This is a genomic window from Hahella sp. CCB-MM4, from assembly GCF_002260525.1.
GTDB lineage: Bacteria > Pseudomonadota > Gammaproteobacteria > Pseudomonadales > Oleiphilaceae > Hahella.
In genome coordinates this window covers 1-115,343 of record NZ_MRYI01000013.1, presented here as the reverse complement: position 1 = coordinate 115,343, position 115,343 = coordinate 1, and the positions used below count along the sequence as shown (strand labels likewise).

Genomic DNA, 115,343 nt, shown 5'->3' with positions numbered 1-115,343 from the left:
GATTGTTCGGCCAGAGAGTTAATTCGATCAAGGTTATCGATAAATTCCACCAGACGCGGATCATCCTGTGGTGCCAGCAGCTGACCTACGTTGATCTGCGCCAGGTAATAGTGAATCGAGTCAGTCATTTTGGTTGCACTCCTGAAGTGATCGGTGCTCCATTTAATGTCAGTCCGGCCCTCGGGTATTGAAAAAAATTGCGATTCAATCTTTTTGATATTGCGCAGGCGTCATGGCGGTATGTCGTTTGAAGCAGCGCTGGAAATGAGCCTGGTCGCTGAAGGCGGTTTCCTGGGCGATCTGAGCGAGTGGTTTCTGCTGCCGTAATAGCTGTTTGGCGCGATTGACTCTGATATTGATCTGATAGGCATGGGGTGTCAGTCCCACTTCCTGACGAAACAGGCGGATCAGATGATAGGGACTGAGTTGAGCGATATTGGCCAGCTCATCCAGGGTGGCAGCCATCTCCTCACTGTCATGCAGGAATTCACGTACTCTTTTGACCGCGGGATGGCTTCGGGGAATCGGATCATGACTGTCCAGATGACCGGCCTGATGTAACAGCCTGCTCATCATGGTGGTCAATCGGGACTCTATCTCCAGGGTGGAGCCTTTACCTTGCATATCCCGGTTGACCTCAACAATGTCGTTATACAGTTCAATATCATAAAGCACCGCCGGCAGGTGAGAGGTGTCGGGGGGGGAGATACCGTGGACCTCCTGCATCTGTCCGGCAAGGGAGTCAAGCCAGTCGGTGTCCAGGTGGAGCATATGATAGCTCCATCGCCGACTCATATCCGGGTTGCAGTTATGTACCACTTCGGCATTGGTGATTGCCACGGCACCGGGGCCGATTCGGTGTGTCTGTCCTGTCTGGTAATGGCGGCTGGTGCCCCGTTCCACCACCCCGATGGAGAAAGTCGGGTGGCTGTGTTTCTGGTAGCAGGCATCACTGTTGAGGGCATAGCGTGCTTCCAGGAAGGGTAATTCCTTCCGGCGGCAGAACTTGTTGATAGCCGTTTGTTCCATATTTCTGATCATATTTTCAGACTCTGATCTGAGAGACTATCGAACCCTTCAGGTCAGGGCAACCGGGATATTGGCAGTATGATCGTTTTTCGGAAGCCGGGTGTACTACAGGTTGATGTTCGGAGTTTTGAGCAACTTTGCCGTAGAAATGGCATAGCCGGTTATACAAGCCGGAATCTAGAATGATAGAGCTGGGGAAGGGTGGCTCCAATCGGAGTTTTCCTATCACTGTCGCTGGATCGGACACGCTACACGGGATCAAACACACTGGTAGCGGTATCGAACACTTCAACAGGTAGTGTCATGGCCCGAGTTAGTTGTCATGACCAGAGATAGTTGTCATGACCAGAGATAGTTGTCATGACCAGAGATAGCTGCCATGGCCTGAGTAGCTGTCATGATCTGAGATCGCCGTCATGACCCGGCAATATTAACAAACAGAATACTCTGCAGGGGAATACTATGGGAATCGAGCTGACGATTAACGGCGAGAAACACTCACTGGATGTGCCGGAAGACATGCCATTGTTGTGGGCTATTCGTGATCACCTTCATCTGACGGGAACCAAGTTTGGCTGCGGAATGGCCCAATGTGGTGCCTGCACTGTTCATCTGGACGGCAACGCTATTCGCTCTTGTGTTACGCCAGTGGGAACCGTCAAAGGACAGAACATCACAACCATTGAAGGATTACAGTCACAGGTCGCCAAAGCGGTTCAAACCAGTTGGGATGAAGGGGCTGTAGTGCAGTGCGGATACTGTCAGTCCGGGCAAATTATGTCAGCCGTCGCCTTGCTGGAAAACAACGCCAATCCCAGTGATAAGGATATTGATGATTTTATGGCCGGTAACATTTGCCGTTGCTCCACCTATGTCCGTATCCGTGCTGCCATCAAAGATGCTGCCGCCAAAATCGCGTAAGGAGAAGCGCCGTCATGACCATGCTCAATAATCACATCAGCCGTCGCGCATTTATTCGTAAGACGACCCACGGAGGCGCCGGACTGACTCTGGCCCTGACGCTTCCTTCTGTGGCGGGTGCCTCTGAATCCGGACCGGGAAAAACAGTAGGAAATGCGGCCGCAGATGAATTTTCTCCCAACGCTTTTGTCCGTGTCAGCCCGGATAATACCGTCACCATTATCAGCAAGCATATTGAAATGGGGCAGGGAACCTATACCGGGTTGGCCACATTGTTGACAGAAGAACTGGATGCAGATTGGTCACAGGTTAAGGTGGAAGGATCTGAGGCAGATCCCAAGCGCTATAACAATCTGCTCTGGGGGCCATTCCAAGGCACTGGTGGCAGTACTGCGATGGCCAATTCTTTCATGCAGATGCGCGAGGCGGGAGCCAAGGCCCGCGCCATGTTGGTCGCCGCTGCCGCTTCGCTATGGAAAGTACCTGCTGGTGAAATTACCGTGGAATCCGGTGTTCTCCATCACAAGTCATCATCCAGTAAAATCAGTTTCGGTGACATAGCTGAACTTGCCGCCGCGCAAGTAGTACCGGAAAAGGTAACGCTTAAAACACCGGAAGCGTTCAAATTGATTGGCCAGCCGGTGGTGCGTAAAGATACGGGTAAGACATCCGGTAAGGCTATCTTCACCCAGGATATTCAGTTCCCCGGCATGCTGACAGCATTGATCGCACACCCACCGAAAGCCGGTGGTCGGGTGCAGAGTGTGGATGCATCCGCGGCGAAGAGTGTGCCCGGTGTGGTGGAGGTACTGACCATCGATGCCGGAGTGGCCGTGCTGGCCAATGACTTCTGGTCGGCCAAGAAGGGTCGTGATGCCCTCAAAATCAGCTGGGATAACAGTCAAGCGTTCAGTAAGAGCTCCAGTGACATACTGAAGAGCTACAAATCACAGCTGGAACAACCGGGAACCTCTGTCGTCAATAACGGCGACTTTGATGCCGAGTATGCTCAATCGGACGTTCGCTTTGATGCGATTTATGAATTTCCGTTTCTGGCGCATGCCGCCATGGAACCCATGAACTGTGTGATTCAACGCCGCCCGGACGGGGTGGAAATGTGGTATGGAGCCCAGCTGCAAACGGGTGACCAGATGCAGGTGGCGGGCTTGTTCGGTATTCAGCCGGAGCAGGTGAAAATCAATATGCTGTTCGCCGGCGGCAGTTTCGGCCGTCGTGCCAACGCCCATTCTGATTATGTGCTGGAAGCCGCACAGATCGCCAAGGCTTATACCAAGGCAGTGCCGATCAAACTGGTATGGAGCCGCGAGGACGACACCCGGGGTTGGTACTACCGTCCCATGTATGTCCATCAGCTGTCAGCCTCTCTGGATGATGAAGGTTACCCGAAGGCCTGGCGGCACCGTATTGTCGGCCAGTCGATTATTTCCGGTACTGCTTTTGCGGGCATGATGCAGAATGGGATCGATCCTACCTCTGTGGAAGGGGCGTCTAACCTGCCTTATCACGTGGCCAACCTTAAGGTTGACCTGCATACAGTGAAAGATGGTGTCCCGGTGCTCTGGTGGCGGTCAGTGGGCTCTACGCACAATGCCTATTCCACAGAAACCTTTATTGATGAACTGGCCAAAGCGGCTGGCAAAGATCCGGTGGCCTATCGTGAGCATTTGCTGAAGGAACATCCCCGTCATTTGGGGGTAATGAAACTGGCGGCTGAAAAAGCCGGTTGGGGTACGCCTCTGCCGAAAGGGCGTTTCAGGGGCATTGCTGTGCACGAGTCTTTCAATTCTTATGTGGCCCAGGTCGCAGAAATTGAAGAAGCCGGCAATAACCAATACCGGATTCGCAAAATCACTTGTGCCGTGGATTGTGGCCTGGCGATCAACCCGGATATTATCAAAGCGCAAATGGAGGGCGGCATCGGATACGGCTTGTCTCCGGCATTGATGAGTGAAATCACTTTGCAGGATGGTGAAGTGCAGCAGTCGAACTTCCATAACTATCGGGTGTTGCGAATTAACCAGATGCCGGACATTGATGTGCACATCGTGAAATCGGCAGAACCACCAACAGGCGTAGGTGAGCCGGGCACGCCCGTCGTCGCTCCTGCTGTGGCTAATGCGCTATTTGCCGCGACAGGCAAAATGCCGCGTAAGCTGCCCTTCGATGGCCTGATCGTATAGAGCTCTAACGGCTTGATCGTATAGAGACATAACGGCTTGGTTGCATTGAGACATAACGGCTTGGTTGCATTGAGACATAACGGCCTGACCGTAAATTGAATAGATACCCGGACGGATGGTAATGCTATGAGCCTGTCTACCCCCAGCTTTGTGGAAAACGTGATTCCTGATGCCTGCCGTTGGTCGGCTGAGGGATATCGCGTGGCACTGGTGACACTGGTGGGGATAGACGGCTCATCTCCCAGGCCGTTAGGCAGCCAGATGGCTGTGCGTGAAGACGGCAGATATGTGGGGCTGATTTCCGGTGGGTGCGTTGAAGCCGCCCTGGTTCACGAAACCCTGGCGGCACTGTCAGATGGCCGTAACCGGAAGCTGCGATACGGTAAGGACTCCCCATATTTTGATATTCGCCTGCCTTGCGGCTCGGGGATCGATGTGTTGATTGATGTGGGCATCAGTTCGGCAATACTCAAGGCAGTTCTCCAGTATCAGCAACGCCGGGAGCCTGTCATGCTGTGTGTGGACGTGGAAGCTGCAACGTCGGTACAGGCAAACCCTGAGCAATATCTGCAACTGGAACCCTGTCATGATCAGCCGGACGTGGCTACCCACATCAGTCGTGATACGTTGAATCGGGTATACCGTCCCACCACCCGCGTACTGGCATTTGGTCGAGGTGAGATTTTTCGTCAGCTGGTCAACCTCGCTCCGGCGGTCGGATTTGAAGTATTGGCAGTGACGCCGGATGCAGTGGATGTGCAGGATGAGGAGAAAGGATATATCCCTCTGAGCCGGCCGGATTTATTTGATCCTGCCTGGTGCGATCCATGGACTGCGGCTGCGTTGCTGTTCCACGATCATGAATGGGAAGGTCCCATACTGCAGCATCTGATTAACAGCGATTGTTTTTACGTTGGTGCACTGGGCAGTCTTCGTAGTCAGGCGCTGCGTTGCGAGTGGCTGAAAGAAAGTGGAGCAAATGACCAGCAAATTGCCCGGATTAAAGGCCCCATCGGCCTGAATATCGGTGGGCGGACGCCGCCGGAAATCGCCATTTCCATTCTGGCGGAAATTATCTCCAGGCAGTCCGGGCATCTATAATCCGGGTTTGTGATTCCCCGAATATTTCCTCAAGTTTCTCTTAACCTTTTCTCAGCATTTTATTAACCAGGCGTTCTCTGCTTGACTTGCTGAGTTGAGAGTTTAGTATGGGCAGCAGGCTTTCGAGGACGCCTGTACCCACAAAAGAGCATCTCACCTCGCTATTCCTTAAAATTTATAGACTATCCAGTAAAATGGACCAGACAGTGTTGTGGGTGGCTGTGTAGAAGGTGCATTTTATGAAGCGACTAAGCCTTACCCGTTATCGCCATCAGGCGGCCATTCTGTTGAAGGAAATCCGACATGGAGATCCTCAAGCGCTCAAACGTGTAGAGCAACTCAATTCCTCTTCGTTCCATTTGTCGTCCCAGGATTCATCCAATCGTGCGTCTCGTCTTTCATCCAGTGATGCGTCCCACTTGTCATCAAACTGGCAAGCACAGATTCAGCTTAAGCACTGTCTGAATATCATTGCCATCGAGCAGGGATTCGAACAATGGGCGACGTTCAAGTCGGCCTACGAAGCCAGCGTGATGGAAGATATTGCGGCTCACTATGTGGGGGGATATCTCAACCACTGGTATGCCAATTATGACGATGCCAAAAACCATCTGAATCTCCATCATGGGTATCTGTTGCCCTATAAAAAAGGCTCCATGCGCCAGTACTATGTGTGTGAAGACGCCTATATCCAGCTCTTTGGCTTTGATCCGCAAGCCCCTGAATGGAAACAAATTGGTTACGACCTGGTTCGACCGCTGGATAAAAAATCCTGGCTGGCCCTGCTTGACCAGTGGGTGGAGGGGCAGATGTCGAGGCCGACACAAGTACCAGTGAGTGGGGCTGGGGAGGTGCAGTCATGACAGTTGCAGCAACCAATCCATTCCTCAACGGCGTATTCAAGGCACAGCACGAGGAAATCCTGCTGACCGGGCTCGATGTTTCCGGTGAAATCCCCAGGGAACTCAATGGCTGCTTTCTCCGCAACGGTCCGAACCCGCAGTTCGTCTGGTCGGACAATTATCATATGTATAGCGGTGACGGCATGTTGCATGCACTGAGTCTGGTGGATGGCAGAGCCAGTTATCTGAACCGTTTTATCCGCACGCCGAGATTTATGTGTGAGAAGGAGCAGGGTAGAGCTGTTTTTCCAGGAATGAGAGATGCATTGGCCGTTGATCCGGCCTTTGGGCATGTTCCTCCATTTACGGCGAATACCCATGTGCTGAAACATGCCGGTCGACTGTTGGCGTTGAATGAAGGCTCGATGCCGTTTGTGGTGACGAATCCTGCGACAGGAGAGGGGACCCTCGACAATTTTGGGGGGACGGTGAAAATGACCTTCACTGCCCACCCTAAACTGGATCCACGCACGGGGGAGCTGCACGGTTTTTCCTATATCACGCCGAATGGGATGATCGATTACCTGATGCTGAATCCGGCAGGCGTCGCCAAGTCGATTGCCAGTTTTCGGCCTCCCTATCGGGCATTGATGCACGATTTTGCCATCACCCAGCATTACGCGGTATTTCCTATATATCCGCTAACCTGGTCGATGGAGAGAGTGCAGCGTGGCGAACGCCTCTATAAATGGGAACCGGAACTGGGCAGCTATTACTACGTTCTCGATAGGAACAACGGGGAGGTGGTTCGTGTCTTTCGAGACTCTGCGACTCTGGGGATGCACACCGTCAATGCCTACGAAAAACAAGGACGAATTATTCTGGATATGGTGATGATGGATGACCTTCCGGAAGGTGCCCGGGCATTTGAGGATGACAGTATTACCTATCTGAATTCGCTGAATCGGGTCACTCTGGATCTGGAAAGCGGCACGCTGCAAAGAGAGCGTCTGAGTCATCTGAATGTAGAATTTCCGAGAATCGATGAGCGTTGGTCAGCGGCGCCGTACCGATACTGTTATCTTGCTTCAACCGTGAATGATCGCTTGCCCCAATACCTCTTTGATTCTTTGAGTCGTTTTGATCATCGGACGGGACAGATGGAGACCTACAGACCCGAGCATGACGTGTTGTTTGGTGAACCGGTCTTCGTGCCGGTCGGCGAGCATGAAGGTGAGGGTTATTTATTGTCCTACGGCTATGACCAGGACCATGACAAGAGTGATTTATGGATTCTTGATGCCATGAATATCGCGGATGGACCGGTGGCCAGGATACATATTCCACAGAGGGTACCCTATGGCTTTCACGGTAGTTGGATAAATGACTGGAGCCCGGATTTCGCCTAGGGGGCAGACTGAACGGAGCGGGTTTGCAGACCCGCCCCGTGTTTTAGCTTGTTAAAGGCTTTTCAAATCTTGCTATTCAAATCGAATGTTATCCAATTGGAAATGGACGTTGCGCATTTCTGAATCCCATATCGGCAGGACTTCCAAAGCTGAAGTGACTTTGCCGGCGTCCAGCTCAGGATAATCCGCAAAGACAATGTCCACGTGATGCCAGACATCCAGGTCAGACAGATTGTCCAGGACCACAATGTCGCCGGTACCGCACTCGCCGTCACAGACAACCTTGGCGATGATGCCGGTGCTGCTGGCAAAGTCTTTCACTTTAATATCGAAACTGACTTTAGTGGTGGCACTGGCATCCAGAGTCGCTTTCGGTTTAAAGAGGACAACGCCTTTGGCAACGTGTTCAGCGGCAGGGTTGCCGTATGTGGCATCCACTACGATATTGCCACCGTCGTCATAAGCCGAGTCCAGGGTGACAAAGCTCGGGTCCTCCGTATAAGGCTCCCAACTGGATACAGCCCATACGCCTGGATCATTGAAAATATCCGTATTTTCCATTCCGTCGATATACAGATCGGTGGGACCCGTCAATGTCAGGGTGTCCGGTGCAAGATCGCTGCAGTCCACTTCGTCAGGTGCTGTGTTGGGCGCCCAGGTGATTTCTTCCAGGGAGATGTCTGCGGTACTGCTTGAATAGATCAGGAAGGGGGTATTCACATAGGAGTAATCCAAACCATCATTCACCAGACAGACCAGAGGGACATTAATGGTCTGCCATTCTCCGACAGGAAGGGCTTTCAACGTATCGCCGATATTAACCTCTCCAAGACAGGGATAGATGCAATGGGCAGAAAGGGTCACATCACCGGTAGGCGCTTCATTGACTTTCACCCGGAAGCTGACGGAAGTTTTTGAGTTGTAGTAGGTGGTCAGATCCTGTCCCAGATTCACCTCAGATGCCTGCATGTACACCTGGCCCACATCGGCCCATTTGACTCGCTTGGCACTGAACTGGATGATTCCGTCTTCAGTACTGACTTCAACTTCTCCACCATCAATGGCGGTGGTGACGGCAGGATCCATGCTCACTTCCTTGCCGCCCCAGTTAGAAGGAGCACCGATGCGCATGACCCAGTTGTCCTGGTTGGAGCCGTTAACGAACAGGTTCAGTGGTTCGTCTGTGGTGTCTCCGGTGCCCGGTTCAGATTGCGTGCATCCGTAGTTCCTTTCTTCTTCCGGCAGGTCGTTACCCAGAGTGTCGGTATCCTCATAGCTCAGGCCGTAACCAAACGGGAACAGCGGCGCGTAATCATCATCGCCTTTGTTGACCGGTGTATGGCAGGGCGCAGCCGGCCAGGAATAAGACAGTCTGCCTTTGAAGTCGTGATTAACGCGTCCATGGTTGTTGCGGAAAAGGACATCGGCAATACCTTCACCTTCGCTGCCGGGCAACCAGGCGGCGACAAAGGCATCAGACTGATTAAGTTCTTTGTTTGTATACAGCGGACGACCGGAGACAAACAGGGTTACCACGGGGACACCGGCCGCTTTAATCGCTTCAATGGTGGCCAGGTCTTCGGGGTAGTTGCGGGCATGCTCCAGAGTTTTGGCGCCTTCCAGATCTCCCAGACCTTCAGCGTAAGGTGTTTCGCCAATGACGACGATGGCCACATCATGCTGGTTGGGATCTGCCGTTAATCCGCTTTCATCAAAGGTCACGTTGTCCGCAACCTGCTGGATACCCTGGAGAATAGAGGTGGCCCCCGGAAAATCTTTCTCTTCGTCCAGTGAGGTCCCCTGCCAGGAGATGGTCCAGCCCCCACTTTGATTGGACAGACTATTGGCACTTTTTCCTGCCACCAGGACGCGGGTATCTCTGCTCAATGGCAGCAGGTCGTCATGGTTTTTCAGCAGAACGAGGGATTTGCGTACCGCCTCGCGAGCCACCTTGCGATGTTCGCTGGAACCCAGCAATTCTTCTTTTCCGGCCAGTTGACGTTCGGAAGGTTTGGGCTTCTCGAACAATCCGGCACGCAGTTTTACCCGCAGAATTCTGGATACCGCATCGTTGATTCTGTCCATGCTGATATCGCCATTATTCACCGCATTCAGCGTGTTCTGGTAAAACGCTTTCCAGTCATTGGCATAAGGCACCATGAACAGGTCGATCCCGGCGTTGATGGCTTGGATGCAGTCGGTATCACTACACCCATCGACTTGTCCGATGCCGTTCCAGTCGGAGACGATCAGCCCGTCAAACCCCATCTTGCCTTTGAGAACATCATTCAGCAGATAGCCGTTCCCATGCATTTTCTCGCCATTCCAGCTATTGAAGCTGGCCATGACGGTTTGTACTCCGGCGCGAAGGGCAGAGTAGTAACCTTGGGCATGGAGGTTGATCAGCGTATTCTCATCCACCTGGGTATCGCCCTGGTCATTTCCGTTCAGGGTTCCGCCGTCACCGATGAAATGTTTGGCGGTGGCTACCACGTGATCCTCGCCGAAATCTCCCTGCAGGCCCCGAACCATTTCCCCGCCATAGTTGAAAACAATTCTGCCGTCTTCGGAATAGCCTTCGTAAGTCCGGCCCCAGCGGTCATCCTGGACGACGGCGAGAGTCGGAGCGAAGGTCCAGTCGATACCGGTCACAGCGACCTCTTGAGCGGTAACGCGTCCGATTTTGCGGATCAGTTTGGGATCGTTGGCTGCTCCCAGACCGATATTGTGAGGAAACAGGGTGGCGCCTACCACGTTACTGTGTCCGTGCACGGCATCTGTACCCCAGATGATAGGAATGGCCACGTGGCCATCGGAATCATCCATGGAGGCTTCCCAGAGCGCATCCGCAATGTCCAGCCAGTCCTGGGCGGTGGCGTATTTGTTGGTGTCAGGCCAGGAGCCTCCACCGTTGAGCACGGAGCCAAGATGGTAATTGCGGACATCTTCAGGGGTGACATGCTGCAGTTCGCCCTGGATCATCTGGCCGACTTTTTCCTCCAGAGTCATTTGTGCGATCAGCTCCTGGATACGGGCTTCCATGGCCGGATCTGTGGGGATGCGGCTTTGGATTCGTGGCCAGTCGGTATAGCGATCGAAATAATCCTTTCCTGCTTCATACTTACAGCCGAGCAAGGTAAGGCATAAGAAAAAGGCCAGCAAAAAGCATGGCTGCATGAGGCTTCTTATCGGTTTTAGGTCAGGCATAAAGTGTTCCCTTTTTTATTCTTAGCGTTGGATGAAACGTCAACGAACCCCGACTTCTTAACAGGGTGAAAGCGCTTTCATTTTGTGGCATGGCAATATCAAATAAGTGACATCTGATCGATGGACCAATGCGAGAAAGTCATTCAAATGATGATTTTGTGCGACTATGAAAGCGTTTTCATAAAATGAAGCCAAAGCAGTGGAAGGTCAACGCTGCAACTGGAAAGATGGGGCCAGAGGTGGGATGGTTTTCTGAAAAAGGCTCATAGAATCAGCAAGATGAAATTTTGTAACAAACTCTTAAGATTATCTTTCAAAGTCTTTCGGCCGACCCCTCAAGGCCTCGGCAAGAAATGATATTGAGCCGCGTAACATTGAACCGCATCGCGCCGGGTGGACTATGCGCGGTTATCGGTTATCGGTTATCGGCTGCCACAGACTCCCGAACGACCAGTGTTGGTGCAAACATCTCAAAGGTGGATGGCAGGGGACGACCTTCACTTAGTGAAATGGCCAATTCTGCGGCCCTGCGGCCCATTTCCTCTACCGGCTGACGAACGGTGGTTAGTGCAGGAGATAACAGACCAGCGTATTCCACGTCATCAAATCCAACCAGCGAGACGTCCTCCGGAACCCGAATCCGGTGTTCACGCAGAGCTTTCATCGCGCCGGCGGCCATTTGGTCATTACAGGCGAAAATGGCGGAAAAGGGTTGTTTTCCAGCGATCAGCCGACTGGCTGCCTCATACCCCCCATGGACGCTAAAACCGCCTTCCACGACGATATTGCTACGGTAGCGAATTCGATGCTGTTTCAGGCATTGGCGATATCCTGATACCCGGTCCTGAGCTTCTTTATTCTGCATAATGCCGCTGATACAGGCGATATCGCGGTGACCGTTTTGAATCAGGTGTTCCACGGCCAGGCGGCTGCCCAGTGCATTATCCACCACTATGCATTGGGCCTCCAATTGCGGCAGGAAACGGTTCAGCAGCACCATTGGAGGACCTTCTTCCTTCAGGGTCAGTATTTCTTCGTCCGTCAGACAATGGGGGAACAGGATGACGGCGTCACTACGTCGGCTTACCTGGGACTGAAAGGTGTCGCGCATTTCTTCGTAGCTCAGGTTTTCTATGGAGACCGTCAGATTGTAACGTGCCGTCCGCAGAGTGCGTTCAAGGGTCTTGATCAGAGGCCCGAAGTAGGCGCTGGTGAGGTCGGTTAACACCAGAGAGATATTTCGGGTACGGTTGGTCACCAGTCCCTGGGCGAAAAGATTGGGCTGATAGCCCAGCTCCCGCATGGCATCAAATACCCGCTTACGTGTGCTTTCCTTGACCGGAGCAGTATTGTTGATCACCCTGGATACAGTGGATATGGACACTTGTGCCAGTGCCGATACTTCATTAATCGTCGCCATTGAGTCTGCAGAATACTCTTGTTGTTGTGGTTACCGGGCTAAATGTATGAATTTTCGCGTCGTATAGCAAAAATCCTCTTATCTGGTTTGTCTCTGCTCCGGAGATTTTTTTGCAAGTGAGTAGATTTCAACCAAGATTAATAAGAACTATCCCGATGTGAGTGGAGTATGAGTCTGACATCGACCTTCTGTAAATATTTGCTGGCGGTGCTGGTCTACACGGTGTCGTTATCAGGTATTGCCTATGGTGATGAGGAGAAGTCTTCGCCGCTGCAATCATCTCAGCATCAGCCATTACCGCTTCAACCATCACCATTTCAAACATCAGACTACATTACCTATATCTCGCCTTCACCGATGGATAATTGGTTTTGGGGGAAGACGGCAGAATTCGCTGGCCAGGTAGCTGGAGACCTGGGTATCGGGCTTGAAGTTCTGGCGGGTGATGACCAGCGCTTCACCGTGCTGGAGCTGGGACAGCAGGCATTATTGCGCGAAAAGCCTCCAAAAGCCCTGATTATGGGCTACTTCATTACCATTACGGAAAAGTTGCTCGAACTATCTCGTGACAAGGGTATCCCCGTTTTCCTGATTAATACCCGGGTTCATGAGCGGGAGCTGGAATGGGTCGGGGGACCGAGATCTGAGCGCTTTCCCAATTGGCTTGGGCATATGTATCCAGATGATGTCAAAGCCGGATACGTGGTCGCCGATGAACTACTGAAAAAGGCCCGGCAAATCTGGCCGGCAGGAAACAACTACAGCTTGTTGGCCATTAACGGCGCGCTGGATTCCATGGCCGCGCTGGACAGGCAGCAGGGATTGTATAGTTTTTTGGATGAACATCCGGGACAGTTGGATCTGAAGCGTCTGTTGAATACCAATTGGCTGTGGGACGGGGTGACCTCTCGCATGCCGACCATGCTGGAACGCTACCCTTCATTGCAAGTGGTCTGGTCGGCCAGTGACCTCATGGCGTTAGCCGCCAGATCAATTGCCCCAAAAGCACCGATCATCTATGCAGGAATTGATTGGTCCGATGCCGGTTTACAGGCCGTTAAAGAGGGAGATCTTGCGTTAAGCCTGGGAGGACATTTTACCGAAGCCGGGTGGGCCACCATCTTGTTATTCGATTACTTTCACGGAGTCGATTTTGCGTCTTCAATGGGCGTGATCATCAAGTCCCCCATGTCGCTGGCAACGTCCGACAATGTGGAGAGTATTATCCACAAGGTCTCACCTGAATATTGGAAAACCGTGGATTTCACTCAATATTCAAGATTCATTCATCCGGATCAGACCCGATACCATTTCTTTGAATTCTTCCAAATGGATCATGGCCCCGAGGTAATGCAGTAACGCTGTTCACCTGGTCACTCATTGTATACCCTGAACCAAAGTCTGGTTTGCGTCGGTACCGCCGTAAAGCGATGTTAGCCGCGGGAGAGTATTCGGGAAAAAGAGCACTCGGGAAAAAGTGCACCTGCGAAAATGTGTACCCACGAAAAAGAGTACACGCGAAAATGTGTACCCACGAAAAAGAGTACACGCGAAAATGTTTACCCACGAAAAAGTGCACCCACGAAAAAGGGGAGGCCCATGTTCCTGTTAGAAAAGCCGCAAGGCAGGTTGCGTCACTGTCTCCCGGCAACGACGTTGATGATTTCCATGAGCTGCCTGCTCTGGTCTGCCAGCGGGTTGGCATCTTTTGAAGACGACCTCATCACTGCCGCACTGGAACGGACCCGCCATCAAGTGCGTTATGACGGAACCTATCTTTCAATCGCCTACCCAAATGGGGATGTTCCCGCTGATCAAGGGGTTTGCACGGATGTGGTGATCCGCAGTTATCGTGCACTGGGAATTGATCTGCAGCAGCTGGTGCATGAAGACATGAAGGCAAACTTTGAGCAGTATCCTTCTCGCAGGATCTGGGGACTTACCCGTCCTGATACCAATATTGATCATCGACGGGTGCCGAATCTGCAGACATTCTTCAGCCGTCATGGGCAGAAGTTGGGCACCAGTGATTCTGCTGAAGATTATCAGCCTGGGGATCTGGTCACCTGGATGCTACCGGGTAATCTTCCGCACATCGGTATTGTTACGAACGAGCGGCATCCGCTGAGTGGTCAACCGATGATTGTGCACAACATTGGTCGCGGGCCTGTGCTGGAGGACATGTTGTTCAACTACACCATTACCGGACATTACCGTTTTCACCCTGGCGAGAATGCAGATGGCCTTTAGTCGTCCTGAAGATAAAAGGCGTCAAAGAAGGCAAAGAAGCCCAGAACGCCAAAGAAATGGCTGTCTTCAAAAGGCTCAAATAATGAAAGAGTGCCTGAATAGTCCAGATAGTCGAAAAAGCTCAGGCGGACCCCCAGAGGTTTACCCGCAATGCCCTTAGGCCTGTTCCCATTCATAGTGCTGTTGCTTCTGTTTCTGCTGCCGTTCCTGTTTCTGGATATTATGACCATTGCTCTGGGTAAGCTCGGGATTGACCCACTGCTCGCGCCTTGGGTGGTGTTTTTCATGTTTGTCGGCTCACTGCTCAATATCCCAGTATTGCGGGAATCGGTGGAGCAGCCGTTAACGCGCCATCTTCTGGATGTTTGGCGTGCCGAGCGTTATTTACCCCAGTTGGAGCGGCAGGTCACTGAACGGATCATCGCGGTGAATGTGGGGGGCTTTGTCATTCCCATGTTGCTGGTGGTTTACGAGATCATGCGCATTATAGCTGCCGGACCGGAGGTCCTGTTGCCATTGGTAACTGCGGTGGTCGTCAATGTGGCTGTCTGCTTCTGGAGTGCTCGCCCAGTAGAAAATGTGGGAGTGGTGATGCCAACGTTTGTTCCAGGCCCTGTGGCAGCTCTGACAGCATTATTTCTAGCGCCTGATATGGCACCTCCGGTTGCATTCTGTGCAGGAGTGCTGGGGCCGGTGATCGGAGCTGATCTGATGAATCTGAATAAAATTCGTAAAGTGCAGGTGGGAGTGGCCAGCATCGGCGGGGCCGGTACTTTTGACGGAATTGTGATTTCGGGGTTGCTGGCAGTCCTGTTGACATGAACAGGCTGCCCCTGGAATCAACGGAGAGGCGTGTAGAAAAGTGCAATCAACGCCAGATATGGGGTGAGTGGAAGCGGTACTTGTATAAGGCCAGATATGTTAGGAGCAATAATGGCACCAGCAAAATTACGATAAAGCCTAGGAAGACATACAGCTCGGTTTGTGATTCGAAACCGGGATCATCCATGCCAAATATTGTGTAGACATCCCAGACAATACCTACCGGAATCAAGTATCCCCAAAACTGCTGTGACAGCAGTTTTTTGTTGTGCGAAAACCCAAACAACCCCAGTAAAATTAAGGTGTAGACTACGCCCTCTCCAAGGATGTTAAACAGAGTTTCTTCGGGATCGCCCAGCATTGAAAACATAGACCAGGATTCTAGAGCCAGCATTATCCAGAAGAACACCTTCCATCCGGTTCTGTTTGGAATTTCTTCTATTCCAAGACTGACATCAGACTCAGGAGCTTTATAGGGATTCGTCACAAGTACACCTTCTACCGGGGTTGTTTTATCAGTTAGGTTTGTGGGCTATAACACAAACCCGAACAACAAAATACCCAGAGCAACACCGATGGAAATCGTGATAAGAAAATGGTTGATCATGCCATAGTCCAGGCTGTCACCATGTTTACCGGGAAGTTGACTTGCCATTGTTGATAGTTCCTTATTATTTATGTGGAATTTGCGGAATGAACTAACGCCCCGGCTTTACTGATCAGAAGTTACCGAGGCGTTGCAGATAAACAGTCTGACGGGTTATTTGTTGAGAAACAACTCAATTTCGTCGTCGTATTCACCATAGTCAGCGGTAATGCGGATGTAGTTCTGACTATAGTCGTCAAAGCTGTCATCCATGGTGACTTTACCGTCACTGTTGATGCTGGCAACGTCGCCGCCGACCGTAATCACCCAGATGACTTTGTCCTCATCTGCCAGATCCTCCGTGGCACGCGAACCATCGGACAATTCTTCGTAAAGCTTAAGCTGCACTGTATCGCCGGGGTCCAGCTCGTCAGAGGTCGGGCTGACAATCACAATGCCGGTCACATTGAGTACTGAAACTTCAATCGTGTCATCCAGGCCGCCACAAGAAGCGGTAATCGTGGTCTCTCCAACCGTTTTAGCGGTGACTTTACCGCTGTCACTCACCGTTGCTATATCGGTCTTGGAGGATTCCCAGGAGGTTGCGTTAGTGATGCTGACTCCTGACGAACCGCCAGTGTAATCCCCTTTGCTGCTGAGGCTGAGCGTAGACCCTGTACGGATGGATGCGGTGCTGCCCTGGCTGATGGTGAGAGCTGCAAGGGTCTCAGAAATCGTAACAGGCTCAACTGCGGAAGTGATTCCAGATTTAGAGCCGGTAACATTGATACTCCCTGAGTCGTGAGTGATCAGACTCTCTCCACTAACAGTAGCCTTGGTGGTGTCATTTGAAGCGTAAACGACACCACTCATGTCACGCATGCTGCCATCTTCATAGGTGCCGGTGGCGCTCAGGATGGCAGAGCGGCATTCATCCAGAGGATTCGGGTTGACGCTAACGCTCAGAGCGGTGAGTGCTGCATCGGACAATGTGATATCCATGGAGTCTTCAAACTGGCCCCATTTGATCTTGGCCGTGACATTGTGCAACCCGGTAAAGTTTTTGGCGGTCAGGGTACCGTCTCCGTCAAAGGACGCATGGGAACTGTCAGACAGCGACCAGGTGACATCGTCACTGATATCCAGTTCCTTGTCTCGTGAAGTGGTTCCTGTTGCCGTGAACTGCCAGGTTTCACCGGGCTCGAAGATGTCCTTATCACTCTTCGAACTCAGCGAGATACTGACGATTTCCTTTTCGGCTACATCAATGGCCTCGCCCAGCTTCTCCGCCTCTTGTTGGTTGTCGCATGCTCCTAACAATAAGGCACTGCTAAACACAGCAGAGGATAGAACACCTTTCTTGATTCCATTCAGGGCACTAAAAATCATAAGTTACTCCAAGGGTAAATTGCGCAACGGAAAGCTGGTCGTCCAGATAATAATGCTCATAGCTGGCTGCCAGATTAACCTTGGGATAGGAAGGCAGGTACTCGGAGTATCGGATCATCAGTGCCGGGCCGTCCCAGGTCTGGTCGCCCGGATAGTCTGTGGAACCCGCTCTGGTGCTGGTTTCCATGACCGCATAGCCAGCGCCTAAAAGAAATTGACCTCGGCGGGGTCCGTCATATTCATCGTAAAGGGAATATGTGAGGTAGCCCTGGGCACTATAATTCAGGGACATTTCGGTCTTATTGGATTCATTGTCTATAATGCCGGTTGCCGCCGCGACTTCCATGCCAACGCCGCTGTCTGACTGAAAGCCGGTCTGGAGTCCGGCAAACCAAGGCCGGAAGGTGACGTCATTGACTTCGAAATTCAACAGGCCGACGTGGGCTCCACCGTAGGTTTTGGCTTCGGCGTTTGCATGTAATGCCGGCAAGCCGAGACAACATGCCAGTACCAGAATGACTGGGCGCGGGTTCATAACAAGGGTTCCTTCTTTGGTCCTGCAAATCAGGTGCGTGGGTATCCTGATTAGAGCGGAGGCTCGCATCCTGAAATCCGTTCTGAGCATCTGTCTGGAAAGGGTGACAGGCGCAGAAAAATGTGAAGGCCAAAAATAGCAAATTTACAGGATCGTGGGCAGACGTAATTGCCTGAGAAATGATTAAATATTTTTGAGGAGCGGTGATTAGCTCTCAGATTTCGACTTTTTCCTGCTGCCGGGGACATAACTTCTTACCTGAAAGGCGCTTTTCAGTAGGGCGGGTTACCCGCCGGGACCTGACCAGGTAATAAATGAGGCATAGCCAGAGGATCGTGAGAAGAGTGCCGTCAATCCAAACCCCATATTTCGACATCTGAAGCTGTCGCAATGTGTTCCAAAGGCTGGTCTCTGTTCCGTCGATACGAATGCTCTCATGACCATAATGGAGGATATTGAGACGATAGGGACTGTCGGGCAGAGCGTCATCTTGCCAGGGCGCGCGCACTTGAACATAGGCTTCATGGGCCATCTGTTGATGTAGTATGGCGCTGAAGTGCAGGTTGAAGCTATTTGGTTTTGTCTCACCAGACTCTGTGATATCAGGTTCTGTGCTGTCCGGCAAAGTGAAGGTCAGGTTAGCCTGGAGTTGCGGCAAATCTCCTGAATGATCAATGTCGATGCTGTCGACATCGAGAGTATAGGGATCATTGTTATCGGTGGTGATGGCGACATGCTGATGCAGATAGCTATAGAGTTGCATGATGCTTTCTCCATTCAGGCTAGCGCGGCTATTTAGTTTAAGGCCGGAGTCTTTATCCAGATTAAGTTCAGAGCTTTTGTCCAACATATGATCAGAGCTATTGTCCAGCTTGAGATCAGGTATGGCCAACTGCAATTGATCAAGAGGAAAGTGTATTTCCATGACAATGGACGAGCCATTTGTGTCCACTAGCACTGTGCTGTGTGACGTTGGATCGGCATAGACATAGGTGACGGATAGCAGGAACACCACCGCCGTCCATAGGTTGGGAAAACGCCTAAATATGTTAACCACGAACTTCACAGGCTGTTATCTTTTGGCTGTTTGAAAGACACCAGTCGATTGTGAGAAGAAAATATGCAAGAAATATGGAAATTTCTGACCTGAAAAAACTGTAATCATGGCCCAGTAAGCCGAGGAAACATCAGGATGAAAGTAGAAATTGTTGTCGCAGATTACCTTAATCCCACACATAGTAGGGATATTGGTTTCCTGATGGACTGTTATGCCAGAGATCCGATGGGAGGCGGTGAACCGTTGTCTGAAGATATTCGCCAACGGCTGGCGGTTGAACTCGCGAAGATTCCAAATGCCTTCAGTCTTCTCTGTTATGTGGATGATCAGCCGGCAGGCCTGGTCAATTGCTTCCAGGGCTTTTCCACCTTCAAATGCCGGCCACTGATCAATATCCATGACATTGTCGTGGCATCTGATTTTCGTGGCTTGGGGCTTAGTCGAAAGCTGCTGCAAAAAGTCCAGTCGATCGCACAGAAGCGGGGATGTTGCAAATTAACCCTTGAAGTCCTGGAAGGGAATGCCAAAGCCCAAAGGGTATATTCCAGCTTTGGGTTCTCAGGATATGAACTGGGCCCGAAACACGGTAGGGCAATGTTTTGGGAAAAGCCCCTGTAGTCTCCTGTTAAAGCTCCCAGATGACCTGAATCGGTCGCATGAAGTATTATCTTCATGCGACAGGTTGTAAGACCTTGCTTCTGGAATAGATCCATGAACACAGGGTTAAAAGGGCATACAGGCCACCAATGAAGTACAGTTGTTCCGGTTGATAGCTCGCCTCAAAGTAAATAATCAAAATCGTCCCCGCCAGCAGCCCGAAAACGGCTATCAGCGCCACTATAGGTGAGGAATCTGTTCTGTGGCGAACGCGGTAGTTGGCGTAGGCCATGAGCATAGACACCAGCAGAAAAGTGACACTACCGAATTCAAGGATGACCTGAAGGTTACCCGCCAGGATCAATAGAAACGCGAAGACGGACATCGCGGATATCGAATATACCGGGATATTCCGGCTTCGTTTGGCCAGCAGTTTGGGGAAATACCCATCCTTGGCAATAACCGCCATTTGCCGGGATGCACCGAACAGCGTGCCGCTGATGGCACTGCTGGTGGCCAGCAGGGCACCGAGGATGACCAGATCGGTTCCCCAGTGTCCGAGAACATGGTCGGCCCCTGAGGCCAGCGCATATTCCTGGTTACTGATAATGTCCTCAAACGGAATGGCGAGGATGGCTCCCAGTGCAATGACAAAGTAAATCAGGATGGCCAGAGCAATGGCGGAATAAATGGCTCTGGGGATGTTGCGCTCAGGTTTTTCCATTTCATTGACGGCATTGACCACCAACTGGAATCCCTCATAAGCGACGAAGGTGAGGGAAGCGACGATCAATATATTGAGAAAGGTTACATTGCCGTCATCATGAAGCAGTGCAGGGATGGTCGTATCACTGTTATTGATCAGAACAAATGAAATGACCACCAGTATGACCAGCTTGGTGTAAACCATCAGATCCTCGACTTTCCCCATGCCTTTCACGCTCCAGACATTGATCAGGGTAAAGACGGCAATGATGCCTCCGGCCACCAGCTTGCGGGTCCACTCACTGTCGGCAAAGGCAAACCCGCTGATGGCATAAGAGGCGAAGGTATAGGCATAGAGAGCTAATGTACTGATATACCCGAAAATTACCCACCAGCCGATGAGAGACGCAGCAAAGGGGGATTTGGGGAAGGTCTTCTTATAGAACGAGTAAGTGGCCCCTTCGTCTTTGTAGTACACCCCCAGCTTGATATAGGAGTAAGCGGCGAGAGCGGCAAACAGCCCTCCGATACTAATGGCAATAGGGGTGTAGACACCGATCATGGAAACGGAAATCCCCAATACCGTAAAAATGCCGCCGCCTACCATGCCGCCGAGGGCAATGGCGATCAATTCCGGTATACCGAGAGCTTTATTGCGAGGTCGGAGAATAGATATTGTCCGGTTCTTAAAAATCATCATCAGGCGCAGCTTCCGTGGCAAGTCAGTGCAGAATTTTGAATAACTGATATTTTCTTATTTAAATCAACATGATGCTTGAGCAGGATCAATTAATCGCTCACCAGAGACAACATATACTACTAACTAATGTGACTGAAACCTGTATTACATATGAATTACAGTGATTTCACTTTCCAAATATATTGGGCTATGTTTCAGTATTGCCTGGAAGTAGTTCCTTACATGTAAGCGGAAACTTTCGGCGGCACTATGTCAAACGGCATAGCCGATTTGAATCATAGACGACCGTCGCACAGGGATGTAACTTCAAATATCAGGACCGCTCGGATTCCAGAGAGCAGTTGGGTTCAGGCACAGGAAATAAGGATATACCGCTACCCAAACCAGGAGGTAATAAAAATGACACCGTCAAAAGAAGAGCAAAACACTCAAGCTCCTAAAAAACTAGCTCCTACAAATTTTAAACCCGCCAAAGAAAATCTCGAATACCTGAAAAAAGTCTTCGAGAAAGCCCGTAAGGCTCAAGCGATTAACTGTTAACGACTTGCTGTACAAATACCCTGCGCTTCCCGGTCACTTTACTGATCATTGAAGAAGCGCAGGGATTCTTCTTTTGCCTGTTCAATACGGCTCTTTATTTGTTCTATATATTCCGTGTTTGTTTATTACATTCCCTGTCTGTTCAATACATGCCACTGTCTGCTCTATAAGCAGGCTGTTCAGTTTTCAGGTTCTGTGGGTCAGCCTCAAAAACAGGCGGGCTGATTCAACATCCAGCGACACATCGATGTTTTCTCCGTTTCCTCTCCACACCTGCTCAAACAGACTGACATCAATGGACTTCAGGGAGTTGGTATTTTCAAAATCCAGTAATCTATCGTGCTTGACCGCCATACGGATTTCCTCCACTGCGGAAGGCCAGCGGGTGAGAATGATCATCCACAGAGCCAGCTTCTTCTGGTTTTCCTCCTGTCCCATTTCAGTCGGGCAGAGCACCAGGGCGATGGTCAGGATCATGGTGTAGGCGTTTACATAACGCTTCATTGCGCGCGGATTGCTGGCCAGAAAAATACCGTAAGGTTTGAGAAAGTGTTCCAACTGTTTCTGGGCTTTGCGGGAGTTGATTTCCACTGCTGCCTTATTGCTGATGGCTTGTCGCATGACCGGATGCAGATCCGGGTTGGTCAGTTTCTGCATCATGACATCAACACTGGCAGATGTTTCCCGGTTGATTTCTTCAGGTGTTGGTTTGTCCGTGTCCTGGATCAGCCCCTCTTTCTGGCGTGCCAGGAGTGTGTCGAAGTAGGCTTCTTTCTGTTCTTTGCTGATCTCGGGAATGGTCACGTCCATCTGGAAGATTTTCTCCAGAAACAGTGAGCCCATGTCCTTGCCCGGTTCCCGAATGCTCTCCATCATGTCCGGGTAAACGGTCTCATAGGCCGTGTGAACCCAGCGCCGGTCGGCGGCAATCAGATAATACACCCGTGAATCGTTGAAGACGGTTTGAATCACTTCCAGCAGCTTGATGACATAATCTGCATTGCAACGGTCCAGGTCATCGATGTACACCATGATCGGGCCGTCTACTTCCGTCACGAGTTCCTTGAAGCGGTTTCTCAAAACTTGTAGTGGATCGTCATTCTTTCGGGCAAACACTGTCGCCTCCTGCCGGGAGGCCTGGGAGGGGTCCTGTTCCCGTAATTTGTAGAGATTAAACACCACCATGGGAATGGAGAAGGCGGACAGAATCAGCCCCAGGATGTTCTTGGCACTATCGGCGTTATTACCCGCAAAAATCAAAATCAACGCAACGATGGTGATAGCTGCCCCTAACGTCGCCAGCCCTCTCCATGGCCCCCGAAAGCTTTCTCTCCACCTTCTCTCTGCCTGCCGGATACGGTGGCGGCGGGTGTTCATTTCTATTTCCCGGTGATTGAGGTTATACGAAGGGGGAGTAAACAGGTTTTCACAGGTGTCGGTATAAATGGTCTGGTATAGCGACCACCAGATTGGTTCAAGCCGCTGCTGCTGCCAGGCATTGAAGTTCACAACTACCCAATCGGTATGTCGGTCAGTCTCCGGCAGGAGTGATATATATTTCCTGCCATCCGGATCTTTCTGTGTTCGAACCGGCTGTAATGCGAGAGTCAGCAATCGCATAAAGGTGGATTTCCCCGATCCCCACATGCCGTGCAGGTGAATGCGAAAACTGTCTTTGGCTTCTTCTCGTGAATCCCGATAAAGATTGTTTAGGGTGACGGCTAGTCCCTGGGCTATGGGGGAGCGGCTGAGTTCGTCTTCGGTGAAAGGGGAGTCGTAGTTGATGCCGGTTTTGTGGTCTAGTTCAGGCTTCGTGGTAGAGCGGGGTGGAGGCTTGGGACTGTTGGTTTTCCTGGTACTTTTTTTTGGTTCTTTACTTTGCCCCTTTCTTGATGCTCTACCAGGCTCAGTGCCAGTGCCAGTGCCAGTGCCAGTGCCAGTGCCAGTGCCAGGATCTGTACCAGAAATTTCCCGATAGCTGCCAAGTTGGCTGATCAGGTTTTTAAAAGCTTCCGGGTCTGTGTGTTTCTCCAAGAAGCTCAATAGCGTCTGCCATTGACGCTCAGTCAGAGGAGTAATCTGGCTATCCGATATCCCCGAATTCAGATTCCCAAATACACCCGTTCCCATAAGCTCTTCGATGTAAATTGGCGGAGAGATTTGAAAGAGTATTTGAGCTCCCAGCAAAGAACCCAGCCTGTCCAGCGGGACATCAGATTCATTGCTGCTTGTTGGAACAACCCTTCCTAGGGCGATAATCTCAGCCCCTTGCCATACCAGTACAAAGTCACTGAAAGAAATTTGGTTGATATAGCCGGAAATGGCCGGGTAATCGAATAGAATCCGGGCGCCTGCACGGAGGTCAATACTGGCTTCAGTATTGGGTAAACGATAAACCCAGGAAGAATATTGGTCTGTTGCACTTGGGGCCATGTCCGTGGTTCCTTTGCTCCGGAGAATGATAAGTGCTTACGTGTAGTCTGTATAAATAATAGGCCAGGATGGGGTGGTTTAACATTGGTCTGAAGGCATACTCAATTCTTCCATTATTCAGGGATTCGTAATAACTTGCGCGGGTTGAATAACATCTGTGGCATTGTCGATAAAGCTAACCTAATCGATGAATAAGGTGGACTTGGAGAAAAATGACAGCAGTAAGGGATACGCTACGTAAGTTAAGACGGAATACTCTGCTACTAATGGCTGGGCTGCGAAAGGCCAGGATCATAAAGGAATCTGACGTTATTCATGCTAGCCGGGAAATGTTCTTTACGGAGAAAGTCTGGTTCCTGTTGGTGGAAAAGGATGGTGTTGAAAAAATGGCGGTTTGTCGATGGGTTTTATCGCCGCTGTTTGTCACACGACTTTATATTGATAGGGAAGGTTTTGATAAAACCCTGTCCTTTTTTCAGGAAGTGAACGATCGGATAACGCCTGACCCTGCTAGTGCTGACTGAAACACTTTTGTTCCCGGAGCTACGGGGAAATATGGTTAAGCGGCTGGCTCGGCTTCTTTCAATCGTTTGTGATATTGGAACGTTGCGGCCATCGCCCGGAACAGGAAGTACAGGAATATGGCCGACATAAAAATACGATCAAAGCTTCCCGTTTGAATCCATATCAATATTTTGATTAGCAGGAAAAGAAAGAACATCAGAGTAGAAGCAACTCTGCTCTTTCGGTAGATGCCATACGCAAGAGCGAAACAGACCGCTGCTGTAAATCCCAGCCACATCAAATAGTCGCTGCCCAAATCGGGCCTTGAACTGCTGTATAACAATATAAGGCCGAGAACCAGTACACCAAGTACCGTTGCAGCAATAGCACCATTGTTAATTTTGTTGATGAGCTTTTCAGGAATCTCTACTTGGGCCGTTATTAGCAAATCTGACTTTGGAGGATCGTATATTGGTTTGTTCATGGTTCATCAAAATATCGTGTTATCAAGATAGCACTCGCTATTCCCCAGGCGGATAAGTTACTAACGATTAGTTATAAAAGATAGCCTTTCAAAATGCCGATTTTCGTCTAGTCTGTTAGAAAGTTTGGCTGATTATTGATCGTTTTCGGAGCTTGACGGAAAGGTAGGTTCTTTGAGAAATGTTCTCATCAATAGGGCGTAGATGGATTGGAGCTTGGTAGTGGAATACGAAACTTCGAAGTTTAAGGATTTCCCTCAACGGTTATGTTTGCTCTCTTCTCAAACTTTTCATCTTCAACAGGCTTTCTGGAATAAAAACTTTCTTTGCAGAGTGGTATGGCTCCTTTCTGTCAGTTTTATAGCAAGGATAGCTCTTCTGAATAAGCAATCTTCATATGATCGATGACATATTATATAAAAGTTGAGAGAAATATTAGCTATATAATGTGAAAAGGGTAATAACAATAATAAAGGAGAATCGTGTTATGGAAAGAATATCTATAACCCTTAGTATAATTATCGTAATGATCATGTCCATAAATGTGTCTGCAGCCAAGCTCTCCATAGGAAATCAGTCTGGGGAGCCATTTCTGTACGACCAAGGAAAGGACTATGTGACGATAAGCTTAAAGGATCTTAATCTGCCATCAATTAATGAGAGAGGCAGTAAACTATTTGAGTTTCTTAAAGAACTGTTCCTAGATAGAAAGAAATATGGGGTTGCATATATACAGGTAACTCCCGAGTTTGGGGAAAAACAAAAGACAGTTATTTTTACATATGAAAGGGACGATGATGAGCGCTATAAATTTAGATATGTAGGCGCAAACAATGGGGTAACATATTTGATAAGCTCACCATTTATTTATGGAGGGCCAGTGTCTATAGATGTGGTACTTAAGGAATGGGAAGATGAAGTGGCTAGCTCTGCTGTAAAGACAATACTGAGTGCTACAGAATCTTCACCTCTTGCTGTTGAATATCAAAATATACTATCAAATGTAACGTTATTGCTTGATCTGGTGGAGGCTCTTTTTCCTCCCGACTCCACTGAAGAAGCACTGTCTTTAAAATTGAACCCAGCGGACATTAAGAAAAAAGATATTCAGATTTCGGGAGAAGGAGCTGATTTCTTTAAAATTACATTAACAACCATCGGCTCTTTTTTTATGGACTTTGATACTGAAAACGGCTTACGAAGAGCTCATATTGAAAATATAGATGCATGGAAACAAGTTTTAAATAATGCTGATAAGAACCTTTCGTCCGATGGTAAAGAACCATTAGTTGCTGTGGTTCAATCTTTTTCAGATTATGTGTCTACTTTACCCATTAATAGAAATGATAAAGCGATATTGACTGCTTGCGCAATAAATGATTGGGCTGATAATGCTGTAAATGGTAATACTTCTTTTGAGGACGAGAAAGTTCAATTTACTGCGCATGATTACTCTAAGTTACCAACCTCCAACCTTGAATTAGTTAGAAATAGTAGGTGTGACTTTAGCGGTGTAAACTGCAATTCGTCGAATTGTCTTGCAATGTCAGATTTTATTAATAAGTCTTCCAGATCTAGCGCTAGGAGAATAGCGTCTAAGTTATATTTGGACGGAGAGCTTACTATTACGCTGTCCGACTCTGAGATTGTGCTAACTCCTGATGAATATATTTCTTCGTTTAGAATTATCCGCCCAGCATTTTTTCAGATTGAGCCTACCGGACCAAACTCTTGGAGTTATTACTTTCAGAAAGGGTCTCTGGATGTAAGAATAAATGGCGATCGTTATATGCCTTATGACATTCGTATAGATTTAGTTAAAGAGACCGTGTCAGAAGCTAGTAGATATATTGTTTCTGGTATTGAAATAGATACATCTAGTCTTGTAGCAGGAGCCAATTAGGGTGGGACTGTTTAGAAGTGTCCGCAGTAACGGGGTAGAACCCGGGTAACTTCTACCAACATAAACGTTTATTGTATTCCATGCATCGGTAAGAACTTCTTTGTGTGGGAAATATAGTGAGCGAACGTAATCTATGGGTAATTGAGTCAAAGCATACAGATCCGAATGATTTTTACGTCAAGGTAGATGGGGCTGAGTTTTATTCTGCCTATTGGATGGTTTATTCGTCTTCAATACAGAATGCTGAAGAGCTGGTGCTAGAGACATCAGAGGACTTGGGCTTGGGTGATGTGGATATTGTTGATATCCAACAATACCGGGACAATGCGGTAGTTGTGGATTCGGAGATAACTGAGAGGCTAAGAGCCTTATCAACAAAAATAGAGGGGCCGGAAGAGGCTCAGTTAGGCGCTTGGGTATCGTTAAGAAAAGGGCTTTGGTAGAGGAAAAAAGAGACCAGCAGCGTTGGATTAAGGAAGATACTGTTTTGAAATTAAGCTGACCTGGCTTTAATCATTCTATGACTGCTGACATGAAGCATCACTATGCCGTAACGTGGCCACCATAATAATTGAGTTATAACAAATTACTTCCGTGATGAATTATAAGAGTTGGTTATGGAAGCTGAGTTGATATTTGCTTGGTCAAATGGAACTCCTAGCCTGAAAGGATTGTACTAGATTGCCATTCAGCATGATGAAGGAGCCAGGTTTTTCTGACTTTGCAAACTGGAATGGTGACTCATGGGATTTGGATGTTGATGGTTCCGTAGTAGCCTCTATGGATTTCAGAGTTTTAAGAATCAGTTGAGTAAATCAGCACAAGAAGTTGAAACTCTCTCTTTGAGAGCTTTTGCATATATATAATACTGACAAGAGAATCTATCTGAATATGGGATGCTGCTAATGTCTGGCACAGTCATACTTTTTGATATTGAGTCAACGTCGAATAATTTCATTAGGAAAGTCGTTGATGAATTAATAACGATATCTCAAAGTACTTTCTTATTGAGGCCGACAGGAGTGCAGCCTCTATCCAACTCGCTGCAAATATATGAGCTGACTAAATCCTGGCCTCGCTGGGTGTCGAGGCCGTGGGTTGTTGCAGGTAGAAGTAGCAAAGAATCCGGGGACGTTTTATACAAGGGGCCATTTATTGAGGACTGCAGAGGCAAAGGCTACAACGAGCAGGTAAACGGGCTCTTGAGGGAGTTTGATTGGGCCATTTTTTCTTACTTCACTACTTTTCAAAGTGATGTCTGCAGTTTTATTACATCTGACATAACCTTGACAGAACTTCCCATCTTTAAAGCCCTAAAAGATGGCGCATGTGATTTGCATCAGTTTGACTCCAATCCAATAGAATGCCTACGAACGGCCACTTTTTATGATTATGACGTCGAAGGATTGTTTCCCTATGAAGCGGCAAAATTACGGGGCGAACAGTCACCTCTGTTGTTGTGTAGCATTGCTTTGCAAAGCAAAGACTTATACCACAAGTGGAACCACGAAAAGGATGAATGCGAGGAGAGCGTTTGGTTTCAACAGCCAATCGAACAATTAGAAACAGTTGATGAATTCGTTACTGACTATATGGGGTATAAGTTTAAACACTGTTTATTCCGCGTAAACGCGGTAACGCCTTACCTGGATATCTGGGGGGAGGCTAGCTATGACCACTCAATCGCGGAAGCAACGCTTTCTGCAGATACTGATTTTTCTGCCCTTAAGAAATACCTGGAGAACAAATGCTCTTTTGAAATTAATAGAGAGCTTGATCAGATCTGTACTTGGTCTTATGGGCAAGTCTATGGAGGTGGGGCGGATGAACATCATGCGATATTTCGCAGTTGTGATTCTGATATTACCCAACAAATATGGGAAATGGTGGGTGAGGAACAAATAAGTAGATTTTGAGGGCGCGGCCTGATTAAAGTTTTTTTGCCAGATTAATGTGATTAGAGGGCTTTAGGTAATGAAGCAGTTTAGGGGGAAATCAAATTTCAAAGTTGGTTCAGGAAGTATGGAATAATGACAGCTTTCAATTCTTTCGCAGGATATGTGTTCATACTCTCAGTGCTTGTCTGGTCTAGCGCCGTATATGCCAACAAAAAAGAACGTCCGGATTATCTGGATGAGGCTGCGTTCATTATGTTTATGGCAAACGAGACGACTAAGTACTGTGAAAATTTGGTTCCCGATGAAAAGGCGTTTGACAGATTCCAGGAGCACCTGTCTCAGCGATTGACTGAGGATGGTATCTCTAACCCTCAGGAAGAAGTAGAACCCATGCCGTTGGCAACGATCGTGTTAATGGGAACCAAGGAAATGGAGAAAAAAGGGGGACCGTTTATGTTTAACGCTGAGAAGTGGTGCCAGTATGGTCGAAATGAAATCAAGAATAAAAGTGAGATTGGACTGCTCCTGAAAGAAGATGAAACTCTGTCTTTGGGGGCAATCTTTCGAAGGTTCTTTGGGCAATAGTTTTGTTTTATTTCTTAAGATATGCCCCAGAATGACAATACAGACACCCCAATGGATTGCTGGAAGCTCTCCAGGGAAAGCCGCTAACGTACATTTTCTTGTGGCCATACAATATCCGACAGGTCTGGTTTACGATGTTCTACCCTGGGCTTTTGAGCCGCCGGGGGATTACTTTTGGCGTGGCTTGGATAGTGCTGCGGCGAAAGTGGTTGGTTATATGGAATTAACCCGTGCGATCGAGTGGGCCACTGGAGTTGGAAGCCAGCAGGACATCCTTTCCGCAGGCAATGTTGACAAGCTAGTGTGGAAAACTGGTGAACCAGAGGATAAAAGTCAGGGGTACGTTGTTTCGCTTCCATCTCATTACAATCTTTTGACATGGATTGAAGACGGTGACGACAGTGAATGGCTTTTCCCGACAAGAGAAGAACTTGATACCGGCTATGACCGTTATATTTCGTTACCTGAGTTTCTTCGCTACATTGCCAAGAATCTCAAATTCTCCGTGTAACTAAAATTGAGTCTGGAATTCAAGCCCTGAGTATAGATGTAGAGGTTCAAATCAATTCTGGACTTCTACACGCCCTCTTTTTCTAGTTCTCTGCCGGGCGGGGAGTCTGTCTTCTCAAGCGTCTTATTTGAAGCCCGATAAAAGTGCCTGCTACTGGTAGTGCCAGTGTGAAGGGAATATCAATTACCCATGTAGGGTACCAGAATTCACCAAGTATTAGAGACGTGGATATCACGCCAAAGGCTTCGGATAATATACTGATAATAATCGCGTGAAGATAAGGCTTGGTTTCAATACGGCTAACAAAAAAGGCATATATGATGAGGGATAGCAATATCCCTGCTAAAACATTCCAAATAACGTTCCACTTATACCCACCGTCGCTATTGTCCAGTGTAATGTAAGCAATCAATGTGCTTAGAAAAATCGAAGACAAAATTAGCACTGCTGTCCAAAGAAGGATAAATCCGATTCTCAATTCATTTCACCTTTTATTGGTTTGCCAAAGCATAGATATAGATTGATAGAAAGCATTCAAACGGAACGTATCAGAAAATCGCCACAAGCTCTATAGACTCTCTGCCGCCAATTTTCCATACTTTCGTTATGATTTCCATCCCAACAGGTACCCAAATGATTGCCAAAGAATACCAGGATCGCATCGCTGAAATGCTGGCCGGAGGTCAGAGGAAGCTGCTGGGTATTGTTGGGCCGCCGGGGTCGGGAAAGTCGACGATCTCACAAGCGATTCTGGAATTGGCAGGTGCATTGGCGGTTGTTGTTCCAATGGATGGATTTCATCTTGCCAATGCAGAGCTTGTTCGCTTGGGGCGGGCCTCACGCAAAGGTGCTGAGGATACTTTTGATAGTGCAGGGTTCGTTGCGTTGTTGCAGCGTATACGTTGTCAAAAGAGCAGTGAAATTATCTATGCCCCTGAATTTCGCCGTGAGATTGAAGAGCCTATCGCGAATGCGATCCCGATCGTTTCTGACAAGAGGCTGGTGATTGTCGAGGGTAATTATCTACTGCTGGAATCCGGACCCTGGAGGGATGTGCGCGGTTTATTGGATGAGGTCTGGTATGTGGAGGTTGATCATGAGGTTCGCCGAGGTCGATTGATCCAGCGTCACATGCAGTTTGGGCGAAGCGAAGATGAAGCTAAGGCGTGGGTGGCCAGTACTGATGAGCCGAATGCGGTTCTTATTGAGTCAACTAAATCCAGGGCGGATGTTTTAGTGAAGATTTAAAATTTCTCAAGTGCTAGATCCTCCTCCGCAATCAATCTCTGTTTCTCCACCGTAGACAATTCCTATTTTTCCTCTGTAAACAATCTTTGAAGAAAGCTGAAGCCCGGCTTGTGCCGGGCTATTTTGGCTAATTCCTGCCAGCCATGACACCGCCGTCAGTGTCCCAGACAGCGCCGGTCACCCAACTCGAATCATCGCTGAGCAGGAACGAAATGGTATTCGCCACATCCCCTGGTGTTCCGATTCTCCCGATAGGATGGAAAGCATCAAATGTCGATAGGGTCGCATCCACTTCACCGGGATCAATGAAAGCTTCATAGATCGGCGTCTTCACAACTGCCGGAGAGACGGCATTCACGCGGATGCCATATTCGGCCAGTTCCATTGCCATGTGCTGCGCAAGAGAATGCAGGCCGGCTTTTGCCATGGAGTAGGCTGAGGATGGTGTCGCCTTGATGGCCTGTTTTGCCCACATTGAACCTACGTGAACGATAGAGCCGCCTCCATGTGCAGCCATATTCTTTGCAACTGCCTGGGAAATGAAGAACGTGGCTCGGTTTAAATCCAGGTAAGCGTTGTAGTCTTTGTGGTCGTGTTCAAGAAATGAGGTCGGCTTGAACTTTCCTGCCGCATTCACCAGATATTTGATATGACGGTTGTTGTCAGCGACAAAATCGATCACGTGCTGGATATCTTCGGCGTCATACAGGTTGGCCTGCAAGGTTTCAACCTGTCCTGAATCCGCAAGCTGTTGTCTGGCATCGTTTAGTTTTGCGGCAGAGCTTCCAATAATGATGGTGTCTATGCCGCGTTCCAGAAGCTGTCTTGCTGTCGCCAGACCTATTCCGCTGGAACCGCCCACAAGCATGGCCAATGGGGAGGATTGGTTTTTCATAAGTTTATCTCCGTCGATAGTTATCAGGTTTCGTCGCGATAAGCCAGGATCGCTGCAAGGTGTGGACGGATCATAAGAAAGCTTGTAGATTGTTGAAAAGTAGGCACAATTCGGTGCGGTAGGTACTTAGTGGTATACATTGATGAAAACTCAGGAAAAAAATTCTCAAGAAAGTCTCCTCCTGAGCAAAGTGCGCGTATGGTTGAGACGATTTTTGGCTGTAAATGGTCTCTCACCGTGTATCAACTTTTGCGAAACGATATTAATCGGCCGGGAGAAATGGTGCGGAGTGTTGAGGGTTTGACCACCAAGGTGCTCAATGAATGTCTGCGGAAAAATGTTCGGTTTGGTATTTTGGAGCGTATGAGCTACAACGAAGTACCACCGCGGGTGGAATATAACATCACACCGTTCGGTACCAAGTTTATCCGCATCCTCGATGAGCTTGAAAAGCTCCAAAGCGAGATAGAAGGTGATATGCCGGTTTAGACAGACTTCTCGCGGAGGTTTCGGGTGACGGGACAGATAAACAACCTATACAGGATGCTGAGGCAAAACCTGAACTAAGTTGTTTATCTTAATTCTTAATAGAAGAGCTTATTTCATCGTTGGCACTGAAATGCCTAATGCTGCAAGCTTATTGTGGGCCTGTTGCATCGCGGCAGTGACTTCAGGGTCATTTAAGACAAGCTCATAGAGATCTTTATTCCCCTCGACGGCCGAATAATAATGCGAGCAACTGTCAATAACCTGGTGAAGGTGTGAGGTGACACCCAAGGCCTCTTTCTTGACGGTATCGCTGGCAATATCACCTACAATGGCGGAGGCTATCTCCCTATCCTCCACAAACAGGAGCAGGTCATTGGTGAGTAGTCGGTCTCGAAAGGCTTGTTCAAATTCGCTGGGCATAGTCATAGGGTCCCTCCTTTTATCCGTTCGGAATAATGTCCATTTGTTCACTCATAGACAAGAATAGCCTGTCACGGAAGGCAGGTAAATTGATCTTGAGCAAAAAATGAGCTGAAGAGACTGTCAGGTGGAGAAAAATGGCAGACAGTTTGTACGCATAGGTTTCAATCGACTGGGTGTTACAGAATGTTCTGTTGCGTTTTTGCTCGGAGTTGTTACGTCCCAGGTGGTTTTCGATAGCAAGCAGCCGGCTCAGAGTCGTCTACACTTAATGGGTATTGCTGTCACGAAAAGGAGATTCGAAATGGCTGATTCAGCAGAGACCCAGGCCTCTACCACAATACCTACTACTCCCTTGTATACACCTACCACTCCCTTGTATACACCTTCTATGCGCCGACATATACGGGCGGCAGAGGACCATTTGCTCAATGCGTCCGAGCCTCTGCGTCAGTGTTCACCGGAACAGATGCTTTATCATCGTTATCAGGCTTCAGGATCCCCCCATGGACCGGCTTTGTATGCGGTCAAGGGCGAGCATTGGAATGGAGTATGTCCGGCGTTTCTTGATTTCATCAATGAGTTTCGGTTTCGGCCAGAGGATATGGGTTACGCTGAGTGCGGTTATGGCATACAACGACACCGAGATTTTCTGCGTCGCTTAATCGTCCAGGAGCATGACCTGGGTGAGTTGGAGCGTGGTGGGGCAGGAGAGATTGATGTGGGTTGTCTGGCGATGACAACGCGAATGGCGATGTATGACCTGGCTAAAGTTGCCTACAAGGAATTCAAAGGACGGTGGCCCGGAATGCAACCGGTTGCACTGGTCCCAACGCCCGGTTGGGACTATCGGGGGATCTTCAGGGATGTGGGGTTTGACGTGTCCTACCTGCCCATCCGGCCGGAAAAAGGCTGGAAACCGGATCTGGCCGAATGGAAAGATCTTGTCGGGGCATACCGACAACACCCGTCTAAACGAGTGGCTCTGGTGGTGAGTAACCCTCAGCACAACCCGACCGGGATGCAATGGCCGGCGGAGGTGACTGAATTCCTGTTGTTGCTGTGTGCGGAAGAAACGGCCTATCTGTTGATTGATGATGCTTATTTCAATGTTCATGACCCCAGGGTTCCGGTTGTGAATCATTTAAAAACCATACTTCGCAGACTGAATGAGCGGGGTGGCAGTAATGCCATGACCCGGTCCGGTATGTTTGAGCGCTGGATGACCACCCGTCCGTTTGGCAAGCAATTCAGTTGTAATTCCATGGGCGTGGCGGCAATCACCACATCTCCTGCTTTGCTTCGTCAGCTGGCCAGGGAATCCTGGATTAACCGATATCACTGCAATACCCACAATGCTGAACTGATGTGTGCCTGGTTGGCGACGGAAGCCGCTGCTGACTGGACTGTGGAAACCGGATTGCTTTACACGCGTCAAAAGGAACGGGTGAAAGACAAGCTGGTACACCAGATGGGCTGGCCGGAACAGCGTGTCTGTATCGGGCCTTCCACCTCCTACATGATGTTCGCCGTGCCAGAGGTCTACCAGAATGAACCTGAGGGTATTGATCGTTTCCGGGATGATCTTTTCTACGCGACCGGCACATTGCTGTGTGCTTCTCTGTTCAATCAACAGGCCCCGGCGCCCTATGTGAGAATGCATTTGGGTAGCCACCCAGACATCGTCGATGAGTTTATCCGCCGTTGGCAGGAGGCGGGCCTGAACTATCGCCAGGAGAGCCTTTTTCCTGGTGTCGATGCGTTAAAGCAGCCACTACCGCAGCAAAGATTCCGCTTGGAAGCCGAGAGTGGGGTGGAAACGGAAAAGCCAAATGAGCGCTAATGAAGACAGACAAGGGACATCGGAGTCGGGTGGGCCCAGGTCATTTGAATCGGTTGAGGCTGTGGTGGCGAGAACAGGCGGCGCAAGCTAGTTTTAAATGAGATACAACCCAATGTGCTTAGCCGACTGTGCTTGTTAGACAAAGTCATCGAGTTCGATAGTGGTTCGACGATTAAGTTGAAAGCACGGCGGGCTCGGTGATGTCTTGAATACCCTCAATGTCTCATTCAAGGAACGGTCATGGTTCGCTTCATATATCTGCTCATTTTATCTTTTTTCAGTACCGGCCTTTATGCCTTTGACATGGATGCCTTCCGGGATGCGGTTTCCCAGCATGAAAAGGTATACAGCGATTATACTTCGTCGGCTGCCGCCCAGCGTTTGTTTGATGAAGGTAAGGTCAGTGAGGCAAATGATGAAATAAAGAACCTGGTGCCTGATGAGCAAAAGACGGCTTATGACTACTTCCTATTGGGCAATATGCTATTTGAGCTGGACAGGGAATCCAGTTTCAAGTTTATGAAAGAGGCAGAAAAGCTCCAGCCCGATAATCCATTTATTTTGTACGAAAGAGGGATTCATGAGCATCGGGCGGGTCACTATCTGTCTGCTGAAGACTACTATAAAAGGTTTCAGGATAGCGGGCTGGGGGATGGCAACCCCATCGTTAGCGCTTATTTGACCCACGTGTATTTAATGAATCGTAAAGTGGAGGATGCCTTTCGCGCGTGGAAGAATGCCGGCTTCGGAAATAACCACACCAGTATAGAGAAGGCGATGTATACCGTCTTTTCTGATACCGATCAGGAGCATGAAAGGGAGTCGCTCATTAAGGCGATCAAAACCGGAGACACCCATAAGTTATGTGATTTATACGAACTGGATGCCCATTGGGAAACAGATTGGTGGAATCATAAACCCAAAGAAAATTATCTGGAATATGATCGGGAGTTAGCCAAAGATATCTTGCGACCGGGCAGCAGGGATGAGGGATATTTTAAGTTTTGCAGCTCAACGGAAAGTGTGTCTGACGAGGTGTATGCAAAGCAACTCCGAGACCTGGAAGTGCTGAGTGGAAAAGGGCGGCTGCCGGAATCGCCGGCTTTGGTCTACAGTATTCTGAAAAATGTCATGTTGAGGAAACTGTTAACGCCACAGGAATTTCTGGAGAAATTCGAACCTCAATTGGTCAGTTATTCCAAGCAACATCCTGACGCCAGGGAATACTTTGATGTATTGGCGTATCTGTACGTCAATATCGGTGATTCTGAAAAGCTCAGGGCGATAGACTTACATGGATGGAAAGTGCTCAGGATTGAAAAGTATGCAGAAAGCTATGTGGTCGGGCAACGATACAATGAAAAAGAGTACCCGTCTGTGCTGGAAGACGCTCTTGAAGATTTTCCTCTCAGCCAAATGCTGAATAAACTCAAACTGGCAGATGCACCACCGGATAAATCCGTTAAACGAGAGGCGTTGATAGATTTTGTGGCCTCTCAATTCCCGGACGTAAAAAATAACTGGAAAGGTCCTTACAGATTAAATGATTTCATGGCCAGTTTGAGGTACGAGTTAGATCAATTGAATGACTAGTTCTGAAATAACGAGTTGTGTTGAAATAATGAGTCATGTTGAAAGATAGATGCGACCTTCACAGGCTGGTGTTGCTTGTGGCTTATGAAGGTCGCTCGCTGGATTATTGGCATACCCAGTAATGCTGCCGCAAGTGGCTCAGGGAGCATGCTTAATAGAAGCAATAGAAGCAATAGAAGCAGTTCAGATTTGAACTGCTACAAAATGCTCAATCGAAATGATTTACAGCGATGTCGTTTGCTGTTGTGTCATTGTGCGTCCATATGGCGATAGCTGAACCGTCAGCGTCAACCGCTACCTGGGGATTAGTGCCGCTTCCCAAGGTATCGGATTCAAGCAGTTCTGCATCACCCCATTGCCCATTAACGCTCGTGTATCGATTTGACCAGATATTGAACTCTCCTGCGGGGGTATTGTTTTGCCACACGACAATAATATTCCTGTCATTATCAATGGACAGTTGTGGTTTGGATGACATTCCCTCATTGTCGATTTCAACAAGAGTTGCTCCAAGCCATTTGCTGGCAGTGCTGGAATATCGATTGGTATAGATATTTCTATGACTGCCGTCATACTGCGCCCAAACGGCCACTGCATCACCATTATCATCGAAGGCAATTTGCGGGGATTGCGCATTGCCGGTATCGTCTGTCTCGACCAAGGCTACATCGCCCCAGCTGCTGTCTTCCGAAGAATAACGGTTAGCATATATGTTGACGCGAGCCCCGTCGGATTGTTGCCAAATCGCCATGACATTACCGTCCGCGTCGATAGCCAACTGAGGGTATTTGGCGTCACTGGTATCGTCTAACTCTATCAGGGTTGCAGTTCCCCAGGTTTTATCGGCGACAGAGAATTGATTAGCGTAAATACTGTTGCGTGTTCCATCTGTTTGATGCCACACAGCAAAAGCGTTGCCATTGGAATCGAATGCCACCTCCGGGTAATCGGCCTCACCTCTATCATCCGTCTCAATAAGAGTTGCGGTCCCCCAGCTATTGTCGGCCGCAGAATAATAGTTGGCATAAATATCAACCTGGGCTCCACTATTCTGATACCAGACAGCCATGGCGTTGCCGTTGTTATCCAGGGCAATTTGAGGAATATCCGCTAAGCCTCGTCCATCTTCTATCAGAACCGGGCCTTCCCAGCTTTTATCCGTGGCAGAATAACGGTTGGTGAAAATACTGGTTTCAGTCCCATCGGACTGACTCCATATTGCCATGGCATTGCCTGCATTATCGAAAGCAACTTGTGGATCATAGGAGATGTATTTTTCATCGGACTGGATAAGTGTCGCTTCCCCCCAATTACCCTCAGATGCTGAATAACGGCTGACATAAGTGTTGTAACGAGGACCAATAATTGCCTTTATCCATATGGCAAAGGCGTTACCCTCTGAGTCAATTGCCACCTGTGGAAGATCCGTACTATTTCTGCTGCCTTCAAGCAGCGCATATTCTCTCCAATTACCGTCGTTTGTGGTAAATGACCAAGTGTATTCGGCTGCCATGGAATTACCGGCGAGGTCTGCAATATCCTTGCTGACAGTGGCTGTAATGGTGCTTAACTTGGGGAGTTTATTTGTCGGAGTGTAGGTGACGGTGTTGCTTTGAGCATCGAAGTCCACCGTCCCGGTGATCGCGTCCGTATCACTGGTTAACGTGATGCTGCCAGCGGATACGCTCTTGCCGAGAATATCTTCATTAAAGGTGGCGCTTACTAATGCTGTTCTATTAACACTGTTAGCCGAGTTGTCGGGCGTGATTGCGCTGACTATAGGCGCAGTGGTATCGGGAGGGGAATCAGAGCCTCCACCTCCGCCGCTGCAAGCGCTGAGAAATACAGCCAGGGCTGAAAAGGAAGCTATTTGGAAAGTGCTGGACGTCATTTAGTTATCCTTAATGTTATCAATATTATCCTGACGGCTTGTCCGCAATAAATGTGACAGTTACCTCAAATAGCGAGGCATCTTATTGGAAAAGCTGAGGATGTTACAGCTTTTGTGTATGAAGGTTTTATTTAGCCTTGGTTCCGCTTGTTGGAGACTGAAGCAACAACAATTGTGAGGAGTAGAGAGGCTAGGGCGGGGATGATGGGCTGCTACTCGAAATCCCAATTGTCTAATCCGGGCAGCACTTCAATACTCGCCCAGCTGGTTTCATCATTCTGGCCAAAGCCGCACACGAATATCTTCAGGGGGATCGTGGGAGGGGACTCTCTGCCGTTTTCCCGATGACCGTGCCACATACAGTAGATCTGGTCCAATACGGCTGCGGTTACTCTCACTTCTTTAATTTCATTGGGTGGTGCGTAGAAGCCGAGGGCTTCTTTGGTGATTTCGCTGTGAGCCAGAACCGATAGGGCTACCTGCTTTTTAAGTGCTTCAGGGTCGGGAAAGCTGTCCCAGCTTTGTGGCATTAATGAGGTGAAATCCAATGTAATTAACTTGTGAATCATATTTGAGCCACTACACAGACTATGTCCTGGTCACTATCTGATACGTGCCGTCGGTACGTGAAGATTGAAACAGAGATCACATTGGAGCCTGGTTTTGATTGAAAAACGCTCTACTTGTACGTTTTAGTATCGATTGAGATGAAAAAACATGAATATAATCAATAAATTATATGTTGTGGTCTTAGGTGGAATTGCTAATGTAATAAACGTTTCAATTTCATGATACTTGGCGCGTGTAATGGCGGGTCTATGAAGACTGCTGTTGCCTCTAAATATGTCTATATCATGGTAATTGAGGAACCTATGCCATTTGTGAGTAAATTCCTGGGACGTAAAAAGCTTATTAAAAGTCAATGGTTGGTGATGTCGCTAGCCGGGACGATGAGCGCTTCAAGCCTCGCCATTGTCAACGGGTCTATTGTTGATGAAAGTGTTAGCCCTGCCTGGATGGTGGCTTTGTTAGCGACAACAGAATCAGTGGGGGGCGCGCTGACAAGTGATCGGCAGTTTTGTGGAGGCATGTTGGTTGCTCACGACTGGGTGCTGACCGCGGCGCATTGCGTGAACTCCACTGCCCCCACCGATATCGAGGTGGCTATTGGAATCAATGATTTGGATGATCTCGACGACGAAACCAAACGTCAGAGCATCCAGACTCGAAAAGTGGATAGAGTATTAATCCATCCCAAATATTTTGACGATGAAAGTCCCTGGAGAAGGTTAGGCATTCTTGAAAATGATGTTGCTTTGATCAGGTTGAAAGATCTGGCAGATCCTAACACTCCCCTGGCACCACTCACAGACACTCTGCCGGTATCCGGCACTGCGTCCAAACTCTATGGATGGGGGCTTGCCCAGGAAGAAAAGAAAGATTCCAAGGACATTGAATACAATGGATACAAAGCGGTAATCGAGGAGGTTGTAGAATCTTCTGTCAGTTACCCCTGGCTTGAAAGTCTTGATGTAGAACTCAACACTGCGGAAGTTTGCGGAAGCACCTTCTTGCCGATGTTTGAGAAAGGGGTGGAAGAAGGAACCAACGAGCTGCCTCAGGCGAAAGCGAACCTGGAAAGTTTAAATGCCATCAAGCACTTTTTAACGCTGGATATCAATGATCTGGTGGATGCTGTTACGGAAGCCCGTGAAAAACAGGAACTGGCATTAAATGCCGACGATCTGGAAGAGTTCAAGAAGTATAAGTCTGAAGAGGATTCCCTCGTAAGCGACTATGAGCTGTTGACTGAAATGCTTGAAACGGTCACTTCCCAAAGCGAAGAAATTGCCCAGGATGTCGCCGATCTGCCTGCTACGATCCAGTATTTGAAAAATGATTATGTCATTCCAACGAATAGCCTGTGTGTAACCCCCGTTTATGATCCCAATTCCGGCCCATGTTATGGCGATAGCGGTGGTCCATTGGTGATGGATGACAATGGTGTGGAAAAGATTGTTGGTATTGCCAGCTTTGTGGGCGGAGGTTGCGCCACCCCGGATTCGGGCAGCTTCTACACGGGTGTATTCCGTTATAAAGATTGGATGGAAGAAACCATGAAGGCAAACCGGGCATACTAAGAAGCCCCGGTAGCCTTTATTATTGGGTATGCCTTTGGGACAAGAAACTGGCTGTTAAGCCTGGCATGTCCCGGGGTTGCCCAATAAGCCTCAGCTTGGAGTTGATCAGGCCTGCTGCTCCAGCATCATACATGCTATTTTTTTATAATTCTGTCAGGGTCTGCCCGCCACAATATTCTGTCCATGTGGAGAGAATGGATAGGGATAGGAAGTGCAAATACTGCGAGACATATGACGGCAGGCACTGGCTTCAAGGTATATCAGGTATCCACTGATTCAGTTGGCTAATCACTCCATCCTCAACTTGCTGGCTACAGATGATGTAACGGTTGTCCCCGGGAGGGGCGTCGCTGAAGTGGATGTATTTGTAGTCCCTCACGGTGAAACCGGAAGCATTGATCAACCCTTCGGCTTCGTCTTCTGCGATAAAGAAATAGTCGGCGCGATCAACGTTCAGCATTAAAAGCATATTGATATTTTCGACGGTGACCTCCAAAACTTCCGGCTGGACCTCGGCGATTAGTTTGTCAATATAGGTGCCGTACGAATAACCGCTCTTCACCAGCAACCGAAGACTTTTATCACGTAAGGTTTCTTCAATGCTGTGGCCGCTGTTCATTTTACTGTTGCTTGCCAGGGCCAGGCCGATTGTAGGCTTGTCGCGATAAATGGGTTTGCTGTACTTGGCATAGGCTTCCCTCTCACGGTTTTTGAACCAGCCAATTGAACAGTGGCGTCCTTGGTTTCTTTTGATGATCTCCAGTTGCCTGCTTGAGGGGGTCAGAATCCAGCGGTGAGGGATTCCGGCACTCTGAAAGGCGATCGTTGCCGGTGTTGCGGTCAAGCCCACGACAATGCCGTCTTCAACGGTGGTCATGTAAGGGGGGCGCTCATGATAGTGAATAGCGATACGGTTATCTGCCACCACTATCGTACTGGAAATCAACCCGACTCCAAGCGCCAGGCTTTGCCATGTATATTTCATACAACGCCATAAGAAAAGGTCCATGATTGCCCTCCCATGTGTTGTTTCGTGAGCTTTTATTCTGTTGTTACGTAAAGGATAGCCCAGTCAGTTCTCAGGTACCCGGTAGATGAAGTAATTATCTTTCCAGTATCTGAAATGCAACTGACGGGAGGAGGGAATGAACCTGAAGTAACCGCCAGCAGGCATTTTCAGAAAGGCTTCTTTTGTCCCAGTTTCTACTGCATACCGTCTGTTTCTAACGGCTCACTCGCCGGGCGTAGCACTTTTCAACAACTTCTGGTGTAACGTGACATACTTTGCCGTGAGTGTGGACCAGAGCGCCCAGGTTGAAGTTGAAGCCAGATCTTCTGATATCTTAAACCGGTGCTCAATAGTCCGCCAATCACTCGGGCCGAAAGGCCTTGTCCTGCTTAGTGCCTGCTGTTATGGCAGGCGCTATTATTGTGGGAGGTACTATTATTATGGAAGGTACTATTATTATGGAAGGTACTATGGGCTTTGCTATCTGGGATGCTCAACCGGTTTTGGTGGCTGCTATTTTTGAGATCTGTTCGTCGTATATTTCCAGCCAGTCATCCAACAAAGCTTTTATATCTTCCATGGTCACTTCTTCCTTATCAGACTGGGAATCGATTCCTTTGCGAAGGATTTCTCCTTTGAGTTCACCTGTTTGACTATCTATCAGTTTAACCTCCAGAAAAACCTTGACCACCTGAGGGCGCCGATCTGTTGCTGTCTGAATAAGCGTTCTGGCGATGGCAACCGGTAACACAATCTGGCGTGGTCTCAAGTCTTGCGTTTCCGAGACGATTCCCGTGATGGCTGGAGATATGCGCAGAGTTCCCGGACCTGGTGTCGTTGCCAGAATACCATGTTTCTCAGTCGCTTCCCGTAGCCCCTCATTGAGGTAATTCGCTACTTGGTTGGCGGTGCTGCGATGCTGCTCCTGGTCAAGTGTCATCATTGGAAATACTTTAATGTCGTCCAGCAATATATGTTCGTAGCTGCTGATGTCATCTGACAGCCAACGAGAGCCTTTCATGAAATCCAAGCTTTCCATCCTGTCATAGTGATCCAGGTAACCAGAATAATCTTCTTCTTCAATCATGTGCTGCGTTGTGCATGCATTAAGCAATACAGTGCTGACGATGAGAAGATAAATGCAGGGGGCAATTACTTTCATAACATTCCTTATTGTTTCATTCAGGGGGCAAAGAATACTTCTACCGGGTATCTATGATTATGGCTATCAGGTATCAAGATAGCACCATTGTAAAGGGACGTGGATTCAGGTTAGTTTTTCCGTTTGAAAAAGGAAGAGATATGGAAGAATTGATTCAGAAGGCAAAAAGTTACGCGATAGGGGCGCATCGCCGCATTGACCAGCGACGTAAGTATTCCTTTCAGCCCTATGAACATCATCTGAAGTCTGTTGCTGATATTCTGAGTCAGGCTGGAGCTGACGAAGAGATGATCGCAGCGGCATGGCTGCATGATGTGGTAGAGGATACCCCGGCGACATTTGAAGATGTTGAACGGGAGTTTGGGCAGTCAGTAGCTGAGCTGGTGAGAGAATTGACGGACGTTAGCCGGTTACAAGACGGAAACCGGTCTATGCGCAAATCTATTGATCGGGAACATACGTCAAACGTCAGCGATCGAGCGCAGCAGGTGAAGCTGGCAGACCTGATCGATAATTGTCACGACATCTGCTCCCATGATGCCCGCTTTGGGAAAGTTTATCTTGAGGAGATGCGGGAGTTGTTAAGGGTCATTCGAGACAAGGATTCCACTCTTTATAGAAGGGCTGAAAAGCTTTATTTCAAATGGGATCAACGACTTTCGAAGAAATCAGAGGAAGGTCGTGGTGAAGGTGCTCGCGAAGGTATTGGTGAAGAAGGCACTGGTGAAGGGCAATCTGTGCGGAAGCCCAGGCTGTTTCCTGCTGAAACCCGTCAATCAATGCTCCGTACCTTGGAGTTTATTATGACCGGGTACTGTGCCAGGAATATCGCCCGTCCCGCGAAAGAGCCTGGAGTGTCATTGTCCGAGAATCAGATCGTCTCTCCTGAAGCGCCATTGTCCTTGGTGGTTAATGAGTTGACCTATTTTGATACCTGCTATGTCCGTACAGATGGGCGTATTACACACCAAATCCGGCGCAGCGACTTTAATTCGCCGATCGCTAAAATGTGGCTGTTCGGCATCATTATTGTCTATGAACGTTCGATTACCGAACTGATTCGTATGCACTGGGCAGGCGATAGCTGGACTTCCCACATGTCCAAAGGTCGCTTGGAAAAGGCACTTGAGTTTCAGCAGGAGCGACTCCGGCGTGGGGAGGTTACGGAGCTACTCGACTGTTTGCAGTTATCGGACAAATTCGACGTCATCATGTCCAATGATGAGCATCTGGAACGCTATGGATTTAGTACGAAGGCGGCGATGAAACGGGTGGTTAAAGAGCTTGGTGCTTTACGTAATGCATTGGCACATGCTCAGGATCTAACGGACGATCATTGGCCCCAGATTGTCCGGATTTCAGAACGCATTGTAGAAATTACCGGGATGATTCCAAAGAGAGGGGAGTAAAGAGAGGGGAGTAAAGAGAGGGGAATGGCAGAAAATGGCCGGTTATATAGGACATAAGGCATAGATGTGATAGCCAATATCCGCTGCTGCCTGGGTTCTGTAACATAGTCGCTTCTCTTGGCTAGTAGGTTTTCAGCTTCGAGTGGTGTGTAATGGAAAAGCAATACTATATACCTCCTTCATGTTTAGACGATATCCGTTCCTTTGCAGAAAAAGAGAACTTGCCTGAGGTCATTAAGATCGTCAGCAGGCATAACAATGGTGAGTTGACTCTGGATCCCTCTGAAGTCGCCACGGTGGTGGATATTGCAATGCTCTGGCAACTCCAAGCCGAGCTTAAATACCCCTATTGGGATGCCAATCAGCCGAATTACAATCCTGAACACGAAAAGAAATATCTTGATGAACAGGAAGAAAGATGGGGGAAGATCGTCATGTCTTTCGCCTCTGACCGGGAATTTGAAGCCTCCTGCTAGAGGAGGCGCTATTTCAATTCTCGTTGGTTCGTCTGTTAAACGACCATCAATTATCTGAATACTCCTATTTCGCCGAGTCTATCCAACGTCCAGGTAATGAGCCCATTCTGCCGGATGTTCCGATTCGATTAGAGTTCTCAGCCTATGTAGTGAGAGTCGGTCAATACGCTTTCCATCTGTGCTGCTTCGACCGGTAACACGGATATCGTTAGATGGATAAACCGAGAGTTCTACCGGAAAGTCATGATGGATATATATGTGGGTATATTCTCTCAGCCGGTTGTCTTTCCAGATTTCTATGTGTTTTGTCTCATAGTCCCAGTCAAGTTCATCCAAATAGATGAAGATCTCTTCCAACTGATCTGTGAATACGTGGATATCTATGTCACTACCCTGACGAATTCGACCTGTGCTGACGGACCCAATCAGTCTGGGATTAAATGGTGCCAGGTGATCGAGCACATCCAAGGCGACCAGGCGCATTTCGAATAAAGTTTGCTGATGGGTGTCCGCATGATGAAACTTTGCAATGCGATGTAGTTCATCGGATATTTCCCCGTTGGAAGGGAGAAACTTTACCTCCTTGCCCAAGAGTCGTTTGGCAGCCATTTTCTTGGCGTCCAGGTATTGTTCTACATTTTCTTCGAACATCAGTCTTGCGGCTTCTTTGATAAGAAGTCTGCGAATTTCTGTATGTTTTCTGGCCATATTTTTAAGGGCGATAGTTACGCCTTTTAAGTCTGTTGAGGAGCTAGCAGTATGTTTGGCTGCCCGGGGTATGTTGAGGTGCCAGGGTGCTGTGGAACATAGCTGTATGCTGAGAGCGCAATTAAGCGTCAGAACCAAGCCCATTGAGTACGAGCTCAAGTGCTTCTTCTGCTGTCATTACTGTGGCGAATTGGGATCTGCCGTTCATATCCCAGTTCCGCAAGGTGGTCAGGTCTTTTAGTAAAGACGTGCCAGCCAGTTTGTGGCGGGTTTTGGTTGGAGATTTGAGCAGGTCCAAATGATGATATATCAGCCATTCCACGCGCTGGGGAAAAATACTGTGGACCATATCAGCCCCAATTGAGGCGTGATTTTTCTGGTCGACTGATTTCCCTATGTCATGGAATAACGCCGCTGCCCAGAGTTCAGGGTCAGTGGATTGGTGATACGCGAGTTCGAAAACCTGGAGAGAATGGTAAAGTGCGTCAGATTCAGGATGGAACTTTGGAGGTTGTATGACCCCCTCCAGGTCATTGAGTAGCGAAAGAAGGTGAGTGTGGTATTGCCAGAGAGTCTTACTGGTTTGTTTCCTCAATGTGATTCCGGTTTAACCGGCTGTCAATGAATGAAGCTGTCGATTATAGGGAAATATGTCGAAGCGCTGCAACAGTCGAATGTTTCAATCTCCCAGCTTCTTCATATCGCCAACAGGCTTCATCAATTCACCGTCTTTATTCTTGGCATTCCCCACCATTTTACTAATGGGGTAGTAGACCCAGCCTTCCAGTTCCTTTGGTGCCAGCATGGGGCGGATCTGGCTGAGGTCGACGGAGGCATCCAGCCAGGTGTCGAATTGTTCCGGAGTAATCAATACCGGCTGACGGGGATGTAGTGTTTTTAAAGATGGTGAAGCCTCTGTCGTCAGAATGGCGCAAGACTCCAGCAGCTCATCTCCCTTTTCCCATCGATCCCAGATTCCGGCGAAAAAACAGTAGCCGGATTCAGGGCGAATATAAAAAGGCTGTTTGATGCCTTCAACAATGCTCCATTCAATGTAACCGGAGGCTGGGACAATGGCCCGTCGATGTCGAAAAGGACCGCCGAAAGCCTTGCTGGTTTCTACCGTCTCGGCTTTGGCGTTGAACATGGAGTATTTGGCTGTCACTTCCGGTGCCCAATGAGGTGTCAGCCACCAGCGCATTTCGCGAACGATTTTGGCTACTTCATCTTTTATCGCCACCAGAATGTCATCGGTTGGGGCGATGTTGAACATATCCGGCTGTGTCATGGGCTTCATCCCGGACGTGTCAAACCCCATGCCTTCCAAAAGCCCAATGACTTCCGGGCTGTCGATGACGTTGTAGCGACCACACATAACGGAGCCCTGCTCAAGGATTTCAGGTATGTGACTCCATGCCGGCGAGATAACAGGACTGGCTGAGCGCGACATGGTCCGAACTGCCTGAATTCAGTATAGCTCTATGTGAAAGGTAATCGACATGGGAAAGCCTGTAGCTGTGTGTAAGCCTGTCGCTCTGTGAAAGCTAGTAGCTCTCTGAAAAATAGTAGCTGTGTGAAAAATAAGAGCTCTGTTAAAGCTAGTAGCTCAGCAGCTCTATGAAAAATGATAACTGTGTAAAAGATGCCTGCTGGCGAGGAAAGATTGTTGAAATGGAAAATCGGTACCCGACTACCTGACAGGTACCGATTTGGTTTGGGGATAACCGCTAACTATTCCCCAAAAAAAGAGCCACATGTCCCCAAAAAAGAGTTGCATGTCCCCAAAAAAAGAGTCACATGTCTCCAAAAAAGAGCCACATGTCCCCGAAAGGGTTACATGGACTGAAATCCTCCATCCAGTGTGAAGCTCAGGTTTTTCACTGTGTCGTCATCGCTGTAGTCATCGACCCGGATGATTTCCATGGAGAGAGAATTGTTTGCATCCAGACTGCGTTTGCTGATTCTTGAAGACTGCTGCTGGACTTGTTCATTCGGTTCCAGATCGATCGGGGCGCCGGCTTCGATACTAAACTGGCTGCCGTCAACCGTGGAGAACTTGCCGGTCAATGGGGCAATGTGTTTGCGTTTGGATATATTGCCCAGAGTCCATTGCATGCTGTTCTGGCTGAACTGATCGGTCATCCAGCCCCAATCCCACTGGCCGTAGCCACTGATATCCCGATGTACATATTGATCCAGAATATCCTCTGAGGCGTTCAGGTTATTGCGGCCGCCGAACTTGAAAGTTTCCCATGGACGATTGGTTGGATGATCAGTCCGGGCGTTACCGCTCCAGCGCAGGAAGTTCTCCATGGTCACGTTGTACCCCAGCGTCATTTCTGATTCATATGGGATATCCGCTTTTTGCTTGAAGACGGTCAAAGTGATGTAACGCTTGGAGCGTGCCGGCATCTGCGCCCGGTATTGGGCCGACTGTCTTAACACCTCACTGTTACCGTTGGTCTCGCTCCAGCCCTGGTTGGCGGTGAAACCGGCGGTAATTTCAGTGCTGCCGCCAAAAATTTTGAGGTCGAACTCATAGGTATTCTTGATGCTGATGGTCTCGGAAAAAGAATAATCCTCCTGCTTGGACCAGCTTTTGGTTTCATCGTACTCCAGGGTGGCTACAGCGGTATCCTCCGTGTTGCCGTAGTTATATACCACTGCTGTGATGGTTTTCAGGGGCTCCTGATCATAAACCTGTGGTGTTCCCAGTTTCAGAGTGGTTGGGTCGGTATAGAAGCGCAGGTCGGAAACGGTCATTTTCAATCGACTGTCAGACCAGTATCCGTCTGCGTAGGGATCGCTGCTGTTGTAGTTGGCTTGCAGCGTGTATTGCTGGTCGTTGTCGCGGGTAATGCTAAAATCCTCGCCGACCTTATTGGAGGCGGTGCCGCTGCACCAGCCATACCCGAGGAAGTGGGCCAGATAAGTCAGTGGAACATAAAAATCCGGATCACTCACAATGGTATGTTTCAGGCTGGCCATATCCTGGGCGGCATACATCTTATCCTGATAGTCAGGAATATCGTCAGCGGCGGCTAGGGCGGCTGAGGCCTGTATTGATAACAGGCCTGCAGCCAATGCGGTGAATACAAAACACTTAGGTAGATTTTTCATGTTGGTATCCTTGTATTATTTTTGTTCCATGGAGTGCTCAGGAAACTACAACTAAATCGTTTCAGTCAATCGAGCATATGACCTATGCTTTGATGCCGGGATTAGGTGATTTGCACGGACCACTTCGGAAGAATTTGAGACTTATTGTCATCAAGTTGGCCTATTTTTGCTTAGGCAGCTAGACTTAACAGCTTGCACAGGGAAGGCGCTCAAAACTTCGAGTTGACCGGATCTGTGAGGTCAGACAAACAGGAAGGACGAATGGAACAAGCGCAAACCTACGAGGCCCATGCGTTTCACGAACAATTCAACAAAGGCCGGAGTTCCGGCTCTCTCAAAATCACGGCAACCGCGATAGAATTTGATGCCGGAGACGGCCCACAGGGAAGGGTGCGTTTCCCGATTAACCGGATACAGGTCAAAATGGGAGGAGCCAGCAATCGCTTGGTATTCATTACTCATCCCGATTATCCGGACTGGAATCTTTATACCAGTGATCGCAGTGTTTTAAAGAATCCGGATCTGCACCTGGATCCCTCGCTTCAAGGTCAGTTGCGCTCAGCACGTAATGTCCGCCGATTTAGTTGGGCGGTATTATTTCTGGTGGCTTTTTTGATTGTTGCAGCACCGGTTTCTGTGTTTGTTTTCATGGACAGCATTACTGCCGTCGTGGCTCGGCAGGTACCGGTGGAGTGGGAGGAAAAGATCGGTAAAACCGCGTTTGGCCAGTACCAGGTAGAATCCAATCTACTGGATTCCGAGGAAGGGGAAAAGGCTATTGCCGCACTAACCGACCCGCTGATCAACGCCGTGCAGGATGACCGTTTTACGTACAAAATCTATGTCTCAGATTCTCCGGATTTGAATGCCTTTGCTTTACCGGGAGGCTATATTGTCATCAACGCCGGACTGATTTTGGCTGCAGACAATGGAGAGGAAGTGCTGGGAGTTATGGCGCACGAAATCTCCCACGTTACAGAGCAGCATGGAGTTCGTAATATTATTGCTGCTACCGGTACCTATACCTTGATTCAGGCGATGTTCGGGGATGTCAGTGGTCTCTTGGCGACGGTGGTGAATGCAGCCCCGTTTCTGCTCAACCAGAGTTACTCAAGGGACTTTGAAGCCGATGCGGATGAGAAGGGATTGCAGCTATTGCAGCGTGCTGAGATTAATCCCACAGGGATGATCAGCTTCTTTGAAAAGATTATCGAAGAAGAAAAGAAACGCATGGAGCAAATTGAAGACGACGATACCCGGGAGTTGTTGGAGCAGAGTATGGGCTTCTTAAGCTCGCACCCGGCGACGGAAGAACGCATTGCCAGTTTGAGAAAGCAGTTGGGGACAGGGGAAGGTGACTACCGTCATCTGGATACGGAATTCCTGAAGCTGCAGGAGCTGGTTCGGAATTTTGTTGCCGACACGGGCAGTGATGAAGAATTGCCGGAGAATTGAGGGGTGGTTTTTTGATATCCAGGCGAAGGCTTGAGTGTGTATCAAAGACTCTTGAAAAACGGCAGAAGACTCATAAGAACAAAGGATTCAGGGACCTGAATCAGATTATCAAGCAGAGATGAATGAGGCTTTGTATGAAAGCAGAAATTAAAGGCGGTTCCGCATTCAGTTATTTGGATGTGGAGCTTGAAGCTGGGGAGAGTATCACGGCCGAATCGGACGCTATGTCCAGCATGTCGGCCGAGTTGGATATGGCAACCAGACCCAATGGCTCGGTGATCTCGGCATTGCTGAAAAAGCTGTTAGGTGGGGAAACTTTTTTCATTAACCGGTTCAGCAACAATACCGGTGGACCTTGTAAGCTGACACTGGTCCAACCGACACCGGGAGAAATTCGGTGCGCAGAGCTCAACGGTGATTCTCTGTGCCTGCAGCCGGGTGCATTTATGGCTGCGACAGAAGGTGTCACGCTTGGGCTGCGTTGGGCTGGTTTCACTTCTTTTATCGCTCGCGAAGGCTTGTTCAAGCTGGTGGTATCCGGGAACGGAAAGGTCTGGTACGGCGCATACGGTGCGCTGCTTGAGCGGGAAATCGACGGAGAGTATATCGTCGATACCAGTCATCTGGTCGCTTATGACCCTTCACTACGTCTCAAGCTACAGTTGGCTGGCGGTTTGTTTTCCAGCTTCTTTGGTGGTGAGGGGTTGGTGACCCGCGTGGAAGGGAAAGGCAAAGTGGTGATACAGAGCCGCAGTATCAGTGGTCTGACCAGCTGGATTAATCCAAAACTGTATTAAGCGAGGGGCTGAAAATGGAAATTGATTTGATACATCGCCCCGGTAATACGGCGGCAAAAGTCAAACTGAACCCGGGTGAAACCTGCACGGCTGAATCCGGTGCCATGATTGCCATGAGTGGCAATATGGATGTCACCACGACCACTCACAAAAAGAAGAGTGGCGGGTTGTTGAAAGCGATTAAGCGGATGGTGGCGGGAGAGTCACTCTTTCTTAACCACTTCGAACCCAAATCAGGGCCGGGTGAAGTCTGGCTGGGCGCGACTCTGGCCGGCGATATGATGACCTACGATCTGGACAATGAAAGCCTGATTGTTCAGGGTGGCTCTTTTATGGCCTGTGAAGAAGGGGTTGAGATCGATTTGGGATGGCAGGGCTTTAAATCCCTTCTATCCGGTGAGAGTGTATTCTGGGTCAACCTAAAAGGGCGCGGAAAAGTGCTGTTGAACTCCTTCGGTGCCATTTATCCGGTAGAAGTTGATGGTGAATATATTGTGGATAGCGGCCATATTGTGGCTTTTAACGAAACCCTCAATTTCACTATCACCAAGGCTGGCAAAAGCTGGATGCATTCTTTTCTGGGTGGGGAAGGCCTGGTATGTAAGTTCCAGGGCAAGGGAACCGTATGGTGCCAGTCTCACAACCCCAGCAGTTTCGGGTGGACTCTGTCTCCCGGTCTGAAGCCACGTAAAGCATAAGGAGGGCGAACGATGAATACTACCGCCTATCAGGTCAGGGTTACCGGCGAGTTGAACGATGGAGTGACCCGGGAGAGCGCCGTTGATGCCTTTTCCAAGTTGTTCAAAGTCGCGACGGAAACCGCAGAAAACATATTCTCCAAAGCGCCGGTTGTGGTGAAAAAGGGCATTGACCAGCCCACGGCAGATAAAATTCACAAGGCATTAAACAACATTGGTGTTCAGAACACTGTGGAATTGGCTGAAAGTGCTCAATCTGTGCAGTCACAAACGCCGGCGGAGAATGATAGCGCCAGCACGGTGGAACGTGCTATCGAAAAGTCTGCCAACAAGCCGCCAGTGAGCCGGAATGAGCCAATGAATCTAAAGCAAGAGCCGTCAGGTTCTGTGGAAGAAGATCAGCCGGGATTCAAATTCAAAGTTGAAGGGCGTCCTGATTATGCATTCCTGACCGTGAATATCCCTGCCAATAAAACGTTGCGGGTGGAAGCCTCGGCGATGGCGACCATGGATACCAATCTGGTCATGAAAACCAAGGCCAAGGGTGGTCTCGGGAGATTGCTGACCTCGGAGTCCATTTTCATTAACGAATTCACCGCTCAGAATGGCCCGGGAGAGATCGGAATTGCGCCCGCATCGCCGGGTGATCTGGCCCATGTCTACTTGAAGGGAGAGACGGTCTTCCTGCAGAACTCGGCCTTTGTGGCGTCCGATCTGAATGTTCAGGTGGAAACCAAATGGCAGGGGCTGACCAAAGGCTTCTTCTCCGGTGAGAGCCTGTTTCTGATTCGTTGTAGCGGTGATGGGGACCTGTGGTTCAACACCTACGGCGGCATGATCATGCTGGATGTGGACGGCGATTATGTGGTGGATACCGGCAATATTGTCGCGTTTACCGAAGGGCTGGACTACAGCATCACAAAGGTTGGTGGATATAAGTCTCTGTTCTTCTCAGGCGAAGGTTTTGTCTGTCGTTTCAGTGGAAAAGGGAAGGTCTGGATTCAGACGCGTAGTGTCCAGGCGTTCACCAGTTGGATGTATCCATTCCGTCCGGTAGAGAAGAAAAACTAAGCGCGCTGTCCATGCTATAGAAGAGAGCCGTTCTCCCCCCCTGGGAATAACGAATTCTGTAGCTTGAAAAGTTAGCTATTCAAACCAAAAAAAGGGCCTGATATCAGGCCCTTTTTTATTTCTGCATATTTGCTCGTGAGCAGCTATAACTGGTTCTTAGAATACTGCGTCAGAAGGAACGGTACACCATCTTCCGCCGGAGCAAATGGCTTTCACCCACAGCCGGTGCTTCAAGCGCTTGGTTTTGCGGTCTACCGGTGCGATCTGTTCCAGGCTGGCTTCAACTGCAGCAGGAGGATAGATCGCCGGGTTATCCAGAATTTCCTGCTCAACAAACTGTTTGCCGCCTAACATGGGAGTTGGGTAGGCATTATAGTTTGAGTTCTTACCGGCAATTTCCGGGGAAGACAGGAAGTTGATAAATTTGTAGGCCAGATCCTTGTTACGGCTGTTCTTAGGAATGGCCATGGTATCGACCCACATGTTCGCGCCTTCGGACGGAATGGCGTACTGGATATCCGGATTGTCTTCGGTCGACTGGAGAATGTCTCCGGAATAGCCGACGGCAACGCAGATATCATTGTTGATCAGATCCTTCTTGTATTGTCCGCTGTTGCGATATCTGACTTTAGGCATGCTGTCGATCAGTGTCTGGCCGGCGTCCTTGAGGTTACCGGGGTCAGCACTGTTGAGAGAGTAGCCTTTATAGATCAGGGCTGCACCCAGGATTTCATCCCGGTCGTTCAGGATGCCAATGCCGCACTTGGAGGTTTTTTCCAATGTCTTGGGATCGAACAGCAGGCTCCAGGAGATTTTTGAAGTATCGATACCCATTTGCTGAAGCTTCTTGGCGTTATAGCCGATGCCGGTTGTTCCCCACATATAGGGGAATGAATAAATTTCACCGCTGTTGTTTGGATACAACGCCTTGCCGATGACAGGGTTAATGTCTGAAAAGTATTTCAGTGACTTCTTGTCCAGAGGCTCAAGGAAATCTTTCTCGGCCATGCGGCTGACCAGATAGGACGTGGGGAATATGACGTCAAAGTTGCTGTCGTTGGCAAACAACTGGTCTGCCATGCCTTCAATATCATCAAAGGTCGAATATTCGACTTTTACTTTGTACTTCTTTTCGAATGCGGTGAGGATTTCCGGATCGATATAATCGTCCCAGTTCAGTACCCGGAGTGTTTCTGCCGTGGCAGAAAACGCACCACACAATAGAACAGTAAATAGCGCTAGTGCCTTATACATAACAACCTACATTTAACAAATTGTGCCAACAAGGAAATAAACATCATGAACAGTCCAGGCGCCGGGATTAGACCTTGCAAGGAATCCGGTAGGCTGGGCTATCTATGCTGATTTGTATTTTTCGAATTATGGTGGGCTTGCCACGATGAGTGGGCAGCCAGTGGTGAGGGTACCTGGTGTGTATTTAAGTCTTCCCTGAAAAATAAACCTCTCCCAAATGCTCCGTGAGTATATCGATGGATTGATAAAAATCCTGTGTAATTATGTAGAGAAAAGTGACATAGTCCATCGCACTGTGGTGATGTTGTAAAAGTGCGGGAAGCACGTATTTATTTTATGAAAATCAAATGATTGCTATGCTGTTTCAAGGCAAGAGAATAATAAGGAGACAAGGTCATGCAGCATGGTGGACTCATTGTAGCAGAGACAATCAGAGAGCAGGGAGTGGAGCATCTCTTTACCTTATGCGGTGGACACATCTCTCCCATTCTTTCGGGATGCCGGGAGCTGGGAATTAAGGTATGGGATACCCGTCATGAAGCCTCCGCTGTCTTTGCGGCCGACGCCGTGTCCCGCCTTTCAGGAATCCCCGGCGTCGCTGCCGTTACTGCGGGGCCGGGGGTCACCAACGCTGTCACCGCGATTAAAAATGCCCAACTTGCCCAGTCTCCCTTAGTACTCCTGGGAGGTGCCAGTGCCACTGTGTTGCGAGGACGAGGATCGCTGCAGGACATTGACCAGATCAGTCTGATGTCGCCTCATGTTAAAGCCACCTACTCGGTAAAAAAGGTTCGGGATATCGCCTCCACTCTGACGCTGGCATTTGAAACCGCCCAATCGGGTGTTCCCGGACCGGTATTTGTTGAGCTGCCACTCGATATTCTGTATCCGGAATCCCTGGTAAGGGAGTGGTATGGTATCAAGGGAAGTGAGCAGGGAAAGGGCGGCTTGGCTCAAAAAGCCATCCAGAAATATCTCGATTACCATACGCAGCAGCTATTCAAACAGGAAGATGCCGGTTTTGTCCCGCTCGCCGAGGCTAAACAGCTGTCCCTTCGTCTGACGGGGATGGCCGAAGAAGCACTGGAACTGGTCAATATAGAATCTCTGGCTCGTCTGACCGCACGCAAACTGCGTCATGCGAATGCTCCCGTCATGGTGATAGGCAGCCAGGCAGTGAATCAGCCCCGGCAACTGGATAAGTTGGTGGAGGCGATTGAGCACCTTGGGATTCCTGTCTTTTTGTCGGGCATGGCGCGTGGGCTGTTGGGACGAAATCACCCCTTACAGTGCCGACATCGACGCAAGCAGGCGCTGAGGGATGCGGACTTTGTTCTTCTTGCCGGTGTGCCCTGCGATTTCAGGCTGGACTACGGTAGCCATATTAACCGACGAGCAACGCTGGTATCGGTCAATTTAAGCCGCTCAGATCTATTTAAAAACCGAATGCCCAATATTCCGGTGTGGGGTAGTCCCTCGGAATTTATCTGCCGGCTTTCCAGTCATTTGAAAGCTGATTCTGATAGTTTTGCATCCTGGATGCAGGCTCTTGCCAGCACGGATCGTCAGCGCAATCAGGAAATTCAGCAGCAGGCTAAACAGCACAATGGGCATATCAATCCGCTTGAGTTGTTTCAGATATTGGACACCAAGATGGAAGAGCACGCAGTGATCATTGCAGATGGGGGCGATTTTGTTGCCACTGCCTCTTATATTCTGCAGCCTAGGCGGCCATTGAGTTGGCTGGATCCTGGAGTGTTCGGAACTTTGGGCGTGGGAGGTGGATTTGCCCTCGGCGCTTCTGCCATCCGACCGGACTCAGAAATATGGATCATATATGGAGACGGCTCTTCCGCGTATTCGCTGGCCGAATTCGATACCTTTGTACGTCACGGCCGAGGTGTGATTGCCGTTGTTGGTAATGACGGTTGCTGGAATCAGATTGCCCGTGACCAGGTCAAGGTATTGGAGGATGATGTGGGGGTGGTACTTCGCCAGTCGGACTATCACATTGTGGCCAAAGGATATGGGGGGGAGGCGCTGTTACTGGATGACCCCAAAAATATCCGGGCCACTCTGACCAAGGCCAAGAAACTTGCGGGAGCAGGTAAGCCGGTATTGATTAATGTTATCCTGGATAAGTCCGATTTCAGGGAAGGATCACTGTCCGTCTGAGAAAAATGGGAAAAACTGAAAAGAGGAAAAGTGACAAGCAAAAGGCGGGAAGGTAAACCAGAATGATGATTCGACGGCCAGCACACCCATCACTTCGCCCCTTTGTGAAAGAACTCTGGGCACTGGATCACTGCGATCCGGTGCAGTGCCAATCTGGTGAGCGTGAGCATGTTCTGCCCACGGGCAACATGCATCTGGCATTCAGGCTCTCTTCATCTCCATTGAAGACCTTCAGCGATTCTCAGGATTTGGAGGGACGCACTCTCAGTCTGTCAGTGTTGGGGGGGATTCGATCCCGCTATTACATTCGTGATATTTCCGCGCCCTCCTGTTCGGTTGGCGTTGTTCTACAGCCCGGTACAGCATCGTTATTGTTCGGAACCCCGGCAGAGGAGCTGTCCGAGCGGCATACTTCTGTCGAAGCATTGTGGGGAAGGGAATCCGTTTTAGTGAGGGAGCAACTGCTGGAAGCAAGTGGGGCCGAACAACAGCTGAATAGAATGGAAGCGATACTGTGCAGCAGATTGCCTGCCACAAATGGACTACATCCAGTTGTGGCCGACGCGCTGGTGCGATTCCAAGCCATGGAGAGTGTCGAATCGGTGGTTGAATACACGGGGTATAGCCATCGGCACTTTATTTCCCTGTTTCGTCAGGCCTTAGGCATCACACCTAAAGTCTATTGCAGGATATTGCGCTTCCAGTCGCTGATGAAGCTACTCTCTGAAAATATCCAGTACCCTATGGCGGATCTTGCGCAGATTGCTGGCTTCAGCGATCAGGCGCATTTCAGTCGCAGCTTTAAGGAAATGTCTGGACTGACCCCTTCTAAGTTCCGGGAGATTGCCCCGCCTTCTTCTCATCACGTCAAACTTCCTCCATCTTCACAAACATGATTGTCAGGATAAGCAGGTCAATTTTCTTCAAGACACGGGTGGTGAACGGCGACAGAATTTAGGAGTCAGTCCAATTCAGGATTTACCTATTTTGCTTATAGAAACCTAATTGGCTTTACCCAGACACACAACCAATGAGGAAAAGTAATGACGAAGATTCATGAGATGTTTCCCTATCTTTGCGTATCAGATGCGAACGCGGCGGTGGATTTCTATATCAGGGTGTTTGGTGTCACTGAGAAGTTTCGTTTGACCGAGCCTGGCGGTCGTATCGGTCATGTGGAACTGGATTTTAACGGCATGACGTTAATGCTGTGTGATGAATTCCCCGAGTGTGGTACAGGTTCCCCCGAGCGTTTCGGCGGTACATCGGTCACCATTCACCTTCATGTGGATGATGCGGATGCATTGGTAAATCGTGCGGTGGAACACGGTGCGATGCTGGAGAGAGCGCCGGAAGACCATTTCTATGGTGAACGCTCCGGTACTATTCGTGACCCGTTTGGTCATCGCTGGTTGATTGGGCACAGCATTGAGAAAGTTTCTCCTGAAGAAATGCAAAAGCGCTACAACGAATTGTCGTAAATCGTGTGAATCGTCCCGCTAACTTCTGGGAATTTATTGAAAAACGGTGAATTTTAGATGACGAACTACCCTGGGATGTTGACCCGATAAGATTTCTATGGCTTGATAAAGTCTTACATGGAAACCAGACATACGTTTCGTTCGTATGATAACCAGTAACGATTGAGTAGGGACACTTGATAGCCATCTGCATATCCATATCCCTTCTCTAGTTGCGTTGGTTCACACAGGACGAAAGTGGTGTGTAACCGGTTTTTGCAAAGTTCAGCATGATCTTATACCCCTGGGAAATTATCCGACGTCAGGGAAGTGTTTCGGGTGTTTGTCATGACCAAATTAACAGCATTGCTATTATGGATAATGTTGTCTGCAGTGCGGACAACTTCGGCAACTGTTGTCGAGATTTCTCCGGAACTGTCCTCTCCGGCGATGGAGGATACTTTTTCACTTTACTATTCAATGCCCGAGTCAATGCCCGAGCAAGGTGTTGAGGCTGCCAATTCTCTTACGGCTTTTGATTCGGAAGTTGAGTATGACCCCGTTCATCTGATTCTTACCGGGTATAACTTTAATAACGCCATTGAAGAACCCCGGATTAATCCGGACGATGATAGTGTCGGTAGCCCTAAAGACAGCCTATGGCAGGAGGTGGTGAATGATACTGTCGGCTTCTCTCAAAGTGCTGACTTTCTGCCTGAGCTGAAAGACTCAAATGAATTTGTTTTTTTGTCTTTGGAGTTCGCCACTTTCAGAGCGGCTACTGATATTGGCATCTTCCTGGACATATTTGATCCCTTCATGTATCTCCGAAGCACATGGGGCGGCTATATGCGTCGCGACAGGGAAAGCTTCAGCCATCGTATAGGTCTCGAGCTGGATTCAAATGCCAATCTGCCAGAACCTGAAAACCTCTCTCTGCTACTATTGGCCATTGCTCTGTTTCTGCTCAGGGCAAGGTATATTTCACTACGATAAAATGCTTATGATCTGATTCCGAGACCTGTCTCTGGAAAACCTGGGTAGAGGTATTACGATGGCTGCTTAAATCTGTTGATGGCTATCTGCGAACTTTGATATTTGTCTATCAATGTGATGTTTCTTTATGAGTAGTGATGTTTTCCTTTGAGTAATGGTGTTTTCCCATGAATGGTGACGCTTGCCTATGAATAGTGATGCATATCTATGCAAAGCGATCGCAATGATCCAGTGAGAAATATATTTGATTCAATCCCTCAGGATTTATCGGCGGAAGTGTTTGAGCGTTTGGCAGGAAACTCTCAGGTTAAAATTGAACGTATCATTTCCCTGGGCCATCGTTCTCCGGAAACCGGCTGGTATGATCAAGAGCAACATGAGTGGGTAATGGTTGTAAAGGGAGAGGCTGTCATCAGTTTTGATAATGGAAATGATGTCAGGTTGCGGACGGGTGACTATCTGGATATTCCCGCCCGGCAAAAACATAAAGTAAGTTGGACTGACCCTGAAAACGAAACGATTTGGTTGGCCGTATTTTATTAGGTGCGGAGACCGCCGGCAGCGACCGTTAAAGTGTGTGTCGGTCATAGAGCTGGCGGTTGCCCTGGCCGAATATTGATCCCTGGTTTACAGTAAAGCTATGCGGAATTTTAGGAGGCGTTCGTGATGACTCTCCCATTCAAGGCATTGCTACTGGACCTCAGTGGCGTGTTGTATGAAGGCACGCAACCAATTCCCGGAGCTTCAGACTTCGTCCGACGAGCTCGTGATGCCGGGTTGATTCTGCGATTTGTCACCAATACCGCCAGCCGACCGGCTGCTGACGTGCTGTCCCTTCTTCAAGACATGAATATCCATGTGGAACCGGAAGAACTTTTCACCGCGCCGTTGGCTGCCAAGCGCTATATTCAACATCATGGGCTGAGGCCCTATTGTCTTGTGCACGAGGCTATTCGGAAGGAATTCGAAGATCTGGATCAGTCAAACCCCGACTGCGTGCTGCTGGGAGATGCCAGAGATGATCTGAATTATGCCAACCTTAATCATGCCTTTCGAATCTGCATGCAGGGTGCTCCGCTCATAGGTATTGGGTTGAACAAGTATTTTAAGGATGATGAAGGATTAATGTTGGATGCAGGGCCATTCATCCAGGCTCTGGAGTGGGCGACGGACACTCAAGCGGTCATTATGGGAAAACCGAGTAAGGCTTTTTTTGAGCAGGTGGTTGATGCCACGGGGTTCCCGCCACGGGACTGTCTCATGGTCGGGGATGATGTGTTAGGTGATGTGGAGGGAGCTGTACGGGCCGGGTTGCAGGGATGTCTTGTTAAAACCGGAAAGTTTCAGTCTAGGGATCTTGATCGATTGCCCGAAACGGCACAGGTGATTGACAGTATTGCTGATCTGTTATGAGGCCGGTCAGGTTCGCTGGGTAGGGAATACATGAATTGGTTCCCATCTTTGTCATTTTTGTGTCATCTTTTTTTCTCGCTGATGTCATTGCTTTGTTGCAGTCTTGCAGGGTGAATTACAAGCCTCAATAAGACAAGCAAAGGATGAAAGCATGAAAGACTTCTTGCCCAGGCAAATTGGATTTTCCCTTGTACTGGCCCTAACAATGCTATGCGGCTCGGCCCAGGCCGCAGAGTATGACCGAACCACTGGCAATCATGTGCGGTTTGCGACTTTTAATGCATCCCTGAATCGTAATTCCGGGGGAGAATTGATCAGTGACCTATCTGATTCTGGTAATGCGCAGGCTCAGGCTGTCGCGGAAATCATTCAGAGAGCCCGGCCGGACGTATTGTTAATCAATGAATTTGATTATGATCAGGACGGTGAAGCAGCCCGGTTATTTCAACAGAATTATTTGAGTCTGAGTCAGCACGGTGCGGAACCTGTTGAATACCCATACGTCTATTTAGCTCCTTCGAACACCGGGATTCCTTCAGGATTCGACCTGAACAATGACGGCATCGTTGGGGAAAGTGGATTTGATCTGGCAAACGATGCCTTCGGATTCGGTACGTTTGCCGGGCAATACGGTATGGTGGTGTACTCCAGGTACCCGATTCTGAAATGGCATGTCCGAACCTTTCAGAACTTTCTCTGGAAAGATATGCCGGGGGCAATGCTACCGGACAACCCGGAGACTCCTGAGCCGCATGATTGGTTCAGTCCGCAGGAGTTGGGCGTCGTAAGATTATCCTCAAAAAGCCATTGGGATATTCCTTTGCTGGTCGCCGGGCGAATAGTCCATATCCTGGCCAGTCACCCGACACCTCCCGTATTTGATGGACCAGAGGACCGAAATGGAACCCGTAACCATGATGAGATCAGGTTTTGGGCGGATTATATCCAGGGAGGTTACAAGAGCCGGTACATCCGGGACGACCGAGGTTATCGTGGAGGTCTGCCCAGGCATTCCCGTTTTGTGATCCTGGGTGACATGAATGCGGATGCGTTCGATGGCGATGCGACCAATAACCCGGTCGCTCTGTTATTGAATCATCCTCTGATCAATGTTCATCGAACGCCAACCAGTCTGGGCTCGGTGGAAGCGGCTTTTATTCAAGGAGAAGCCAACGAGTGGCAGCTAGGGAACCGTGCGCAGGATACAGCGGATTTTTTTGATGGCAATCCCGGTAATTTACGGGTCGATTATGTGTTGCCATCGGCGAATATGACCATCTCTGACTCTGCTGTATTCTGGCCCGACACCAAGAGCGAGTTGTATCGACTGACCGGGGATGGTGGCAGCGTCAGCTCAGATCACCGACTGGTCTGGGTTGATGTGCAGGTGAAATAAAACCTGAAGACAGTTTGATCTGGTAAAAAAAAGCCCCGGTAGGGTAACCTCCGGGGCTTTTCTGTCTATGTCTGCCTGTTAATGCCTGATGCTTCAGGACATTAACTCAGAGCGTTCAACTCAGGTATTCTGCTGGCTCAGGACAGGCTGGCCAGGATTGAGTTGAAGGTCTCGCTTGGACGCATTGCACGGGTCGCTTTATCGAAATCCGGGTGGTAGTAACCTCCCATATCGACTGGCTGGCCTTGAGCTGTATTCAGCTCCGCAGCGATCTTTTCTTCGTTCTCTGCCAGCGCCTTGGCAATTGGTGCGAACTTGGCTGCCAGCTCGGCATCCTGGGTCTGTGCCGCCAGTTCCTGGGCCCAGTACATGGTCAGGTAGAAGTGGCTGCCACGGTTGTCGATTTCGCCGACCTTACGTGATGGAGATTTATTGGTCTCCAGCAGTTTACCGGTTGCTTTGTCGAGAGTTTCACCCAGGATTTTAGCGCGTTCGTTGCTGTTTTTGATTCCCAGGTCTTCCAGGGATACCGCGATAGCAAGGAATTCTCCCAGTGAATCCCAACGCAGGTGGTTTTCTTCCACGAACTGTTGAACGTGCTTCGGAGCAGATCCGCCGGCACCGGTTTCAAACAGACCGCCGCCTGCCATCAGAGGAACGATGGAAAGCATTTTGGCGCTGGTGCCCAGTTCCAGAATCGGGAACAGGTCAGTCAGGTAATCACGGAGAACGTTACCGGTTACGGAGATGGTGTTCTTGCCACGGATCAGACGTTCCATAGTGTAACGAATGGCTGTATCCGGACACATGATCTGGATGTCCAGACCTTCAGTGTCATGATCCTGCAGGTAGCGCTTCACTTTCTTGATCATCTGGGCATCGTGGGCACGCTCTTCGTCCAGCCAGAAGATGGCAGGCCAGCCTGTCAGACGTGCGCGGTTTACGGCCAGCTTGACCCAATCCTGAATAGGCAGGTCTTTGGTCTGACACATGCGCCAGATGTCGCCGGTCTCAACGTTGTGTTCAAGCAGAGTGTTGCCGTCTTCGTCGACCACACGCATGATACCGTCTGCATGTAGCTCGAAAGTTTTGTCGTGTGAGCCGTATTCTTCGGCCTGTTGTGCCATCAGACCCACGTTGGCCACGGTGCCCATGGTCGTTGGGTCGAATGCGTCGTGGTGCTTACAGAAATTGATAACTTCCTGGTAAATGGTGGCGTAGGTACTTTCTGGAATAACGGCCTTGGTATCTTTCAGTTTGCCGTCGGCGCCCCACATTTTACCGCCAACACGAATCATGGCCGGCATGGACGCATCAACGATAACATCGCTGGGAACGTGCAGGTTGGAAATACCTTTATCGGAATCCACCATCGCGATTTCGGGACGGTTCTGGTAGCAGGCGCGGATATCCGCTTCGATTTCCATGCGCTTGGAGAGTGGCAGCGTTTCGATTTTCTGGTGAACGTTGCTCAGACCATTGTTCGGGTTAACACCGATTTCCTTGAACAGTTCTCCGTGTTTCTCAAAGACGTCTTTAAAGTATACGGTGACTGCATGACCAAACACGATAGGGTGTGAAACCTTCATCATGGTGGCTTTTACATGCAGGGAGAACAGCAGGCCGGCTCTTCTGGCACCTTCCATTTCCTCTTCCAGGAACTTACGCAGGTGCTTGATGCTCATGAACATGCCGTCAATGACTTCACCTTTCAGTAACGGTGTCGTCTCTTTCATGACCTTGACCTGACCGTCTTTACCAACGAACTCGATACGAACGTTGCCGTCTTTTTCCACTACGGTGGATTTCTCGCCGTGGAAGAAGTCATGGTCCCACATATGGGCAACATGAGTGCGGGAAGCCTGACTCCACTTGCCCATGGAGTGTGGGTGCTTGCGGGCATATTCTTTAACAGAGGTGGGTGCGCGGCGGTCTGAGTTTCCTTGACGGATAACAGGGTTTACGGCGCTGCCCAGAACCTTTGAATAGCGGCTGCGAATTTCTTTTTCTGCATCAGTCTGAGGCTCATCAGGGAACTCAGGAATGTCATAACCTTGTTCCTTCAATTCCTTGATGGCAGCTTTCAGCTGAGGAATTGAAGCACTGACGTTGGGAAGCTTGATGATGTTAGCTTCCGGACGCAATGTCAGCTCACCCAGTTCTGCCAGGGCGTCGGGGACTTTTTGCTCTGCTGTCAGGTTCTCCGGGAAAGTCGCCAGAATCCTTGCTGCCAGAGAAATGTCGCTGGTTTCTACTTCAATATCAGCGGCGGCAGTGAATGATTGGATAATGGGGAGAAGAGAATAGGTAGCTAGAGCTGGAGCTTCGTCGGTTTTGGTGTAAATAATTTTAGATTTTGTATCAGTCATGATTTTCCCTACGTGGTTGCGGCAGGATCAACAACGGTGCCCTTGTAAGGCGCTCGCGATCATTTTCTGTCGCTGATAATGAAATCTGTTTTGGGTAATTACAGTTACAACGACTCGAGAACGAAAATTTTGTAGTTGGAGATTATATAGGAATTTTAACTGATGATGGCCCTAAATAGAGTAGTACTTTAGTAATCGTTACGTAATAAATCTACGTTTTGGGTGTTTTCTGCTCAATTTCGGCGAAGTAAGCGACTTGATCTTTTATGTTTTACCTGTAAACATTGGTTAACTTACTCATTGTCAGGTCTAATTCCTATGTTGTTTTCTGATGCTGTTGGTCAAATTAACGAGCCCAATATTTTGATTGATGTACCCGATAACTGGGGACAGGGTCGAGCTACATTTGGTGGGCTGGTGGCTGCGTTAGTATTTCAGGCGATGAAATTGCAGGCGGGTGAGGGAAAACCTATCCGAAATCTTGCAATTAATTTTATTGGCCCGGTTGAACCTGGGCCGCTTTCTATCGGTACCGACCTGTTAAGAGAGGGGAAAGCTGTATCGGTGGTTGAAGGCCGTGGCATTCAGGATGGACAGGTTAAGGTGCTGGTGACCGGCGCTTTCGGTTCGGCTAGGGAGTCGGTAATCAATGCCGAGGGAGCTTCTATGCCTCAGGCCAAAATGCCTGAAGAATGCCAGGTCCTCCCATTCATTAAAGGTGTCACGCCGGATTTCACAGAGCATTTTCTTTTTCAGTATGCCTACGGGGGATTGCCGTTCTCAGGAATTCGTTCCCGCGAAATGGGGGGCTGGATATCTTACCGTGAGGCTATGCCTGCCATTACTGAAGCTGAGATACTCGGACTTGTCGATGCCTGGCCTCCTGCAACCCTTCCATGGGTAGACAAACCTGTACCGGCGAGCACGCTGACCTGGACCATTCAATTCGTACATCCAGCACCGAGAATAGAAGTTCTGGAAAAGTGCCTGTACCAGGCTTATGTCGAAACCGCCGGAGACGGGTATGGATATACCCATTCCAAGCTCTGGAACTCGAAAGGCGAACTGATTGCCTTAAGTCAGCAGACGGTCACCGTATTTGCCTGAGTTTGGCCTTATAGAGTGGTTAGTTTGCGAACAGATCAATTTGCTGACTGTTTCTGGGAGGCGTAAATAGATCTGTCCGCAAGCGGGCTTCACGCTTATGGTTAATTCCGAACTTTTGACAGGCAAGACTGAAGCGTTGATTGATCATGCGTGCGTAAATGCCCGTACCGGTTTGCCGGACGCCGAACTCGGACTGGTAAATCTGGCCGTTATGACATTGTTCCAACAGGTGGAGGACCTTGTGCTTTCTGTCAGGGTAATATTCGTCAAGCCAGTCATTGAACAGTGTTTCCAGCTGGAAAGGTAATCTCAGTAATACGTAGTGCATGGTGCCGGCACCGGCTGTTGCGCAATGTTCAATGATTTTTTCGATTTCCATATCGTTGATGGCTGGTATGATGGGTGCCATCAGAACGCCGACAGGTACTCCAGCCAAAGCCAACGTTTCAATGACTCTCAGCCGAGTCTGTGGGGCTGCGGCCCGGGGTTCCAGAGAACTCTTGAGTTCGGCGGAAAGGCTGGTGACGCTGATCATGACTTTGACCAGATTGAGCTTGGCCATGGCCTTTAGCAGATCGATATCTCTGAGAATCAGGCTTCCTTTGGTAATAATGGTCACCGGGTGGCGACATTCCAAAAGCAATTCGAGGAGGCTTCTGGTGATACCCTGCTGTCTTTCAACCTGCTGGTATGGATCTGTATTCGCACCAATGTTGATAGGCTCGCAGCGATACCCCGGGCGGCTCAGGAATTTTTCCAGTTGAATGACTGCATTGGATTTGAAGTGAATCTTGGTTTCAAAGTCCAGGCCCAGAGACAGGTCCAGATATTCATGGGTTGGACGTGCATAGCAGTATATACATCCATGTTCGCAGCCCTGATACGGGTTGATGGACTGATTAAAAGGGAGGTCCGGGGAATTATTGCTTGAAACAATGGATCGGCATTGTTGTTCAATGTATTCAGTATTCAATGTTCTTACTGAAGCTATTTCATCCAATGGCATAGAATGACGGGCAGATCGATTACCGCTTCTGGCAATGATGGAGACCCCTTCATCCGGATGAGATGTCTGGCGGGAAAAACGGTTATCAGGATTTGAAAGGGTGCCTCTGCTTTTTGCTTTCACTAGATCAACCATGATTGCCACCTTGTCAAAAAATACTGTTTAAATATACAGTAATCATACTCTTTTGTCTGGAGGTCTGTCCATGACAATTGATGAAGTGTCTATGAAGTTTGAAGTGTTTATGACGTTTGAGGGTGCTATGAATTTGAAGGTTATCTGTGGATTTGAAGAATGCCCATGAAAGCCGGTTATCGACAATAGATATAGAGCATGTCGCTAATCGCGATTAAATGCCGACAGGCATGTTGAAATGAATATTTGAGACTCACTTGAGAACTTTAAGGCTATCAACCAAATGGATCTTAGGTCATTGTCATTAGCGCAAGACACAAAATATGCGTTGAAGAACATCGCTGGCACACTCGCAATTTTAATGAGCATTGCAGGCAATAGTCTTGCTGAAGAGGTCGACGAGGTTCGCTTCTCTGATTGCAAGAACATAGAAGATACTTCTGACCGACTTGCGTGCTATGACCGCTTTGCCGAGAAGTGGAACCAAATGTCTTCGGACAAGACGGAAACCGATGGGAGCGAAAACGGAGCCGAGGAAGGGGACGCATTGGATCGTCGCTTGAAATTTGAACAGAATATCAGTGATAACCGCTTTATCATTATTCCTCATCATCCAAACTATATTCTGCTGTATACCTATAACCATAACCCCAACAAGGGGCCATATTCGCCGACACAGGAGCGAGTGGATAAATTTGAGGATGTGGATAGGTCAGAGGCAAAGTTTCAAATAAGCTTTAAAGTTCAGCTGGCCCGAAATTTCTTACCGGACTCCACCAGTTTGTGGTTTGCCTACACCCAACGATCCTATTGGCAGGTATATAACCAGGAGCAGTCTGCACCGTTTAGAGAGAGTAATTACGAGCCAGAGCTGATCTTGCTGTATAAGGAGCCGCTCAGCCTGTTCGGGTATTCATCCGAATACTATGCAGTAGGTATCAACCATCAGTCCAACGGTCGTTCTGATCCATTGTCCAGAAGCTGGAACCGGATATTCGCCGGGATGATATTCAACAAAGGGAATCTGGCGTTAATGGTGCGCCCGTGGTGGCGACTTCCAGAAGATGAAAGCAAAGATGACAACCCCGATATTGAAAGCTACCTGGGTTACAGTGAGTTTGGGGTTACCTATAAGAGAGAGGATAAAGACGCAGTTTACAACATGCGTTTGTTCAACAACTTCCGGACAGATGACAATAAAACTTCGGTGGAGCTTTCGTACAGCTTCCCTTTAGGCGGAAGACTTAAAGGTTACATTCAATATTACAATGGTTACGGAGAGAGCCTTCTCGATTACAACCATCGCACCAAACGTATAGGGATTGGAATTCTGTTAACGGATTGGTACTAACAACTATCTGTATTTGTAGCGCCTGATTGCTGATTTGCCTGCCAGGCGCTACTGCCTTCATGTTTATAGTACAAAAGACAAAGACAGTTCTCTGTTGCGAAAGATCAATACAGGAACAGCAATTAACAATCTGGTTGTTTGTTGATCAGCCAATTGAAATATTTTTGCATTTGCACAAATTAGAGTAACAAAAGGCTACCGAGTATCCACAGCGTTTTGTGGATGGGTTGGTAGACTGTGAGTGTTTATCTTATATACATAGTGACTGGACACTCGAGAATGATGCGTGACGCTGTAGCCACTCTTCCGTTACTCGACCTGGGCTTTAAAACGCTACTGACGGCCCTGTTGGTAACTTGCATGCTGGTAGGGCTGGTGTATTCCCTGCGCGCCCACGAAACCGGGCAAAGCATGTTTGCAGTTGCCAAACCAACTGATCACCGTCTGGTCCTGCCATTCAAACCTCTTCCACCGGAACAATTGACCGCCGACTTCGTACAAGACCGGCATATCCCACAAGGTTAGAATTTCAACGCGCTGATAACAGCTGATGCCCTGGCGAATATTTGTCCAGATAGTTCTTTGTTGAATTGCTGGGAGATGAAAATTGAGTGTCGGTACTTATGGGTGTCGGCACTTAATAGTTGTTATTCGGGTGCCGGCACGTTTTGAAATGAAAACAATGATTTCCTTTTCGGAATCAAATTTCGGACTTATCCTATGTCCTTTCCTGGCTGTGAACATTCGCTGCCGTATTGAGCATGTCCTCACCTGTTTTACTGCCTGAAATAGTTTTCCTGCTTCTGGCTTTTCTTCCCAGAAAGGCGGTGAGGGCCAGTGTCAATCCTGCCAGGAAGTAGTACGGGGCACCACTCCAATTGCCCGAAAACAAATAATCCACTGCGATCATCAGGGCACATGCGCTAATGCCCATTGGAACTACGCGGGAGGTTGAAACTGAGTGATCAGCCTGCTCAGTGCCCGCTTCGGATTCAATAGCGTACAAGTGATTTGTGTCCTCCTGTAGCCTCATGGATTGGGTGCGATCTTACGGATCGCTATAAAGCAGTAAAATGCGTACATCTGCTTACCAGGGCTTTATCTTGGAGGCATCCTTGCGTAGAGTACGGATGTCGCAAGACACGGGAGCTGTTAGCACTGCCGGGCAGGTTGGCTATCACAACTCAATAAACATATAAGAGATTTCCTGAAATATATGAGCACAATGTTTGACGAGGGTATCGAGCGTCTCCCGCTGAAGGAGTATACGGAAAAAGCCTATCTCGATTATTCGATGTACGTCATCCTTGACCGGGCATTGCCACACATAGGAGATGGATTAAAGCCAGTTCAGAGGCGAATTGTATACGCCATGTCGGAACTGGGGTTGAGCGCGGCGGCAAAGCACAAGAAGTCCGCCCGGACAGTGGGGGATGTATTAGGTAAATTCCATCCTCACGGCGATAGTGCCTGCTATGAGGCAATGGTACTGATGGCTCAGCCGTTTTCCTATCGCTACCCGCTGGTGGACGGCCAGGGTAACTGGGGTTCGGCGGACGATCCAAAGTCTTTCGCAGCCATGCGTTACACCGAAGCGCGCCTGGCAAAATATTCAGAAGTCCTGCTGAAAGAGGTGGGGCTGGGTACCGTCGATTGGGTCGCGAACTTTGACGGCAGCATGGAAGAACCCGCTGTACTGCCCTCCCGATTACCGAATCTATTGTTAAACGGTACGACCGGTATTGCCGTTGGTATGGCGACGGATGTTCCTCCACATAACCTTCGGGAAGTGGCTGAAGCCTGCATCCACTTGCTGGAGCATCCATCAGCAACGGTACAGGATCTGACCACCTTTATTCCTGCTCCCGATTTTCCCACCGGCGGCGAAATCATATCGAGTACGCAGGATCTGCAACAAATGTACGAGACCGGGCGCGGGTCTGTGAAAATGCGTGCCAAGTATATCAGTGAAGGCCAGGACATCGTGGTGACCGAGCTACCCCATCAGGTTTCGGGAGCCCGGGTACTGGAGCAGATCGCGCAGCAGATGCAGGCTAAAAAACTGCCGATGGTGGCGGACTTAAGAGACGAGTCGGATCACGAGAATCCTACCCGGTTGGTTATCGTTCCGCGTTCCAACAGGGTGGACGCTGAATCCCTGACGGCCCACTTGTTTGCTACGACCGATCTCGAGAAGAACTATCGGGTCAATCTCAACGTGATTGGCCTGGACGGACGTCCGGCGGTAAAAGATCTGCGCACTCTTCTGAAGGAATGGCTGACCTTCCGTACCGAAACGGTGCGTCGCCGTCTCCAGTATCGTCTGCAAAAGGTTCTGGATCGCTTGCATATCTTGGAAGGTTTGTTGATCGCTTTCCTGAATATTGATGAAGTGATTCATATTATCCGTACGGAAGATAAGCCGAAGCCCGCGCTGATGGAGCGATTTGGGTTGTCTGAGCTGCAAGCGGATTGGGTGTTGGATACCCGATTGAGACAATTGGCCCGCCTTGAGGAAATGAAAATCAAGGCTGAGCAGGACGAGCTTGAGAAAGAGCGTAAGAGCCTCGAATCGATTCTGGGGTCAGAAGCCAAGCTACGTAAAAAGGTGAAGCAGGAAATCAAGGAGGATATGGAAACCTTCGGTGATGATCGCCGCTCACCAATTGTTCAGCGCCAGGATGCCCAGGCTTTCAGTGAGGTGGAGTTAATTGCCTCTGAAGCGGTAACGGTTGTGTTGTCGGATAAGGGCTGGGTACGTTCCGCCAAAGGTCATGATATTGACCCCGTGGGTCTGAGTTACAAATCCGGGGATAAGTTCAGGGCTGCTGCGTTGGGTAGAAGTAACCAGAACGCTATTTTTATCGATACTACCGGAAGGTCATACAGCCTGCCTGCTCATACGCTGCCCTCAGCGCGGGGACAGGGGGAGCCGATCACTGGCCGGGTAAACCCTCCATCCGGTGCCAGTATGGTGCATGTGTTGATGGGTGACGATAAGGCCAAAGTGCTGCTGGCATCTGATGCGGGCTATGGGTTTGTTGCCACAGTTGAAGATATGCAGTCCAAGAACCGGGCAGGTAAAGCATTGATCTCGTTGCCCAAAGGGGGCGAGGTCATGGCGCCTCAGTTGCTTGGCAAGCGGAATAATCCGCACCTGGTGGCGATCTCCAACGAAGGCAGGATGCTGGTATTTCCGATTAGTGAGCTGCCTGAGCTGGCAAAAGGGAAAGGCAACAAGATTATCAGCATTCCGTCCGCAAGGCTGCAGTCCAGGGAAGAATGGATGGCCCATCTCGCCATCGTTGGTGATGACGAAACTCTAGTAATACACGCGGGTAAGCGTTTTCTCAAGCTGAGTGCTTCGGACCTTGCCCATTACGCTGGTGAGCGTGGTCGTCGGGGGCATAAACTGCCTAGAGGGCTGCAGAGAGTGGATCGCCTGGAAGTGGCGGCAGATGCGAAACCGGCCGATTCCGGCGACATTCCGGCAAACGAATGATGTATCACTGAGCTGACAGGTATCTGACGAGTGAATGAAATTTTGCTGATAAATGTGTCCGGGTCCGACAAACCCGGGCTCACTTCTTCCATTACCCGCATTATGGCTGAATATGGACTGGTGATCCTGGATATCGGTCAGGCCGTGATTCACGATCACCTGACCTGGGGGATTCTTGTGCAGATTCCTGCCGCCCAGGAGTCTGCTCCGGTGCTTAAGGATCTTCTATTCCGCATGCACGAGCTGAACCTCCAGGTTCAGTTTACGCCCGTTACTGATGAGCAATATATGGAATGGGTGAAAGGGAAGGGGAAGGATCGCTATATTGTGACCCTGCTGTCCCGTGAGATCACAGCTGAGCAGATTGCCACAGTCTCTGGAATTACTGCCACTAACGGGCTTAACATCGATAATATCTCCCGTCTTTCCAGCCGTCTGTCTCTGTATGAAGACCGTTCCCAGGCGCAGGCTTGTGTCGAGTTCTCTGTCAGGGGAAATCCCCAGGACCTTAACGGACTGAAGAAAGAGTTTCTGCAGGTGGCAAATGAGCTGGCAGTGGATATCGCATTCCAGAAAGACGATATCTTCCGGCGTAATCGGCGTCTGGTGGTGTTCGACATGGATTCCACGCTGATCGAAGCTGAGGTCATTGATGAGCTGGCCAAAGAAGCGGGTGTGGGTGATCAGGTAGCCGAAATCACTGAAAGTGCTATGCGCGGCGAACTGGACTTCTCCCAAAGCTTCCGCAAGAGAGTTGGATTGTTAAAAGGGCTGCCGGAAACGGTGCTTGAGAACGTCTGCCAGCGGTTGGTGCTCACCGAAGGAGCGGAAAAACTGATCAGTACTCTGCGTAAGCTGGGGTATAAAACGGCGATTCTCTCCGGCGGGTTTACGTACTTTGCCAAGCACTTACAGCAAAAGTTAGGCATCGATTATATCTATGCCAATGAACTTGATATCAAGGACGGTTTAGTAACAGGCGAAGTCACTGGCAGGATTGTGGATGGTGCCCGCAAGGCGGAGCTGTTGCACGAGATTGCAGCGCGTGAAGGGGTTCAATTACAGCAGGTCATTGCGGTTGGAGATGGGGCCAACGATCTTCCCATGCTTAGCGCCGCTGGTCTTGGGGTGGCCTTCAGGGCCAAGCCGTTGGTGAAAGAGTCTGCGAAGCATTCCATATCCACTTTGGGGCTGGATAGTATCCTCTATCTGCTTGGTTTCAGGGAGAGTGATACGGCTTTGCTGGAAGAGCTATAGGCTGGCTGGAAGAACTGTAAGCTAGAAGACCTATAAGCTAGAAGAACTACAGATAATTGACCGGCCAATAAATAAAAAGCCCGGGTGCTTTCAAAGCAACCGGGCTTTTTTATTGTCTGGAGAAAACTGTGGCTGCCGATCGGCTATTCGCCCTCACTGAAATCGTAGTTCATTTCCGTGGTAGGCTCCTGCAGATAGTAACCCTGAATATAGTTCACCCCTGCCTGCCAAAGTGTGGAGAGCACAGAAGCATTTTCCACGAATGGGACAATGGTGAGCTTCTCCATTTCCTGTAACTGATTGATGATTTCCTTCACCTTCGCCCGGGCTTTCTCGTCTTTTTGGATTTCCTCAGTGTAAGAACCGTCCAGTTTTACATAGTCAGCATTGACATGTTTGAAGGTATTGAACGGATTCAGAGCACAGCCAAACTGATTGATCGAGATCTTACAGCCCAGCTTTTGCAAGCCTTCGGTAAACTCCTTGGCCTGCTTGAGGTACTCAATCGTGTCGCTTTCCTTGATCTGGAATATCAGGGAGTTCCCCGGCAATTTGGCTGCCTTCAGGGCCACCCCGAGCCACTCCACGAAGCTTTTATCCACAATGGTATGAGGAGTAATGTTCAGGAACAGTCTTGAGTCGTGCCCTTTGGAGCGGTGTGAGCTCAGGCTCTTGATATTCTGCAGTATGACCCAGCGGTCCAGTTTGGTGGACAGTTCGGGGCTTGAATCAATCGGCAGGAACTTGGATGGACTGATCTCTTCCTGCTTGTCGTTGATCATTCGCAGGAAGGCCTCATAGTGTTCCTCGCCTTCCCCCCGAAGTCCGATGATAGGCTGGAACAGCAGTTTGAATCGATTGTTGTCCAAAGCTGCCTGCAATGTGACCATCATGTCTTCGCTGCTGGCGTCACCACCTTCGAAATCGACGGTGTTATACACATACACGCCGTTGCCGTTTTCTGACCCACTGAGGGTGTGAACATGAGTGCTGGCTCTATGCGCGCGTGTCAGCAGGTCATTGGCCGCAGGTGCGTTTTCGTTGACCCGGGCAATACCAATGCTGGCGGTTATCTGGGCCGTTTTGTCGCCGACTTCGAATAAGTGTTCTGCGAGCTGGTGACACATATCCTTGGCAAATTTTTCTGCGGCTTTGGTGTCCGCGATCATGGCCAGAATACCGAACGTCTCATCGCCCAGACGAGCAATTGCGTAATCTTCCGGGCAGAGGCTTCTTAACATAGCGGCGACATCGGCGAGAATGGTGTCGGCTCCGGCGATGCCGTATTCAGCACGGGCGATACTGAAATCATCGAGCTCGAGATAGAGCAGGTTGGCTTGAACTTCGCGGTTTAGCGCTTTTTCAACGATGGAGTCCAGGTGCTCAATGAAATGGCTTCTGTTGTACAGTCCGGTCAGGAGGTCTTCACTGCTGAATTTACGCAGCTTTTCTTCAAGCTCTGAATCAATTTCTGGGCGCACGATCAGTTGAGTACAGGCTTCCCCGTCATAGGTTGCCTGGGAGAAAGAGATCACAACGTCCGTTTCGCTGCCGTCTTCCTTCTGAATTTTGCACGTCAGTTCATTGCTGGAAGCAGAGCCGTCATTCATGCTCTTCATGAAGCTCTTGAACTTATCCTTGTTGGCACCGGCTATGGTATCCATAAGAGGAATGCACATGAGATCGTCCATGTCCTCATAGCCGAATAGATCCATGTAGGCTTTGTTGGCGAATACGTGCATGCCTTCGTTGACGTAGGCGATCGCATCCATCGAGCTTTCAAGCAGGATATTACAGCGTTTTTCAGCCTCACGGAGATACACTTCCATGTTGCGGCGTTTGCGCCTTTCTTCGAGATCGCCAAGTTCCCGTCTGACTACCAGGATCAATCGATGGAGGGAGTCTGCGGGAAGCACATCCCGGGCACCCTGCTTCAGGGCTCCGATAGCAGATTCTTCGTCGTAGTTTTCCATCAGGACGATAAACGGTATGTCTTTTTCCTGCTGCTTGATGAATTCAAGGCAGTTGGCGTAGGTTAATTCTCCATCTGCTTCGCGGGAAATGAACAGGTCCCAAACCTGTTCGTTGAGAGACTCTTCCAAATCCTCAATGCTGGTAACCCGGTGAGCTCTGGTTGCCTTCCCGGCATTACGCATGAGACTTACTACTTTCTCTGCATCGTTTTGCGAAGAGTCGAGAAGAAGTAGATGTACTGTTTGATTCTTTTTCTGCATGTAATCAGGCTAACTTAAATTCGATATGGAGTTGCTGCATGTTGATGACCTGGAGAAGAAAAGGCAACAACAGTATGTCCATTTATATAAACAACTTTTTTTATTCTAGGAGCCGCCAGCCATTCCCACAAGACGATTAATGGACTTTGTTCAGATTGATTGTGATTTGTCTCAAATAGCGACCATTGTCAGTGGTCCCCGGTAACCGCATTCAAATCGATTACCGGAGATGGTTGGGGTGGACGGAAAGAAGTTTAAAGTGTCGGCCACAGAGAATCAAAATCGTCTTCGCTGGCCTGGCTGGCTTTGACTTCTGATTGTACTTGCTGCATTGCCTGACTCAGGAATTTGATTTCGAACTGGCTGAAGCTTCCGGTGGACGATACACGGCGGCTCAGCTGAACCTTGGATTCCCGGCCTTTCTTGTTCAGTATGACTTTGTGACCAACCTGGAACGGCAGGCGAGGGGTGATCAAGGTAGCTGGTTGCCCGATGGAAGGCAGTTCCGGGAGCAGTAAGCCGCGGAGGAACTCACTGTTGTCACCGGTCTTCTGGGTCAACTGAACGCCACATGGTTTGGCATTGGGAGCGAGCAGTTCCACGCCAAATTGGGTCCCGTGTTGCTTAACCTGACGTATCCAGCGAATCACGCCGATACTCCATGGCTGATTTTCCTGCTCCCTCAGTCCCAACAGCTCACCTGCCTGAACATTGCCGGGCACATCTCCAGACCACTGAATGCAATATCCACCAGGGCTGGTGTTTATCAACGGTACGATGTGCTGAGAGTAGTTGCGTTTATTGTCATTGGTCGGAGCGCCTGATGCGCCGGTAAAGCTGATCGGGCTCATTTCTGCTGAGGTTCGGCTGATTCCGGAAGGGCCTGAATCGAATGAAGACGACCAGATGTCGGATTTTTGTGCCCGGTGCAGGTAATAGTTGGCGTCGTGATCTTCACCGTCCTGACGCATCAGCAGTGCATTGAAATCCACATTGCCTGCGCAGAAATAATGGGTGGAGGACAGTCCAACCGTCAGGAATATCCGGCCATTGCTGGATAGACGTTTGAAGGTTCTCTTAGTGAGTATGCCCAGAGCCTTGCTCAGTGAGCCCATCACATTGTCAGCCACACGTACCGGCATATCCAGTACGTCTTCGGGTGGACGCTTGTGATGGTTGAGATACGCAATATAGTCCGTCAGCTTGTCCACCAGTAACGCTGTGTCGAACCCCATTCCGTCAGCTAGTGGTGCACCAGAATGCAGCGAGCGGTAGTAGGGTGGTGAGTCACTGTGTGGATTGATAAGGAACAGACCACTGCTGTTTTCGCCATAGTCCAAAAATGTATTGTCTGCCCAGGCGTCGTAAGCTTCGTAAATCGTGGAAATATCGTTCTGGCGCATCTGGTTGGGTTTGCTGCACCCCAATAGAACAATACGCTTATAGGTGTGTTGGACAGTGGTTTCGTCGTTGTAGGAGAGTTCTTTGTCTCTGACCTTGATATTTTCGATACCGTGATCGTGAGCGAACTTGTAAATCTGGTGAATTTCCAACCAGACATTTGGCGGACTTTGGCAGTAAAGCTGGTAGGAGCGCACGACGCAGCGGGCCAGATCTGAAATGGCTCGATGACAGGCTGGTGCCAGATTTTTGATCGCTCTGTCATTGGCTCCCTGGCTCAGCTGGTCATGAATGACTGACTTATAGCCGTTGGCCAGGTGTAACTGCAGCGCCTGAGCCAGATTGGCTATTTTGCGCTGCTTTTCCGGCAGGACGATGGAGTGATTGAGAAAGTGCTTGGATAACTCTTTGCATACGTAGTACACAGGACCCCGCAGAACCTCCACCAGTTGGAAGCGAACGCTGGGTGCAAGAATCAGTTGATTGAGCTCCATAACCGCATGATAGAGACGCTTTGCGGTTTCACCGATGTTGGCCATCGGCAGGTTGCTGACCCACTGTTCCATTTGCTTGGGATTGGCTTCACAGAAGGACAGCGTGGTTAGCTTCTGCTCAGGAACAGTTATTTGAAGTGCTGAACTAGTTTCGTCCATGCATCACGACCATTTTGTATTCATTATGCATTAGTGCTTGACCTTGGGTATCCGGTTTACACCCGAACCTTTCTAATCTCACCTTAAATCAAGTCGTTAGTAGTTAGAATAGCAAAGAATCTGTAAACCGTCGGATTCTGCCCAAATTTCTCATGTTTTTACATAGTTTTACAGAATTGATTACATTTTGTTACCTGTATCCCGGATCATCGGCATTATGCCCACACGGGAGACTTTGATGACTCCCCGGGAATTTCCCGTACCAGTTTGGGGACGAGATAACCGGGCAGGCTGGATCGCAACGCCTGCATGATCCGTTCAACATCGGCTGGATTCGAATCAAAATGTGCAGCGCCGGCAACTTTGTCCAGTAGATGCAGATAGTAAGGCAGTACCCCGTTACGAAATAATGCTTCACTCAGCTGTACCAATTGCTCGCCGCTGTCATTGATTCCCCGCAGCAGTACCGCCTGATTAAGCAGAGCATCTGTACTATGTGACAGCTGTTTCAGTGCCCGCCCTGTATTAGTGTCAATTTCATTGGCATGGTTGCTGTGGATGACCACGACAGTCTTTAAGCGCGTTTCAGACAGAATTTCCTGCAGTTCAGGTGTTACCCGGCTTGGCAGTACTACGGGGAGTCGGCTGTGGATGCGTAGAGTCTGCACATGAGGGATGGCTTCGATCAGCTTGACCAGCCCGCTCAGGTGGCGGTCAGTCAGCATCAAAGGGTCGCCGCCACTGAGTATGACTTCTTTAATGCTGCTGTCCCGGGTAATGGTTTGCAGGGTGTTCTCCCAATCAGACAGACTCTGACGATGATCCTGATAGGGGAAGTGCCTGCGAAAACAATAGCGGCAATGAATTGCGCAGGCTCCTGTGGTGATGAGCAAAGCGCGCCCGTGGTATTTGTGAAGAATTCCCTGGTTTGCCTGGAAGTGGCTTTCTGCCAGTGGGTCTATGGAATAATTCGCATGTTTATCGCCTTCGGCCAAGAGAGGTAGAACCTGTAGCAGCAGCGGATCCTGCAGATTTCCCTTTTCTATTTTGTCCGCGTAGTGGCGTGTGACCCTCACCGGAAATTGTGATTGTCCCGACAATGCCTCATCAATCAAAGAGGCAGGGAGTTGGAGATAGCTGACTAACTCATCTGCTGAGCGGATCATATTGGCCAGTTCACGCTGCCACTGTGCTGATGGCTCGCGTTGGACATCCTGAGGCCCCGGTGCCGCGTCGGTAGCGATAAGCTTTTCCTGAGTCTCTTGAATAGACGGTGAAGCTTCAAATGAGGGGGTGTTTCGAGCTATTATTGCCAAATTTATTTTCCAACCAAATACTTTAACTGGCAGTCAGTCACCCGTTCAGGGAGATTGCCAGGATAATTTCGTAGGCTTCATTGATTGTCAGGAAGCCTTTTTGCAGAGATAGAGGAATATGGCCAACTATTCTACCAACGAATTTAAATCAGGTCTCAAAGTAATGCTGGATGGAGATCCTTGCTCCATTATCGACAATGAGTTCGTAAAACCCGGCAAGGGCCAGGCATTCAACCGTGTCAAATACCGTAACCTCAAAACCGGCCGTGTCGGCGAAAAAACCTTTAAGTCCGGTGATAGTGTGGAAAGCGCGGATGTCATCGATCTGGATATGGAATATTTGTATACCGATGGCGAGTTTTTCCATTTCATGATGACAGACGGATCTTTCGAACAGCATGCGGCAGATGCCAAGGCGGTAGGCGATACCACCAAGTGGCTGAAAGAGCAGGACGTTTATACGGTCACTCTGTACAACGGCACGCCATTGTCTGTGAGCCCTCCAAACTTCGTTGAGTTGGAAATTGTGGAAACTGATCCGGGTGTGCGCGGTGATACTGCCCAGGGCGGCAGCAAACCGGCTCGTTTGAGCACTGACGCTGTAGTATCTGTGCCACTGTTTATCGAGCAGGGTGAAGTCATTCGTGTTGATACACGTACATCAGAGTATGTGAGCCGCGTTAAGAGCTAAGTCTCATTAACCATTCGAAAGGGCAGGTAAGTAGTTATCTGCCCTTTTTTGTTGGATCTGAATATCACTTTTCTCTGCAGATGATTGGCAGATGGAACTCATATGGAAGCTGATACGGGCAGAGGTATGGAAGGTGATACGGCCAGAGATATGACGAGTAATCATGACTAGTAATTGTGAAGAGTAATATGGACAGAGACTTGAAGAGTGATCTGGATGAGTAACCATGTGTATGGTGTTGGTGTAAATGAATAGCGATACATCGGATTGGAAACCCGCGGTTTCCCGCGAAATGCTGCTGAAGCGCCAGCAATTTTTTGCCGGAATTCGTCATTTTTTCGAGGCCCGGGGGGTTCTCGAAGTTGATACACCTATCCTGAGTGAAATCACGGCGACGGATCCATTCCTGGATAGTTATGAAGTCCTGAACCCATCGTATGACTCTGCTTTGTATTTGCTGACCTCGCCAGAGCACGCGATGAAACGTATGCTGGCGGCAGGGTCTGGTCCGATATTTCAGATAACCAAGGCCTTTCGCCGCGATGAAAGAGGGCGTCGGCATAACCCTGAGTTCAGTATGCTGGAGTGGTATCAGCCGGGATTTTCCCTGCAGGATCTGCAGTTGGAGGTGACTGACCTGATTGAGTTTCTTGGTTATCAGGGGGGCGCTGAATCCATGAGCTATCGGGAAGCGTTTATCGGTGCCATAGGATTGAATCCCTTTGTCGATGAGCCCTCCGGAAAGGGGGCAGAAGAGCTGCAACTGTTGGTTATGGCAAGCGAATGCTCTTCCATGCCCTCATCAGACCTGGATCTGGAATCCGCCCTGGACATTCTCATGACTCATAAAGTTGAGCCCTGGTTGAAAAGTCGTGGGGCGGTCTTTGTCTATGATTACCCTGCCGCACAGGCAGCATTGGCGCGAATTGAAACTGACCAGCATGGGAATTCTGTGGCCAGGCGGTTTGAGTTGTATATTCAGGGGATTGAAATCGCCAATGCCTATGATGAGCTGGTGGATGCTCAAGAGCAAAGACGGCGTTTTGTGGATGATAACAATCGGCGGGCGGCTCTTGGCAAAGCTGAGATCCCTATTGATGAACGTCTGTTGGCTGCTTTGGAAGAAATGCCCGCTTCGGCAGGCATTGCGCTGGGATTGGATCGTTTGTTAATGGTATTGAGCGGATGCCATACCCTGCAGGAAGTTGTTCCATTTCCTGCAGGACGTGTTTGAGGCTTAGTCAGATGCCAGGTCGCCGACATGTTGTCCTAGACGTACGGGGGCTTCCGGCGCAATTGCCGCGTTCCACTGCATGGTGTTTTCGGGAAAGGTCAGAACCACGGTGGAGCCCAGGTGAAAGCGCCCCATTTCTTCACCCTGGGCCAGTTTGACTTCGCCCGGGTTGTAGTTGAAGGTTCTGACGGTCTTGCCGTGTCCTTGGATGCGGCCTGCCCATACCGTTTCCACGCTGGCCACAATCATGGCGCCGACCAATGTCATGGCCATTGGGCCATAAGCCGTCGAGAACAGGCAGACAACCCTTTCATTGCGGGAAAACAGTCGGGGGACGTTATCAGCCGTCACCGGATTTACGGAAAACAAGTCTCCTGGTATGTACACCATCTGTTGCAGTTCGCCGGCAATGGGCATGTGGATGCGGTGATAGTCCTTGGGAGATAAATAAATTGTCGCAAAATCACCGCCGATGAAAGGCTGGGCGCGTTGCAAATCCCCGCCCAACAGCTCGATCAAACTGAAGCTGTGACCCTTAGCCTGAAAAATACGTCCGTACTCAATACTTCCCGCCTGTGAAACACATCCATCCACCGGGCTGACGATCTTTTTGGGGCCGCCCTGGAGTGGTCGGACACCTTCCTTCAACTCCCGGGTAAAGAAGTCATTGAAGTCCTCATAGTCCTCTGCAGACCCTCTCAGGGCTTCATCCATATTGACGCCGTAGCGCTCAATAAACCATTTGATGAAGGCATTCTTGATTGCCGGTTTTTTACAGTCAGCCAGGCTGCCGGCCGCTTTTGATAGGGCGTGTTGTGGAGTGACATACTGACTGGCAACAAATAAACGATCAAACAGTGACATGAGTGGTTCCGGGTAGCTGTTAAAAGTAGCAGTTAAACAATTTGGTTCTGCTGATTTCTGGGTTGGGTTCAGACTTCGATTGGAGTGTCAGGGTGATTTCCCCATTCGCCCCATGATCCGGCATAGGCGCGAATATTGAACTGCAATGCCTTCCCAATCAAATAAGTCAGACCTGAACGGTGATGTGTTTGGCAGTGCGTGACAATATTCTTGCTCGCATCAATGCCGATATCACTCAATTCCTGCCTGATGGTATCCAAGGGACGAAGCCTCAGGCCGTTTGCGGGATCCATTGCCCGGGTCCACTCATAGTTGACGGCTCCCGGAATATGGCCGTTGCGTGCAGCGGTTTGGCGCTGTCCGGCGTATTCCATGGGCGATCGGGCATCCCAGATGGCCAGGTCTGGCGTGCCAAGAGATTCTATGAGTTCCTGCACCTCAACGGTCGTGCCGGTGTCATGTTGGATGGAATAACTAGCGCTTTTGGCCTCTGGTATTTCATCGGTGAGCGGCCTCTCTTCTTCCCGCCAGGCAACCAACCCCCCATTGAGATAGCTGCAGTTGTAGAAACCAATTGAGTTCAATAACCAAATCATGCGGCCAGCCCAGCCGCCGCCCTCGTCATCATAAACCACTACCTGATCATCCTGGCTCAGTCCAATATGCTCGATAATGGCATGAAGCTGTTCGAGGGAAGGAAGTGCTCCCGGAGCCGGTGGTCGGCCCAGTTGTGTCGCACCGGGTGGGACATAGATTGCGCCGGGAATATGTCCGGTCTGGTAGTTTTCCGGGCGGCACAGGTCCAGGATAAGAATTCCGGGTCGGCCCAGTAATGGCTCCAGGTCAGCAGGTTCAATGATAAAGGGAAGACTTTGTTTGGCGGTTTCCATGACGGGTCCTGTGACATATATAAGGAGGAACTCTTAAGCCGTTACCTCGACGCAATCAACTCTATCCGGTAACAGGCCATGGTTAGCTGCTGCGGATGTTAGCAGAAGGCTGTCTGGGGCACTAGTGCGAGAGGTCTAGCTGGAGGAGCGATTGCCGCCTTTGTGATTGCGCTGGGCAAAGTAGTACAGCACTTGTGAAGTGGCGCCACAGACATGTTTAAAGCATTCGTACTCGTACTCCGTTAGCGGCAGTGCGTCAATGCCGGCATCGGCGTAGATCAGCGCGACGGGCCTTGATTTAACGAAGCAGGAGGTCAGAAAGAAGTCCATGGTCTGATTGATGGCCCGGAATTCCGTGGGGATCATTTTCTTGACCTTGTCGGAACTTCCCGGATTGATCCAAATGCTGGATGGTTTTTCCATCAGCTTACTGAATAGAGACGCTTTGGTGAGGTCCAGGTCCATGCGTGCCAGTTCTGGTCTGTCCTGGGTATCGGCTGCATAGTAGCCCTTGAGGCGGGTTTTACTGGTATTGATCAGCGCAATAACACAGGTTCTCAGTCCGACCCCATATGTGATGCAGCGTGCCGCCCCATTCATCAACGTGGCAATATCTTTGAATTGGGCCGGAGAACGCAGCATGGTTTGGGTAATATCGATATACAAGTCCTGGTTGGCCTGCCGCATTTGCCGATTGTCAGGAGTCTTGGGTACGGTTGCCGCCTGAGTGGGAAGGGCTTTACGGGAGGCTTTGGCTGAAGGCGCTCGATACGACTCTTCCTCTTCCGTAATGTCTGCAGCTTTTAATGAGATTTCTTCCTCCACTTCCGGCTCGGGACTCTGGATGACTTCCACCGCAGCTTCTATCTTTGCCTTAGGCGTCGATGGTTCTGTCTGCTCCTCTTCCTCTTCGTCATATTTTATGTCGGGTCCCGTAATGAGCTGTGCTACCAGGGCATTACCCGCCTGCAGAGGGTGCTGTCTGGCGGAATCCACAGCCAGTTCATGAACATAGGTGAGAGTGTCTTTCAGCGAGCGTTCCAAATATACCGCGAGGCAACGAATTAGTCTCAGGGTAATTGCAGAATAGAAATCTCTCTCGGCATGAAATGCAATTAGGTTACACAGTGCGACAATAAAACCCGGATGGTTCAACAGGAGCAGATCTTCCCGTTCACTTGGCTTAATAGAGGGGTAACGATCCCGGCAGTATTTCTCAATGCTGATGAGAACCCGGTTGTTGTGAAAGTCATCAAAGATCGGTGTGTCGGTGATCACTTCCGGTAAGGCAAAGCCGTCATGGATCTTTTTCCAAACAACAGCAAATCGTTCTCCGAATATCTTGCTCTCCATGGATTTGCGAATATTCAGCGAATGATTCAGCCGGTTGGTCCAGGCCTGCATCTTTTTTGGAGTATACCGCCACAATAACCAGAGTGGCATGCCGTAAAACAGAGCAAACCAATAGTACTCCTCGTGCCTATCCCGATGTTTCTGCTGGGCTGCCCACTGGGTCAGGTGGGCGGCAAAGAAGCTGTTGGCTACAGCCTTGTTATAGGCCACGACTGCGGGGATAGATGCCCGCTCTGGAGGCGGGGTGTTTTGCAGCAGATTTTCCAGAAAATCGGTGCCCAGCAGGCTGATCGCCTGGCCTAAAGTCTTTACCAGACTTTCCTGGCTGTGGGTCCGGGTATTCGCATTATTGAGCAGGTTTAGGGCAAGCACCGGATCATTACGAATCACCTCACTCATTTTTTTATATGAGAGAGTGTTCTGTGTCATCATGCGAAGCAGAATTGTGCTCGCTCCGCTGACAGAAGGCATGGATTTCTTGAGAAGTTGGTCAATCCATTCCAAGTCTTGCAAATTCGATGCGGTTTCCTGCATAAGTATTTGTGAAATAGTCTTTTTTGATCTTTACTGTAATGTAGATAATCATCCGCCATTTGTCATCTGCCGGGAGTGAATAACAAGGTCTATGCTGTTTATCATTGGTCTCGTGGTTGTTATAGCCAGTGTGTTCGGGGGATATGTACTCTCACATGGAGAATTACTCGCACTTTGGCAGCCATTTGAAATATTGATCATAGGTGGGGCTGCCTTTGGCGCGTTTCTGATTGCCAACCCCCCTAAAGTAATCAAAGCGGTTTTTTCCGCACTTCCCGCGTTGTTTGTTGGTAGCAGGTTCAATCAGATGATTTTCATGGATTTGCTATCCCTGCTATACGACCTTTTTGACAAAGCCCGAAAGTCCGGGGTGATGTCCATCGAGGCTGATGTCGACGATCCTGAGAATAGTGAAATTTTCAATCGTTACCCCTCCATCTCGCGAATGATTGGAGTGCGTGATTTCATCACGGATTACCTGCGTATTGTCAGTAGCGGCAACATGGCTCCCCATGAACTGGAGGGGTTAATGGATCTGGAAATTGATACTCGTCTTCAGGAGTTGGAGAAACCGGCAGAAGCCGTCAATAAGGTCGCGGATGCCTTGCCCGGGTTTGGTATTGTCGCAGCTGTTTTGGGTATCGTGATCACGATGAAGTCATTGGGTGGTCCCCCCGAAGAGTTGGGGGTTCATGTTGCGGCAGCTCTGGTGGGAACGTTCTTCGGTATCCTTGCTGCCTATGGTTTTGTGGGGCCTACTTCCCATGCGTTGCACAGTATCGCTGCAAACGAAATCAAGGCTTATGAGTGCGTTAAAGTGAGCATACTGGCCACGATGGGCGGACTCGCTCCTCAGCTGGCCATTGAATTCGGCCGTAAAGCGCTGTACTCCACGGTGCGGCCAAGCTTCCAGGAACTTAACGATTATGTTCGGTCCCGTTAACGGGGCTGGATGCAAGGTGTGGCCAATAGTAATGGACCAGGCTTCATTTTCCCTTATCAAAGTTTATAAGTTGCAGGGTAGCTCCAGGCTGGTGTCGTGATGATGGAAGAGCAACCCCCGATTATTGTCCGTCGTATTCGCAAGACCCACAAAGGCCATGGTGGTGCCTGGAAAGTGGCGTTTGCAGACTTTGCGACGGCGATGATGGCGTTTTTTCTTGTGCTCTGGTTGAGTGCTTCAACGACCAAGGAGCAGCAGGAGGCGATTTCCGGCTACTTTTCTGACCCTGTGGGCTTCGAAGAGGGAGGAAGTCCATACGTGATAGATCTTGAGGGCAGCGTCACCGTAACGGTTACCGATGATACGGCTCAGACGCCCGAGACTCAGCCTGAAATCAAGATGGAAGAGAAAACGATTGAAGACATTGCGTCCCAGGTGGAGCAGCGGCGACTGGAAAAACTAAAGGATGAAATTGTCGCCGAAATTGAAAGTAGTGCCAAACTCAAGGAATTCAAAGATCAACTGATCATCGATATCACAGAAGAAGGCCTCCGGATCCAGATTGTCGACAAGCGTCAGCGTCCAATGTTCGACAGTGGTGACTCCACCCTGAAGCCCTATTTTGAGGACATTCTTTATGAGCTGGCCAAGCTCATTGCCCGGGTGCGAAACAAGGTCAGTATATCGGGGCACACGGATGGGGCACCTTATCTGGGGCGGGCCAATTATAGCAACTGGGAATTGTCATCGGACCGTGCCAACGCAGCCAGGCGCGCGTTAGTGGATGGTGGTCTGCCTCAAGACCGCCTGGCGCGTGTCGTGGGACTGGCATCTTCTGCGCTTTATGACGAAAAGGATCCGCTGAATCCGGTGAATCGTCGTATTTCCATCATTGTGCTCAATAAGAGGACACAGGCGGAGATTGAGGATGCGGAACAGGTCGACGGAGCGATCACGACTAACGAGCTTACTGGTGAGTTGGATCAGTTAATTCGTAAAGAGCTCAGTAAACCTGCTTTTGACCCGAATAAAGATCTGCCGGTAAATGGTGACTCAAAGAGCGGGCAGGGCGGTAATGATTCCGGCGGGTTGAACTGGTAGATTGGGCCGAAATGCTAAACCGGAATCAGGAGGCCCTCATTCGTGGGTGTTGATGATGGTTTGGTCGTCCAGTGAATCCCTGATTCTCTGGTAGCTTTCCATCCGTGACACCTTGATGTCGCCACTTTCTAATGCTGCCTGTAGTGCGCACCCCGGTTCGCCCTGGTGTTTGCAATCCCGGAATTTGCAGGTGCCGAGAAATGGCCGAAATTCCACGAATCCCTGAGCCAGTGTCGGCTCGTCCATATGCCAGAGTCCGAATTCACGGATACCCGGTGAGTCGATCAGGTCGCCTCCGCTAGGCAGATGAAAGAGCTTGGCGGTAGTGGTGGTGTGTGTGCCCTTGCGTACCCCTTCGGACAGGTCTCCAACACGTATATTCTCTTCTGGTAGCAAGACCTGAATAAGGGAAGATTTGCCTACGCCTGACTGACCGACAAATATACTGGTTCTGTTTGATAGCAGGCTGAGAAGTGGGGCAAGGCCTTCCTGGGATTTTGATGATACCTCAATCCAGTCATAACCCAGTCCGGTATAAAGCTGTTTTAGCGGCTCTATCCGCGCCTTATTTTCATCGTTAATGAGATCCTGTTTGTTCATGATGATCTTCGGGGGGATCTCTACCGCTTCGGCGGCGACCAGATAACGGTCAATCAGGTTGGCATGGGCTTCGGGTTCTGGTGCGATAACAATAAGGATCTGATCAATATTGGCGGCAATCGGCTTCAGCTGACCGAATTTGTCTGGACGTTTCAGTGCGGTATTGCGATCTCCGCGGGCAACGATCACGCCACTGTTATCGCTTCCGGCACGCCAGGTAACGATATCTCCGGTGACCAGGGAATCAATATTGGCGCGCACGTAACACCGATGCAGTTGCCCTTGAAGTTCTCCATCCAGAGCTTCCACGTCAAGCTGTTGACCATAGTGTGCGATCACCAGACCTTTTTGTTCAGGTGACAGATCACCGGTATCCAGTTGCTCGAGGGCATCGGATTCCTTGCGTTCCGCTCTGCGGGAGCGTTCATCCTGAATCTTCTTAATCCGCCACTTTTGCTGTTTGGTAAGTCTGCGTTTTCCCATTAAGTGCCAATATGATCCTAATTAAACTTCTTTTAATGCCATGAAAGCCGGATAAAAGAAGACTCTCAACTACACTATGCTAATATTGCGCTACTGTAATTCGGTGGAGAAGTTATGTCACGTCGCGATAACCTGATTTGGATAGATTTAGAAATGACCGGGCTGGATCCGGAGATGGATCGAATCATTGAGATGGCGGTTATTGTGACCACCAGTGACCTGGAAGTCGTTGCTGAAGGTCCTGTTATTGCTGTGCATCAGCCGGACTTTGTATTGTCGCTGATGGATGACTGGAACCAGAAGACTCACGGCGAAAGCGGCCTGGTTGAACGGGTGAAGCAAAGTAAAACATCCGAATTACTGGCAGAACAACAGGTGCTGGATTTTCTGAATGAGCACTGTGACGCCGGAACCTCGCCTATGTGTGGCAACTCAATTGGCCAGGATCGCCGGTTTCTGGCACGTTATATGAAGTCATTGGAGTCTTTCTTTCATTACCGGAATCTGGATGTCAGCACCCTGAAAGAACTGGCCCGCCGCTGGCACCCGGATGTCGCTGCCGGAGTAAAGAAAAAAGGGACCCACCAGGCTCTTGATGATATACGAGAGTCCATTGAAGAGCTCAAGTACTACCGAGAGCATTTTCTAAAGCTCAAATAGTGTTAGAGCTCAAATAGTGCTAAAGCTCAAATGGTGAGTATCGGCTTTAGGACGGAACTCGATTCAGCCGTTCCAGGGCCCAGGCGACATGTTCCCTGACAATCGCTGAGGGGTGGTTCGCTTTCTCTTCCAGAGCCGTCAGTATTTCTCGGCTGGGGGTAGCATTTCCCAAGGCGACGGCAATATTTCTCAGCCAGCTTTCATAGCCGGTACGGCGAATTGCCGACCCTTGGGTATTGGTCAGGAACTCTTCTTCAGTCCAGTTGAATAACTTAAGCAGTTCGCTGGAATCCAGTTGATGTCGGGGAGTGAAATCCTCTTCCACTGTGGGATGATTGAATTTGTTCCACGGGCATACCATCTGGCAATCGTCACAGCCAAATATCCGGTTACCCATCAGTGGTCGCAGTTCTGTTGGAATGCTGCCTTTTAATTCAATGGTCAGATAGGAGATGCAGCGCCTGGCGTCCAGCTCTTGTGGTCCGACGAATGCATTGGTGGGGCAGAAGTCCATGCAGGCGGAGCAGCTTCCGCAGTGATGACTGTCAAAAGGGTCGTCGACTGGAAGAGGCAGGTCGGTGAAAATTTCGCCGAGAAAGAAATAAGAGCCTGCTTTCGGGTTGATCAGCATGGTATTTTTGCCGATCCAGCCGAGGCCTGCTTTTTGTGCCAAGGCTCTCTCCAATACCGGCGCGCTGTCTACAAATACCCTGTACTGAGTGGACTCGATTTTCTTTTGCACGCGTTCTGCCAGATGGGCCAGACGCTTCCGGATCAGTTTGTGATAATCCCTTCCCAGCGTATAACGTGACACATAGGCTTTGCTGTCTTCTGCCAGCGTTTTTTCTGCATTTGCCGCATTGTCTTTTTGTGGCCAGTAGTCCATGCGAACTGAAATGACCCTTATGGTTCCCGGGACAAGTTCGTCAGGTTTGTAACGTTTGCTGCCGTGACTGGCCATGTAATCCATGGTGCCATGATGATCGTTGGCCAGCCATTGCTGGAAATGATCCGCATGGTCTCCCAGATCTACATCGGTGATGCCACATTGCTGAAAGCCTAGCTCAAGGGCCCAGGACTTGATGCTTTTGGCCAGGGAGGTGAAGTCGGTGTAACTCAATGCTTGTTAACTTATTGATGGTTGAAACGGATATTGTGGCATACCCCGGGATCGGAGTCTGGTGCTGAAAAGAAATAATCTTTTTGGATGAGCTGTTGGACTAGTGAAAATTGATTAGCAAATGTACTTTTAATGGTATTTTGCTAAAATTTACAGCAATATAGGCATAATAGTTCAAGTGGATTCAAGAAGTGTATATTCATTCCACCAGTGGTGATGTACCGACGGCGCTATATACCGCCAGCCAAGTGCGCAAATTGGATGCACTGGCCATCGCCCAAACCGAAGGGGGTGGCTATGCGCTGATGCGGCGCGCGGGCCGGGCCGCATTCCGTCATTTGCAGCGCACCTTTCCAGAAGCGACATCCATCGCCGTGTTTTGTGGCGGTGGCAATAATGGCGGTGACGGTTATGTCATCGCTGAGCTGGCAAAGCAATCCGGAAAAACGGTGCGGCTGATTGCGGTTTCCGATCCCGAGAAACTGGGCGGCGAGGCTGAAGAGGCATGGCGTCAGGCTAAGGCTGCCGGAGTTGCTGTTGAAAGAGTTGATGATGTCGATATAGACACCGTATTGGAGGGGGCGGAGATCGTGGTCGACGCATTACTCGGTACGGGGTTGTCCGGCGAAGTTCGGGAAGATTATGCCCGGGTGATTCATTGTATCAACCAAGCCGGGAAGCCCGTGTTGGCTGTGGATATACCTTCTGGCTTATCGGCCGACAGTGGAGTGTTGTTAGGGGCGACGATCAAAGCCACGTTGACCTCTACATTTATTGGTATCAAGCGTGGGTTATTAACCGGGGCTGCCTCGAACGTAGTGGGAGAGCTCTGGTTTGACGATCTGGGGGTTGCTCCGGAAGTCTTCTGTCAGGTGGAGTCACCGGTGTCGCGCGTTGGTTTTTCCGATAGCAAGCGTTTACTGCCCGCACGGGATCAGGCCGCCCATAAAGGTCACTTTGGTTATGTCCTGGTGGTGGGCGGAGATGTCGGCTTTGGTGGTGCAGTATTGATGGCGGCAGAAGCCGCCTGTCGTGCTGGTGCCGGTCTGGTCGGGTGCGCCACAGTCGGGCCGCATATTTCGGCCGGATTGGTGCGTGTGCCTGAGGTGATGTTCAAGGCAGTGGATCATCGCCAGATGCTTGAAAAAATGTTGTCGTCAGCGACCGTGGTGGCGCTGGGGCCAGGATTGGGGCAGGGACCCTGGGGACGGATGTGTTTTCAAACAGTGACTCACTTCTGTCGGGATAAGAATATTTCTATGGTGCTGGATGCCGATGGATTAAACCTGTTGGCCGAAGACCCGGTAGCGCTGCCTTCCAATACGGTGATAACGCCTCATCCAGGAGAGGCTGCAAGACTTTTGGGTACTACCGTGCCGGAGGTGCTGGAGGATCGTTTTGCCAGTGCGGAAGCCTTGGCCCGGCGATATCAGGCGACGGTTGTGTTGAAAGGTGCCGGCACCCTGATTGCCGCTCTTAATGGCGAGCGCGCCCTAACCTCAGTTATGGCTGAACACGGGAATCCGGGAATGGCAGCAGGTGGTATGGGAGATGTTCTTACCGGGATGACTGCGGCCCTGATGGCCCAAGGCATGAACGGGTTTGATGCGGCCCGTCTGGCAGTGTCATGGCATGCACATAGTGCTGATCTGGCTGCTGCGAGGGCTGGCATGATAAGTCTGGTTGCGACAGATGTTATTGCAGGTTTAGGGACTGCCTGGCTGCAATCGGCTGATTTGTCTTCTGTAGATCATAGGTTTGAAGCGGAATTGGCGAAAGAATGATGTCAGATAGCAAAGTTCTGATGCTGCCAGATGAAAACGCCACCTTTCGTTTGGGCGCTTTGTTGGCCAAGCACTTAGTGTGGCCGTCCGTGGTATATCTGGAAGGACAGTTGGGAGCTGGAAAAACGTCCTTGTCCCGGGCCATTCTCAGGGGATTAGGGCATTCAGGATCCGTTAAGAGTCCCACCTATACGCTGGTGGAACCTTATGAACTGGACAGGGGGATGGTGTATCACTTCGACCTCTATCGTCTGGCAGATCCTGAAGAGTTGGAGTTTTTGGGTATTCGGGACTATTTTCAAGAGAATACCCTTTGTCTCATCGAATGGGCGGAAAAAGGTCAGGGATGGTTGCCGGAACCGGATCTGGTGATTCGATTGAGCGTTTCCGGAAGCGGGCGTCAGGCAATGTTTGATGGTCGTGACCTTGATGGTCGTAGCAAAGCAGTGGCGGAAATGGTCAGTCAGGTGGTACATGAATTTTCCGGGCAGTCAGATGGAAGACGCGGGGAGTGTGATTCCTGAGTGCAGGAGTAGCAGGAGTTTAGGGGTATTGATCTTATGAACAGATGGCATCGGTGGATTCTGCTGGGGGGCTGGTTACTTGCAGCCCAGGCTCTTGCAGGCTCGGTGAGCAATGTGCGGATCTGGCCTGCGCCGGACCACACACGGCTGGTGTTTGATCTCAGTTCTCCGGCAGATCATAAGGTATTTTCACTTTCTGCGCCGGATCGTCTGGTGATTGACCTGAATGATGCTGAGCTTAATACGGATATGGGTGACATCAAACTGGATGACAGTCCCATCCGAAGAATTCGTAGCGCAAAGCGTAATCAGAATGACTTGCGTGTTGTGCTGGACTTGAAGCAGTCCGTTAAACCCAAAAGTTTTGTGTTGCAGCCAAATGACCAGTATGGCCATCGTTTGGTTGTGGATCTGTATGGGTCAGGCGGCTCTGTATCTGAAGTGACAAAGAGTGTCGATGAGCAAAGTCAGCGTCGCGATATATTGGTGGTGGTTGATCCAGGTCACGGCGGGGATGATCCTGGAGCTTTAGGCCCCAGAGGTGTCCGTGAGAAAGATGTGGTGCTGGCTATTTCACGTGAACTACAGGCCTTGCTTAACCAGAAGAAAGGTTATAGCAGTCGTCTGACCCGGAAAGGTGATTACTTTATCCCTCTGCGTCAACGTACGACCCTGGCGCGGGAATATAATGCCGATTTGATGGTCTCCATTCACGCAGATGCCTTCAAGAGTCCTGATGCCAGCGGGGCTTCGGTTTATGCGTTGTCCAAGCGGGGGGCGACCAGTGAAACTGCCCGCTGGTTGGCAACGAAGGAGAATATGTCCGACCTGATTGGTGGGGTGGGATCGGTGAGTCTCGATGACAAGGACGACGTTCTGGCTGGCGTGTTGCTCGATTTGTCCATGACGGCGAGTCTTAAGTCCAGCTTAAGTGTGGGTGATCATGTATTGCGGTCTGTGAAAAGTGTTTCCAAGCTGCATAAGAAACGCGTGGAGCAGGCAGGTTTTGTGGTTTTGAAATCGCCGGATATTCCCTCGATTCTGGTGGAAACTGGATTTATCTCCAACCCGGTGGAATCAGGTCGTCTGCGTACTCAGAAATACCAGCGTAAGATTGCTCAAGCAATTTATCAGGGATTGCAGGGATACTTTGATGAGTCTCCGCCGCCCGGGACCTATGTCGCTTGGCAGAAACTGCAGCAAAGGGTTGCGCAGGGCCAGACCTACAAAATTGAGCGTGGCGATACGCTGAGTGAAATTGCTGCTCGTAATCGTGTCAGTCTGAATGATTTGATGCAGTATAACGGCTTGAAAGACGAGCAATTGAGAATCGGGCAGGTATTGAAAATACCGGCAAGTTAATCCTCGAATTCATCAATCATTCCATTATTTGAAGTCCACTCCCTAATGAATCAGAACAGCTCTCAGAGCTGTTCTGTTCCTCTGGTTCATCTGTTACCATCCCGACACTTCCTTCTTGATACGTAATACGGAAAAGTTCCTGTCCAAAATGTCTAAAATTCAATTGTTAACCCCCCGATTGGCCAACCAGATTGCTGCTGGAGAGGTCGTTGAAAGGCCCGCTTCTGTGGTGAAGGAGCTGGTTGAAAATTCCCTTGATGCCGGAGCCAACAGAGTCGATGTCGACGTAGAGGACGGGGGTGTCAAACTGATCAGAATTCGGGACAACGGTGGTGGAATTTCAAAGGACGAGCTGGCTTTGGCTCTGTCCAGGCATGCAACGAGTAAAATTATCACATTGGAAGACCTGGAGGCTGTCGCCACATTAGGGTTTCGTGGTGAGGCGCTTGCCAGTGTCAGCTCTGTGTCCCGATTAACGCTATCTTCCCGGCCTGAGGCACAGAACGAAGCCTGGAAGGTGGAAGTTGAGGGGCGGGATATGACCCCCAAGCTATCCCCTACGGCTCATACTCCCGGAACCACTGTTGAGGTAAGGGATCTGTTTTACAACACTCCGGCCAGGCGTAAGTTTCTGCGCACTGATAAAACCGAATTCAATCATGTTGAAGAGGTGATCAAGCGGCAGGCACTGGCCCGTCTCAATGTGTCCTTTACCCTCACTCATAATCAAAAAGTGATTCATCAGTTGCGTCCGGCAGTGGATCGGGAGTCTCATCTTCGGAGGGTGGCCCAACTTTGCGGCAAGCCCTTTGTTGAAAGTGTGGTGGAAATCGATACAAGCGGCTCCGGATTGCAGTTGCACGGATGGGTGGCCAAGCCGACGTTTTCACGAAGTCAGGCCGATTTGCAGTATTTCTTTGTGAACGGCAGGGTGATACGGGATAAGCTCGTGGCTCATGCCATTCGGCAGGCTTATCAGGACGTTTTGTTCCATGGCAGGCATCCTGCGTTTGTACTTTATCTGGAGTTGGATCCTGCAACCGTCGACGTCAATGTTCATCCCACAAAACATGAAGTGCGTTTTCGTGAGGGGCGAATGGTTCATGACTTCCTGTTTCGCAGCCTTCATCGGGCATTGGCAGAGATCAGGCCCAGTGTTGAGGATGAGTCTGAGGCAGAAGCGCCAGGAAGTACTCCTGTGTCGGTGGCCCAAAACTGGCCATCACAAAGTCCTTTGCCTTTATCGGAGCGTCCAGCCCCGGGGGTAATCAAAGAGCAGTTGGCCGGCTACAGTGCCCTGTATTCTTCATCTGCGGATCAGGGGATGCCCTTGTCATATGGTGTTTCGTCGCAGGAAGGTCAGCCTGAAGTGGCTTATGGTGCCAGTCCACTGGCTGTCGGAGGGAGTGCGGCAGCTTCAGTCAATTTTCCTCAGTATTCCCCTGTCGAGGGGGAGGGTTTTGATGCGCCTCTTGGCTACGCGATTGCCCAATTGCATGGCATATACATACTCTCTCAAAACAAAGCGGGTATGATACTGGTAGACATGCACGCTGCTCATGAGCGAATTGTCTATGAGAGGATGAAGAGGTCTATGGAGAACGGAGGTGTGACTCAGCAGCCAATGTTAGTGCCGCTGAGTCTGGCAATGAGCCGCCGTGAGACCGGAGTGGTGGAAGAGCATGCAGAGACCCTTCAAAGTCTGGGGTTGGAGTTGTCTGTAGCGGGCGCAGAATCGATTATCGTCAGGCAGGTTCCTGCAATGCTGAAGAGTGCCAACATTGAAAGTCTGGTGCGCGATGTTGTGACCGACCTGTTGGAGCACGGTACGACCCGGAAAGTGGAAGAAACGATTAATGGACTGCTCGGAACTATGGCCTGTCATGGTTCTGTGCGGGCTAATCGCCAGCTTTCAATCGCTGAGATGAACGCTTTACTCAGGGATATGGAGGCAACAGAACGTAGTGGTCAGTGTAATCATGGGCGACCAACCTGGGTGCAGTTGACCATGAATGAGCTGGATAAGCTGTTTTTACGGGGGCGGTAAGTCGGTGTCCGAGAAAAATAGATCGGTATCTGAGAAAGAGAAGCCGCCTGTCATCTTTTTGATGGGGCCCACTGCGTCAGGCAAAACCGATCTGGCGATGGCGTTGTCTGATCAATTTCCATGCGAGCTGATCAGTGTTGACTCCGTAATGGTGTATCGAGGCATGGATATTGGTTCTGCCAAACCGGACCCTGAGACACTTCAGCGATATCCGCATCGACTGGTAGATATCAAAGACCCTGCTGAACCCTATTCAGCTGCGGAATTTCGGGATGATGCTTTGTCTGCAATGGCGGAGATCAGTGCGAAGGGCCGTATACCTTTGCTGGTGGGGGGAACCATGATGTATTTCAAAACGTTGTGGCAAGGTATCGGTGATATGCCGAGTGCGGATCCAGTGCTCAGGCAGAGCATCATTGATGAAGCGCATCAGGTGGGTTGGCCTGCCATGCACGCCAAGCTTCAGCAGATCGATCCTGCGGCTGCCCAAAAAATTCACCCAAATAACCGTCAGAGAATTCAGCGGGCGTTGGAAGTTTGCCTGCTTACCGGCAAGCCATTCTCCAGTTTTTGGGGAGCTGAAGGAGATTCGGCGGAAACAGACTGGAACCGTGGAGATGAAACGGAGCTTCCTTATAATGTGTTGTCCCTTGCTCTGGCGCCGGCAGAGCGTCCGGTGCTGCATGAGCGGATTGCCCGACGCTTTGAATTGATGTTGGAGGAAGGGCTGATCGAAGAGGTTCAAGGATTGCGTGGCAGGGGAGATCTCTCGGCGGAACTACCTTCAATTCGTGCAGTAGGGTACCGGCAGGTGTGGGAATATCTGGATGGTATGTATGGTTACGAAACTATGAAGGAGAAAGGCGTCGTAGCCACCCGTCAATTGGCCAAGCGACAGATGACATGGTTGCGTAGTTGGCCTGATGCTCATTGGCTGAATTCAACAGATAGTCAATTAGTCGAAAATGCGGCAGATTTTATAAGGCATTGGTTACAATAAGGTAATCCCCTATGGCTCTGGCCAATTGAGGCGAGTATACTCGCTCCTCCGATGAGACTGAGTCTCATTGGTAATCGAGCGTTTGCGTCCTTCCCCGGAGTAGTAAAAAAACTCCTTATTGCATTTATAGTCGGCTATACTTCGACTAGGTGCCTGTCTGCGGTAGAGTGTTTACCTGGGCGGGAGCCTGGGTGAGTCTGAATGAGGCTAGTTTTTTTCAGGCTGTTTGCAGATTTGTTTGATCGCCGCTATTTAAAACGCAGTAAACCGGACCTATATTGGAATGATGCGGAACTTTCTGCGTTGGAGCTGATGTGGAAATGAATATTCGCACCTGAAGTTATGGTGTGGAATGGATAATTAGAATCAAAAAAACAGGAGAAAAAGAATGTCAAAAGGGCAATCTTTACAAGACCCTTATCTGAATGCTCTACGGAAGGAGCGTATACCGGTATCCATCTTTTTGGTGAATGGAATAAAGCTGCAAGGGCAAATCGAGTCATTCGATCAGTTTGTCATATTGCTGAAGAACACTGTAAGTCAGATGGTGTATAAGCACGCTATCTCTACTGTAGTGCCAGCTCGCAATGTGCGTATTGCTCCTCCAGGTGATGGCGAAGGTGAAGCAGGTAATGCTTAATACCAGGGGCGCTTAATTGTTCGAGCGTCCAAAATCAGGTGAACGTGCCGTTCTGGTTCACCTCGACATGCTGGAAGAGAAAGACCGGGAGGACCCCCGGGAATTTACCGAGTTAGCTCTCTCTGCTGGGGCTGACCCGGTTGCGCTCGTCTCTGGTTCAAGGAATCATCCAAGTCCAAGATACTTTGTTGGGTCCGGTAAGTTAGAGGAAATCAAGCTGTCTGTGGTTGAAACGCAGGCGGACGTGGTTCTTTTCAATCATGCGCTGACACCTAGCCAGGAGCGTAATTTAGAGCGCGATCTTGGCGTTCGGGTGCTTGATCGTATTGGTCTGATCCTGGACATTTTTGCCCAGCGAGCTCGTACACATGAAGGGAAGTTGCAGGTCGAGCTGGCTCAATTGGAACATTTGTCTACCCGTCTGGTAAGAGGGTGGACGCACCTTGAGCGGCAAAAAGGCGGTATTGGCCTTCGTGGACCGGGTGAAACTCAGCTGGAAACGGATCGACGTCTGATCCGTGGACGAATCAAATCCATTCTTAAACGGCTGGAAAAGGTTCGCAAGCAAAGGGAGCAAGGGCGCAGGGCTAGGCAGCGGGCTGACGTTCCTTCCTTATCTCTCGTTGGATATACCAATGCGGGTAAATCTACACTATTCAATTCGCTAACCTCAGCTGAGGTTTACGCCGCGGACCAGTTGTTCGCCACGCTGGATCCCACTCTCAGACGAATCAATTTCTCCTCTCTCGGCCCTGTGGTTCTGGCTGATACCGTTGGTTTTATCCGTCATCTGCCCCATAAGCTGGTCAATGCATTTCATGCTACCCTTGAGGAGACACTAAATGCCTCCCTGTTGCTCCATGTGGTGGATGCCAGTGATCCTGATCGCAGGGAGAATATCGAGCAGGTCGAAGCCGTCCTTGATGAAATAGGGGCAGACGGGGTGTCCTGTCTATTCGTGTTCAACAAGATCGATTGCCTGGAAGGTGTTGAACCAAAGATCGAGCGGGATGAAGAAGGAAAGCCTGCCAGAGTTTGGGTGTCGGCGAAGACCGGTGCGGGCCTTGAATTGATAGAGGAAGCTGTTGCCGAGCTTTTGGGGAATGATATGCTGGATCAGACTCTGCATTTGCCCCCATCGTTAGCCAGGGTTCGGGCTCAGCTGTATGAAAGGGAAGCTGTAATGTCAGAGCAGATCGATTCGGATGGATCATTCGCCTTGCATGTGCGAATGCCTAAGAGTGATTGGAATCAATTGGAGCGCAAAGCCAATATTCGTTTGCATGATTTACTTGGTCAGCAAGTTCCTTGAAATAGGAAGTATCTTGAAACAAGGGGCTTCTTGATACAGGAGACGTCTTGAAAAAAGCAGGTGTCGACCAGACATAGATATAGCTTAACTTGCTGAATGGAATTTAGATCCATAGTATTACCCGCAATATTTATCCGTCATCAGATTAAGGGGTTAAAAATGGCTTGGAATGAACCAGGCGGAAATAAAGATCAGGATCCTTGGGGATCTGGACGTCGGAATAATGATGGTCCACCAGATCTTGATGAGGTTATTCGTAAAGGTATGGAAAAACTCAACGGTTTATTTGGCGGTAAGCCAAGCCGTGGTGGTAGCGGTGGGCGTTCCGGTGGTTCTGCCGGCGGCGTCATCGCTATTATCATCATCGTTTTGCTCGGTTTCACTGTGTGGGACTCAATGTATCGGATTGATGAGAAGCAAAGAGCGGTTGTTCTTCGTTTCGGGAAGTATCTCGACACCAAAGGGCCGGGGCTTCAGTTCAAGATCCCATACATCGATCAGATTTTTATTGAGGATGTGACCTCGGTGAGAAATCGCCCTAAAAAGGGGCATATGCTGACGGAAGATGAAAATATTGTTGATATCGACCTGACCGTCCAGTTTGTTATCAAAGATCTGAAAGACTACATGCTCAATATGCGCGATCCGATTACTACAGTGGATTACGCCATTGACAGCGCGCTACGTCATGAAGTGGGTAGCGCTCAGATGGATCAGGTGTTAACTGAAGGTCGTGCCATACTCTCTATCAATGTCCAGAATCGCCTGCAGAGGTACCTGGATTTCTACGGTGCCGGCATTGAGCTGCGGAAGGTCAACATAAATGCTGCTCAGCCTCCTCAGGCGGTGAAGTCCTCATTTGAAGAGGTTCAGCGAGCCAAAGAGGATGAGCAGAAACTAGTTAACCGTGCAGAGGCGTATCGTAACCAGATCGTTCCGGAGTCCCGTGGTCGGGCTCAGCGTATCATTGAGGAGGCAAATGCCTACAAGTCTGAAGTGATTGCCCGGGCAGAGGGTGAAACTTCTCGTTTCCTGCAAGTATTGAAAATTTATGAATCTGCTCCTGAGGTAACCCGCGAGCGTATGTACATCGACACCATGCAGGAAGTGCTGTCGAACAGTAGCAAGGTATTGGTGGATCAGGATCAAGGGAATAATATTATGTACCTCCCACTCGACCGCCTGATGAACCGTGCACCTTTGTCGGACAGTTCCAGTGATTCCAGTCGTGCAGGTGCAGCCTCTCAAGCGGATTCGTCATTTTCGCGCAGTGATGACTTCCGGACTCGGAATGAAGCGTTAACCCGGAGCAGGAGATAGTCATGAGTGGTCGATTTGGACTGACGGTCGCTGTCATTCTCGCGGCGCTGTTGGTTGGTTTACAAAGTGTTTATATAGTTCCAGAAACTCACCGTGCCGTATTGCTTCGGTTTGGTGAGCTGGTTGAGTCGGATATTCCAGCGGGTCTGCATTTCAAGATTCCTTTTGTGCATGATGCCAAGCTGTTTGATGTTAGGGTGCTGGCGATGAGTCTTCCCACCAAGAGTTATCTGACAGTTGAACAGAAGCCCCTGGATGTGGATTCCTATGCAACCTGGCGTATTACCAATGTGGGCAACTACTATCGTTCCACTGCCGGTGATGAAATCAATGCCGTCAGACTGCTTGAGTCTCGGATCGATAACGGTCTGCGTGACCAGTTTGGTCGTCGTACCATGCATGAAGTGGTGGCGGGTGAGCGTGAAGAACTAATGGAAGAATTGAAGGAAGAGCTTGATCTTCTGACACGCAAGGAATTCGGCATCGAAATTAATGATATCCGGGTAAGAGCGATCGATCTGCCTACCAAGGTTAGTGACTCGGTTTATGAGCGGATGGAGTCTGAGCGACTAAAAATTGCTCAGGAGCATCGTTCGAAGGGCGAAGAGTTAGCTGAAGGTATTCGTGCGGATGCTGATAGACAGCGTATTGTGGTAGAGGCAGAGGCGGAGAAGGAAGCAGAGCAGATTCGAGGTGAAGGTGATGCGATTGCTTCTCGGACTTACGCAGATGCATTCAATCAGAATCGGGAATTCTACTCCTTCTATCGCAGCCTGACGGCTTATCAGGAAACCTTCTCCAATAAAGGCGATCTGCTGATCCTGGAGCCGGATAGTGAGTTCCTGAAGTATCTCAAACAGTCAACTCGTTAGTAAGGTATAGCTGACTATTATGAGTTATCGGTGGTCCATACGTTTAAAAGGTTTGGGCCACCCTTAAAATGGTGATAAAATTCTGCAACCGGGCATGGACCCGGTTTTTTTGTGGGCATTCTCAGCCGGCAGCCCGACAAACCATACCAATGGGTCTCGGGTTATAGAAAGGGAGTGTGGGTTCTATGTGGCAGGATTTGGGAGCGGCACTTTGTCTGGTGTTGGTCCTGGAGGGGATGATTCCCTTTCTGTACCCGGCTAAGTGGCGTCAGATGGTACAGAGGCTGGCCGAGGTCGATGATCGTACCATGCGAATTGTCGGACTTGTCAGTATGGTAACAGGAGCGCTATTGCTCTATGTGGTCAGGCGTTGACCGCAGAGCATGCAGCTCCTTGGAAATTTGATAACAGCGGACTTGTGTCCGGGGATAAAAGTTTAATGTTTGGTGATCCTGGGTCTTTATCAGCATCTGATTTGTGGCTACTTCCTGATGGCGTTGAGGAACTGCTTCCACCGGAAGCCATGAGAGTTGAAGAACTGCGCCGGAGATTATTGGATCTTTACCATTCATGGGGATATGAATTGATTGTTCCTCCCCTCATCGAATATCTGGAATCTCTGTTGACTGGCGCCGGACGCGATCTTGAGCTGCAGACCTTCAAGGTCACAGATCAGTTAACCGGACGAATGATGGGAGTGCGTGCGGATATGACGCCTCAGGCTTCCCGAATTGATGCCAGAAGTCAGCGTGACGGAGCCAATCGGATCTGCTATCTCGGTAGCGTATTGCGGACCAAGCCTCAGAATATGTTGTCGTCCCGATCGCCTATTCAAACCGGATGTGAACTGTTTGGCGTGGCTGATACAGCGGCGGATATCGAAGTGATCTCCCTGATGCTGGAAACCCTGCGCCTTACCCGTGTGTCACCGATTCATATGGATATTGCCCATGTGGGCATATATCAATTGATCCAAAAGAAAGCGGCTTTGTCTCCCCATGACTCTGAATTGCTTTTGAATGCTCTCAAGCATAAAGCCGTGCCTGAAATTAATGACATCGCTACCCTGATTACGGACCCGCAAGTGCAAGAATACGTTCGAGCACTGCCTCGGCTGGCCGGGGGCTTGGACAAACTGAGTGAAGCGCGCGAATTGTTTTCAGGTGAGCCCGACGTCCTGGCTGCACTGGATGAGATGCTGAAAGTCTCTGAGATGGTGGCGGCACGCTATCCGGAAGTTGAGATTTGTATCGATCTTTGTGAACTCAGGGGGTTCAATTACCACACCGGTCTGGTTTTTGCCGCTTATACCTCAGGTCTTGGTCAAGCTGTTGCTCAGGGCGGTCGGTATGACGGTGTGGGGAGAGAGTTCGGTAACGCCCGTCCTGCTACCGGATTCAGTGTCGATTTGAAAGCGTTGTTCCGCCTGGGGCAAACTGCCTGGAAGCAGGAAAGCAAGGCTGTGCTTGCTCCAAATGAGTCCGATCCCGGGCTTTGGGACATGATTGCTGATTTGCGGACCACCGAGAGAGTGGTTCAATTGATGCCGGGGGAATCCAAAGAGCAGTGGAAACCCTATTGTGACCGCGAGCTGGTTAAAGATGAAACCGGCAGTTGGGTCGTGAATAAACTGGTTTAGATGTTGTTTAATATCTGACCGATGTAACTTCCTAATCCTTCAGTGAAATAGAGAAACATTATGGGCAAAAATGTGGTGATCCTCGGAACCCAATGGGGTGATGAGGGAAAAGGTAAGATTGTCGACTTGTTGACAGAAGAGGTCGCGGCTGTCGCGCGCTTCCAGGGTGGACATAATGCCGGGCACACACTGGTGATTGATGGTGAGAAAACCGTACTTCACCTGATCCCTTCCGGAATTCTGCGCAGCACAGTCGCTTGTATGATTGGCAACGGCGTGGTTTTGGCTCCGGATGCCCTGTTATCCGAGATTAAAACGCTGGAGGATAAGGGCGTTCCTGTTCGTGAGCGATTGTATCTCAGCCCTGCCTGTCCATTGATTCTTCCGTATCACACAGCTCTTGACCTGGCTCGTGAAGAGCGTCGGGGGGCGGCCAAGATCGGCACTACCGGCAGAGGAATTGGACCTGCCTATGAGGATAAAGTGGCTCGTCGCGGGGTTCGCCTTGGAGACTTGGCGAAGCCTGAAGAGTTTGCTGAAAAGCTCAAGGAAATTATGGATTACCATAATTTTGCATTAGAGCACTATTACAAGGTGGCCCCGGTTGATTACCAGAAAACTCTGGATGAAACCCTCGAAATGGCCAAAGAGCTGTTGCCAATGATGGCTGATGTAACAGATATGCTGCACGACTTCCGCAAGCAGGGAAAAAATATTCTGTTTGAGGGCGCGCAGGGCTCGTTGCTGGATATTGACCTGGGAACCTATCCTTTTGTGACATCTTCCAACACTACTGCTGGTGGTACAGCTACCGGAAGTGGTTTTGGCCCGATGTACCTGGATTATGTACTGGGTATTACCAAAGCCTATGCCACTCGTGTTGGTTCAGGGCCATTTCCGACCGAATTGTTCGATGATGTCGGGGCTCATTTGGCCAAAAAAGGGAACGAGTTTGGAGCGACTACCGGAAGGCCTCGTCGTTGTGGCTGGTTTGATGCGGTCGCCTTACGACATGCAATCCAGATCAACAGTGTGTCGGGTATCTGCCTGACCAAGCTTGATGTGCTGGATGGTCTGGAAACTGTAAGAGTCTGTGTTGGTTATCGGACCAAAGATGGCGTAGAAGTGACTCGTCCACCGATTGCCTGTGAGGATTTCAGCAAGCTTGAGCCGGTTTATGAAGACCTGCCGGGCTGGAGTGAAAGTACCTTTGGCGTGAAGAAGTTGGAAGACCTGCCCAAAAACGCAAGAGACTACATTGAGTTTTTGGAGAAGCAGATCGAAGCGCCAATTGACGTAATATCTACTGGTCCAGATCGTAATGAGACGATCACGTTGAGGCATCCATTCTCCGCCTAAGACGGAGAACTGCAGGCTAAATTTGTTGAAGCAGTCTAAACCCCTTGGTGAGTTTTTCCCCAAGGGGTTTTTTATTTCTGTTTAATACCTGTTTTTTTCCTGCCAACACTTTGGCAAAGCCAAAGACCCAGAATAATGACAAGGCCTCCAGCTCCGTGATAGCCATGGGGGAGTTCTCCGAGGAAAGGAATGGCCAGCAGGGCGGTGATTAGCGGTGCCAGGTAGAAAAATAGCGAGGCGGTGCTCGGCGAAGTCTGTGTTACACCAAAATTCCAGAATAGATAAGCGAGCAATGATGGGAATATGGCCACATAGATGATGGCAAGAAGCAGTTGGCTGCTTACCTCGAAGCCTCCCCGGAACTGGTATTCGATCAAATAGAAGGGGCTGATCATAATGACGCCAATTCCCAGAAATATCATGAAGAGATCTAGCCCTGGAATGGGAATCTGCCATTTGCGCAGTAAGATGGAGTAGAGGGACCAGATCAGCATAGCGATCGCCATAATGCTGTCGCCGGTATTCAATTCAAGTCGCCATAGTGCATCAAAATCACCCTTCAAAATTACATAAAGTGCACCGGCAAAGGCGCAGGCTATGCCCGCTGCACTTCTTAGTCCGATCGTTGCTCCCAGCAATGGTGCGGAAAGAGCTATCGTCGTAATCGGCATCAGTGAGGTGACCAAGGTAATATTTAACGCTGATGTATACTGGGCCGCCACATACAGGAGAGAGTTATATGTGGTGATGCTCATAAACGAAAGTATAAGAATTTTTACCCATTGTTCGCGGATAATGACACGATGTTTTTTGTATGCTTTGACGATGAAGGGCGATACCAAAAGCGCGCAGGTGAACCAGCGAAAAAATGATAAGGTCAGTGGCGGAATCAGTTCATTGACGCCTCTGGCGATAATGGCGTTTCCCGCCCAGAATAGTGAAGTGCAGGTCAGTCCGGCGTATGGTAGCCAGGCTTTGTTTGTCCAGGAATTCTTCATAGATTAACAGGAATTCTTCATAGATTAACAGGAATTCTTGATAGATTAGTAAGTTACGAGTGCTGGATCAGCCCTGACTTTTGATCAGGAGTGGTGCAGTTTGAATGCTTAGTAAAGCAGCCATTCTGGCTTCAGCGAATTGAGAAAACAATGCAATGACAGAGAAAAATTTGATTCATCAGTCTGCTGAAGTGTATTCCGTTGACACCGTGGTGATCGGGGCGGGTGTCGTTGGCCTGGCGGTGGCCAGGGCTCTTGCTCTCCAGGGGCGGGAAGTGATGGTGCTGGAGTCTGAATACAGTATCGGAATGGGGATTTCTTCCCGTAACAGTGAAGTAATTCATGCGGGGATCTATTACCCTCAAGGTAGTTTGAAAGCCAGATGCTGTGTTGAGGGAAAGAATCAGTTATATCAATACTGTGATGAGCATAGGGTGCCTTATCGCAGGTGCGGTAAGCTGATAGTGGCTACCAGTCAGGAGCAGCTGCCTATTTTGGAAAGTCTGGTCGCAAAGGCGGCTGCAAATGGTGTCAATGATCTGCAATGGTTGGATGGCGAGCAGGCAGGAAGGCTGGAGCCTGAATTGAAAGCAGAGGCGGCATTGCTGTCTCCTTCAACCGGCATCATTGACTCACATCAGTATATGCTGGCGTTACAAGGTGATACGGAGCAGGCGGGCGGTATGGTGGTGCTGAACTCTCCCGTGCTAGGCGGGCAAGTAGAAGCCTCTTCCGACGTTGGCGTACCGAATATTGACCTGATCGTTGGCGGTGATATGCCCTGTCGATTGAAAGCACGCTGTGTCATCAATAGTACCGGGTTGTTAGCTGCGCAATTGCTAAGATCTATTCAAGGATATCCTGCAAAGAATATTCGGGAGTTGTATTGGGCCAAGGGGCACTATTTCAGTCTCACCGGCCGTGCGCCATTCGAGCACTTGATCTATCCAATTCCAGAACCGGGTGGGTTAGGGACGCATCTGACGCTCGATATGGGAGGGCGGGCCAAGTTCGGTCCTGATGTGCAATGGGTGGATACTCTCAATTATGATGTGCCTGGTGATTTGGAAGAGAAGTTTCGGTATCAGGTAGCCACTTATTGGCCGGGGGTGGTGGATCGGGAATTAGCGCCGGCCTACGCGGGAATTCGGCCAAAACTGTCTGCACCAGGTGAGGATGCTGAGGACTTTTTAATTGAGTCGCCGGCACACACCGGCGTTTCGGGCTGGTTTAATCTGCTGGGGATTGAATCGCCAGGTCTGACGGCATCATTGGCTATTGCGGAAAAAGTTGCCCAAGCAGTAAAAGAGTATATGTGAAACTACTTTCCTTCTGACTCCTTCATTCAAGCGATCGGCGCGCCACTGAGAATCCATATATTTCTGTCGCCCCGCCTTTGGTCAATTGCCGGGCCATGGCGTCTATTGTGCTTCCCGTGGTTACAACATCGTCAATGATAATGATAGGGCTGACAGGTGGGCGATCGGTTAGGGAAAAGCTGTTCTTAACATTCCTCCGCCGCATTCTTGCGCTGAGTTCAGCCTGTCTCGGCGTATGTCGACTTTTCATGACAACTTCGTTCTGCAATGGCAGACCTGCATACTTTGCCAGGTGTTTGGCAATGAGATGGGCATGATTGTCCCGACGAATAAAGTATTGTGATTCATGCATGGGAACAGGCATCAGTACGGCATTATGAAGATGTCCGAAGGCCTGTTTAAATTCTGGATAGATGGCTTGAGCCAGTGGTTTGGCCCAGTATCCGCATTCCTGATATTTCAAACGCCTGATAATAGAGGATACGGGGAATTTGTAGTCAAAGGCCGATACCGATTTGATATATGCCGGGGGCTTTGACAGGCAGCGCCCACAGATTTGTATGTTGTCTGATGGATGGTGGAGTTGCTGGCCGCAGGTCTCGCAACCATTTTCAGTTAAGGGAAAATCCTCCAGGCAGCTCTTGCAGATGGGGGAGGGTTGACCTGTCTTAAGGCAGAGAAGGCAATGTCTTGATATAACGCTGTCAACTTTTAGTCTAATAAAAGTTGACAGCTTATTAAGCCGCTTTATCATGTCATCCATGTTTGATTTCCAAAATCCATTTAGCTTCAGGGTCTGTCAAAGGACGCTAAGTGTAACTCAATATTCAGGACGTTGAATATGACTGCAAGTGCTCAAGCCCCGATTCGCCACGACTGGACGATTGAAGAGATCCAGGCATTGTTTGAATTGCCTTTCAATGATCTGATGTTCCAGGCCCAGTCTGTGCACAGGATGCATTTCAATCCAAACGAAGTTCAGGTCAGCACATTGCTGTCTATCAAAACCGGCGCTTGCCCGGAAGACTGCAAATATTGCCCTCAGAGCGGACACTACAACACCGGTCTGGAGAAAGAGAAGCTGCTGGAAGTGGAAAAGGTTGTGACTGAGGCGCGTCAGGCCAAAGAGAAAGGGGCCAGTCGTTTTTGTATGGGGGCTGCCTGGCGTAATCCGCGCGAAAAAGATATGCCCTACGTACTGGAAATGGTCCGGCAGGTGAAGTCGTTGGGGATGGAAACCTGCATGACCTTGGGAATGCTCTCCCCGGAGCAGGCAGGCCAGTTGGCGAATGCCGGTCTTGATTACTACAACCATAACCTGGATACATCAGAAAACTTCTATGACAAGATCATTACTACCCGTACCTATGCTGACCGTCTAGAAACTCTGCAGAACGTCAGGGATGCAGGTATGAAGGTCTGTTGTGGCGGCATCATGGGGATGGGCGAGTCATTGAAAGATCGTGCTGGCTTGTTGATGCAGCTGGCCAACCTGCCGGTCCATCCGGAAAGTGTGCCTATCAACATGCTGGTGAAGGTTGAAGGGACTCCTCTGGAAGTGCAGGAAGATATTGAGCCTTTTGACTTTATCCGTACTATCGCTGTCGCCAGGATTGTGATGCCTCGCTCCCACGTGCGGCTGTCAGCGGGTCGTGAAGACATGAATGAGCAAATGCAGTCATTGTGTTTCCTGGCAGGAGCCAATTCCATTTTCTATGGCGAAAAACTGCTCACTACCCCCAACCCTGAAGCTGACAGGGACCGTATGCTGTTCAAAAAACTGGGTATCAAGCCGGAGCAGCGCGAGGAATGTCACGACGAATCCACCCATGAAGCCTATTTGCAGGATGCCATTGTGGCGGAAGAGCAGAAGCGCAAGATGGGCGAGATGTTTTACGACGCGTCGCAAAGCGCCTGATATTCAATGTCAAAATGGCGCTTTATCTCTGAGGCACTGGAGCAACGTCGAGATCAGGGGTTGTACCGGCAACGCCTGACTTTGACTTCTCCGCAGAGTTGCCATGTTACGATCGAAGGTCAGGAGTACCTGGCCTTCTGTAACAATGATTATCTAGGGTTGGCTAATGATCCGCGTTTGATCGAAAGTGCCCGTGCTGCAATGGAACGGTATGGCTTCGGTGGCGGAGCCTCACATCTGGTTATCGGGCATCTCGAACCTCACCATCAACTTGAGCAGAAGTTGGCGGAATTTACCGGGCGGGAACGGGCGTTACTGTTCTCCACCGGCTATATGGCCAACCTGGGGGTTATCTCGGCTCTGGCCGGTCGCAAAGATCTGGTTCTGCAGGATAAGCTAAATCATGCATCCCTCCTGGACGCTGGGACGTTATCTGGCGCTCGCCTCCTGCGCTATACCCATAATGATACGGCAGCTCTGGAAGCGCGACTTGAGGACGCCCGGGATCATAGAACCCTGGTGGTGACCGATGGGGTCTTCAGTATGGACGGTGACATTGCTTCGCTGGACCATATTGCGCCACTTTGCCGACGCTACGATGCCATGCTGATGGTGGACGATGCCCATGGATTTGGGGTCCTGGGACCTAAGGGTGGTGGATGTGCAGAAGTATTTGGATTGGGGCAATCTGATCTACCGTTACTGGTAGGCACGCTTGGAAAGGCTTTTGGGACAGCCGGTGCATTTGTGGCGGGTAGTGAGGAGATGATTGAATACATCATCCAGTTCGCTCGTACCTATATCTATACCACCTCGATGCCTCCTTCTGTGGCTGCTGCCACCTGTACCAGTCTGGATATTGTGCAGGAAGAATCCTGGCGTCGAGTCCATTTGCAATCATTGATTCAACGTTTCCGGCAGGAAGCCCGGGCTATGGGGTATCAGTTGATGGCGTCCGATACTCCAATCCAGCCGATATTGGTAGGAGAGACGGAAAAGGCCATGAACCTTGCAGCAGCAATGCGTGAGCAAGGGATTCTTATCACGGCTATTCGTCCCCCAACGGTCCCGGTGAACACTTCCCGGCTTCGGGTCACCTTCTCTGCCGCGCATCAGGAGCAGGATCTGGATCAGTTACTGGAGGTTCTTCACCGATGCCGGGGGATGGTGAGCTGATGGAAAGCAGTCGATCGGACGTCTTACCGGAAAAGCCGTCGCGCTACAAAGTGGTTTTACTCCCCGGATGGGCTCAGCCAAAGGAATCAGTGCAGCACCTGGTGGAGGTTATGGAGTCATGGTCGGATGTGGCCGTTATTGAGTTGAAAGCACCGGAAGGCAAGTTAAGAGAAACACTCGGTAAGGAGCTGGAAGTTGATCAGCCTACGCTCGTTGTGGGGTGGTCTTTGGGGGGGAGTGTTGCAATCCGCTTGCTTCAATCGTTGGTGGCGAAGCCGCGGGGAATTGTGCTGATTGGCGTGAATCCGTTTTTTGTCGGTGATCAAAACTGGCCGGGAGTCGGGGAGGCACTGTTTCAGGATTTTACCCGTCAGCTTGAAGAAGATCCGCAAAGGTTACTGCAAAAATTCAGTGGACTCATCATGCTGGGAGATGCTGATGCCCGGCAGTTGACTAAGAATGCCCGGCGGTGGCATGGCCCGGTTCTGGAGTGGTCGCCAGAGCTACTACAGCTCTCGCTTGCCTGGCTGAAGGAATGGGATGTTCGTGAATTGTTGGAAGGTGTAAGCACGCCGGTGCTTCATCTGCTAGGGGAAGCTGACCGTTTGGTACCGGGACGAGAAGTGGCAGAGGAAATTAAGTCGCGATATCCGGGCCAGTCTGTTGATATTGTTAAGGAGATGGGACATTACCCAAGTCCTGCAGTCAGTGATCATCTGGTTGAGAGAATTCGAGCGTTTGTCGGGGGTGAATAGTGGGCTGTCAATTCAAGTACAACGCAGAGGAATCTGATCCGGTGACAGGTATAGACAAACAACTGGTAGCTTCCTCGTTTGGCCACGCGGCGGCGACCTATGACGCATTAGCTGGTCTACAGAAAGAGGTGGGTGTCAGCCTTATTGATCTGCTTACCCAAAAAATTACCGGGTCCAGAGTTGAAATTGCGGACATCGGTTGTGGAACTGGCTGGCTCACCTATCAATTGAGGAGTCGCTTCCCGCAGGCTTCAATTACCGGCGTGGATCTGGCTGAAGGTATGGTGGAGTTTGCCCGTGCTCACCAGCAAGAGGCTGCAGAAGAGTGGCTGGTGGGAGACATGGAGTCGATACCCTTAACTTCCGATAAATTTGATGCCGTATACAGCAATATGGCGATGCAGTGGCTGGAAGACCCGGCAAATTGGTTCTGTGAAGCTGACAGAATACTAAAGCCTGGTGGATGGCTGATCTGTTCCACGTTGCTGCAAGGTACCCTGTCTGAGCTGCAGGCATCCTGGGAGGAAGCCGATAAGTTGCTGACCGGAAATATACCTGCAACACATGTGAATCAGTTTCAGACCCGTCAGCAGCTTTCGCTGTCGATAGCCAAGTCTATCCCTAAGGGGGAGTTTCAGGAGCAAACCTGGGTCCGCCATTATGCTTCGGTGAAAGATATTATGGGTGAGTTGAAGGGAATTGGTGCACATAATCTGAATGCGGACAGACCTCAGGGAATTACGGGTAAGACCAGGATCCGTCGTATGATGAATCACTATGAAATCTATCGCCAGCCACAAGGGTTGCCTACAACCTACAAGGTGGCCTTTATTGCCTATCGAAAACCCTTTGCTGATTAAGAGAATGTCTCATCGTGGCACGTACCCTGTTTATTACCGGAACTGATACTGAAGTAGGTAAAACCTTTGTTTCTGCAGCGTTGCTTCATGCATTTTCCAAGGCCGGACTGCGTACAATTGGGCTTAAACCGGTAGCAGCCGGATGTGAATCCTCGTCACAAGGATTGGTGAATGAGGATGCATTGACGTTGCAGCACTTTGCCAGTGTAAAACTGCCTTATTCGCAGGTGAATCCAGTGGCGCTGGAAGCTCCGATTGCGCCTCATATTGCAGCTCAGCGTGAGGGGAAAAATTTGTCGCTGTCCCGCTTGGTGGGATTGTGTCGTGGGACTCTGATGGCGCCGCATGACATGTCGATCGTTGAAGGGGCAGGAGGATGGCTGGTCCCCCTGAATTCCAGAGAGCTGCTGTCAGATCTGGCATTGGAGCTTCGAACTCCGGTTATCCTGGTCGTAGGGCTGAGGTTGGGGTGTCTGAATCATGCCTTGCTGACTATGGAGGCAATACAGCGGCGGGGGATTCCACTTGCCGGCTGGATTGGCAATCAATGTCAGCAGGAGTCTATGGCAGCCTTGGAGGAGAATCTTGACACTCTTAAGAGTGCTATCAGAGCTCCATGCCTTGGTATCCTGCCATATTCCAAGAGTCCCGATGACGAAGCAGTTCAACAAGCTCTCAATATAAGCACCTTGATCCCTCGAGATAAGGCTCAATAAGTTCGCTAGTGCCCTGGCTGAATTTACCTGCTGTTACATTCTGTTAAGTAGTCTGGTTGAATATTGAGCAAAATCGGCATTAAAATAGGCAAGATACAACCATTTGCTGTAGGGAGTTGTTGTGGTTTCCAACATTTTGAATACTGGATTGCAAGGTATCCGGCAAGGGGTGCAAGGGGCTGAAAAGGCTGCTTCGCAAATTGCCAGGGCTGGGCAATCCGGCAGTGGCGACGATGCGGCTGCCAGTCAGGGCAATGATCTTTATACTGATCTGGCTGAACCTTTAGTTGATCTGAAGCTGTATGAGACCAGTGTCAAAGCCTCTGCCAAAGTGGTAAAAGTGGCCGACGAGGTTATCGGTACGCTATTAGATATCAAGGCGTAGTCTGTAACGGAAATACAGAAAACGCCAAGGGGTGTGCATAGGTGCTACTAACTGGTTCATCATTGCCGGTGTCCAACACCACAACCCCTTATGTGCCTCCAGCGAAGGCGCAAGTGGCTTCAGCGTCCGTTCAGGACCTCGAGTCAACTCTTCCCCCAGTACAACCTCTGGAACAAGCATCCCATGCGTCATCGTCCGGCACCACGCCGGTTCTGGTCTATAACCACTTTGCCCAATTGAGTCAGTCTACACCCGACGGTCGGGGTGTTTCAGCCGGGCAAAATACTGATTCTGGCGAACAGCCTCAGACAAGTGGTGAGAGTGGTGATATCGGTGCAGACTCTACCGGAGCAGCAGTCAACGTGGTTTCTGGTGTTGCTGATCAAAGCGGAGAAAATGCCGACAATGCTGGTGCGTCGCAGCCAGAGACCGATGTCAATGTCGGTGGAGGTGGTGGCAACGCGCAGTCCGCAGGAGGGCTGTCGGATGAAGATCTTGCGATTGTCAGTGAGCTGAGTTCAAGGGATCGTGAAGTGCGATCTCACGAGCAGGCACATTTGTCGGTCGGAGGTGTCTATGCCACTGCGCCGCAGTTCAGCTATGAGCGTGGTCCCGATGGCCGAAACTATGCCGTCGGTGGTGAGGTGTCGATTGATGCCGGAACAGTGCCGGGAAATCCAGAGGCTACGATTCGAAAACTTGAACAAGTCAGGCGAGCAGCACTTGCGCCGGCAGAGCCGTCGCCACAGGACCGTCGGGTGGCAGCCCAGGCCAGTCAGGGCATACTTCAAGCGCAAGCTGATCTGGCTAAACAGCGACAGACTGGCACTGAAGAACCTCAAAGGGATGAGCCTGAACAATCTTCATCTGCAGCAGAGCGGCGAAATAGTCAGAGCCGCGCGATTCAGACATACCAGGAACTCATCGGTCTCGGAAACCAGCTTGCAGGAGCAGATGCAATAGCGGCTCAGCTTGACGAAGTTATCTGAGGATATTGGGCTACGGCCCCTTTTATACATCCCGTCAGGAGTACGAGGCTCTGATCTTGAATTCCGCCATCGCTCCCATTTTCTCACAAATTTTTACAACATTTCTTAATGTGCACCGTCCTGGTTCAAGTTCTGATAAGCCTTTTAACCTCTTGATTATAAATAGAGAAAAAATCCTGATTCAGGGGGCCTTGACGATGCCGTCTTCTCGAAAGTGAAAAATTGGTGTTTTAACTCTAATCAACCTTGACATTCTGCTTAAGCAAACGTATGTTTCAAACACCTGTTTGATACATTAATGAACTATCGTCAGCTCACCCAAAAGCGGTTTGTGAGCGTAAGCGATAAGAAAAGAAACAAAATAATCCGTGTGCACGGTAACAATAGTGAAAGCCGACGAGCCTTTTGCTGGAGAGATGAGGTAATCAGTATGCCGGAATATAAAGCTCCTTTACGCGACATTAAGTTTGTAATGGATGAACTGCTGAATGTTCAGTCCCACTACAGTGAGTTGCCATCAGCTGAAATGACGACCCCGGACATGGTCGACGCCATAATCCAGGAGGGTGCCAAGTTCTGTGAGCAAGTATTATCTCCCCTGAATCGTGTTGGTGACGAAGAAGGGTGTGTCTGGAGCGAAGACGGCGTCAAAACTCCAACCGGCTTTAAAGAAGCCTATCATCAGTATGTTGAGGGCGGTTGGCCTTCCATGACCTCCGCAGAGGAGTTTGGTGGCCAAGGTCTGCCGGAATCTCTCGGCCTGGTAATGAGCGAAATGGTAGGTACCTCCAACTGGGCTTGGGGTATGTATCCTGGTCTGAGTCACGGTGCAATCAACACTATTGCCCTGCACGGTACTGACGAACAAAAGCAGGCTTATATGCCTAAGCTGGTCAGCGGTGAATGGACTGGCACCATGTGTCTGACCGAGCCTCACTGTGGATCTGATTTGGGTATCCTGCGTTCCAAAGCTGAACCGAATGCTGATGGTTCCTACAGCATTACCGGTACCAAGATCTTTATTTCAGCCGGTGAGCACGATATGGCTGAAAACATTGTACACATCTGTCTGGCGCGTCTACCGGATGCTCCTCAGGGTACAAAAGGTATCTCCCTGTTTATCGTTCCTAAATTCCTGACTGATGGGAACGGCGGTGTAGGTGAGCGTAATGCGGTGACCTGTGGTTCTATCGAACACAAAATGGGTATCCACGGTAACTCTACTTGCGTAATGAATTTTGACGGTGCTAAAGGATACCTGATTGGACCTGAAAACAAAGGTCTGAACTGCATGTTTACCTTCATGAACTTCGCTCGTATCGGTACGGCAGTTCAAGGTCTTGGAGCATCAGAGTTGTCTTTCCAGGGTGCTCTCGCCTATGCCAAGGATCGTTTGGCCATGCGTTCACTGTCTGGTGTGAAAAACCCGGACGGTCCTGCTGATCCAATCATTGTGCATCCGGATGTCCGTCGCATGCTGTTGACCCAGAAAGCTTTCGCAGAAGGGGCTCGTGCAATGATTTACTACACAGCGGTCCAAGGTGATTTTGTTCACCATGGTGCCACTGAGGAAGTACGTAAAGAAGCTGATGAAATGATGGGCTTCCTGACTCCAATTGCTAAGGCTTTCCTGACCGAAATTGGTTATGAAGCAGCTAACCTGGGTATGCAGGTATACGGTGGTCACGGTTTCATTTCTGAATGGGGTATGGAGCAGATCGTTCGTGATACCCGTATCGCTCTGATGTATGAAGGTACTACCGGTATTCAGGCTCTTGACCTGCTGGGTCGTAAAGTACTGATGACTCAGGGTGAGGCTCTGAAGCGCTTCACCAAACTGGTTCATGTGTTCTGTAAAGAGCAGGGCGATAACGAGCAAATGAAAGAATTCGTCGAGCCTCTGGCCAAGCTGAACAAAGACTGGGGCGATCTGACCATGAAGATCGGTATGACGGCGATGAAGAACCGCGATGAAGTTGGTTCTGCTTCCGTCGACTTCCTGATGTATTCCGGTTACGCGACTCTGGCTTACTTCTGGGCCCGTATGGCGCATGTTGCTCAGCAGAAATTAGCAGCAGGTACAACAGAGGAAGCCTTCTATCAGGCGAAGATTCAGACTGCCCGCTTCTACTTCAAGCGTATCCTTCCTCGTACTGCGGGGCATGCGATTTCCGCTCTGGGTGGCGCTGACACATTGATGGACATGGATGTTGAACACTTTGCGTTCTGATCCTTCCTGTTAAGAAAAAGCCCGCGTTAAGCGGGCTTTTTGCGTACAACTGGTTCGGGGCAGGTTGCATTGATAACCTGATGTTAACCTGAAATCCGATCGAAAAGCGTATATAAAACTGAATTCCAAAAAAGACATTATCACGAGGGTGTAAGCATGGCTGATTACTCTGCGCCATTACGCGACATGCAGTTCCTATTAAAAGAAGTGTTTGAAGTGGGCAAACTGTGGGAATCACTGCCAAAGGCTCAGGAAAACGTTGACGTTGACACTGCGGACGCCATTCTGGAAGAGGCTGGTAAGATATCGGCGAACCTGTTGGCTCCCATAAACCGTAGTGGGGATGAGGAAGGCTGTCAGTGGAATGATGGCGTGGTTACAACCCCAGCCGGTTTCAAGGAAGCTTATCAGACCTATATTGAAGGTGGATGGTGTGGCTTGGGCGGCAATCCTGAATTTGGCGGTATGGGAATGCCGAAAATGATTGGGGCTCAGGTGGAAGAGATGGTGCAATCAGCCAATATTTCATTTGGCCTGTATCCAATGTTGACTGCGGGTGCCTGTCTGGCAATCGACTCTCATGCCACAGAAGAGCTCAAGGAAAGATACTTGCCTAATATGTACGCAGGCGTCTGGGCTGGTTCCATGTGTCTGACCGAGCCACATTCCGGTACGGATCTTGGAATTATTCGCACCAAGGCTGAGCCGCAAGCGGATGGTTCTTACGCTGTTACAGGTACTAAAATCTTTATTACCGGCGGGGAGCATGATCTGAGTGACAATATCATTCACCTGGTATTGGCCAAGCTGCCTGATGCGCCTGCTGGTCCTAAAGGGATCTCGCTGTTTATCGTTCCCAAGTTCCTGGTTAATGATGATGGTAGTCTGGGAGACCGAAATCCTGTGAGCTGTGGCTCAATCGAGCACAAAATGGGGATTAAGGCTTCTGCTACCTGTGTTATGAATTTTGACGGTGCTAAAGGTTGGCTAGTGGGCGAGCTTAACAAAGGCCTCAACTGCATGTTCACTATGATGAACTATGAGCGTTTGGGTGTTGGGGTTCAGGGATTGGCAGCTGCAGAGCGTTCTTATCAGAACGCAGTTGAGTATGCCAAGGATCGTATTCAAGGGCGTGCACCATCCGGTGCGGTTTCTCCCGATAAAGCTGCAGACCCGATTATTGTGCATCCGGATGTTCGCCGTATGCTGATGAACATGCGGGCCTTGAATGAAGGTAGTCGCGCTTTCTCCACTTATGTTGCCAAGTATCTGGATATATCCAAATTTTCGGAAGATGCTGCGGAGAAGCAGCATGCAGAAGCCATGGTGGCTTTGCTGACTCCAATTGCCAAAGCGTTTCTGACTGATCGTGGGCTGGATAGTACAGTCAGTGGTCAGCAGGTCTTTGGTGGTCATGGTTATATCCGTGAATGGGGGCAGGAGCAGTTAGTGCGTGATGTTCGTATCGCTCAGATATATGAAGGTACCAACGGTATTCAGGCGCTTGACTTGATGGGGCGTAAGATTGCTGCCAACAGCGGTAAGTTCTTTGAGCTATTTGCCAATGATGTGGCCGACTTTATTGAGGCTAACCGCGACCAGGAAGACTTATTGGAGTTCGTTGAGCCATTGGCGGCCAGTATTGAGCGTCTCTCCGATGTCACTGAGTATGTGTTGGAGAGTGTGTCTGGAGACTCTAATGCGGTCGGCGCAGCCAGCGTGGAATACCTTGATCTATTTGGTTACGTATCCCTCGCATATATGTGGGCGATGATGGCAAAGGTGGCTAAGAGCAAGGCTGCTGACGATAGTAGTGGCTTCTATGATGCCAAGCTGAAGACGGCACGCTACTACTTCTCCCGAATTCTGCCGAGAGCGGTAGCTCTGGCGGAATCCATCAAGAGCGGTAGTGCGGACATGATGGCGTTGGATGTAGAGCAATTCTAAGTACGGATGCTAAATTGATAAAAGCCCGGTTTATGCCGGGCTTTTTTGTGCCTGGCGAAAAGGAGGAGGGACCTTTTGTACTGCTTGATTCAGCTTTGCTCAGGATATTCTCCTGAATAGAGCCTGATGTCTAACTGGCAGTGCATGGCTTTTGCTGCTGGTCCAGAACGAGATCCGCCAGCAGTCTCCCCAGGGCGGATTTTGGTCAAGGAGGAGTAAATCCATATTGGATATTCATGTTGTCGAGGAGGTTTCCCAGGGGCTGTTTTGGGGGCTCTAATTTAGTGCCTGTCATCTAATTTAAAGTTTTTTCCAAAAAGGTGTTGCAAAGGATCGGGAGGGACGTATAATGCGCCCCACTTCTGCAGCGGAGCCCACCCGGAAGGGGTGAGAAACAAGGGCTTCGGGTAAGCAGGACTCAAGGATGAGACGACAATATGAGGGCGAGTTTTTCCATCAGATTGTCAGCGCCAAACAGGAAGTTAAAAAAACAGATTGACATTGAGAATCAAGACTGTAGAATGGCGCGCCTCATCGGGATGAATGCCCGGGCGAGAAGATCTTTAACAAGTTAATCAAGCAATTTGTTGTGGGCGCTAGCTGAGACGGTTGTGGAGACACAGAATAGTCTTGAGTTAGTG

General features: G+C 49.7%; 103 protein-coding genes and 1 pseudogene (1 of these 104 running past the window's edge). 66 read left to right on the top strand and 38 right to left on the bottom strand.

Annotation, left to right across the window (positions count from 1 at the left end):
* Together BTA51_RS20130 and BTA51_RS20125 are read right to left on the bottom strand one after the other, a co-directional pair.
* Positions 1-128, bottom strand: partial view of a DUF3291 domain-containing protein gene (locus BTA51_RS20130; protein ID WP_094710567.1) — the 5' end (the start) only. 355 nt of this gene lie to the left of the window's left edge; 128 of the gene's 483 nt are visible here — the first part of the coding sequence; it begins with the start codon at positions 126-128; its stop codon lies beyond the left edge, outside the window.
* Positions 129-204: 76 nt separating this feature from the next.
* Entirely contained in the window at positions 205-1,041 is an 837-nt protein-coding gene (locus BTA51_RS20125; RefSeq protein WP_094710565.1) for an AraC family transcriptional regulator, read from the bottom strand.
* 450 nt (positions 1,042-1,491) lie between these two features.
* On the opposite strand from BTA51_RS20125, the gene BTA51_RS20120 reads away from it, so the two are divergent.
* The 5 genes from BTA51_RS20120 (at position 1,492) to BTA51_RS20100 (ending at position 7,503) form a co-directional block, all read left to right on the top strand.
* On the top strand, positions 1,492-1,950 hold the full coding sequence (locus BTA51_RS20120) for a (2Fe-2S)-binding protein (RefSeq protein ID WP_094710563.1): 459 nt from the start codon (positions 1,492-1,494) through the stop codon (positions 1,948-1,950).
* A gap of 14 nt (positions 1,951-1,964) precedes the next feature.
* The gene (locus BTA51_RS20115; protein ID WP_094710561.1) at positions 1,965-4,151 is read left to right on the top strand and encodes a xanthine dehydrogenase family protein molybdopterin-binding subunit; all 2,187 of its coding nucleotides are present in this window, start codon (positions 1,965-1,967) and stop codon (positions 4,149-4,151) included.
* Between the two features lie 126 nt (positions 4,152-4,277).
* Positions 4,278-5,252, top strand: a complete 975-nt coding sequence (locus BTA51_RS20110; RefSeq protein WP_168188232.1) for an XdhC family protein — start codon at positions 4,278-4,280, stop codon at positions 5,250-5,252.
* 239 nt (positions 5,253-5,491) lie between these two features.
* The gene (locus tag BTA51_RS20105) at positions 5,492-6,115 is read left to right on the top strand and encodes a hypothetical protein (protein WP_094710559.1); all 624 of its coding nucleotides are present in this window, start codon (positions 5,492-5,494) and stop codon (positions 6,113-6,115) included.
* Positions 6,112-7,503 (top strand): carotenoid oxygenase family protein, encoded by a 1,392-nt coding sequence (locus tag BTA51_RS20100; protein ID WP_094710557.1) that lies wholly within the window; start codon positions 6,112-6,114, stop codon positions 7,501-7,503. Before BTA51_RS20105 ends, BTA51_RS20100 begins: the two co-directional genes overlap by 4 nt.
* A 72-nt stretch (positions 7,504-7,575) precedes the next feature.
* On the opposite strand, the gene BTA51_RS20095 is transcribed toward BTA51_RS20100, so the two are convergent.
* Together BTA51_RS20095 and BTA51_RS20090 are read right to left on the bottom strand one after the other, a co-directional pair.
* Positions 7,576-10,710 carry a glycoside hydrolase family 3 protein gene (locus BTA51_RS20095; RefSeq protein WP_094710555.1) on the bottom strand — a complete coding sequence of 1,045 codons (3,135 nt, stop codon included), beginning with the start codon at positions 10,708-10,710 and terminating at the stop codon, positions 7,576-7,578.
* A 415-nt stretch (positions 10,711-11,125) separates the two neighbouring features.
* A complete protein-coding gene (locus BTA51_RS20090; RefSeq protein WP_094710553.1) occupies positions 11,126-12,130 on the bottom strand; it encodes a LacI family DNA-binding transcriptional regulator in 1,005 nt (334 codons plus the stop codon).
* A gap of 168 nt (positions 12,131-12,298) precedes the next feature.
* Here BTA51_RS20090 and BTA51_RS20085 point away from each other — a divergent pair, with 168 nt between their 5' ends.
* Both BTA51_RS20085 and BTA51_RS20080 read left to right on the top strand, forming a co-directional pair.
* Entirely contained in the window at positions 12,299-13,489 is a 1,191-nt protein-coding gene (locus BTA51_RS20085; RefSeq protein ID WP_094710551.1) for an ABC transporter substrate-binding protein, read from the top strand.
* Between the two features lie 240 nt (positions 13,490-13,729).
* Positions 13,730-14,380: a DUF1287 domain-containing protein gene (locus BTA51_RS20080; RefSeq protein ID WP_246841107.1), complete on the top strand. Its 651-nt coding sequence runs from the start codon at positions 13,730-13,732 to the stop codon at positions 14,378-14,380.
* Here the strand turns inward: BTA51_RS20080 and BTA51_RS20075 are convergent.
* Complete coding sequence (locus tag BTA51_RS20075) at positions 14,377-14,556, bottom strand: hypothetical protein (RefSeq protein WP_094710549.1); 180 nt, start codon at positions 14,554-14,556, stop codon at positions 14,377-14,379. The two genes, BTA51_RS20080 and BTA51_RS20075, sit on opposite strands and share 4 nt — an antisense overlap.
* Here BTA51_RS20075 and BTA51_RS20070 point away from each other — a divergent pair.
* The gene (locus BTA51_RS20070; protein ID WP_094710548.1) at positions 14,531-15,202 is read left to right on the top strand and encodes a DUF1614 domain-containing protein; all 672 of its coding nucleotides are present in this window, start codon (positions 14,531-14,533) and stop codon (positions 15,200-15,202) included. The two genes, BTA51_RS20075 and BTA51_RS20070, sit on opposite strands and share 26 nt — an antisense overlap.
* Before the next feature lie 46 nt (positions 15,203-15,248).
* Here BTA51_RS20070 and BTA51_RS20065 read toward each other — a convergent pair whose 3' ends face one another.
* The 5 genes from BTA51_RS20065 to BTA51_RS20050 all read right to left on the bottom strand — a co-directional run bounded on the left by BTA51_RS20065 (position 15,249) and on the right by BTA51_RS20050 (position 18,778).
* Positions 15,249-15,689, bottom strand: coding sequence for a hypothetical protein (locus tag BTA51_RS20065; RefSeq protein WP_094710546.1), 441 nt, complete (start codon positions 15,687-15,689; stop codon positions 15,249-15,251).
* Positions 15,690-15,734: 45 nt separating this feature from the next.
* The gene (locus BTA51_RS30805) at positions 15,735-15,857 is read right to left on the bottom strand and encodes a hypothetical protein (RefSeq protein ID WP_256385743.1); all 123 of its coding nucleotides are present in this window, start codon (positions 15,855-15,857) and stop codon (positions 15,735-15,737) included.
* 105 nt (positions 15,858-15,962) lie between these two features.
* A complete protein-coding gene (locus BTA51_RS20060) occupies positions 15,963-17,177 on the bottom strand; it encodes an Ig-like domain-containing protein (protein ID WP_094710545.1) in 1,215 nt (404 codons plus the stop codon).
* Positions 17,167-17,712: an outer membrane beta-barrel protein gene (locus BTA51_RS20055; RefSeq protein WP_168188231.1), complete on the bottom strand. Its 546-nt coding sequence runs from the start codon at positions 17,710-17,712 to the stop codon at positions 17,167-17,169. The genes BTA51_RS20060 and BTA51_RS20055 overlap by 11 nt, the downstream gene beginning before the upstream one ends.
* A gap of 214 nt (positions 17,713-17,926) precedes the next feature.
* The gene (locus BTA51_RS20050) at positions 17,927-18,778 is read right to left on the bottom strand and encodes a hypothetical protein (RefSeq protein WP_094710541.1); all 852 of its coding nucleotides are present in this window, start codon (positions 18,776-18,778) and stop codon (positions 17,927-17,929) included.
* A 126-nt stretch (positions 18,779-18,904) separates the two neighbouring features.
* Here BTA51_RS20050 and BTA51_RS20045 point away from each other — a divergent pair, with 126 nt between their 5' ends.
* Positions 18,905-19,387: a GNAT family N-acetyltransferase gene (locus BTA51_RS20045; protein ID WP_094710539.1), complete on the top strand. Its 483-nt coding sequence runs from the start codon at positions 18,905-18,907 to the stop codon at positions 19,385-19,387.
* Between the two features lie 52 nt (positions 19,388-19,439).
* Here the strand turns inward: BTA51_RS20045 and BTA51_RS20040 are convergent, their stop codons facing one another.
* The gene (locus tag BTA51_RS20040) at positions 19,440-20,771 is read right to left on the bottom strand and encodes an APC family permease (protein ID WP_094710537.1); all 1,332 of its coding nucleotides are present in this window, start codon (positions 20,769-20,771) and stop codon (positions 19,440-19,442) included.
* Positions 20,772-21,170: 399 nt separating this feature from the next.
* Here BTA51_RS20040 and BTA51_RS30240 point away from each other — a divergent pair, with 399 nt between their 5' ends.
* A complete protein-coding gene (locus BTA51_RS30240) occupies positions 21,171-21,311 on the top strand; it encodes a hypothetical protein (RefSeq protein WP_168188230.1) in 141 nt (46 codons plus the stop codon).
* 186 nt (positions 21,312-21,497) lie between these two features.
* Here the strand turns inward: BTA51_RS30240 and BTA51_RS20035 are convergent, their stop codons facing one another.
* Positions 21,498-23,744 (bottom strand): P-loop NTPase fold protein, encoded by a 2,247-nt coding sequence (locus BTA51_RS20035; protein WP_094710535.1) that lies wholly within the window; start codon positions 23,742-23,744, stop codon positions 21,498-21,500.
* Positions 23,745-23,956: 212 nt separating this feature from the next.
* Between BTA51_RS20035 and BTA51_RS20030 the strand changes: the two genes are divergently transcribed.
* Positions 23,957-24,268, top strand: coding sequence for a hypothetical protein (locus tag BTA51_RS20030; RefSeq protein ID WP_141215642.1), 312 nt, complete (start codon positions 23,957-23,959; stop codon positions 24,266-24,268).
* Positions 24,269-24,303: 35 nt separating this feature from the next.
* Here BTA51_RS20030 and BTA51_RS20025 read toward each other — a convergent pair whose 3' ends face one another.
* Positions 24,304-24,732, bottom strand: a complete 429-nt coding sequence (locus tag BTA51_RS20025) for a hypothetical protein (RefSeq protein ID WP_094710531.1) — start codon at positions 24,730-24,732, stop codon at positions 24,304-24,306.
* A 485-nt stretch (positions 24,733-25,217) separates the two neighbouring features.
* On the opposite strand from BTA51_RS20025, the gene BTA51_RS20020 reads away from it, so the two are divergent.
* From BTA51_RS20020 to BTA51_RS19990, 6 genes are all read left to right on the top strand, one after another.
* Positions 25,218-26,633: a hypothetical protein gene (locus BTA51_RS20020; protein WP_094710529.1), complete on the top strand. Its 1,416-nt coding sequence runs from the start codon at positions 25,218-25,220 to the stop codon at positions 26,631-26,633.
* A 116-nt stretch (positions 26,634-26,749) separates the two neighbouring features.
* Positions 26,750-27,076 (top strand): hypothetical protein, encoded by a 327-nt coding sequence (locus BTA51_RS20015; protein ID WP_141215641.1) that lies wholly within the window; start codon positions 26,750-26,752, stop codon positions 27,074-27,076.
* Between the two features lie 462 nt (positions 27,077-27,538).
* Positions 27,539-28,549: a hypothetical protein gene (locus BTA51_RS20010; RefSeq protein WP_141215640.1), complete on the top strand. Its 1,011-nt coding sequence runs from the start codon at positions 27,539-27,541 to the stop codon at positions 28,547-28,549.
* A gap of 114 nt (positions 28,550-28,663) precedes the next feature.
* The gene (locus BTA51_RS20005; RefSeq protein WP_094710523.1) at positions 28,664-29,116 is read left to right on the top strand and encodes a DUF5333 family protein; all 453 of its coding nucleotides are present in this window, start codon (positions 28,664-28,666) and stop codon (positions 29,114-29,116) included.
* Positions 29,117-29,147: 31 nt separating this feature from the next.
* Complete coding sequence (locus BTA51_RS20000) at positions 29,148-29,627, top strand: hypothetical protein (protein WP_094710521.1); 480 nt, start codon at positions 29,148-29,150, stop codon at positions 29,625-29,627.
* Between the two features lie 633 nt (positions 29,628-30,260).
* The gene (locus BTA51_RS19990; protein ID WP_094710517.1) at positions 30,261-30,875 is read left to right on the top strand and encodes a nucleoside/nucleotide kinase family protein; all 615 of its coding nucleotides are present in this window, start codon (positions 30,261-30,263) and stop codon (positions 30,873-30,875) included.
* Positions 30,876-31,002: 127 nt separating this feature from the next.
* Here BTA51_RS19990 and BTA51_RS19985 read toward each other — a convergent pair whose 3' ends face one another.
* Entirely contained in the window at positions 31,003-31,770 is a 768-nt protein-coding gene (locus BTA51_RS19985) for an SDR family NAD(P)-dependent oxidoreductase (RefSeq protein ID WP_094710515.1), read from the bottom strand.
* 198 nt (positions 31,771-31,968) lie between these two features.
* Between BTA51_RS19985 and BTA51_RS19980 the strand changes: the two genes are divergently transcribed.
* Positions 31,969-32,259, top strand: coding sequence for a helix-turn-helix domain-containing protein (locus BTA51_RS19980; RefSeq protein WP_094710709.1), 291 nt, complete (start codon positions 31,969-31,971; stop codon positions 32,257-32,259).
* A 108-nt stretch (positions 32,260-32,367) separates the two neighbouring features.
* Here BTA51_RS19980 and BTA51_RS19975 read toward each other — a convergent pair whose 3' ends face one another.
* Positions 32,368-32,685, bottom strand: coding sequence for a hypothetical protein (locus tag BTA51_RS19975; RefSeq protein WP_094710513.1), 318 nt, complete (start codon positions 32,683-32,685; stop codon positions 32,368-32,370).
* A 298-nt stretch (positions 32,686-32,983) separates the two neighbouring features.
* Here BTA51_RS19975 and BTA51_RS19970 point away from each other — a divergent pair, with 298 nt between their 5' ends.
* Both BTA51_RS19970 and BTA51_RS19965 read left to right on the top strand, forming a co-directional pair.
* Positions 32,984-34,522, top strand: coding sequence for an aminotransferase class I/II-fold pyridoxal phosphate-dependent enzyme (locus BTA51_RS19970; RefSeq protein ID WP_210404883.1), 1,539 nt, complete (start codon positions 32,984-32,986; stop codon positions 34,520-34,522).
* A gap of 240 nt (positions 34,523-34,762) precedes the next feature.
* Entirely contained in the window at positions 34,763-36,115 is a 1,353-nt protein-coding gene (locus BTA51_RS19965; RefSeq protein ID WP_094710511.1) for a M48 family metallopeptidase, read from the top strand.
* A 208-nt stretch (positions 36,116-36,323) separates the two neighbouring features.
* On the opposite strand, the gene BTA51_RS19960 is transcribed toward BTA51_RS19965, so the two are convergent.
* Positions 36,324-38,006 (bottom strand): Ig-like domain-containing protein, encoded by a 1,683-nt coding sequence (locus BTA51_RS19960; protein WP_094710509.1) that lies wholly within the window; start codon positions 38,004-38,006, stop codon positions 36,324-36,326.
* A gap of 212 nt (positions 38,007-38,218) precedes the next feature.
* The gene (locus BTA51_RS19955; RefSeq protein ID WP_094710507.1) at positions 38,219-38,575 is read right to left on the bottom strand and encodes a hypothetical protein; all 357 of its coding nucleotides are present in this window, start codon (positions 38,573-38,575) and stop codon (positions 38,219-38,221) included.
* A 249-nt stretch (positions 38,576-38,824) separates the two neighbouring features.
* Here BTA51_RS19955 and BTA51_RS19950 point away from each other — a divergent pair, with 249 nt between their 5' ends.
* Positions 38,825-40,147, top strand: a complete 1,323-nt coding sequence (locus BTA51_RS19950) for a trypsin-like serine protease (RefSeq protein ID WP_168188229.1) — start codon at positions 38,825-38,827, stop codon at positions 40,145-40,147.
* Between the two features lie 250 nt (positions 40,148-40,397).
* Here BTA51_RS19950 and BTA51_RS19945 read toward each other — a convergent pair whose 3' ends face one another.
* Positions 40,398-41,156, bottom strand: coding sequence for a transporter substrate-binding domain-containing protein (locus BTA51_RS19945; protein WP_168188228.1), 759 nt, complete (start codon positions 41,154-41,156; stop codon positions 40,398-40,400).
* Between the two features lie 493 nt (positions 41,157-41,649).
* Complete coding sequence (locus tag BTA51_RS19940; RefSeq protein WP_094710501.1) at positions 41,650-42,318, bottom strand: DUF3313 domain-containing protein; 669 nt, start codon at positions 42,316-42,318, stop codon at positions 41,650-41,652.
* 140 nt (positions 42,319-42,458) lie between these two features.
* Between BTA51_RS19940 and BTA51_RS19935 the strand changes: the two genes are divergently transcribed.
* Positions 42,459-43,727 (top strand): HD domain-containing protein, encoded by a 1,269-nt coding sequence (locus tag BTA51_RS19935; RefSeq protein ID WP_094710499.1) that lies wholly within the window; start codon positions 42,459-42,461, stop codon positions 43,725-43,727.
* 152 nt (positions 43,728-43,879) lie between these two features.
* Positions 43,880-44,203: a hypothetical protein gene (locus BTA51_RS19930; protein WP_094710498.1), complete on the top strand. Its 324-nt coding sequence runs from the start codon at positions 43,880-43,882 to the stop codon at positions 44,201-44,203.
* 78 nt (positions 44,204-44,281) lie between these two features.
* On the opposite strand, the gene BTA51_RS19925 is transcribed toward BTA51_RS19930, so the two are convergent.
* From BTA51_RS19925 to BTA51_RS19910, 4 genes are all read right to left on the bottom strand, one after another.
* A complete protein-coding gene (locus BTA51_RS19925; protein ID WP_246841106.1) occupies positions 44,282-44,854 on the bottom strand; it encodes a nucleotidyltransferase in 573 nt (190 codons plus the stop codon).
* A 178-nt stretch (positions 44,855-45,032) separates the two neighbouring features.
* On the bottom strand, positions 45,033-45,506 hold the full coding sequence (locus tag BTA51_RS19920; protein WP_094710494.1) for an HD domain-containing protein: 474 nt from the start codon (positions 45,504-45,506) through the stop codon (positions 45,033-45,035).
* Between the two features lie 84 nt (positions 45,507-45,590).
* Positions 45,591-46,361 (bottom strand): SOS response-associated peptidase, encoded by a 771-nt coding sequence (locus tag BTA51_RS19915; protein ID WP_246841105.1) that lies wholly within the window; start codon positions 46,359-46,361, stop codon positions 45,591-45,593.
* Between the two features lie 383 nt (positions 46,362-46,744).
* A complete protein-coding gene (locus BTA51_RS19910; RefSeq protein ID WP_094710490.1) occupies positions 46,745-48,031 on the bottom strand; it encodes an aerolysin family beta-barrel pore-forming toxin in 1,287 nt (428 codons plus the stop codon).
* A gap of 261 nt (positions 48,032-48,292) precedes the next feature.
* On the opposite strand from BTA51_RS19910, the gene BTA51_RS19905 reads away from it, so the two are divergent.
* From BTA51_RS19905 to BTA51_RS19890, 4 genes are all read left to right on the top strand, one after another.
* The gene (locus BTA51_RS19905; protein WP_094710488.1) at positions 48,293-49,486 is read left to right on the top strand and encodes a M48 family metallopeptidase; all 1,194 of its coding nucleotides are present in this window, start codon (positions 48,293-48,295) and stop codon (positions 49,484-49,486) included.
* Between the two features lie 134 nt (positions 49,487-49,620).
* Complete coding sequence (locus BTA51_RS19900) at positions 49,621-50,283, top strand: TIGR00266 family protein (protein ID WP_094710487.1); 663 nt, start codon at positions 49,621-49,623, stop codon at positions 50,281-50,283.
* Between the two features lie 14 nt (positions 50,284-50,297).
* Complete coding sequence (locus BTA51_RS19895; RefSeq protein ID WP_094710485.1) at positions 50,298-50,981, top strand: TIGR00266 family protein; 684 nt, start codon at positions 50,298-50,300, stop codon at positions 50,979-50,981.
* 12 nt (positions 50,982-50,993) lie between these two features.
* Positions 50,994-52,052: a TIGR00266 family protein gene (locus BTA51_RS19890; RefSeq protein ID WP_094710483.1), complete on the top strand. Its 1,059-nt coding sequence runs from the start codon at positions 50,994-50,996 to the stop codon at positions 52,050-52,052.
* Positions 52,053-52,208: 156 nt separating this feature from the next.
* Here the strand turns inward: BTA51_RS19890 and BTA51_RS19885 are convergent, their stop codons facing one another.
* Positions 52,209-53,306, bottom strand: coding sequence for a PotD/PotF family extracellular solute-binding protein (locus tag BTA51_RS19885; protein WP_094710481.1), 1,098 nt, complete (start codon positions 53,304-53,306; stop codon positions 52,209-52,211).
* Between the two features lie 396 nt (positions 53,307-53,702).
* On the opposite strand from BTA51_RS19885, the gene BTA51_RS19880 reads away from it, so the two are divergent.
* The 7 genes from BTA51_RS19880 (at position 53,703) to BTA51_RS19850 (ending at position 60,746) form a co-directional block, all read left to right on the top strand.
* Positions 53,703-55,481 carry a thiamine pyrophosphate-binding protein gene (locus BTA51_RS19880; RefSeq protein WP_094710479.1) on the top strand — a complete coding sequence of 593 codons (1,779 nt, stop codon included), beginning with the start codon at positions 53,703-53,705 and terminating at the stop codon, positions 55,479-55,481.
* Between the two features lie 62 nt (positions 55,482-55,543).
* Positions 55,544-56,377 carry a helix-turn-helix domain-containing protein gene (locus BTA51_RS19875; RefSeq protein WP_094710477.1) on the top strand — a complete coding sequence of 278 codons (834 nt, stop codon included), beginning with the start codon at positions 55,544-55,546 and terminating at the stop codon, positions 56,375-56,377.
* Between the two features lie 147 nt (positions 56,378-56,524).
* Positions 56,525-56,962 (top strand): VOC family protein, encoded by a 438-nt coding sequence (locus tag BTA51_RS19870; RefSeq protein WP_094710475.1) that lies wholly within the window; start codon positions 56,525-56,527, stop codon positions 56,960-56,962.
* 327 nt (positions 56,963-57,289) lie between these two features.
* A complete protein-coding gene (locus BTA51_RS19865; protein ID WP_094710473.1) occupies positions 57,290-57,937 on the top strand; it encodes a hypothetical protein in 648 nt (215 codons plus the stop codon).
* Positions 57,938-58,144: 207 nt separating this feature from the next.
* Positions 58,145-58,480, top strand: a complete 336-nt coding sequence (locus BTA51_RS19860) for a cupin domain-containing protein (RefSeq protein ID WP_210404882.1) — start codon at positions 58,145-58,147, stop codon at positions 58,478-58,480.
* 123 nt (positions 58,481-58,603) lie between these two features.
* Positions 58,604-59,350 (top strand): TIGR01458 family HAD-type hydrolase, encoded by a 747-nt coding sequence (locus BTA51_RS19855; RefSeq protein ID WP_094710472.1) that lies wholly within the window; start codon positions 58,604-58,606, stop codon positions 59,348-59,350.
* Positions 59,351-59,501: 151 nt separating this feature from the next.
* On the top strand, positions 59,502-60,746 hold the full coding sequence (locus BTA51_RS19850; RefSeq protein ID WP_210404881.1) for an endonuclease/exonuclease/phosphatase family protein: 1,245 nt from the start codon (positions 59,502-59,504) through the stop codon (positions 60,744-60,746).
* Positions 60,747-60,883: 137 nt separating this feature from the next.
* On the opposite strand, the gene BTA51_RS19845 is transcribed toward BTA51_RS19850, so the two are convergent.
* Positions 60,884-63,115: an NADP-dependent isocitrate dehydrogenase gene (locus tag BTA51_RS19845; RefSeq protein ID WP_094710470.1), complete on the bottom strand. Its 2,232-nt coding sequence runs from the start codon at positions 63,113-63,115 to the stop codon at positions 60,884-60,886.
* 318 nt (positions 63,116-63,433) lie between these two features.
* Between BTA51_RS19845 and BTA51_RS19840 the strand changes: the two genes are divergently transcribed.
* Complete coding sequence (locus BTA51_RS19840; protein ID WP_094710468.1) at positions 63,434-64,222, top strand: acyl-CoA thioesterase II; 789 nt, start codon at positions 63,434-63,436, stop codon at positions 64,220-64,222.
* A gap of 19 nt (positions 64,223-64,241) precedes the next feature.
* Here BTA51_RS19840 and BTA51_RS19835 read toward each other — a convergent pair whose 3' ends face one another.
* A complete protein-coding gene (locus tag BTA51_RS19835; RefSeq protein WP_094710466.1) occupies positions 64,242-65,363 on the bottom strand; it encodes a PA0069 family radical SAM protein in 1,122 nt (373 codons plus the stop codon).
* A 361-nt stretch (positions 65,364-65,724) separates the two neighbouring features.
* Between BTA51_RS19835 and BTA51_RS19830 the strand changes: the two genes are divergently transcribed.
* Together BTA51_RS19830 and BTA51_RS19825 are read left to right on the top strand one after the other, a co-directional pair.
* On the top strand, positions 65,725-66,714 hold the full coding sequence (locus tag BTA51_RS19830; RefSeq protein WP_246841104.1) for a phospholipase A: 990 nt from the start codon (positions 65,725-65,727) through the stop codon (positions 66,712-66,714).
* 279 nt (positions 66,715-66,993) lie between these two features.
* A complete protein-coding gene (locus tag BTA51_RS19825) occupies positions 66,994-67,239 on the top strand; it encodes a hypothetical protein (protein WP_094710462.1) in 246 nt (81 codons plus the stop codon).
* A 193-nt stretch (positions 67,240-67,432) separates the two neighbouring features.
* Here BTA51_RS19825 and BTA51_RS19820 read toward each other — a convergent pair whose 3' ends face one another.
* Positions 67,433-67,720 carry a hypothetical protein gene (locus BTA51_RS19820; RefSeq protein ID WP_094710460.1) on the bottom strand — a complete coding sequence of 96 codons (288 nt, stop codon included), beginning with the start codon at positions 67,718-67,720 and terminating at the stop codon, positions 67,433-67,435.
* 219 nt (positions 67,721-67,939) lie between these two features.
* On the opposite strand from BTA51_RS19820, the gene parC reads away from it, so the two are divergent.
* Entirely contained in the window at positions 67,940-70,216 is a 2,277-nt protein-coding gene (gene parC, locus BTA51_RS19815) for a DNA topoisomerase IV subunit A (RefSeq protein ID WP_210404885.1), read from the top strand.
* 30 nt (positions 70,217-70,246) lie between these two features.
* A complete protein-coding gene (gene serB / locus BTA51_RS19810) occupies positions 70,247-71,473 on the top strand; it encodes a phosphoserine phosphatase SerB (protein WP_094710456.1) in 1,227 nt (408 codons plus the stop codon).
* Between the two features lie 143 nt (positions 71,474-71,616).
* Here serB and BTA51_RS19805 read toward each other — a convergent pair whose 3' ends face one another.
* From BTA51_RS19805 to epmB, 3 genes are all read right to left on the bottom strand, one after another.
* Complete coding sequence (locus BTA51_RS19805) at positions 71,617-73,707, bottom strand: EAL domain-containing protein (protein ID WP_094710454.1); 2,091 nt, start codon at positions 73,705-73,707, stop codon at positions 71,617-71,619.
* Between the two features lie 254 nt (positions 73,708-73,961).
* A complete protein-coding gene (locus BTA51_RS19800) occupies positions 73,962-75,761 on the bottom strand; it encodes a GTPase (protein ID WP_094710452.1) in 1,800 nt (599 codons plus the stop codon).
* A gap of 215 nt (positions 75,762-75,976) precedes the next feature.
* Positions 75,977-77,077 carry an EF-P beta-lysylation protein EpmB gene (epmB, locus tag BTA51_RS19795; RefSeq protein ID WP_246841103.1) on the bottom strand — a complete coding sequence of 367 codons (1,101 nt, stop codon included), beginning with the start codon at positions 77,075-77,077 and terminating at the stop codon, positions 75,977-75,979.
* 118 nt (positions 77,078-77,195) lie between these two features.
* Here epmB and efp point away from each other — a divergent pair, with 118 nt between their 5' ends.
* Both efp and epmA read left to right on the top strand, forming a co-directional pair.
* Positions 77,196-77,768 (top strand): elongation factor P, encoded by a 573-nt coding sequence (gene efp / locus BTA51_RS19790; protein ID WP_094710450.1) that lies wholly within the window; start codon positions 77,196-77,198, stop codon positions 77,766-77,768.
* A gap of 247 nt (positions 77,769-78,015) precedes the next feature.
* The gene (gene epmA, locus BTA51_RS19785) at positions 78,016-79,002 is read left to right on the top strand and encodes an EF-P lysine aminoacylase EpmA (RefSeq protein WP_094710448.1); all 987 of its coding nucleotides are present in this window, start codon (positions 78,016-78,018) and stop codon (positions 79,000-79,002) included.
* A gap of 3 nt (positions 79,003-79,005) precedes the next feature.
* Here epmA and asd read toward each other — a convergent pair whose 3' ends face one another.
* From asd to BTA51_RS19770, 3 genes are all read right to left on the bottom strand, one after another.
* On the bottom strand, positions 79,006-79,866 hold the full coding sequence (asd, locus tag BTA51_RS19780; RefSeq protein ID WP_094710446.1) for an archaetidylserine decarboxylase: 861 nt from the start codon (positions 79,864-79,866) through the stop codon (positions 79,006-79,008).
* Positions 79,867-79,934: 68 nt separating this feature from the next.
* Positions 79,935-80,756, bottom strand: coding sequence for a sulfurtransferase (locus BTA51_RS19775; RefSeq protein WP_094710444.1), 822 nt, complete (start codon positions 80,754-80,756; stop codon positions 79,935-79,937).
* Between the two features lie 135 nt (positions 80,757-80,891).
* The gene (locus tag BTA51_RS19770; RefSeq protein WP_168188227.1) at positions 80,892-82,622 is read right to left on the bottom strand and encodes an HDOD domain-containing protein; all 1,731 of its coding nucleotides are present in this window, start codon (positions 82,620-82,622) and stop codon (positions 80,892-80,894) included.
* Positions 82,623-82,734: 112 nt separating this feature from the next.
* On the opposite strand from BTA51_RS19770, the gene motA reads away from it, so the two are divergent.
* Both motA and motB read left to right on the top strand, forming a co-directional pair.
* Positions 82,735-83,586: a flagellar motor stator protein MotA gene (gene motA / locus BTA51_RS19765; protein ID WP_094710440.1), complete on the top strand. Its 852-nt coding sequence runs from the start codon at positions 82,735-82,737 to the stop codon at positions 83,584-83,586.
* Positions 83,587-83,685: 99 nt separating this feature from the next.
* Positions 83,686-84,687, top strand: a complete 1,002-nt coding sequence (gene motB / locus BTA51_RS19760) for a flagellar motor protein MotB (RefSeq protein WP_094710438.1) — start codon at positions 83,686-83,688, stop codon at positions 84,685-84,687.
* Between the two features lie 36 nt (positions 84,688-84,723).
* Here the strand turns inward: motB and rsgA are convergent, their stop codons facing one another.
* A complete protein-coding gene (gene rsgA, locus BTA51_RS19755) occupies positions 84,724-85,770 on the bottom strand; it encodes a small ribosomal subunit biogenesis GTPase RsgA (protein WP_094710436.1) in 1,047 nt (348 codons plus the stop codon).
* Between the two features lie 114 nt (positions 85,771-85,884).
* Between rsgA and orn the strand changes: the two genes are divergently transcribed.
* Entirely contained in the window at positions 85,885-86,430 is a 546-nt protein-coding gene (gene orn, locus BTA51_RS19750; RefSeq protein WP_094710434.1) for an oligoribonuclease, read from the top strand.
* A 46-nt stretch (positions 86,431-86,476) separates the two neighbouring features.
* Here orn and queG read toward each other — a convergent pair whose 3' ends face one another.
* Complete coding sequence (queG, locus tag BTA51_RS19745) at positions 86,477-87,550, bottom strand: tRNA epoxyqueuosine(34) reductase QueG (protein WP_094710432.1); 1,074 nt, start codon at positions 87,548-87,550, stop codon at positions 86,477-86,479.
* A 191-nt stretch (positions 87,551-87,741) separates the two neighbouring features.
* Here queG and BTA51_RS19740 point away from each other — a divergent pair, with 191 nt between their 5' ends.
* From BTA51_RS19740 to BTA51_RS19685, 12 genes are all read left to right on the top strand, one after another.
* Positions 87,742-89,334, top strand: a complete 1,593-nt coding sequence (locus BTA51_RS19740) for an NAD(P)H-hydrate dehydratase (RefSeq protein ID WP_246841102.1) — start codon at positions 87,742-87,744, stop codon at positions 89,332-89,334.
* Positions 89,331-89,858 carry a tRNA (adenosine(37)-N6)-threonylcarbamoyltransferase complex ATPase subunit type 1 TsaE gene (gene tsaE / locus BTA51_RS19735; RefSeq protein WP_094710430.1) on the top strand — a complete coding sequence of 176 codons (528 nt, stop codon included), beginning with the start codon at positions 89,331-89,333 and terminating at the stop codon, positions 89,856-89,858. Before BTA51_RS19740 ends, tsaE begins: the two co-directional genes overlap by 4 nt.
* A 36-nt stretch (positions 89,859-89,894) precedes the next feature.
* Complete coding sequence (locus tag BTA51_RS19730; RefSeq protein ID WP_094710428.1) at positions 89,895-91,220, top strand: N-acetylmuramoyl-L-alanine amidase; 1,326 nt, start codon at positions 89,895-89,897, stop codon at positions 91,218-91,220.
* 148 nt (positions 91,221-91,368) lie between these two features.
* Complete coding sequence (gene mutL / locus BTA51_RS19725; protein WP_094710426.1) at positions 91,369-93,267, top strand: DNA mismatch repair endonuclease MutL; 1,899 nt, start codon at positions 91,369-91,371, stop codon at positions 93,265-93,267.
* 61 nt (positions 93,268-93,328) lie between these two features.
* A complete protein-coding gene (gene miaA / locus BTA51_RS19720; RefSeq protein WP_246841111.1) occupies positions 93,329-94,267 on the top strand; it encodes a tRNA (adenosine(37)-N6)-dimethylallyltransferase MiaA in 939 nt (312 codons plus the stop codon).
* Between the two features lie 388 nt (positions 94,268-94,655).
* Positions 94,656-94,907 carry an RNA chaperone Hfq gene (hfq, locus tag BTA51_RS19715; RefSeq protein ID WP_094710422.1) on the top strand — a complete coding sequence of 84 codons (252 nt, stop codon included), beginning with the start codon at positions 94,656-94,658 and terminating at the stop codon, positions 94,905-94,907.
* A 16-nt stretch (positions 94,908-94,923) separates the two neighbouring features.
* Entirely contained in the window at positions 94,924-96,219 is a 1,296-nt protein-coding gene (gene hflX / locus BTA51_RS19710; protein WP_094710420.1) for a ribosome rescue GTPase HflX, read from the top strand.
* A gap of 159 nt (positions 96,220-96,378) precedes the next feature.
* Positions 96,379-97,539 carry an FtsH protease activity modulator HflK gene (gene hflK, locus BTA51_RS19705; RefSeq protein ID WP_094710418.1) on the top strand — a complete coding sequence of 387 codons (1,161 nt, stop codon included), beginning with the start codon at positions 96,379-96,381 and terminating at the stop codon, positions 97,537-97,539.
* Positions 97,540-97,541: 2 nt separating this feature from the next.
* The gene (hflC, locus tag BTA51_RS19700) at positions 97,542-98,411 is read left to right on the top strand and encodes a protease modulator HflC (protein ID WP_094710416.1); all 870 of its coding nucleotides are present in this window, start codon (positions 97,542-97,544) and stop codon (positions 98,409-98,411) included.
* Between the two features lie 185 nt (positions 98,412-98,596).
* Complete coding sequence (locus BTA51_RS19695; protein ID WP_094710414.1) at positions 98,597-98,785, top strand: DUF2065 domain-containing protein; 189 nt, start codon at positions 98,597-98,599, stop codon at positions 98,783-98,785.
* A gap of 65 nt (positions 98,786-98,850) precedes the next feature.
* Complete coding sequence (locus tag BTA51_RS19690) at positions 98,851-100,050, top strand: ATP phosphoribosyltransferase regulatory subunit (RefSeq protein WP_094710697.1); 1,200 nt, start codon at positions 98,851-98,853, stop codon at positions 100,048-100,050.
* 60 nt (positions 100,051-100,110) lie between these two features.
* Entirely contained in the window at positions 100,111-101,409 is a 1,299-nt protein-coding gene (locus BTA51_RS19685; protein WP_094710412.1) for an adenylosuccinate synthase, read from the top strand.
* Between the two features lie 71 nt (positions 101,410-101,480).
* On the opposite strand, the gene BTA51_RS19680 is transcribed toward BTA51_RS19685, so the two are convergent.
* Entirely contained in the window at positions 101,481-102,407 is a 927-nt protein-coding gene (locus BTA51_RS19680; RefSeq protein ID WP_094710410.1) for a DMT family transporter, read from the bottom strand.
* 155 nt (positions 102,408-102,562) lie between these two features.
* Between BTA51_RS19680 and BTA51_RS19675 the strand changes: the two genes are divergently transcribed.
* Positions 102,563-103,726 carry an NAD(P)/FAD-dependent oxidoreductase gene (locus tag BTA51_RS19675; RefSeq protein ID WP_210404880.1) on the top strand — a complete coding sequence of 388 codons (1,164 nt, stop codon included), beginning with the start codon at positions 102,563-102,565 and terminating at the stop codon, positions 103,724-103,726.
* Between the two features lie 22 nt (positions 103,727-103,748).
* On the opposite strand, the gene BTA51_RS30235 is transcribed toward BTA51_RS19675, so the two are convergent.
* Both BTA51_RS30235 and BTA51_RS30930 read right to left on the bottom strand, forming a co-directional pair.
* Positions 103,749-104,189, bottom strand: coding sequence for a ComF family protein (locus BTA51_RS30235; RefSeq protein WP_168188226.1), 441 nt, complete (start codon positions 104,187-104,189; stop codon positions 103,749-103,751).
* An 87-nt stretch (positions 104,190-104,276) separates the two neighbouring features.
* Positions 104,277-104,480, bottom strand: a pseudogene (locus tag BTA51_RS30930) (double zinc ribbon domain-containing protein); the annotation flags it as partial.
* An 87-nt stretch (positions 104,481-104,567) separates the two neighbouring features.
* Between BTA51_RS30930 and bioB the strand changes: the two are divergent.
* From bioB to BTA51_RS19625, 9 genes are all read left to right on the top strand, one after another.
* Positions 104,568-105,644 carry a biotin synthase BioB gene (bioB, locus tag BTA51_RS19665; RefSeq protein WP_094710406.1) on the top strand — a complete coding sequence of 359 codons (1,077 nt, stop codon included), beginning with the start codon at positions 104,568-104,570 and terminating at the stop codon, positions 105,642-105,644.
* Between the two features lie 6 nt (positions 105,645-105,650).
* Positions 105,651-106,820, top strand: coding sequence for an 8-amino-7-oxononanoate synthase (gene bioF, locus BTA51_RS19660; RefSeq protein ID WP_094710404.1), 1,170 nt, complete (start codon positions 105,651-105,653; stop codon positions 106,818-106,820).
* Positions 106,820-107,575, top strand: coding sequence for an alpha/beta fold hydrolase (locus tag BTA51_RS19655; RefSeq protein ID WP_168188225.1), 756 nt, complete (start codon positions 106,820-106,822; stop codon positions 107,573-107,575). Before bioF ends, BTA51_RS19655 begins: the two co-directional genes overlap by 1 nt.
* On the top strand, positions 107,575-108,435 hold the full coding sequence (gene bioC / locus BTA51_RS19650) for a malonyl-ACP O-methyltransferase BioC (protein ID WP_168188224.1): 861 nt from the start codon (positions 107,575-107,577) through the stop codon (positions 108,433-108,435). The genes BTA51_RS19655 and bioC overlap by 1 nt, the downstream gene beginning before the upstream one ends.
* 14 nt (positions 108,436-108,449) lie before the next feature.
* Positions 108,450-109,151, top strand: coding sequence for a dethiobiotin synthase (gene bioD, locus BTA51_RS19645; RefSeq protein ID WP_094710398.1), 702 nt, complete (start codon positions 108,450-108,452; stop codon positions 109,149-109,151).
* Positions 109,152-109,272: 121 nt separating this feature from the next.
* Positions 109,273-109,536: a flagellar biosynthesis protein FlgE gene (locus BTA51_RS19640; protein WP_094710396.1), complete on the top strand. Its 264-nt coding sequence runs from the start codon at positions 109,273-109,275 to the stop codon at positions 109,534-109,536.
* Between the two features lie 41 nt (positions 109,537-109,577).
* Complete coding sequence (locus BTA51_RS19635; RefSeq protein ID WP_210404879.1) at positions 109,578-110,525, top strand: putative metalloprotease CJM1_0395 family protein; 948 nt, start codon at positions 109,578-109,580, stop codon at positions 110,523-110,525.
* Positions 110,526-110,955: 430 nt separating this feature from the next.
* Complete coding sequence (locus BTA51_RS19630; RefSeq protein ID WP_094710394.1) at positions 110,956-112,755, top strand: acyl-CoA dehydrogenase C-terminal domain-containing protein; 1,800 nt, start codon at positions 110,956-110,958, stop codon at positions 112,753-112,755.
* 156 nt (positions 112,756-112,911) lie between these two features.
* On the top strand, positions 112,912-114,702 hold the full coding sequence (locus tag BTA51_RS19625) for an acyl-CoA dehydrogenase C-terminal domain-containing protein (protein ID WP_094710392.1): 1,791 nt from the start codon (positions 112,912-112,914) through the stop codon (positions 114,700-114,702).
* The last annotated feature ends 641 nt before the right edge of the window (positions 114,703-115,343 follow it).

Bases quoted from the DNA above. Each gene is read 5' to 3' on its own strand.
- BTA51_RS20095 (WP_094710555.1), bottom strand. From the start codon at position 10,710: ATGCCTGACCTAAAACCGATAAGAAGCCTCATGCAGCCATGCTTTTTG.
- BTA51_RS20070 (WP_094710548.1), top strand. From the start codon at position 14,531: ATGCCCTTAGGCCTGTTCCCATTCATAGTGCTGTTGCTTCTGTTTCTG.
- BTA51_RS19690 (WP_094710697.1), top strand. From the start codon at position 98,851: ATGTTTGGTGATCCTGGGTCTTTATCAGCATCTGATTTGTGGCTACTT.
- BTA51_RS19680 (WP_094710410.1), bottom strand. From the start codon at position 102,407: ATGAAGAATTCCTGGACAAACAAAGCCTGGCTACCATACGCCGGACTG.
- BTA51_RS19975 (WP_094710513.1), bottom strand. From the start codon at position 32,685: ATGACTATGCCCAGCGAATTTGAACAAGCCTTTCGAGACCGACTACTC.
- BTA51_RS19875 (WP_094710477.1), top strand. From the start codon at position 55,544: ATGATGATTCGACGGCCAGCACACCCATCACTTCGCCCCTTTGTGAAA.
- BTA51_RS19950 (WP_168188229.1), top strand. From the start codon at position 38,825: ATGAAGACTGCTGTTGCCTCTAAATATGTCTATATCATGGTAATTGAG.
- BTA51_RS19805 (WP_094710454.1), bottom strand. From the start codon at position 73,707: ATGCAGAAAAAGAATCAAACAGTACATCTACTTCTTCTCGACTCTTCG.
- BTA51_RS19625 (WP_094710392.1), top strand. From the start codon at position 112,912: ATGGCTGATTACTCTGCGCCATTACGCGACATGCAGTTCCTATTAAAA.
- motA (WP_094710440.1), top strand. From the start codon at position 82,735: ATGCTGTTTATCATTGGTCTCGTGGTTGTTATAGCCAGTGTGTTCGGG.
- orn (WP_094710434.1), top strand. From the start codon at position 85,885: ATGTCACGTCGCGATAACCTGATTTGGATAGATTTAGAAATGACCGGG.
- BTA51_RS19900 (WP_094710487.1), top strand. From the start codon at position 49,621: ATGAAAGCAGAAATTAAAGGCGGTTCCGCATTCAGTTATTTGGATGTG.
- asd (WP_094710446.1), bottom strand. From the start codon at position 79,866: ATGTCACTGTTTGATCGTTTATTTGTTGCCAGTCAGTATGTCACTCCA.
- BTA51_RS30805 (WP_256385743.1), bottom strand. From the start codon at position 15,857: ATGGCAAGTCAACTTCCCGGTAAACATGGTGACAGCCTGGACTATGGC.
- hflK (WP_094710418.1), top strand. From the start codon at position 96,379: ATGGCTTGGAATGAACCAGGCGGAAATAAAGATCAGGATCCTTGGGGA.
- BTA51_RS19970 (WP_210404883.1), top strand. From the start codon at position 32,984: ATGGCTGATTCAGCAGAGACCCAGGCCTCTACCACAATACCTACTACT.
- hfq (WP_094710422.1), top strand. From the start codon at position 94,656: ATGTCAAAAGGGCAATCTTTACAAGACCCTTATCTGAATGCTCTACGG.
- rsgA (WP_094710436.1), bottom strand. From the start codon at position 85,770: ATGGGAAAACGCAGACTTACCAAACAGCAAAAGTGGCGGATTAAGAAG.
- BTA51_RS19965 (WP_094710511.1), top strand. From the start codon at position 34,763: ATGGTTCGCTTCATATATCTGCTCATTTTATCTTTTTTCAGTACCGGC.
- BTA51_RS19905 (WP_094710488.1), top strand. From the start codon at position 48,293: ATGGAACAAGCGCAAACCTACGAGGCCCATGCGTTTCACGAACAATTC.
- BTA51_RS19825 (WP_094710462.1), top strand. From the start codon at position 66,994: ATGATGCGTGACGCTGTAGCCACTCTTCCGTTACTCGACCTGGGCTTT.
- BTA51_RS20105 (WP_094710559.1), top strand. From the start codon at position 5,492: ATGAAGCGACTAAGCCTTACCCGTTATCGCCATCAGGCGGCCATTCTG.
- BTA51_RS19935 (WP_094710499.1), top strand. From the start codon at position 42,459: ATGGAAGAATTGATTCAGAAGGCAAAAAGTTACGCGATAGGGGCGCAT.
- BTA51_RS20005 (WP_094710523.1), top strand. From the start codon at position 28,664: ATGACAGCTTTCAATTCTTTCGCAGGATATGTGTTCATACTCTCAGTG.
- BTA51_RS19890 (WP_094710483.1), top strand. From the start codon at position 50,994: ATGAATACTACCGCCTATCAGGTCAGGGTTACCGGCGAGTTGAACGAT.
- BTA51_RS19830 (WP_246841104.1), top strand. From the start codon at position 65,725: ATGAGCATTGCAGGCAATAGTCTTGCTGAAGAGGTCGACGAGGTTCGC.
- BTA51_RS20080 (WP_246841107.1), top strand. From the start codon at position 13,730: ATGTTCCTGTTAGAAAAGCCGCAAGGCAGGTTGCGTCACTGTCTCCCG.
- BTA51_RS19855 (WP_094710472.1), top strand. From the start codon at position 58,604: ATGACTCTCCCATTCAAGGCATTGCTACTGGACCTCAGTGGCGTGTTG.
- BTA51_RS19940 (WP_094710501.1), bottom strand. From the start codon at position 42,318: ATGAAAGTAATTGCCCCCTGCATTTATCTTCTCATCGTCAGCACTGTA.
- BTA51_RS20060 (WP_094710545.1), bottom strand. From the start codon at position 17,177: ATGATTTTTAGTGCCCTGAATGGAATCAAGAAAGGTGTTCTATCCTCT.
- BTA51_RS19835 (WP_094710466.1), bottom strand. From the start codon at position 65,363: ATGGTTGATCTAGTGAAAGCAAAAAGCAGAGGCACCCTTTCAAATCCT.
- BTA51_RS19860 (WP_210404882.1), top strand. From the start codon at position 58,145: ATGCAAAGCGATCGCAATGATCCAGTGAGAAATATATTTGATTCAATC.
- BTA51_RS19870 (WP_094710475.1), top strand. From the start codon at position 56,525: ATGACGAAGATTCATGAGATGTTTCCCTATCTTTGCGTATCAGATGCG.
- miaA (WP_246841111.1), top strand. From the start codon at position 93,329: ATGGGGCCCACTGCGTCAGGCAAAACCGATCTGGCGATGGCGTTGTCT.
- BTA51_RS19910 (WP_094710490.1), bottom strand. From the start codon at position 48,031: ATGAAAAATCTACCTAAGTGTTTTGTATTCACCGCATTGGCTGCAGGC.
- BTA51_RS19880 (WP_094710479.1), top strand. From the start codon at position 53,703: ATGCAGCATGGTGGACTCATTGTAGCAGAGACAATCAGAGAGCAGGGA.
- BTA51_RS19840 (WP_094710468.1), top strand. From the start codon at position 63,434: ATGTTGTTTTCTGATGCTGTTGGTCAAATTAACGAGCCCAATATTTTG.
- BTA51_RS19655 (WP_168188225.1), top strand. From the start codon at position 106,820: ATGGAAAGCAGTCGATCGGACGTCTTACCGGAAAAGCCGTCGCGCTAC.
- hflC (WP_094710416.1), top strand. From the start codon at position 97,542: ATGAGTGGTCGATTTGGACTGACGGTCGCTGTCATTCTCGCGGCGCTG.
- bioB (WP_094710406.1), top strand. From the start codon at position 104,568: ATGACTGCAAGTGCTCAAGCCCCGATTCGCCACGACTGGACGATTGAA.
- BTA51_RS20090 (WP_094710553.1), bottom strand. From the start codon at position 12,130: ATGGCGACGATTAATGAAGTATCGGCACTGGCACAAGTGTCCATATCC.
- BTA51_RS19865 (WP_094710473.1), top strand. From the start codon at position 57,290: ATGACCAAATTAACAGCATTGCTATTATGGATAATGTTGTCTGCAGTG.
- BTA51_RS20045 (WP_094710539.1), top strand. From the start codon at position 18,905: ATGAAAGTAGAAATTGTTGTCGCAGATTACCTTAATCCCACACATAGT.
- BTA51_RS20020 (WP_094710529.1), top strand. From the start codon at position 25,218: ATGGAAAGAATATCTATAACCCTTAGTATAATTATCGTAATGATCATG.
- mutL (WP_094710426.1), top strand. From the start codon at position 91,369: ATGTCTAAAATTCAATTGTTAACCCCCCGATTGGCCAACCAGATTGCT.
- BTA51_RS19675 (WP_210404880.1), top strand. From the start codon at position 102,563: ATGACAGAGAAAAATTTGATTCATCAGTCTGCTGAAGTGTATTCCGTT.
- BTA51_RS19980 (WP_094710709.1), top strand. From the start codon at position 31,969: ATGGTTGAGACGATTTTTGGCTGTAAATGGTCTCTCACCGTGTATCAA.
- efp (WP_094710450.1), top strand. From the start codon at position 77,196: ATGGCCAACTATTCTACCAACGAATTTAAATCAGGTCTCAAAGTAATG.
- BTA51_RS20125 (WP_094710565.1), bottom strand. From the start codon at position 1,041: ATGATCAGAAATATGGAACAAACGGCTATCAACAAGTTCTGCCGCCGG.
- BTA51_RS20055 (WP_168188231.1), bottom strand. From the start codon at position 17,712: ATGAACCCGCGCCCAGTCATTCTGGTACTGGCATGTTGTCTCGGCTTG.
- parC (WP_210404885.1), top strand. From the start codon at position 67,940: ATGTTTGACGAGGGTATCGAGCGTCTCCCGCTGAAGGAGTATACGGAA.
- BTA51_RS19915 (WP_246841105.1), bottom strand. From the start codon at position 46,361: ATGTCGCGCTCAGCCAGTCCTGTTATCTCGCCGGCATGGAGTCACATA.
- BTA51_RS19630 (WP_094710394.1), top strand. From the start codon at position 110,956: ATGCCGGAATATAAAGCTCCTTTACGCGACATTAAGTTTGTAATGGAT.
- BTA51_RS20115 (WP_094710561.1), top strand. From the start codon at position 1,965: ATGACCATGCTCAATAATCACATCAGCCGTCGCGCATTTATTCGTAAG.
- BTA51_RS19985 (WP_094710515.1), bottom strand. From the start codon at position 31,770: ATGAAAAACCAATCCTCCCCATTGGCCATGCTTGTGGGCGGTTCCAGC.
- BTA51_RS30240 (WP_168188230.1), top strand. From the start codon at position 21,171: ATGACACCGTCAAAAGAAGAGCAAAACACTCAAGCTCCTAAAAAACTA.
- BTA51_RS19960 (WP_094710509.1), bottom strand. From the start codon at position 38,006: ATGACGTCCAGCACTTTCCAAATAGCTTCCTTTTCAGCCCTGGCTGTA.
- BTA51_RS20085 (WP_094710551.1), top strand. From the start codon at position 12,299: ATGAGTCTGACATCGACCTTCTGTAAATATTTGCTGGCGGTGCTGGTC.
- BTA51_RS20030 (WP_141215642.1), top strand. From the start codon at position 23,957: ATGACAGCAGTAAGGGATACGCTACGTAAGTTAAGACGGAATACTCTG.
- BTA51_RS20040 (WP_094710537.1), bottom strand. From the start codon at position 20,771: ATGATGATTTTTAAGAACCGGACAATATCTATTCTCCGACCTCGCAAT.
- BTA51_RS19930 (WP_094710498.1), top strand. From the start codon at position 43,880: ATGGAAAAGCAATACTATATACCTCCTTCATGTTTAGACGATATCCGT.
- epmA (WP_094710448.1), top strand. From the start codon at position 78,016: ATGAATAGCGATACATCGGATTGGAAACCCGCGGTTTCCCGCGAAATG.
- BTA51_RS19685 (WP_094710412.1), top strand. From the start codon at position 100,111: ATGGGCAAAAATGTGGTGATCCTCGGAACCCAATGGGGTGATGAGGGA.
- BTA51_RS19695 (WP_094710414.1), top strand. From the start codon at position 98,597: ATGTGGCAGGATTTGGGAGCGGCACTTTGTCTGGTGTTGGTCCTGGAG.
- BTA51_RS19730 (WP_094710428.1), top strand. From the start codon at position 89,895: ATGAACAGATGGCATCGGTGGATTCTGCTGGGGGGCTGGTTACTTGCA.
- BTA51_RS20110 (WP_168188232.1), top strand. From the start codon at position 4,278: ATGAGCCTGTCTACCCCCAGCTTTGTGGAAAACGTGATTCCTGATGCC.
- BTA51_RS20010 (WP_141215640.1), top strand. From the start codon at position 27,539: ATGTCTGGCACAGTCATACTTTTTGATATTGAGTCAACGTCGAATAAT.
- BTA51_RS19885 (WP_094710481.1), bottom strand. From the start codon at position 53,306: ATGTATAAGGCACTAGCGCTATTTACTGTTCTATTGTGTGGTGCGTTT.
- BTA51_RS19895 (WP_094710485.1), top strand. From the start codon at position 50,298: ATGGAAATTGATTTGATACATCGCCCCGGTAATACGGCGGCAAAAGTC.
- BTA51_RS20100 (WP_094710557.1), top strand. From the start codon at position 6,112: ATGACAGTTGCAGCAACCAATCCATTCCTCAACGGCGTATTCAAGGCA.
- BTA51_RS20025 (WP_094710531.1), bottom strand. From the start codon at position 24,732: ATGAACAAACCAATATACGATCCTCCAAAGTCAGATTTGCTAATAACG.
- bioF (WP_094710404.1), top strand. From the start codon at position 105,651: ATGTCAAAATGGCGCTTTATCTCTGAGGCACTGGAGCAACGTCGAGAT.
- motB (WP_094710438.1), top strand. From the start codon at position 83,686: ATGATGGAAGAGCAACCCCCGATTATTGTCCGTCGTATTCGCAAGACC.
- BTA51_RS19850 (WP_210404881.1), top strand. From the start codon at position 59,502: ATGAAAGACTTCTTGCCCAGGCAAATTGGATTTTCCCTTGTACTGGCC.
- tsaE (WP_094710430.1), top strand. From the start codon at position 89,331: ATGATGTCAGATAGCAAAGTTCTGATGCTGCCAGATGAAAACGCCACC.
- BTA51_RS19845 (WP_094710470.1), bottom strand. From the start codon at position 63,115: ATGACTGATACAAAATCTAAAATTATTTACACCAAAACCGACGAAGCT.
- BTA51_RS19775 (WP_094710444.1), bottom strand. From the start codon at position 80,756: ATGGAAACCGCCAAACAAAGTCTTCCCTTTATCATTGAACCTGCTGAC.
- BTA51_RS19990 (WP_094710517.1), top strand. From the start codon at position 30,261: ATGATTGCCAAAGAATACCAGGATCGCATCGCTGAAATGCTGGCCGGA.
- BTA51_RS20075 (WP_094710549.1), bottom strand. From the start codon at position 14,556: ATGAATGGGAACAGGCCTAAGGGCATTGCGGGTAAACCTCTGGGGGTC.
- BTA51_RS20120 (WP_094710563.1), top strand. From the start codon at position 1,492: ATGGGAATCGAGCTGACGATTAACGGCGAGAAACACTCACTGGATGTG.
- BTA51_RS20035 (WP_094710535.1), bottom strand. From the start codon at position 23,744: ATGGCCCCAAGTGCAACAGACCAATATTCTTCCTGGGTTTATCGTTTA.
- BTA51_RS19955 (WP_094710507.1), bottom strand. From the start codon at position 38,575: ATGATTCACAAGTTAATTACATTGGATTTCACCTCATTAATGCCACAA.
- BTA51_RS19925 (WP_246841106.1), bottom strand. From the start codon at position 44,854: ATGTTCGAAGAAAATGTAGAACAATACCTGGACGCCAAGAAAATGGCT.
- BTA51_RS19945 (WP_168188228.1), bottom strand. From the start codon at position 41,156: ATGGACCTTTTCTTATGGCGTTGTATGAAATATACATGGCAAAGCCTG.
- BTA51_RS20000 (WP_094710521.1), top strand. From the start codon at position 29,148: ATGACAATACAGACACCCCAATGGATTGCTGGAAGCTCTCCAGGGAAA.
- BTA51_RS19800 (WP_094710452.1), bottom strand. From the start codon at position 75,761: ATGGACGAAACTAGTTCAGCACTTCAAATAACTGTTCCTGAGCAGAAG.